Source organism: Pantoea agglomerans (assembly GCF_020149765.1).
GTDB lineage: Bacteria > Pseudomonadota > Gammaproteobacteria > Enterobacterales > Enterobacteriaceae > Pantoea > Pantoea alvi.
The window spans coordinates 285495-396029 of record NZ_CP083809.1 but is presented as its reverse complement, the minus strand read 5'-3'; the positions used below and the strand labels follow the sequence as shown (position 1 = coordinate 396029).

The following is a 110535-nucleotide window of genomic DNA, read 5'->3' as shown; positions in this document are numbered from 1 at the left end:
TTAGCCTTAAGCGCGCCGGCATTCCGCTCTATCTGGATAAAGAGGGCAACGGCGATAACCTGGTGAACCGCGTGCTGTGGAACCTGATGATCGCCATTCCGCTCGCTGCCGCCCTCGCCTCGATGATTGGCTATCTGGCGACCGCACAGGCCTTGCTGGCGCGGCTGGAAACCTCTGTCGCCATCTGGTTTCTGCTGCTGGTGATTTACCACATTATCCGCCGCTGGATGCTGATCCAGCGGCGTCGCATCGCCTTTGACCGCGCGCGCCAGCGCCGTGCCGATATGCTGGCCAACCGCGCGCGTCACGAAGAGGAGAAAGAGTCGGCGGCGCAAAACGGCGAGGTCGACGTGGATGAGCCGATTATCGACCTCGACGCCATCAGCGCGCAGTCGCTGCGGCTGGTGCGCTCTATCCTTACCCTGATCGCGCTGGTGTCGGTGATCGTGCTCTGGTCAGAGATCCATTCCGCCTTCGGCTTTCTTGAGAATATTCGACTGTGGGACGTCAGCACCACGGTGCAGGGCGTGGAGAGCATCCAGCCGATTACGCTGGGCTCGGTGCTGATTGCGATTCTGGTGCTGATTATTACCACCCAGCTGGTGCGCAATATGCCCGCCCTGCTGGAGCTGGCGCTGCTGCAGCACCTCAATCTGACGCCCGGCACCGGCTACGCGATTACCACCCTGACCAAGTATGTGCTGATGCTGGTTGGCGGGCTGATTGGCTTCTCAATGATCGGTATCGAGTGGTCGAAGCTGCAGTGGCTGGTCGCCGCGCTCGGTGTGGGACTTGGTTTTGGTTTGCAGGAGATTTTCGCCAACTTTATTTCCGGCCTGATTATTCTGTTCGAGAAGCCGATTCGTATTGGCGACACCGTGACGATCCGCGATCTGACCGGCAGCATTACGCGCATCAATACGCGCGCCACCACGATTATCGACTGGGACCGCAAAGAGATTATCGTGCCGAACAAGGCCTTTATTACCGAACAGTTCGTCAACTGGTCGCTTTCCGACTCGGTGACGCGCGTGGTGCTGACCATTCCAGCGCCCGCGCATGTGGACAGCGAAGAGGTCACGACGGTGCTGCGGCAGGCGTGCGAGCGCTGCAGCTACGTGCTCGACGTGCCGGCACCGGACGTCTTCCTGGTCGATCTGCAGCAGGGCATTCAGCTGTTTGAGCTGCGCATTCACGCAGCGGAGATGGGCCACCGCATGCCGCTGCGCCACGAGCTGCATCAGCTGATCCTGAAAGGCTTTGCCGAGCACGGCATCGAAATGCCCTTCCCGCCTTTCCAGGTGCGTATGGAAACGCTGGGCAAGAAGACGCCAGCCAGCAACGGCACGCCGGCGGCGCGCACCTTTAAGTCTGGTGGTCTTTAAGGCGGCGAGCGGTGCGGCCTTGCAAAGGACCGCAGTGAAAGGATGTGGGAAGGGTTGCGGCACGCTACCTGAGCGCCAGAGAGGGGGCGCCGATCGCCGCCCCGCCGCTTTTCTGACTTGCGACAGAGGCCCGTTAAGCCGGGCCTCGTCAGCAGTGGAAATCGCCTGGGTGCAGGCGCGCTTACTGCTTCACAAACTCCTCACCCTGTGCGATATCTTTCTTCAGCGTCTCCAGCATGCCGCTTAATGCCTGTTGTTCAAAATCGCTCAGCGTGCCGATAGCGCGTCGCTCCGCGATCCCCTGTTTGCCCAGCAGCAGCGGCTGCGAGAAGAAGCGGGCGTACTCGCCGTCGCCCTCAACGTAAGCGCACTCCACCACGTTCGCCTCGCCCTGAAGCGCGCGCACCAGCGACAAGCCGAAGCGCGCCGCCGCCTGGCCCATCGACAGCGTGGCAGATCCGCCGCCCGCTTTGGCTTCGACCACTTCGGTACCCGCATTCTGGATGCGTTTTGTCAGGCTGGCGACCTCGTCATCACTGAAGCTCACCCCTTGCACCTGCGACAGCAGAGGCAAAATAGTCACGCCGGAGTGACCACCAATCACCGGCACTTCAACCTCGTTCGGCTGCTTGCCTTTTAGCTCGGCAACAAAGGTATTGGCGCGGATAATATCCAGCGTGGTAACGCCGAACAGTCGATTTTTGTCATAGACGCCGTGCTTTTTCAGCACGTCAGCAGCGATCGCCACCGTGGTATTGACCGGGTTGGTAATAATACCAGTCAGCGCTTTTGGCGCGGTTTGCGCCACCTGCTCAATCAAATTGCGTACGATACCTGCGTTAACGTTAAACAGATCGGCGCGATCCATACCCGGCTTGCGCGCCACGCCCGCCGAAATCAGGATCACATCGGCGCCGTGCAGCGCCGGCGTCGCATCTTCGCCGCTAAAGCCCTGGACTTTGACCGCGGTGGGAATATGACTGAGATCCACCGCGACGCCGGGCGTCACCGGCGCGATATCATAGAGCGTGAGTTCAGAACCCGCAGGAAGCTGGGTTTTTAACAGAAGGGCGAGCGCCTGACCAATTCCGCCAGCAGCGCCAAGAACGGCAACTTTCATTCTGTACTCCTTATTAAGGTGGGGCAGAGTAGAGCCGAATTTCCATCTGTGTCCAGACCTGAATCAACTTCTCAGACGATGACAAACCCACTGTTCATTATGCGTGCAGCAGCACTTAATCTTTTGGGTTGCTACTTTGTCAGCACAACACGCCTGAATGACCGACAACAATGCCGATAGCAGATAGAGCATGGCCGTGATAGCTATCCATATAACACCTCAATTGTATAACAATTCTGCAACCTTCGCTTTTCACATCCTCGCGCCGTTTTGGTCTGCGCAAAAAATTTTGTTATGATTGCCGCCCGCAACCCGCGGCGCCTGCCTTTTTTATCGACTAATTGCATAAAAATTCATTCATATGCATAATAATGTATCTGCCGTCGGCGGGCGTTCGGCATTTTTCTTTACTGGTAGCTTATGCGAAACCCATCTAAACAAGACGAACTGATTAAAGCGTTTAAAGCCTTGTTAAAACAAGAGAAATTCAGCTCTCAAGGCGAGATAGTACAGGCGCTGCAGGAGGAAGGCTTCGACAATATCAATCAGTCGAAGGTGTCTCGTATGCTGACTAAATTTGGCGCAGTACGCACGCGTAACGCCAAAATGGAGATGGTTTACTGTCTGCCGGCGGAACTGGGCGTGCCGACCACCACCAGCCCATTAAAAAATCTGGTCCTGGATATCGACTATAACGATGCGCTGATAGTGATCCGCACCAGTCCTGGCGCGGCGCAGCTGATTGCCCGCCTGCTTGACTCGCTGGGCAAGGCGGAAGGCATTCTCGGCACTATTGCCGGTGACGATACGATCTTCATTACTCCCGCGCGCGCGTTTACCGTCAGGAAACTGCACAGCGCGCTGCTGACGGTGTTTGAACAGGAGCTTTAAACCGCTCTCTTCTACCGGCAGCCGCGCTGCCGGTGGTTCCGTTTGCCCTGCCCGCGTCTTCTCCTCTGCTGATTCAGCCTGTTAGCTTATTCTTTTCCCAACGGGTTTTACTGAATCTCTTTGGTCATACCTGTTTGCCTGCTTAACCTTTTGCGCTATTTTACGCTGCTTTACACAAGGCTATTAGCGACAACACCCAGATCCAAATCAATAACCAGCCATATTCACCATATCCTTTCGCACAAAAAGATAAAGTGACTCACCCTGCTGTTTTTTAAGGCATTTACCAGCTACTGCCTGCTTTTTGACCGTTTTTTATAACTATAAAGAATAAAAATGCGTCATAAGGATAAAGTATCACAAGAAAACATTATTAGGCAGGTATTAATTTCAACTGTTATTAGTTCTATACTTCTTTTCGTGATGCAAATCACACCAAACAAAAAGACAAAAACAGACGACGAGGAAATAATCATGAACGTTAAAGCTACTATCGCAACCCTGAGCATTCTATCCGCCCTGTCATTCGGCTCTTTTGCAGCAGAATCTATCAACGCGCAGCAGGCGAAAAATCTGCAGCCTATCGGCTCAGTAAGCGTAAGCGGCGTAGCAGGTTCGCCGATGCAGATTAAAGAAGAGCTGAATGCAAAAGCTGAGCAGCAAGGCGCCAGCGCCTATCGCGTCATCGAGGCTTATAACAACGGCAACTATCACGCTACCGCTGAGCTGTATAAATAAGACGTCATTGCAAGGGCGACCTTATTGAAGCGCGCATTGCGCATCGGGTGGCCTTATCGATGAATTCAGGAGAGTAGACCATGAAAACCAAATCACTTATCGCTTTAGCCACGCTGACTGCCGCCCTGTCATTCGGCGCCAGCGCTGCCACTCTGGTATCAAATCAGCAGGCCGAAACCCTGCAGCCGCTGAACCAGACCATCAGCATCAGCGGTCATGACGGCGACCAGACCAATATTCGTCAGGCGCTATCCCAGAAGGCTGACGCGCAGGGCGCAAGCCACTATCGCATCATCGAGAACAACCAGGACGACACCTATCACGTCACGGCTGAGCTCTATAAATAATTAACCGACTGGGCGTCCGCGTGACGCCTGCGATATCGACGACCCGCATCATGATGTCAACCGCAGGTTGTTGATTGTAATGAGGAGACGAACAATGAAAATCAAAACAACCATCGCAACCATTAGCCTGCTTTCCGTAATCGCATTCGGCGCTCAGGCAGCGCAGCTGATTACCGGCGACCAGGCGCAGAATATGCAGCCTGCGGGGACAGTGACGATCAGTGGTACAGCGGGCGCGCCGATGGATTATCGCGCGCAGCTTTCTCAGAAAGCCGATGAGCAGGGTGCCAGCGCCTATAAAGTGATCGAAGCGCGCACCGGCGACAACTACCACTTCACTGCTGAACTCTATAAGTAATTCCTCGTCAACTGCTGACGAACCCCTTGGCCCCGCTTGTCGGGGCCCTTTTTGCTGGGTTACTTGATATTAAAGCGGAGCTGGCCCTCCAGCTCCTCTTCTGCCTCGTCAAATAACAGGATCAGCGCGCCATAGCGCCGTTTCTGCCCCTTTCCCAGATTAATAAATTCAATTTCCAGCGGCATCGGCAGCTCTTTGCCGGTGAGTACATCCCATAACGCATCCAGGTCGCCAATACGGTAGAGGTTCAGGGCGAAGCGCTCGCTGAACTGACGGAAGAAATGCGACTGGTCGACGATCTCATTAAAGTCGAAACGCTCGGTTTTCATAATGAAGGCTCCTGTCCTTCCTCACCGGGCGGCGCGAGGCCGCCCGCGCGTTAGCTTTCGCTCAGGCCGCCGATATGCAGCGCCTTAACCTCCAGATACTCTTCCAGGCCGAGCACGGAACCTTCGCGCCCCAGCCCCGACTCTTTTACGCCGCCGAACGGCGCCAGCTCGGTCGATACCGCGCATTCGTTAATGCCGATCATGCCGCTTTCCAGCGCGGCCGAGATGCGGAAGACGCGCTGCAGGTTCTGGGTGTAGAAGTAGGCCGCCAGGCCGAATTCCGTGTCGTTGGCGCGACGGATAACCTCTTCCTCTTCGCTGAAGCGAAAGCAGGCCGCCACCGGACCAAAGGTCTCTTCCCGCGCCAGCTTCATCTCTTCGTGCGCGTCGGCAATCACCGTCGGCTGCCAGAAGTTGCCGCCCAGCGTATGGCGTTCGCCGCCGGTAACAATGCGCCCGCCTTTGGCCTTAGCGTCTTTGACGTGCTCTTCTACTTTATCCACGGCGGCGGCGTTGATCAGCGGTCCCACCACTACTCCCTCCTCTACGCCGTTGCCGACCTTGAGCTTTTTCACCTCCTCAGCCAGCTGGTTCACAAAACGCTCGTAAACGGCGTCGTGGATATAGAAGCGGTTAACGCTGACGCAGACCTGGCCGGCATTGCGGAATTTATTGGCGATGGCGCCTTTTACCGCCGCGTCGATATCGGCATCTTCAAAGACGATATAGGGCGCATTGCCGCCCAGCTCCATCGACACCTTTTTCATGGTCTCGGCGGCGTTGCGCACCAGCGTCTTGCCGACCTGGGTCGATCCGGTAAAGGAAATTTTGCGCACCGCCTTGCTGGCCATGATGGCGTCGCTGATGGCGTGGGTATCGCCAGCCACCGCGTTAAGCACGCCGTCCGGCACGCCCGCTTTTTTTGCCAGCGCCAGCAGCGCGAACGCGCTCAGCGGCGTGTTATTGGCCGGTTTGATAATGCCGGTGCAGCCCGCCGCCAGCGCAGGGCCAAGCTTGCGCGTCAGCATCGCCATAGGGAAATTCCACGGCGTTATGGCGGCAACCACGCCAACTGGCTCGCGCGTGGCGAGAATACGCGAGCCGGGTTTGGCAGGCGGAATGATTTCGCCGTTTGCGCGCTTCGCCTGCTCGGCAAACCACTGAATAAAGCTGGCGGCGTATTCCACCTCGCCTTCCGCCTCTTTCAGCGGCTTGCCCTGTTCGGCGGTCATCAGCTGCGCCAGCCAGGCTTTGTTCTCGATCATCAGCTGATACCAGCGATAGAGGATTTCGGAGCGCGCTTTGGCGGTCTGCGCGCGCCAGGCGGGGAAAGCGCGCTCGGCGGCGGCGATCGCCCGTTCGGTTTCAGCCTTGCCCGCCTTCGCTACGGCGGCCAGCACTTCGCCGGTCGCAGGATTCAACACATCAAAGGTGGCGGCGGCGCGGTGCCACTCGCCGTCGGCCAGATAGCCGGTCTGAAAAAGTTCGCTGTCGTGCAGAGGGGTCGTCATAGGTTCGCTCCTGTCAGTTTCTCTTCCTGTGAGAAAAGTATAGATGGCAAAAGCGGGCGTTTTGGGGAAGGCGTGGCACAGAGGCGGCCGCTGCGCCGGGCAGCGGCCAGATTCAGATTTGAAGAAGGGTGTGCTGGTATTTACCCAGCATATCGGCAAGGCGCTTCACCGGCTCGGTCACGCTAAGCGGCGCGTCGTACTGCACCAGCTTCTGCTGATAGACCTCAAACTCCGACAGCAGCTGTTCAAAGTAGTGGCGCCGTTTCTCATCGCTGCGCGCCGAGATAACCCGATCCGCCGTCGAGCGCAGCTGCCGATGGAACGCGGACAGGTCGGCGTTAACCGGCACGTCCGCATTGCGCAGCCGCTGATGGCCGATAATCAGCGTCAGGGCGATACGATATTTATCGATATCGCCGGGGAACAGGTTCAGCAGCATAAACAGCTGTTGATAGAGCGCGGGCAGATGGTTTTCGCGGCGGCGCGCCTGGTTGGTGGTCATCGCCGACACCGCGGCATACATAAAGCGGTTCAGCAATTTACGTCCGGTGCGCGCTTTCGATTTATCGCGGATAAGCAGGATTACCATCAGCGCCAGGAAAGCGCCGATCATCTGCCCCAGCACGTTGTCGAGAAAAACGTTCAGGTGGAAGGTCATGGGATTATCCAGAACCAGAACGTTGATCGTGCCGGCTAACGCGCCAAGCGTGCCTAGCTGACGACGCTGGATCAGAATACCGCTGATGAAGCCGAGCAGGCCGATGGCGATGCAGAGCAGTAGCGCGCTCTGCTGAGTGCTGGGCAGCAGGTACATAAAGTAGAACGAGCTGAGCGGCACCGCAAAAATCATACCGTAGAAAAAATCCTTCGCCATCATCAGCGGATTCGGCACGCGCATCGCCAGCGCGGTGATCACCGCCAGCATCACCATACAACCGCTGCCCGATGTCCAGCCGGTATAGAGCCAGAACAGCGAGCCGAGCGCGGTGGCAACAAAGGTGCGGATGCCATTAATCATTGCGTGATGGGTTTCAGCGGAGCGCGCCTGGATTACAATTTCGCGCTGGAGAATGCCCTCTTCCAGCGTCGTGATGCGGCTGTTGCTTTTGATGCCTTTCAGCAGCAGCAAATACTCTGTGGCGGCACCAACCCAGCTCGCCAGCGTCACGGGCGCTTTGCCCTCTTTGCTGGCGCCAATCACCCGGCGCATCACCTTCATACGCCGATGCACGTCGGCAACGCTCTCTACTTTCTTCTCGAGCAGCAGACGATACTGCGAGGGAATATAGTCGGGGCGCGCATTCTGGATAAGGAAGGTTTCCGCCGCCTGGGTAATCATGGTCAGCGACAGCGTGTTAAGCATTTGCAGCCGCCGGTTGGCGTTTTGCCAGCGCGACGACTCCATCATCAGCTGACCGCGCATGGTGCCGAGCGCCGAGGTGCGGCGCACCAGCGTGCTCCACGCCTTGTCGACCTCCTCTTTATCCTCATGCGCCACGCAGATCTGCAGCAGGCGATAATGCGCCACCAGCAGCGAATCAACCTCGCTGTCGATCACCTTTTTAATCGAGCGCGGCGAGAAGATCATATCCGCCAGAATGGCGCAGAGGATGCCCAGCACAATTTCGCTACAGCGCTCAACCGCAAACTGCGGCACCAGCGTCAGGCCATTGTTGGCATCGGCAGTCACCACGATGATCAGTGCGGTATAGCCCGCCAGCCCCAGCGCATAGGAGTTCTCAACTTTAATCAGCGAGGAGAGCCAGACGCAGACCCCTGCCCAGATGCAGCACAGCAGCAGCATAACCACTGGCGCGCGCACCGTGGCGATCATAATGGTCAGCGCAGCGATACAGCCGATAAAGGTGCCGATAATACGCAGCACGCCGCGATAGCGCAGCGCGCCGGAGTAAGGATCGCCGCCGGCGACGAAAGCGGTGCCGCCGGCAACGATGCCAGCGGTCATCACCGCCCAGCGAGGCGTTTCAAGGTTGAGATGAAAGCCGATCATCAGCGCGGCCACCAGCGCGAAGGCCAGCTTGATCGGGAAACGCAGGAACTCGATCATATCGTCCCCGCTTAACCAAACTCACGCAGGCGATTGAAAAGACGCGACATCGGCGACACCTGCGTCTCGGCGCGATCGCTCTGTCCGGTGATCACAACGGTCGCGGTGGTGCCCGCCGGGAAGCGGTTGCCAGGCTGCCGATCGAGACGGATGCGCACCGGCACGCGCTGCGCCAGGCGTACCCACTCGAGGTTGGAGTCCACGGTCGCCATGCCTTTGCTGTCGACCGAGCTGCTGCTGTTGGTTACGCCCGCTGCGACGCTGTCGACGGTGCCGCGCAGCACCACATTGCTGCCGAGCGGCGTGACTTCCGCGCGATAGCCCGGCTCGACGCCGTGCAGCTTGGTCTCTTCCAGATAGGCCAGCACGTAGAAGGAGTGCTGCTGCACCAGCGCCACCGCGACGGAACCGCGGGTGATAAATTCGCCTTCGTAGACGTTAAGGTTAGTGACCCAGCCGTCAGACGGCGCGGTGATAGCGGTACGATCGAGATCGATTTTCGCCAGGTCACGCGTGGCGATCGATTTCGCCAGCTGATGTTCCGTGGTTTGCAGATCGTTGTTCGCCTGGTCGATCGCTTCGCGCGACATCGCCGAGGTGCCCAGCTTGTTGCGCCGCGCCGCTTCGCGACGTTTTTCACTGACCAGCGCCTGGTAGTACTCGACGTCAGCCTGCGCCTGATCCAGCGCTTTCTGATAGCGCGGACGATCGACGACAAACAGCGTATCGCCCTTTTTCACCAGCTGGTTGTCATGCACAGGCACGTCGGTGATCAGGCCCGTAACGTCCGGCGAGATAGCCACGACATCCGCCGCAAACTTAGCGTCGCGGGTCCACGGCGACTCGGTGTAAAACACCCAGGCGCGATAGATGATAACGACAGCGATGATAACCAGCAGGATAGTAATCGCGTAACGCGCGATTTTTCTTATTAGCGATTTCACTTAAACCTCAGACGAATAGACGGGATACCAGGTAAAACACACAGCAGTAAAGCGCCGTGTTGAAAAGCGCCGGATGCCAGACGAGATCGTAGATACCGCTTGGCGTCAGCAGTCGCTTCACTAACCAGAACAGCATTAGCGAGACGATTAATTCAATGAAGATGGGCGGGAAAGAGAGCCCAAACACGACAAAAACCGGAAGCACACTCATCAGGGATCCTTAGTACGACCTTGCCGGGATGATCCTTAGCCTGCCGGCTGCAAGCCGCAACGGCTGAGTGGCGGATGACAGCATCCGAACCACGGCTGAGTAAATAATAGCGTATCATCGGGCAGAAACAGACGTTTTACAGCAGGCCGGCTTAACCCTTCCCGGGCAAAAGCGAATCACCGGGAAATACCCGGGCGCGCATATAGTAACGCGCCTGACTATACGTTTTCTACAGAATGTGAGCTAAATCACTTTTTAATCAGAGTAAACAATGGAACGACTGAAAGGCATGTCCATATTCGCCAAAGTGGTTGAATTGGGTTCATTTACCGCCGCCGCGCGCCAGCTTCACCTCAGCGTTTCGTCTATTAGTCAAATTGTGGCGAAACTGGAAGATGAGCTACAGGTTAAGCTGCTTAACCGCAGCACGCGCAGCATCGGCCTGACCGAGGCGGGTAAAATCTACTATCAGGGCTGTCGCCGCATGCTGGCTGAGGCGACGCAGGTGCATGAGCAGCTCTACGCCTTTAATAATACGCCCATCGGCACGCTGCGCATCGGCAGCTCCTCGACCATGGCGCAAAACGTCCTCGCCGAGATGACCAGCAATATGCTGCGCGAGTATCCCGGCCTGAGCGTGAATCTGGTGGCGGGCATTCCGGCACCGGACCTGATCGCCGACGGGCTCGATCTGGTTATTCGCGTCGGCGCGCTGAAGGACTCCAGCCTGTTTTCGCGCCGTCTCGGCGCGATGCCGATGGTGGTGTGCGCGGCGAAAAGCTATCTACAGCAGCACGGCGCGCCGGAAAAGCCAGCCGACGTCGATAACTTCGCCTGGCTCGAGTACAGCGTTCGCCCCGATAACAATTTCGAGCTGATCGCCCCTGAAGGGCTGGTTTCGCGCCTGTCGCCGCAGGGCCGCTTTGTCACCAACGACTCGCTGACGCTGATCCGCTGGTTAAAGGCGGGGAACGGCATCGCCTATGTGCCGATGATGTGGGTGATTGAAGAGATTAACGCAGGAGAGATCGATATCCTTTTTCCGCAGTATCAGTCCGATCCGCGTCCGGTTTATGCGCTCTATACCGAAAAGGATAAGCTGCCGCTGAAGGTGCAGGTGTGCATCGACTATCTGACGGAATATTTCCAGCAGGTGGCGGAGCAGTATCAGCAGCATCGCGCCAGCTAGGGGGCTGTGCCGCAGCAGGCAGAGAGCGAGCGAGGCGCACAGCCCGGCATCCCTGCCAAAGGCTTCTGCGCGGCGTGCGCTCTGCCGCCTGCGTTCAGCGATCGCTGGCGATCAGGCGGTGCCGCCGACGGTGAGTTTATCCAGCTTCAGCGTCGGCTGACCGACGCCGACCGGCACGCTCTGTCCCTCTTTGCCGCATACGCCGACGCCTTTATCCAGCGCCAGATCGTTGCCGACCATCGAGATTTGCTGCATCGCCTCAATGCCGGAGCCGATCAGCGTGGCGCCTTTCACCGGCTTCGTCACCTTGCCGTTCTCAATCAGATAGGCTTCCGAGGTAGAGAAGACAAATTTGCCGGAGGTGATATCGACCTGCCCGCCGCCGAAGTTAGGCGCGTAGATGCCGTACTCGACGCTTTCGATAATCTCCTGCGGCGTCGATTTACCTGCCAGCATATAGGTGTTGGTCATACGCGGCATCGGCAGATGCGCATAGGACTCGCGGCGGCCGTTGCCGGTCGGCGCGACGCCCATCAGACGCGCGTTGAGCTTGTCCTGCATATAGCCTTTCAGCACGCCGTTTTCGATCAGCACGTTGTACTGGCCCGGCACGCCTTCATCATCCACCGCCAGCGATCCGCGCAGCCCTTCGAGGGTGCCGTCATCCACCACGGTGCAGAGTTCAGACGCCACCAGCTGGCCCATTTTGCCGCTGAATACCGAGGTTTCGCGGCGGTTGAAGTCGCCTTCCAGCCCGTGACCGACCGCTTCATGCAGCAGCACGCCCGGCCAGCCTGCACCCAGCACGACCGGCAGGGTGCCTGCCGGCGCGGCGACGGCGGAGAGATTGACCAGCGCCATACGCACCGCCTCTTTCGCCCAGGCGTCGGCGCGCACGTCGCCGTTTTCATCGGCAAGGAAGAATTCGTAGCCGACACGCGCACCGCCGCCGCTAGAGCCGCGCTCGCGTTTGCCCTGATCCTCCACCAGCACGCTGACGGAGAGACGCACCAGCGGACGCACGTCCGTTGCCAGCGTGCCGTCGGTCGCCGCCACCAGCACCTGCTCGTAGACGCCGCTCAGGCTGGCATTAACCTCCTGCACGCGGGCGTCTGCGGCGCGCGCCACTTTGTCTACGCGCTGCAGCAGGGCGATTTTATCTTCGCGCGTCAGGCTGTCGAGCGGGTTAAGCGGCTGATACAGCGCGCGGTGCATAACGTTAGAGAGCGTATGCGCCTTGCCGTTACCCTGCTCGCGTACGATGCTGCGCGCCGCTTCTGCTGACTGGCGCAGCGCGTTCAGGGTAATCTGGTCCGCATAGGCGAAGCCGGTTTTTTCACCGCTGACGGCGCGCACGCCGACGCCCTGGTCGATATGCCAGGAGCCATCTTTGATAATCTTGTCTTCCAGCACCCAGGATTCATGGAAGCTGGACTGAAAGTAGAGATCGGCATAATCCAGACGACGTTCTGAAAGCTGCCCTAACAGGGAAAACAGGTCCTGCTGATTAATATTGTTAGCAGTTAGCAACTGCTCACTTACCAGATTCAGAGTCATCGTATCTCGCTCGTTTTATGCTCGGATAATGAGGGTGTGACACGCATTCTGCGTCAGGGCCCATTGGCCCTGCGCTAATAACGTCGATTTTACTAGCCTGCGGCAATTCCCCGACGGCGTCAAATTCACTTCTTCTCTTCTTCGCGCGGTTTGCGCAGCACTTCGTTGATTTGCGGCTTATCCAGCGGGCCGTCGATGTGATAACGCAGCAGCGAGATTTTATTCCACAGCGGCCCCAGCACTTTGCTCGCCGCGAAGACCGCCGCACCCACCACCGGGTTGATCACAAAAGCGGTCGCTACGCCGACGGAGGCGGAGATCTCTGGCGCAACCACGGCTTCCATATCGATATTGCGCTTCACTAAATCCACCTTGCCCTGCATGGCGATATCCGCCTCCAGGCCATCTACCAGCAGGTTATCGGTGCGCATCACGCCATTTTCAATCCATGCGGTGCCATTGATTGAGTCGAAGTAGAAGCCGTCATTGTTAAAGGTATCGCTAAAATCGAAACGCAGCTTGCGCAGCAGGGCGTCGAAGCTCATCAGGCGCAGCAGCTGGCCCGCGGCGCCGGTATTGACGTCGGCGATCTGCCCTTTGCCAAAATGGGTTTTCAGCGTGCCGCTCAGCGTCTCTTCCGACGGCTGCCACGGCGCCGAACGCCAGTGCAGATCGTAATCAACCCTGAACGATGCGTCGCGCAGCGGGGTGTTAACGCCAAACCAGTTGGTGGCGTTGTTGATATTGCTGCCGCTCAGCGTCCCCTTCAGGGAGGTGCGCGGCGCGTCGGGGCTGTTGACCCATTCGCCGGAGACCTTAAGACGCGAGCTGCCGGTATCCACCAGACCATTAGTGAGTGCTAACGTATCACCTTTCGGCGCCACCTGCGCCTGTATACGGCCGAATTTCTGGCCGCGCAGCCAGCACTCGGCGCAGCTCAACTGCAGCGCCGGCCAGCGGCTAAAGTCGATTTTACTCGCCTGCTGCTGGCGCGCCGCGCCGCTGTCGCCGCCGCTTTGCCATTCGGGATTGTAATAAAGATAGTCGAGCGCCACGCGCCATGGGGCACTCTGCGCCATCGCCAGCGTGCCGCGAATTTCGCGCCCTTTAATAGTGACGCTGCTGCTCCCCTTGTCGCCTTGCGCAAGCGTCGCGTCAATATCATGCCACTGCTGCCCCGCCAGCGTGACCGCCGGGCTGCGCAAGGTCACGTCGCCCGGCAGGGCCACGCCGCCCATCTCGTTCGCGCCGCCGCCCTGAGAGGCGCCGCCCGCCATCATCAGCCCGGCCCAGGCTTCTCCGTCCAGCGCAGGCAAATTCAATACCATACCCGCGCGATCCGGCAAGGCGGGCTTGCTGTGGGCATCGTTCAGCCAGATGCCGCGATCGACGCGCAGCTGCGGCTCAAGCAGCCAGCGGCTGTTGAAGCGATGGCGATTCGCCACGCTGCCGCTGAGTTCGAACTGTTGCAAATCGCCGCTGGCGTTGACCGCGATGGGCATCGCTTCGCCGCTTGCCTTATTGAGCGGTGAAGGTAAGCGACTGCTTACTTCTTTCGCATCGCCTTTCAGCTCAATGTCATAGTGCGCCCCGCCCTGATGCGGCAGCTGGATATTTACGTTGCCCTGCCACGGCAGATGACCGCTGAGCTGGCTGGCGATCTGGGCAGGCACCTGCGAGAGCTTCGCCGGTTGCCAGTCGCCGTCGAGCCTGATGTTGACGCCGAAGTCCTGTGGATTCTCTTTGGTGCTAAAGCTGACGTTCACCGGCTGGCCGAACCAGCTGGCGCGCAGCGTATCGCTGTCCAGATTGCCGTTGTTGAAGCGGAAGCGGCCGCTGAGGTTTTCCAGCGTGGTGTCGAGCGGCTTGATATGCAAAGCGTTATTGTTGAGATCCACGTTGCCGCTGGCGTGAACCAGCTCGCCGTCGAGGGGAATATCAAGCTTCAGGTGCCCCTGAGTTTTTCCCTTTATCTCCAGCTGCTCCAGCGCCGCGCCCAGCGACTTCTTCAGCGGCGTATCCTGGAAGTAGTGGGCGATCTGGTCGCCGTTGCCGCTGATATCGCCGTCGATCAGCAGCTTCTCTTTCAGATAGTCCGGGATGGCTGCGCTAAAGTCGCTGACCTCTACCTCGCCCAGCCTGAAGCGCGGCGCCCGCATCCAGAGTCCGTCGTTGATAAAGTCGAGATCGATATCGAACTTCGTCACGTCAGGCCAGTTGGGCTGAAACGCGTAGGTCGCCTGATGCAGCGGCACCCATACCTGAAACATGCCGTCGTTATGACGGAACGGGAAGAGTTTTGGGTTGCCGGCGAACAGCAGCGTGGCGTTATCGACCTGGCCACCTTTGATGGCGCCGCTCAGATAGCGCGTTAGCGCCTTGCCCATTAGCGGCTGCGGGAAGTAGCGCCAGGCGTCGCCCGCGTCGGTTACGCGAATGCCGGCGAGAATGTCGAGGCGCGGCTCGCGTCCAGAATTCTGCTGATAGCGAAAATCGCCGCGCGCCCAGAGCGAGCGCGCCTGCACATCGAGATCGCGGCCGTCGAGCGTTAATCCGTTTGCGTCGCGCAGCCAGCTCAGCGATCCGTGCAGCTGGTGGATCTCCAGCGGCGCGTTGAACATGGCGCTATAGGGCACGTCAGTGCGGCCCATCTCGACGTTGACCTGGCCGTTGCTCAGGCTGCCGCGCGCCTCGCCGCTAAGGTTGCTGACGCCCGGCAGCAGCTGCCAGGGCTGCCAGCGGAAGTCGCGCCATTTGACCTGCATCCGCGTCTGATCCGGCTGCTCCAGCGGAATATCCAGCGCCAGCCCCTCTATGGTGCCCTGCGGCTGGAGCGCGCGCCAGTTTTCAAACAGCGACGGCGACAGCGGCGCGAAGAGCGGCACCAGCGGCGCAATGCGGTTCAATACCAGCTGCGTCGCCCTGACCCGCACTTCGCCCTGATGTTCGGGGCCGAGCAGCTGCTTATCCTGCGGACGCCACAGCAGCGCGAAGTGCCCGGCTGGCCAGGCCTCGCCGTCGGTGCTGAGACGCGTCTGCGGCACGCTGACCATCCAGCCGTTTTGATAACGCGAGAGATGCGCGGTCAGGCCGTCTACCTGCAGGTGATGCGCGCCCTCCTCGCTCTGCCAGTTCGCGCCGCCCTTGTGCAGCAGCAGATCGCCCGCGTAGAGTTCCCCTTCGCGCAGGCTGACCCAGGCCGCCAGGCTAAAACGCGCGCTGTCGAGCCGCGTATTGTCGCGCATCCAGCGCCCCAGCCACGGCCGCACGTCGACGTCGTCCGCCTGCATCCAGATGCGGCCGTCGTTGAGTAAGCCTTCGCTATCGTTCAGGTCGAGCCGCACCTGCACCACGCCGTGCTGGCCGGTAAAGCTGGAGAGGCTTACTTCGCCCTCTGCGCGGTGGCGGTTCTTTTCGTTTAGCCAGGTGAGTTTCGGGATCGCCAGCTCCGCGCGCTGGCCGGAAGGGGTGCGGAAAAAGATGGAGCTGTCGCGCAGGTCGAAGTGGTCGAACTGACGCAGGAAGAGTTCGTTGATGCGGCCAGGCCTGAAGCTGTTTTTCTCTTTATCGCTGGAGAAGAGCGGACGGTTGCTGTCGAGGCGCAGCTGCCAGAAGGTGAGATCGCGGAACTGCCAGCGCCAGTGAAGCAGTGACTGCCAGACATCCAGCGCCAGCGTGACGCGCGCGATATCGAGCCTGCCGTTCTCCTGCATATCAACGCGCAGATCGCGGATCTGCAGCGTCGGGCCGAAGGTTTCCCAGCGGCCGCTCAGGGCGTCGGCGGTAATCTTTATGCCGCTGGCGCGCGACAGCGTTGACAGAATGTCGCTGCGGTAGCTGTCGAGATGCGGCATCGCCAGACGCAGCCCGCTGACCAGCAGCGCCACGATCACAATCACGGTCGCAACCAGCAGTAACACAATCCTCGGCAGCTGCCTCACACACCTCTCCTTGTCTTCCGCATTTGACGGATGGTTATCTCTCATACTCAACCGTCGCCAGACAATCATCGGTATGAATGCGCATTTTAACCTAAGCAAGGCCGCTTTTTTAGTCCGCCGACGAGCGAGTCGCCGGAAGCGAGGGCTTACATCATGACGACGTCGAACTGCTCCTGGGTATAGAGTGGCTCAATATGCACCTTGACCTGTTTGCCGACGAAAATCTCTACCTCTGCCAGCGCGTGTGACTCATCGCTTTTCAGCGCTTCGCCCACTGCCGGCGAGACATAGACCAGAAAACGATCGGAGTCGTACGCGTGGTGGACGCGCACGATTTCACGCATGATCTCGTAGCAGACTGTTTCCACGGTCTTCAGCGTGCCGCGCCCTTTGCAGACCGGGCAATCCTCGCACAGCACGTGCTCAATGCTTTCGCGCGTGCGCTTGCGCGTCATTTCAACCAGCCCCAGCGCCGAGAAGCCGTGAATGCCGGTTTTCACCCGATCCTTGCTCAGCGCCGCCTCCAGCGAATGCAGCACGCGGCGGCGATGCTCTTCGTTGTTCATATCGATAAAGTCGATAATGATGATGCCGCCGAGATTGCGCAGCCGCAGCTGGCGCGCAATCGCCTGCGTCGCCTCAACGTTAGTGTTAAAGATGGTTTCGTCGAGATTGCGATGGCCGACAAAGGCGCCGGTATTGATGTCGATGGTGGTCATCGCCTCGGTCTGATCGATGATCAGATAGCCGCCTGACTTAAGCTCGACCTTGCGATCCAGCGAGCGCTGAATTTCGTTCTCGACGTCGAAAAGATCGAAAATCGGCTGTTTACCGGCGTAAAGCTCCAGCTTGTCGGCCATTTCTGGAATGTATTCACGCGTAAATTCCACCAGCAGCTCGCAGGTGAGACGGGAGTCGACCCGGATGCGATCGAGCGCCGCGCCGGCGAAATCACGCAGAATGCGCTGCGCCAGCGCCAGCTCGCCATAGAGCAGGCAGCGGGTCTGGTTGCGTTTTTTCCGCTCGGTGACTTTAGTCCAGAGGCGCTTCAGGAAGGCGGCGTCCTGCGCCAGCTCCTCTTCGCCGATGCCTTCCGCCGCGGTGCGAATAATAAAGCCGCCGAGATCGTCGCAGTAATCCGCTACCACCGCCTTCAGCCGCTCGCGTTCACGTTCGCTTTCGATACGCTGAGAGACGCCAACGTGCGAGGCGCCCGGCATAAAGACCAGGTAGCGCGACGGCAGCGTGATGTCGGTGGTGAGGCGCGCGCCTTTGGTGCCGAGGGGATCTTTCACCACCTGCACCATCAGATCCTGCCCCTGCCGCACCAGCTCGGCGATATCGCGCACGATAAAGTTTTTCTTCTCATCGCCGGCGACGCACTCGGTGTGCGGCATGATATCGGAGGCGTGCAAAAAGGCGGCTTTATCCAGGCCGATGTCGACAAAGGCCGCCTGCATGCCCGGCAGTACGCGACTGACGCGTCCTTTATAGATATTGCCGACAATGCCGCGCCGCGCTTCGCGCTCGATATGTATTTCCTGCAGAATGCCGCCGTCGATATAGGCAACGCGCGTCTCGGAAGGCGTGACGTTGACCAGTAATTCAGCCGTCATGTTATCCCCTTACGGCACGCAGTGACTGAAAATGGCTGAATAACTCGCCTGTCTCAACCAACGGCAATCCGACAACCGCGTGATAGCTTCCATTAATTTTGCGGACAAAGTTTCCACCTGTGCCCTGAATTCCGTATGCGCCAGCTTTGTCCATCGGCTCGCCGGTCGCAATATAGTCGGCGATTTCCGCCGCGCTGAGCAGGCGAAACGTCACGTCTGTCGTCACTAAACAGTCGAGGGCGCGCGTGCGATCGGCCAGCGCAACGGCGGTCATCACCTGATGCGTCTGCCCGGAGAGCCGTGCCAGCATGCTGGCGGCGTCGGCGGCGTCGCGCGGTTTTTCCAGCACGTCGCCGTTGAGCACCACAATGGTATCCGCGCCCAGCACTGGCAGGTCCTGCTCCGCCACGGCGACGCCGGCGCGCGCTTTATCATTTGCCAGGCGGCGCACATAGCTTTCCGCCGCTTCATCAGGGCGGCGTCGCTCCTCAACATCGGTATGGAGACGTTCAAACGACAGGCCAAGCTGCGTCAACAGCTCACGTCGACGCGGAGAGCCGGAAGCCAGATAGAGGGATAGCATAAAATTCCTTACTGAACAGCGAACTGACGACGAATCTTTCTCATTAATAAGAATAGCCAGGGCCAGAGAATTCCGTCGATAACGCTGCTCCAGAAAATTTCTGGCCGGAATGATACGTTGATCACTAAAAACTCCGCCCAGAAAACAATCACATCCACAGCCAGCGACAGCACCATAACCATTAACGCCTGCTGCCACAACGCTAAGTTGCGGAAAAGCTGGAATTTAAAGGCGACCAAATAGGCGATGATGCTGAGCGCCAGCGCGCGCACGCCGAGGGTGGATCCGGCGATCAGATCCATTACGCCGCCCAGCACGAAGCCGGTGCCGACGTTAACGCGGTGCGGCAGCGCCAGCACCCAGTAAACCAGGATAAGCAGGATCCACGAAGGCCGGAACATATAGAGCTGTTCCGGCCAGGGCATGATCTGCAGTACGAGGGCGACAAGAAAGGAGAGCCAGATAACCCAACGACCCTGGCTGCGGTAACGACTCAAGGCTGGCCTCCGCGCGCGCTAGCCGGCGCGCTTTGCGTCCCGCCGCTGCTGCTGGCGGGCGCTGGCGGCCCCATCTGCGCGGACGGCGCTGGCGGCCCCATCTCACCCGCTGGCGGCAGCACCTGAGGCATCATCTGCATCAGGCGTTCGTTGGCGACGCGGTGTACTTCATCCGGCGCCATCGGCATATCGCCGTTCTTGTCCGCGCCCCACAGCAGCAGCAGATAGCGCAGGCGCTGCAGACCGGCGGTCGGACGCGCCTGGATCACGGTATAGGCACGCTGCGTATCGACCTTGACGGAGGAGACCACCGCGACCGGATAGCCTTCCGGGAATCGTCCGCCCAGGCCAGACGTCACCAGCATATCGCCGACGCGAATATCGGTGTTGCCCGGCAGATGCTCCAGCTGCAGATCTTCAGTGCAGCCGTTGCCTGCTGCGATCACGCGGATGTCGTTGCGCAGCACCTGAATCGGCAGCGCGTGCGACGCGTCGCAAATCAGCAGAACGCGGCTGGTCACCTGGCCGACGGCGATAACCTGTCCGACAACGCCTTTGTCGCTGATGACCGGCTGGCCTTCGTAAACGCCGTTGACGCTGCCTTTGTCGATCACCACCTGATCGGTGTAGGGATCGGTGCCGGTCGAGATCACCTGAGTCACCATTTTGTGCTCATCCTGACGCAGCGGCGAACCCAGCAGTTCGCGCAGGCGTGCGTTCTCCTGCTTATATTGCCCCAGCATCAGCAGGTCGCTGTTTTTCAGGAAAAGCTCGCGGCGCAGGGCTTTATTTTCCAGCTCAAGCTGCTGGCGCGACGCCAGCGAACCGGAAATGCCGTCAAGAATCTGACGCGGGCCGTTGGCCAGGAAATAAAACGGACTGACCGATGTGTCCAGATAGTTGCGGATTTGGGTAAACGAACCCAGGCGGCTGTCAGCGACGATAATCGCGATGGCTACTATCACCGCCAAAAACAGGCGCAACTGCAGGGAAGGCCCCCTGCTAAAAATCGGCTTCATATATTCTGCGTGTTCCTCGACAACAGGTAAGGAAGTACGGCCATCGCCGTACTTCCCTGGGCTGGACGTCTGACGCCGACGCGCACGGCGTCAGCTTACACGCGACTCCCTGCGCATTTCGATTCAGGTCTCAGCCGATTGAGGCGATTATTCTTCGCTGAACAAATCGCCGCCATGCATGTCGATCATTTCCAGCGCTTTACCGCCACCGCGCGCCACGCAGGTCAGCGGATCTTCTGCGACGACCACCGGAATGCCGGTCTCTTCCATCAGCAGACGATCCAGGTTGCGCAGCAGCGCGCCGCCGCCGGTCAGCACCATGCCGCGTTCGGAGATGTCCGACGCCAGTTCCGGCGGACACTGCTCCAGTGCGACCATTACCGCGCTCACGATGCCGGTCAACGGCTCCTGCAGCGCTTCAAGAATTTCATTAGAGTTCAGCGTAAAGCCGCGCGGCACCCCTTCCGCGAGATTACGGCCGCGCACTTCGATTTCGCGCACTTCGTCGCCCGGATAGGCGGAGCCGATCTCATGCTTGATACGCTCTGCCGTCGCTTCGCCGATCAGCGAGCCGTAGTTGCGGCGCACATAGTTGATAATCGCTTCGTCGAAGCGATCGCCGCCGATACGGACCGACGAGGAGTAAACCACGCCGTTCAGGGAGATAACCGCCACCTCGGTGGTGCCGCCGCCGATATCGACCACCATAGAGCCGGTCGCTTCTGAAACCGGCAGGCCTGCGCCGATCGCGGCCGCCATCGGCTCTTCGATCAGGAAGACTTCACGCGCGCCCGCACCCTGCGCGGATTCACGGATAGCGCGACGCTCGACCTGGGTCGCGCCAACCGGCACGCACACCAGCACGCGCGGGCTAGGACGCATAAAGCTGTTGCTATGCACCTGTTTGATAAAGTGCTGCAGCATTTTTTCAGTAACGAAAAAGTCCGCGATCACGCCATCTTTCATCGGGCGAATCGCTGCAATATTACCTGGCGTACGGCCGAGCATCTGTTTTGCATCATGGCCAACGGCCGCCACGCTCTTTGGGGAACCGGCACGGTCCTGGCGAATGGCAACCACGGAAGGCTCGTTCAGCACGATGCCTTGTCCTTTTACATAAATCAGGGTATTCGCGGTACCCAGGTCAATGGACAAGTCATTGGAAAACATGCCACGAAATTTTTTAAACATATCTAAAGGATAATCCTGCAAGCTGGGGGCGGAAAATAAAATCCGCTTACTTTACCAACCACGCGAAGCCGCCACAAGGCGCAAAAACGTTCTGCTTCGGTGAAAAAATAGACCAATTTGGCTTTATACGATGGTCAACGAGAACTGACGGGTGCAAAACAGCGGTATTCACCCGTTTTACTGGCTCCAGGCGCCCGTTACGGCGCGCTCGTTCGACATAAAATCTAACATTTCCGCCACAGGATATTGGCTATGCCGCCGCCTCTTCCTGCCGCCCGGATTGGGCTTTGAGCGGCTGCCCCCGGAAATGGCTAAATATGATAGCGTTGTGAATACTTTTTCACATTACTGTTTACCGGCAGCGACGGCGCAAAGAGATCGCCCTGCCCGCCCGACACGCCCAGACCGATCAACGTCTGCCATTCCGCATGCGTGCGTATCCCCGTCGCAAACACCTGCGTCTGGGCGGATTTGCACACCTCCAGCAGGCTCTGCACAAACAGCTGATTTTCGGTACGCCGGTCGATATTGCGCACCAGGCCGGGATCGAGCTTGATTAAATCGATGGGGAATTGCCGGATATAGGCGCTACTCACCACGGTTAACCCTGCCTGATCGACGGCGATACGGCAGCCAAACGCCTGCAGCGCGCGGAACACCGGCGCTAAGCGGTTGATGTGTTGACAAACATCTGCCTCAGCAAGTTCAAATAAAAATCGTTTTCTTTGCGACTTAGTGCACTGCAGCAGCATATTCTGCAGCCAGTTGACGAAGGGGCGCTGCAGCAGCGAGTCGATATTGATCGGCAGCGCCAGGGTTTCATCGGGCCAGACGTCAGAAAGGGCGGCAATACGCGTGATCAGCTGGCGATCCCAGCTGTCCGCCATGCCGAACTGCAGCACCAGCGGCATAAACTCCGCTGCCAGCACCTCTTTATCGCCGTCAAAGATACGCATCAGCAGCTCGCGGTGATGCACGCTGCCGTCCAGCAGCACCGCCGGTTTCTGGTAGAGGCGCGGCCCGCCGCGGCTCAGGGTGTTTTCCAGCAGCGTACGCCAGCGCACGCTGCCGCGTCCGGCGTCGAGCGGATTGCCTTCGCCGTTAGACCAGTTGTTGCCGCCCAGCAGCGTCGCCCGCCGCGTCGCCATCTCAACGTTGTCCATAACCTGCGCCACGCTCTGCCCGCTATGCCAGGCGCTGATGCCGATATGAATCAGATCGTCGCGGTTCACCATGCGCATCGGCGGCAGCGAGTCGACCGCGTTAATCAGCTGATCCGCGATGCTGTTAGCCTCTTTCAGGCTGCGGTGCGGCAGCAGCACCGCAAAGTCGCTGCGAAAGTAGCGGGCCAGCAGCGCGCCGGGATAGCGCAGCACAAAGGTAGAGAGCATATTGACCAGATCGTAGAGATACTCATCCACCAGCGCTGGCCCCAGCGTCTCATTGAGCATATCGAGATCGGGCAGGCGCACCATCATCACCACGCCGTGCGTGCCGACATCCTCCTGATCTTCCAGCAGCGTCGCCAGCTGATTGTCAAAGAAGAGCCGGTTGTTGAGTCCGGTGCGGCTGTCCTGCGCGGCGAAGGCGCGAATTAGCGTATCGATGCGCAGGCGCTGCTCGCCCGCCTCCTGGAGATCGCTCAGCAGCACGTCGATTGCGCGGCTGGCGCGCGGCGGCCACTCATCGATATCACCTTTGCGCAGCGGGCTGCGCTCCCCCGCGAGGATCGCCTCGGCGCGCTTTTCCAGCCGCTCCATGCCGCGCCACTGGCGGTGAAGCCAGCAGTGCATCATAAAAAGCAGCAGGCTCATCACCAGCACCACAAAGAGGATCGCCGCCAGGGTATAGACGCCGGTAAAAGACTGGAACCAGGTTTTAGCGGGATCGAGCACGACGACGCGCATCGTCAGGCCTGGCTGATGGAGCAGCGGCACGTCGAACTGAATAAAGCGGTTGGTTTCATCTTCCAGCATCGGGTTTTCATGGCGGCTGAGACGAAACCGGATCCTGTCGCCGTTGCGCAGCTCGATCCGCTCGGTATTCATTACCGTCATGGTGTGCGGCAGCCAGTTGCGCAGATTCTCTGCCGGCTGCTTCAGCAGCGCCTGATCCACTTCGGTCGCCAGCGTCTGCACGCGTCCTTCTACACGCTGATGGGTTAGCCAGTAAACGCTAAAAGCGCAGCCCACCAGCATCAAAAACATTGCCAGTAAGCTTAAAAATGTAATAAACGCAGATAGTTTCGTGGTTAATCGCATCCCTGTGCCCGTTCGCTGCGGTAATGACCCGTTTACGCCGCCCAGCACCGCGCCTGACGCAAGCGCGAGCAAAATAACATAATTTCCGCTATGCAGCAGTGCTGCTGCATACGATGAGCAAGTATATCCGTACCAGACAACGGTTAACCCTGGTCGTTCAGCTTTTCAGCGCATTCTCATCGGCGCCTCATGCCAGGAAATTTCATATTTTAGCGGCGAAAGTCGCGACGATCGGCAATAGTCATCATGCTGGAAGGCATATTCGAGCCGGGAGGTGAGCGATGAAACCCACAAAATATCTGACTGAAGCGGACGTTACGCCGGAAAGCGTCTTTAATATGCGGCGCCGCCAGGTGCTGAAAACCCTTGGCCTGAGCGCTGCGGCGCTCGGCATGCCCGGCGTCGCGCAGGCGGACGTGCTGAGCTGGTTTAAAGGCAACGATCGTCCCGCCGCGCCGGCTGGACGTGCGCTGACCTTCAGCAAGCCGGAAAAGTATCAGGCCAACCTGACGCTGACGCCGGAAGATAAGGTCTCGGGCTATAACAACTTCTATGAGTTTGGCCTTGATAAGGCCGATCCGGCCGCCAATGCCGGCACCCTGAAAACCGATCCCTGGCAGCTGACCATCGACGGCGAAGTGGCGAAGCCGATTACGCTGGATATGGACGATATTTTTAAAAAGTTCGCGATGGAGCAGCGTATCTACCGCATGCGCTGCGTCGAGGCCTGGTCGATGGTGGTGCCCTGGGTGGGGTTTGAACTCAATAAGCTGCTGAAGCTGGCGGAGCCCAACAGCAATGCGCGCTTTGTTGCCTTTCAGACGCTCTACGCCCCCGACCAGATGCCGGGGCAGAAGGATCGCTTTATCGGCGGCGGGCTGAACTATCCCTACGTAGAAGGGCTGCGCCTGGATGAGGCGATGCATCCACTGACCCTGCTCAGCACCGGCGTTTATGGCAAAGCGCTGCCGCCGCAGAACGGCGCGCCAGTTCGCCTGACCGTGCCGTGGAAATATGGCTTTAAGGGCATCAAGTCGATCGTCAAAATCACCCTGACGCGCGATCAGCCCCCGACGACCTGGAACCAGATCGCGGCCAATGAATATGGCTTCTATGCCAACGTGAACCCCCATGTCGACCATCCGCGCTGGTCGCAGGCGACCGAGCGCTTTATCGGCCCCGGCGGCACGCTCAGCGTGAAGCGTCAGCCAACGCTGCTGTTCAACGGCTACGCCGACGAGGTGGCCTCGCTCTATCGTGGGCTCGATTTGCGGGAGAACTACTGAGTGCGCCTGACGCTGAAACAGATCGTCTGGCTGAAGGCGGTCCTGCATCTGGCGGCTTTTTTGCCGCTGGTCTATCTCTTTATGGCGGCGAGCCAGGGCTGGCTGAGCGCCGATCCGGCGAAGGATATTCAGCACTTTACCGGCAGGATGGCGCTGAAGCTGCTGCTGGGCACGCTGCTGGTTTCGCCGCTGACGCGCTACGCGAAGCAGCCGCTGCTAATCCGTACCCGTCGCCTGCTTGGCGTCTGGACCTTTGTCTGGGCCTCTCTTCATCTGCTGAGCTACTACCTGCTGGAGCTGGGCGTCGACAACCTGGGGCTGCTGGGCCGCGAGCTGGTATCGCGTCCTTACCTTACGCTGGGCATCGTAACCTGGCTGATTTTGCTGGCGCTCGCGGCGACGTCGTTCCAGCGCGCCCAGCGCAAGCTCGGCCGCCGCTGGCAAACGCTGCATAACTTTATCTATCTGGCGGCGATCCTCGCCCCCGTTCACTATCTCTGGTCGGTCAAGGTGCTGTCGCCCCAGCCGCTGCTTTACGCGCTGGGTGCGCTGGTGTTGTTAGCGTGGCGTTACAAAAAGTTTCGTCAGTGGCTGCCGCGCTAAGTTGTCTTCTCCCCGTTATTTCTGATAAAAGGTGGGGCCTCCGGGCTACTCGGGATCAACTTCGCAGATAAGACCAGTATTTTGCTGCGAATTGCCCCGAAACGGATATAATGCCCGGCTTTGTTGCGCGCGGCGTCGCCTTTTTTGGCGCGGCGGGTGACAAACGGAAGATAGCAAGGTATTTTACGCGATGCCTCAATGATTGCGGGAGATGGCAGCACGATGGCGCATAAATTTCACATTCTGCTTTTGAACGGTCCCAACCTTAATTTGCTGGGCACGCGCGAGCCGGAAAAGTATGGTCGCACCACGCTGCAGCAAATCGTCAGCGATTTAGCTGCGCAGGCGGACCAGCTTGACGTGGAACTGAGCCATTTGCAGTCCAATGCGGAATATCAGCTGATCGATCGCATTCATGAGGCCAGAGGCAATGTGGATTACATCATTATTAATCCCGCTGCATTTACGCACACCAGCGTAGCATTGCGCGATGCCCTTCTGGCGGTAAGCATTCCCTTTATCGAGGTGCACCTCTCTAATGTGCACGCGCGTGAACCTTTCCGCCATCACTCCTATCTTTCTGACGTATCCGCCGGCGTGATTTGCGGTTTAGGCGCCGACGGTTACTCATGGGCTTTACAAACGGCAGTAAAACGCCTGTCTCACTCCAATTAAACAGAGTACGGAACCACACTCATGGATATTCGTAAAATTAAAAAACTGATCGAACTGGTTGAAGAATCCGGCATCGCTGAGCTGGAAATTTCTGAGGGCGAAGAGTCCGTTCGTATCAGCCGTGCACCTGCCAATGTGGGTTATCCCGTTATGCAGCAGGCTTACGCCGCGCCGGCTCCGCAGCCTGCGTTAGCCACCGCCGTCGCGCCGATCGCAGCGCCGGTCGTAGAGTCCGCTAAGCCTGCTGAAATCAGCGGCCATATCGTGCGTTCGCCGATGGTCGGCACCTTCTACCGCACGCCGAGCCCGGATGCGAAAGCCTTTATTGAAATCGGACAGAAAGTTAACGCTGGCGACACGCTCTGCATCGTTGAAGCGATGAAGATGATGAACCAGATCGAAGCCGATAAATCTGGCGTCGTAAAAGCCATTCTGGTCGAAAGCGGCCAGCCGGTTGAATTTGACGAGCCGCTGGTCGTCATCGAATAACGAGGCGAACCATGCTGGATAAAATTGTCATTGCTAACCGCGGTGAAATCGCGCTGCGTATTCTCCGCGCCTGTAAAGAGCTGGGCATCAAGACCGTGGCGGTGCACTCCACCGCTGACCGCGATCTGAAACATGTGCTGCTGGCGGACGAAACCGTCTGCATCGGCCCGGCTCAGTCGGTTAAAAGCTATCTCAACATCCCGGCGCTGATCTCCGCCGCCGAAATCACCGGCGCGGTCGCTATCCACCCCGGCTACGGCTTTCTCTCTGAGAATGCTGATTTCGCCGAGCAGGTTGAGCGTTCCGGCTTTATCTTTATCGGCCCGAAAGCTGACACTATCCGCCTGATGGGTGACAAAGTGTCCGCGATTACCGCGATGAAGAAAGCGGGCGTGCCGACCGTACCGGGTTCCGACGGCTCGCTGGGCGACGACATGGAGAAAAACCGCGCTATCGCCAAGCGTATCGGTTATCCGGTCATCATCAAGGCGTCTGGCGGCGGCGGCGGTCGCGGCATGCGCGTCGTGCGCAGCGATAAGGATCTTGAGCAGTCCATCAACATGACGAAAGCGGAAGCCAAAGCGGCTTTCAACAACGACATGGTTTACATGGAGAAGTATCTCGAGAACCCGCGCCATATCGAGATTCAGGTGCTGGCCGACGGCCAGGGCAACGCTATCTATCTGGCCGAGCGCGACTGCTCTATGCAGCGTCGTCACCAGAAAGTAGTTGAAGAAGCCCCCGCGCCGGGCATTACGCCGGAACTGCGTCGCTACATCGGCGAACGCTGCTCAAACGCCTGTATCGAAATCGGCTACCGTGGCGCAGGCACCTTCGAGTTCCTGTATGAAAACGGTGAGTTCTACTTTATCGAGATGAACACCCGTATTCAGGTTGAGCATCCGGTTACCGAGATGATCACCGGCGTGGATCTGATCAAAGAGCAGCTGCGTATCGCTGCTGGTCAGCCGCTCTCTATCAAGCAGGAAGATGTGATTATTCGCGGCCATGCGGTCGAGTGCCGTATTAACGCGGAAGATCCCAACACCTTCCTGCCGAGCCCGGGCAAAATCACCCGTTTCCACGCGCCAGGCGGCTTTGGCGTGCGCTGGGAATCGCACATCTACGCCGGCTACAGCGTGCCGCCGTACTATGATTCCATGATCGGCAAGCTGATCTGCTATGGCGAAACCCGTGACGTGGCGATTGCCCGCATGAAAAACGCGCTGGCTGAGCTTATCATCGACGGCATCAAGACCAACATTGAGCTGCAGATGCGCATCATGTCCGACGAATACTTCCAGCAGGGTGGCACCAACATCCACTATCTGGAAAAGAAACTCGGACTGTACGATAAGTAAGCGCAACAGCGAGGGCGATGTCAGGGGTCATCCAGACTGCTGACGGCGCCCACGCTGGCACCTTGTCAACAAGACCAGGCCGGTGATACCGGCCTTTTTCATTTTTGTCGCCGTAGAGGTTGCATAATGGACTGGCGTTTTCTGCAAGCGAATAAAGAGGCGCGCTGGGCGCTCTACCTGACGCTGGCCTATCTGGCCGTCTGGGGCCTCTCCGCCTGGCTGGGCGGCGATGAAACGGGCGTGACGGGATTGCCGCGCTGGTTTGAACTCTCCTGCGTGTTTGCTCCACTGCTGTTTATCGTGCTGTGCTGGCTGATGGTGCGTCTGGTATTCCGCGATATGCCGCTAGAGGATAACGATGGAAAGTGAAATCATTCTTCCGCTGCTGGCCTACCTGGCGCTGATCGCCGGGCTGTCGGTGTTTGCCATGCGCAAGCAGCGCCAGGGCAGTTTTCTCACCGAGTATTTTCTTGGCAGCCGCTCCATGGGCGGTTTCGTGCTGGCGATGACCATCACCACCACCTATATCAGCGCCAGCTCTTTTATCGGCGGCCCCGGCGCTGCCTATAAATATGGGCTAGGCTGGGTGCTGCTGGCGATGATCCAGGTGCCGGCGGTCTGGCTGTCCCTCGGCGTGCTGGGCAAAAAATTCGCTATTCTGGCGCGCCGCTATAACGCGGTGACGCTGAACGATATGCTCTATGCGCGCTACCGCAGCACGCTGCTGATCTGGCTGGCAAGCATCAGCCTGCTGGTGGCCTTTATTGGCGCCATGACGGTGCAGTTTATCGGCGGCGCGCGCCTGCTTGAGACCGCTGCGGGCATTCCTTACGATACCGGCCTGCTGATTTTCGGCGGCACCATCGCGCTCTATACTGCCTTCGGCGGCTTTCGCGCCAGCGTGCTTAACGATGCCATGCAGGGGCTGGTGATGCTGATCGGCACCTTTCTGCTGCTGTTCGCCGTCATCCATCAGGCGGGCGGGCTCGGCACGGCGGTCACTAAACTGCGCGCTATCGATCCGCAGCTGGTGTCGCCAGAAGGGGTCGGTAACGTGATCAACCCGACCTTCCTGAGCTCCTTTGCGGTGCTGGTCTGCTTCGGCGTTATCGGTCTGCCGCACACCGCCGTGCGCTGCATCTCTTATAAAGACAGCAAAGCGCTGCATCGCGGCATTATTCTCGGCACCATCGTGGTGGTGGTGCTGATGCTCGGCATGCACCTGGCCGGCGCGCTCGGCCGGGCGATTCTGCCGGATCTGGCTATTCCCGATCGCGTCATTCCGACCCTGATGATTACCGTGCTGCCGCCGATGGCTGCGGGGGTGTTCCTCGCCGCGCCGATGGCGGCGATCATGTCGACCATTAACGCGCAGCTGCTGCAATCCTCCGCTACCCTGATCAAAGATCTCTATCTGCGTATCGCGCCGCAGCAAAGCGAAAATGAATCGCGCCTGCGCCTGCTCTCCGGCACTATCACCTTCGTGCTGGGCCTGCTGCTGCTGCTGGCGGCTTGGAATCCGCCAGATATGATCATCTGGCTAAACCTGCTGGCCTTCGGCGGTCTGGAAGCCGTTTTCCTCTGGCCGCTGGTGCTGGGCCTTTACTGGTCGCGCGCCAACGCCGCCGGCGCCCTCTCCGGCATGCTGGCGGGCGCAGGGAGCTACACGCTGCTTGCCAGCCTGAATATTGAATGGGGTGGCTTTCACCCTATCGTTCCGTCATTGACCATAAGCCTGCTGGCTTTTCTGGTCGGTAATCTGTTTGGCCGCGCGCCTGATGCTGCGCTGGAATAAAGAGAAACGCTATGCCATGGATTCAAATCAAAATTAACAGCACCGGCGAGCACGCCGAATCTCTCAGCGATGCGCTGATGGAGAGCGGCGCGGTCTCCGTGACCTTTCAGGATACGCACGATAATCCGGTTTATGAGCCGCTGCCGGGCGAAACGCGCCTGTGGGGTGATACCGACGTGATCGGCCTGTTCGACGCGGAAACGGACATGAACGACGTGGTCGCCGAGCTGAGTCAGCATCCGCTGCTGGGATCGGGCTTTCACCATAAGATCGAGCAGATCGAAGATAAAGACTGGGAGCGTGAATGGATGGATAACTTTCATCCGATGCGCTTTGGCGAGCGCCTCTGGATCTGTCCAAGCTGGCGCGACGTGCCGGATCCAGACGCCGTCAACGTGATGCTCGATCCAGGACTGGCGTTCGGCACCGGCACCCATCCCACCACTTCCCTCTGCCTTAGCTGGCTGGACGGCCTGGATCTGGCGGGCAAAACGGTGATCGATTTCGGCTGCGGATCCGGCATTCTGGCAATTGCCGCCCTGAAGCTGGGCGCGGCACAGGCGATCGGCATTGATATCGATCCGCAGGCGATCCAGGCCAGCCGCGACAACGCCGAGCGCAACGGCGTCGCCGATCGCCTGTCGCTCTATCTGCCGCATCAGCAGCCGGAGAATTTGCAGGCTGACGTGGTGGTCGCCAATATCCTTGCCGGTCCGCTGCGCGAGCTGGCGCCGCTGATTAGCGTGCTGCCGAAAGCGGGCGGTCATCTGGGCCTTTCCGGCGTGCTGGCCAGTCAGGCGGAGGGCGTTTGCGAGGCCTATGCTGACCGCTTTGCGCTCGATCCGGTGGCGGAAAAAGAGGAATGGTGCCGCATTACCGGCGTGCGCCGCTAAGCCGTTCGCCAGCCGCTGTCACTGGCTGGCTTTCGCCCTGAGCAAAAAACGCACGCGGCCGGACGTATTAATTACGCTCCGGCCGCAACGAAACTGCGCAAAAAAGCGTCTGCCAGGCGTCATATCTCTGGCTAATTGCCTGATGTAGCGCTTTTTATGTTGTGATTTACGTCGTGTTTTGAGAAAAATTTTTGTTCACAATTCCAGCATAATTTTTTAAGCGATTGAATATAAACAATAATTAAAAAATTGACTGCGCTTTAACCGTCTTTATCCCGCTGTTTACGGCGAATTGTTCAAAGTTTGGCCTTTCATCTTCGGTAAAAAATGCGTAATATACGCCGCCTTGCGAACAGTTACGGTCACTTCTTCTTCATGCGCATTGGACACCACCAGCTACGTAATCGGCTCATTGCTGCGCCGATGGCCGGGATTACCGACAGGCCGTTTCGCACGCTCTGTTTTGAGAACGGCGCCGGTATGGCGGTCTCTGAGATGCTGTCATCTAACCCTGAAGTCTGGGCCAGTGACAAATCCCGTTTGCGTATGGTGCACAGTGACGAGCCCGGCGTTCGCGCCGTGCAAATAGCAGGTTGCGATCCTGATGAGATGGCGGCGGCCGCGCGTATTAACGTGGCGTCTGGCGCGCAGATCATCGATATCAACATGGGTTGCCCGGCCAAAAAAGTGAATCGAAAGATGGCAGGCTCAGCGCTGCTGCAGTATCCCGAGCTGGTGAAATCTATCCTCACCGCCGTGGTTAACGCAGTAGATGTGCCCGTTACGCTGAAGATTCGCACCGGCTGGGATACGGAAAACCGTAACTGTGTAGAGATTGCCCAATTGGCTGAACGCTGTGGCATTCAGGCCCTGACGATACATGGACGCACTCGTGCCTGCCTGTTCAACGGGGAAGCTGAATACGACAGCATTCGGACAGTTAAGCAGAGTGTCACCATTCCCGTTATCGCGAATGGCGACATAACTGACCCGCATAAAGCCAGAGCCGTGCTTGACTATACGGGGGCCGATGCCCTGATGATAGGCCGCGCGGCTCAGGGAAGACCGTGGATCTTCCGGGAAATCCAGCATTATCTGGACACTGGGGAGCTGCTTGCGCCGCTGCCGCTGGCAGAGGTGAAGCGTATGCTCATTGCGCATATACGTGAGCTGCACGACTTTTATGGTCCAGGCAAGGGATACCGTATATCGCGAAAGCACGTCTCCTGGTATTTGCAGGAGCATGCCCCTAATGACCAGTTTCGGCGCACATTCAACGCCATAGAGGATGCCAGCGAACAGCTGGAGGCGTTGGAGGCATACTTCGAAAATCTTGCGTAAACGAAATAAAGAGCTGAAAGAACTATGTTCGAACAACGCGTAAATTCTGACGTACTGACCGTTTCTACCGTTAACTCACAGGATCAGGTGACGCAAAAGCCTCTGCGTGATTCGGTTAAACAGGCACTGAAGAACTATTTTGCTCAACTGAACGGTCAGGATGTTAACGACCTCTATGAGCTGGTACTGGCTGAAGTCGAGCAGCCACTGTTGGACATGGTGATGCAGTATACCCGTGGCAACCAGACCCGTGCTGCGCTGATGATGGGTATCAACCGTGGTACTCTGCGTAAGAAACTGAAAAAATACGGCATGAACTGATTTTTAGTTGATGCGGTAAATGACGCCAGCCTGAGTGCTGGCGTTTTTATTTGCGCAGCATTTCGCCACTAAGCTGAAAGCGATGAAACAACTCATTCGCAAATGGTAACCTTAGTTGCAATCGCGTAAGTGAAGATTGCCTGGGTGCTGATTTTGTTTTATCCCTTCGCCTCACCTCCCCTTTTCTTCACTCGCCTCGCTGCAACCCCAGCGCTGACGCCCGGTCAGTGATCATTGTTGGCGAAAAGCGTAACTCATTTTCTGCATACATCCTTTCCTGAGCTTTGGCTCACATTGTTTCCATATAGTGAAACTATTTGCACTAATTGTGATCGCGGCGACTCGCTTTGCTTCCTTTTGGTGCGCGATAGTAACGCTGCTTTACTGCTCCTTCAGATTAATAAGAGATCTTTCCAGCCCACACACGATTCTGCAAACCTGGCACTGGCTTTGCAGAGCTATGCGTGGCTGACCGCCACAGACAGGTAATAGCGCGCTGCAGGGTGCGCATCAAACATAACAAAATAATTACGCCACACAGGATGCTTTATGAAAAAGATGATGCTCTCTACGCTGGTCGCCGCCGCTGCGCTCCTCGCGGTTACGCAGCAGGCGCACGCCGGCACCACGCTGGATGCGATTAAGAAGAAAGGTTTTGTGCAGTGCGGTATCAGCGATGGTCTGCCGGGCTTCTCCTATGCTGACGCCAGCGGCAAATTCTCCGGCATCGACGTTGACGTCTGCCGCGCAACGGCGGCCGCTGTTTTCGGCGACGCCAGCAAAGTGAAATATACGCCGCTGACCGCGAAAGAGCGTTTCACCGCGCTGCAGTCAGGCGAAGTCGATATCCTGTCGCGCAACACAACCTGGACCTCTTCGCGCGACGGCGGCATGGGCTTCCTGTTCGCTGGCGTGAACTACTATGACGGCATCGGCTTTTTGACTCACCAGAAAGCAGGCCTGAAAAGCGCGAAAGAGCTGGACGGCGCTACCGTCTGTATTCAGGCGGGCACCGATACCGAGCTTAACGTAGCGGACTTTTTCAAAGCCAACAAAATGCAGTACACCCCGGTGACGTTCGATCGCTCTGACGAATCCGCTAAGGCGCTCGACAGCGGCCGCTGCGATACGCTGGCGTCCGATCAGTCTCAGCTTTACGCGCTGCGTATCAAACTGGGCAAGCCGGACGAGTTTATCGTGCTGCCGGAAGTGATTTCGAAAGAGCCGCTGGGCCCGGTCGTACGTCGCGGCGACGATGACTGGTTCACCATCGTGAAATGGTCGCTCTTCGCCATGCTGAACGCGGAAGAGATGGGCATCAACTCGAAAAATGTCGATCAGATGACCGCCAAACCGACTACGCCGGATATGGCGCACCTGCTGGGTGCAGAAGGCGACTTTGGCAAAGACCTGAAGCTCGATAACAAGTGGGCTTATAACATCATCAAACAGGTCGGCAACTACCAGGAAGTGTTTGACCGCAACGTAGGCAAAGATAGCGCGCTGAAAATTGCGCGCGGTCAGAACGCGCTGTGGAATCAGGGCGGCATCCAGTACGCCCCGCCGGTCCGCTAATTACCTGTGTTAATGGGACGCCGCGTCGTGCGGCGTCCTGACTGCGCTTTGTCTCCGAGGTTTCAACATGTCACAACGCCCAAGCGTGAAAAGGGACATTTCATTCGGTAATCCCGCGGTTCGCGCCTGGCTTTACCAGATTGTCGCCATCGTCACGGTCGTTATCGTGGTGGGTTATCTGATCCACAATACGATTATCAACCTTGCCAGCCGCGGCATCACGTCCGGATTCGGCTTTCTTGAGCGCAGCGCCGGTTTCGGCATCGTCCAGCATCTGATCGAATACACCGAAGGCGATACCTACGCGCGCGTATTTCTGGTGGGTCTGACCAATACGCTACTGGTCTCGGCGCTCTGCATCGTTTTTGCGTCGCTGCTGGGATTTTTTATCGGCCTGGCGCGCCTGTCGGATAACTGGCTGCTGCGCAAGCTCTCAACTATCTATATCGAGACGTTCCGCAATATTCCGCCGCTGCTGCAGATCTTCTTCTGGTACTTCGCGGTGTTGCGTAATCTTCCCGGCCCGCGCCAGGCGTTAAGCGCGTTTGATGTCGCTTTCGTCAGCAACCGCGGCCTCTATGTGCCCTGGCCGCAATATGCGCCGGGTTCCGCCCCCTTTATTGTGGCGCTGGCGCTGGCCGCCGCGGGCAGCTATGCGCTGTTCCGCTATCATCGCAAATATCAGCTTAAGACCGGCCAGCTGCGCCGTACCTGGCCCGCCGCGCTGGCCATGTTCGTGCTGTTTCCCGTCGTGGCCCATCTGGGCTTCGGTGCCGCCACGCACTGGGATGTGCCAACGCTGCGCGGCTTTAACTTCCGCGGCGGCTTCGTCATGATCCCGGAGCTGGCGGCTCTGACCCTGGCGCTCTCGGTCTACACCTCGTCATTTATCGCCGAGGTGATCCGCGCCGGCATTCAGTCCGTGCCGCACGGCCAGCATGAAGCCGCTCGCTCGCTGGGATTGCCCAATCCGGTGACGCTGCGTCAGGTCATTATTCCGCAGGCGATGCGCGTTATTATTCCGCCGCTTACCAGCCAGTATCTCAACATCGTGAAAAACTCCTCGCTGGCCGCCGCTATCGGCTACCCCGATATGGTGTCGCTGTTTGCCGGTACAGTGCTCAACCAGACCGGCCAGGCGATCGAAACCATCGCGATCACCATGGGCGTCTATCTGGTGATAAGCCTGGTGATTTCACTGTTGATGAATATCTATAACCGCAAAATCGCGCTGGTTGAGCGCTAAGAGAACGGGATGACGATGTCTGTTACCACACACGAAAACTCGCCGGCCGCCGTTACGCCGCTGAGCCGCGCCTGGAGCTGGGCGCGAAAAAATCTCTTCTCCAGCTGGTTCAACTCGCTGCTGACGCTGTTTTGCCTCTGGCTGATGTGGCAGGTGATCCCGCCCGCGCTGGAATGGCTGGTGTTCCAGGCGAACTGGATTGGCGAGACGCGCGCCGACTGCACCAAAGAGGGTGCATGCTGGGTCTTTATTCATGCGCGCTTCGGCCAGTTTATGTATGGACTCTATCCGCACGAGCTGCGCTGGCGTATTAACCTGGCGCTGGTGCTGGGCGTCGCCTCGATTATCCCGATGTTTGTGAAATCGCTGCCGCATCGCGGCCGCTATATCGCCTGCTGGGCAGTGATCTATCCCCTCACCGTCTGGCTGCTGATGTATGGCGGCCTGTTTGGCCTGGAGCACGTCGAAACGCGCCAGTGGGGTGGCCTGACGCTGACGCTGATTATCGCCGCGGTCGGCATCGCCGGTGCGCTGCCGCTGGGTATTCTACTGGCGCTGGGACGCCGCTCGCGTATGCCGGTGGTGCGTACGCTGTCGATCATTTTTATTGAGTTCTGGCGCGGCGTGCCGCTGATTACCGTGCTGTTTATGTCGTCGGTGATGCTGCCGCTGTTTATGTCAGAAGGCACCAGCATCGATAAGCTGGTGCGCGCGCTGGTTGGGGTGATTTTGTTCCAGTCCGCCTATGTGGCCGAAGTGGTGCGCGGCGGTTTGCAGGCGTTGCCAAAAGGTCAGTATGAAGCGGCAGAATCGCTGGCGCTCGGCTACTGGAAAACGCAGCTGCTGGTGATTTTACCCCAGGCGCTGAAGCTAACCATCCCCGGCCTGGTAAACACCATTATCGCGCTGTTCAAAGATACCAGCCTGGTGATCATTATCGGGCTTTTCGACCTGTTCAGCAGCGTGCAGCAGGCGACTGTCGATCCCGCCTGGCTGGGGATGTCGACCGAAGGCTATGTCTTTGCCGCGCTGGTCTACTGGATTTTCTGTTTTAGCATGTCGCGCTATAGCCAGCATCTGGAGAAGCGCTTTCACACCGGGCGTAAATCGCACTGAGGTTTTCCATGACACAAAATTTGCACCACGATTCAGCGTTGATGATTTCGCTCGAGAACGTGAATAAATGGTACGGACAGTTTCATGTCCTGAAGAACATTAACCTGCAGGTGAAGCCGCGCGAACGCATCGTGCTGTGCGGCCCTTCTGGTTCTGGTAAGTCCACAACGATTCGCTGCATCAACCATCTGGAAGAGCATCAGCAAGGACGCATCGTGGTCGACGGCATCCATCTTAATGATGATGTGCGTAACATCGAGCGCGTGCGCACCGAAGTAGGTATGGTGTTTCAGCACTTCAATCTTTTTCCACATCTGACGGTGCTGCAGAACTGCACGCTGGCCCCTGTCTGGGTGCGCAAGACGGCGAAAAAAGAGGCAGAGGAGCTGGCGATGCACTATCTCGAACGCGTGCGCATCGCAGAGCATGCGCATAAGTTTCCGGGCCAGCTCTCCGGCGGACAGCAGCAGCGCGTGGCGATTGCGCGTTCGCTCTGTATGAAACCGAAAATTATGCTGTTCGACGAGCCGACCTCAGCGCTGGATCCAGAGATGGTTAAAGAGGTGCTGGATACTATGATTGGGCTGGCGGAAGATGGAATGACGATGCTGTGCGTGACCCATGAGATGGGCTTTGCACGTACCGTGGCCGATCGCGTGATCTTCATGGATCGCGGCGAGATCGTGGAGATGGCGCCACCGGAAACCTTCTTCTCGAACCCGACATCTGAACGTACGCGCGCGTTTTTGTCGCAGGTTATCCATTAACGCTGAACAGAGCACAACGCCCCGGACAGGTTCCGGGGTTTTTTATCGGCGGAAAAGGTAAAGCGCAGAAAAGAAAAAAGCCCTTTGCTTATGCAAAGGGCTTTTTCTTGTTTGATGCCTGGCAGTTCCCTACTCTCGCATGGGGAGACCCCACACTACCATCGGCGCTACGGCGTTTCACTTCTGAGTTCGGCATGGGGTCAGGTGGGACCGCCGCGCTAAAGCCGCCAGGCAAATTCTTTATACGCCGAACTATTGTGTAACTGGTGCTGATACCCAGAGTCGAACTGGGGACCTCACCCTTACCAAGGGTGCGCTCTACCAACTGAGCCATATCAGCACACTGTATTTGGATGCCTGGCAGTTCCCTACTCTCGCATGGGGAGACCCCACACTACCATCGGCGCTACGGCGTTTCACTTCTGAGTTCGGCATGGGGTCAGGTGGGACCGCCGCGCTAAGGCCGCCAGGCAAATTCTGTTTCCGCGCCGCCCGCAGGGCCGCGCAGATATATCCGGTACAAGCTGAAAATCTCGCGTCTCACAAAACGCCTCTGGCGTTGTAAGGTTAAGCCTCACGGGTCATTAGTACCGGTTAGCTCAACGCATCGCTGCGCTTACACACCCGGCCTATCAACGTCGTCGTCTTCAACGTCCCTTCAGGACCCTCAAGGGGTCAGGGAAAACTCATCTCGGGGCAAGTTTCGTGCTTAGATGCTTTCAGCACTTATCTCTTCCGCACTTAGCTACCGGGCAGTGCCATTGGCATGACAACCCGAACACCAGCGGTGCGTTCACTCCGGTCCTCTCGTACTAGGAGCAACCCCCCTCAGTTTTCCAGCGCCCACGGCAGATAGGGACCGAACTGTCTCACGACGTTCTAAACCCAGCTCGCGTACCACTTTAAACGGCGAACAGCCGTACCCTTGGGACCTACTTCAGCCCCAGGATGTGATGAGCCGACATCGAGGTGCCAAACACCGCCGTCGATATGAACTCTTGGGCGGTATCAGCCTGTTATCCCCGGAGTACCTTTTATCCGTTGAGCGATGGCCCTTCCATTCAGAACCACCGGATCACTATGACCTGCTTTCGCACCTGCTCGAGCCGTCACTCTCGCAGTCAAGCTGGCTTATGCCATTGCACTAACCTCCTGATGTCCGACCAGGATTAGCCAACCTTCGTGCTCCTCCGTTACGCTTTGGGAGGAGACCGCCCCAGTCAAACTACCCACCAGACACTGTCCGCAGCCCGGGTAACGGGCCTACGTTAGAACACCAGCCATTAAAGGGTGGTATTTCAAGGACGGCTCCACGCAGACTGGCGTCCACGCTTCAAAGCCTCCCACCTATCCTACACATCAAGGACCAGTGTTCAGTGTCAAGCTGTAGTAAAGGTTCACGGGGTCTTTCCGTCTTGCCGCGGGTACACTGCATCTTCACAGCGATTTCAATTTCACTGAGTCTCGGGTGGAGACAGCCTGGCCATCATTACGCCATTCGTGCAGGTCGGAACTTACCCGACAAGGAATTTCGCTACCTTAGGACCGTTATAGTTACGGCCGCCGTTTACCGGGGCTTCGATCAAGAGCTTCTCCTTACGGATAACCCCATCAATTAACCTTCCGGCACCGGGCAGGCGTCACACCGTATACGTCCACTTTCGTGTTTGCACAGTGCTGTGTTTTTAATAAACAGTTGCAGCCAGCTGGTATCTTCGACTGGCCTCAGCTCCGGGAGCAAGTCCCTTCACCTACGCGCCAGCGTGCCTTCTCCCGAAGTTACGGCACCATTTTGCCTAGTTCCTTCACCCGAGTTCTCTCAAGCGCCTTGGTATTCTCTACCTGACCACCTGTGTCGGTTTGGGGTACGATTTCGTGTTGCCTGATGCTTAGAGGCTTTTCCTGGAAGCAGGGCATTTGTTACTTCAGCACCGTAGTGCCTCGTCGTCACGCCTCAGTGTAAAGTGAACCGGATTTGCCTGGAACACACACCTACACGCTTAAACCGGGACAACCGTCGCCCGGCCAACATAGCCTTCTCCGTCCCCCCTTCGCAGCAACACCAAGTACAGGAATATTAACCTGTTTCCCATCGACTACGCTTTTCAGCCTCGCCTTAGGGGTCGACTCACCCTGCCCCGATTAACGTTGGACAGGAACCCTTGGTCTTCCGGCGAGCGGGCTTTTCACCCGCTTTATCGTTACTTATGTCAGCATTCGCACTTCTGATACCTCCAGCATGCCTCACAGCACACCTTCGACGGCTTACAGAACGCTCCCCTACCCAACAACGCATACGCGTCGCTGCCGCAGCTTCGGTGCATGGTTTAGCCCCGTTACATCTTCCGCGCAGGCCGACTCGACCAGTGAGCTATTACGCTTTCTTTAAATGATGGCTGCTTCTAAGCCAACATCCTGGCTGTCTGGGCCTTCCCACATCGTTTCCCACTTAACCATGACTTTGGGACCTTAGCTGGCGGTCTGGGTTGTTTCCCTCTTCACGACGGACGTTAGCACCCGCCGTGTGTCTCCCGTGATAACATTCTCCGGTATTCGCAGTTTGCATCGGGTTGGTAAGCCGGGATGGCCCCCTAGCCGAAACAGTGCTCTACCCCCGGAGATGAGTTCACGAGGCGCTACCTAAATAGCTTTCGGGGAGAACCAGCTATCTCCCGGTTTGATTGGCCTTTCACCCCCAGCCACAGGTCATCCGCTAATTTTTCAACATTAGTCGGTTCGGTCCTCCAGTTAGTGTTACCCAACCTTCAACCTGCCCATGGCTAGATCACCGGGTTTCGGGTCTATACCCTGCAACTTAACGCCCAGTTAAGACTCGGTTTCCCTGCGGCTCCCCTATACGGTTAACCTTGCTACAGAATATAAGTCGCTGACCCATTATACAAAAGGTACGCAGTCACCCCATAAAGAGGCTCCCACTGCTTGTACGTACACGGTTTCAGGTTCTGTTTCACTCCCCTCGCCGGGGTTCTTTTCGCCTTTCCCTCACGGTACTGGTTCACTATCGGTCAGTCAGGAGTATTTAGCCTTGGAGGATGGTCCCCCCATATTCAGACAGGATACCACGTGTCCCGCCCTACTCTTCGAGTTCACAGCATGTGTGCTTTCGTGTACGGGAGTGTCACCCTGTACCCTGCGACTTTCCAGACGCTTCCACTAGCACACAAGCTGATTCAGACTCTGGGCTGCTCCCCGTTCGCTCGCCGCTACTGGGGGAATCTCGGTTGATTTCTTTTCCTCGGGGTACTTAGATGTTTCAGTTCCCCCGGTTCGCCTCGCAACACTATGTATTCATGTTGCGATAGTGTGTCGAAACACACTGGGTTTCCCCATTCGGACATCGCCGGCTGTAGCGGTTCATATCACCTTGCCGGCGCTTTTCGCAGATTAGCACGTCCTTCATCGCCTCTGACTGCCAGGGCATCCACCGTGTACGCTTAGTCGCTTAACCTCACAACCCACAGGCGTCTTGCGACGTCGCGGATGTGATTATTGAGAGACTCGAACGCGCTGCCTTTCATTCCTGTTTACGGGGAATGAACGCAGGGCGTCGTTTCAATTTTCAGCTTGTTCCGGATTGTTAAAGAGCAATATCTCAAACTCGACGTTGCCGTCAGTTTTGAGATATTTCGTGGAGACACCTTTCACCTGTCACCAAGCAAGTGGCGTCCCCTAGGGGATTCGAACCCCTGTTGCCGCCGTGAAAGGGCGGAGTCCTAACCGCTAGACGAAGGGGACACGAATACGCGTCACGACTTCGCAGCCGTCTTGCTCATTACTTTCTATCAGACAATCTGTGTGAGCACTTCGAAGGCAGTATCTTCAGGTAAGGAGGTGATCCAACCGCAGGTTCCCCTACGGTTACCTTGTTACGACTTCACCCCAGTCATGAATCACAAAGTGGTAAGCGCCCTCCCGAAGGTTAAGCTACCTACTTCTTTTGCAACCCACTCCCATGGTGTGACGGGCGGTGTGTACAAGGCCCGGGAACGTATTCACCGTGGCATTCTGATCCACGATTACTAGCGATTCCGACTTCACGGAGTCGAGTTGCAGACTCCGATCCGGACTACGACGCACTTTATGAGGTCCGCTTGCTCTCGCGAGGTCGCTTCTCTTTGTATGCGCCATTGTAGCACGTGTGTAGCCCTACTCGTAAGGGCCATGATGACTTGACGTCATCCCCACCTTCCTCCGGTTTATCACCGGCAGTCTCCTTTGAGTTCCCGACCGAATCGCTGGCAACAAAGGATAAGGGTTGCGCTCGTTGCGGGACTTAACCCAACATTTCACAACACGAGCTGACGACAGCCATGCAGCACCTGTCTCACGGTTCCCGAAGGCACTAAGGCATCTCTGCCGAATTCCGTGGATGTCAAGAGTAGGTAAGGTTCTTCGCGTTGCATCGAATTAAACCACATGCTCCACCGCTTGTGCGGGCCCCCGTCAATTCATTTGAGTTTTAACCTTGCGGCCGTACTCCCCAGGCGGTCGACTTAACGCGTTAGCTCCGGAAGCCACTTCTCAAGGAAACAGCCTCCAAGTCGACATCGTTTACGGCGTGGACTACCAGGGTATCTAATCCTGTTTGCTCCCCACGCTTTCGCACCTGAGCGTCAGTCTTTGTCCAGGGGGCCGCCTTCGCCACCGGTATTCCTCCAGATCTCTACGCATTTCACCGCTACACCTGGAATTCTACCCCCCTCTACAAGACTCTAGCCTGCCAGTTTCGAATGCAGTTCCCAGGTTAAGCCCGGGGATTTCACATCCGACTTGACAGACCGCCTGCGTGCGCTTTACGCCCAGTAATTCCGATTAACGCTTGCACCCTCCGTATTACCGCGGCTGCTGGCACGGAGTTAGCCGGTGCTTCTTCTGCGGGTAACGTCAATCGACGCGGTTATTAACCACATCGCCTTCCTCCCCGCTGAAAGTACTTTACAACCCGAAGGCCTTCTTCATACACGCGGCATGGCTGCATCAGGCTTGCGCCCATTGTGCAATATTCCCCACTGCTGCCTCCCGTAGGAGTCTGGACCGTGTCTCAGTTCCAGTGTGGCTGGTCATCCTCTCAGACCAGCTAGGGATCGTCGCCTAGGTGAGCCGTTACCCCACCTACTAGCTAATCCCATCTGGGCACATCCGATGGTGTGAGGCCCGAAGGTCCCCCACTTTGGTCTTGCGACGTTATGCGGTATTAGCTACCGTTTCCAGTAGTTATCCCCCTCCATCGGGCAGTTTCCCAGACATTACTCACCCGTCCGCCACTCGTCACCCGAGGAGCAAGCTCCTCTGTGCTACCGTTCGACTTGCATGTGTTAGGCCTGCCGCCAGCGTTCAATCTGAGCCATGATCAAACTCTTCAATTTAAGTTTGATTTGCTTAAACAAGTTAAGCGGTGCTCATCTGTAAAACGTCATAATGAATGTCATTATGTGTCCACTCGTGAGGCTTGATATTTTTTAAGCCCGAAGGCTTTTGATATCTGCTCTCGAGTGCCCACACAGATTGTCTGATAAATTGTTAAAGAGCGGTGCAGTCAGCGGCGGAGCCTGCTGCTGCGAGGTGGCGTATATTACGCTACTCTCCTTCGGAGTCAACCACTTTTTTTCAGTGATTTCATCCGGCGACCCGGTTAACCGGCTCTCCTGAACACCGCATTCCGTAAGCCGTCGTGCCGTGTCAGTGGAGGCGCATTATAGGGATCCGATTTTATTGCACAACCCTTTTTTCGATCTTTTTTTCCGTATGGCGATAAAACACACTTATTGAAGAGATCTTCAACGATCGCAGGCCTTTTACGCTTGTCTGGCCCCGCGATCCGCTCCAGTCTGTAGCCGAATCTATAAGGAGAAAGCAGATGTCAGCTCTACGACGTTATAAAGAGAGTTATCCGCAGTGTGGGCAGCGCGTCATGGTTGACGCCTCTAGCGTAGTGGTTGGAGACGTTACGCTAGGAGACGATGCCAGCATCTGGCCGCTGGTCGCGATACGCGGCGACGTGAATCAGGTACGCATCGGCGCGCGCACCAACATACAGGATGGCAGCGTGCTGCACGTAACCCATAAGTCCGCCAGCAACCCGCAGGGATTTCCTCTGACCATTGGCGCGGACGTAACCGTCGGCCATAAAGCGATGCTGCACGCCTGCACTATCGGCGATCGCGTACTGGTGGGGATGGGATCAATCGTGCTGGACGGCGCCATTATTGAAGATGATGTGATGATTGGCGCTGGCAGCCTGGTGCCGCCGGGCAAGCGCCTGGAGAGCGGCTACCTTTATCTGGGTAGCCCGGTCAGGCAGGTGCGCCCGCTAAGCGAGCAGGAGATTGCGGGCCTACTTTACTCCGCCAACAACTATGTTCGCTGGAAGGATGACTATCTGGCAGAGGCGAGCCAGACCCACTCCTGATCGTCAAATGCCTGATTAGCAATGGCCGCTTCCGCCTCATCTTCCAAATCCCAGCGATGCGCGGTAAATAAGGCCATTGCTTCTCCCTGACCGAAGCGCTGTGAAAGGGCTTCGGCAGAGATCGCGCAGGTCAGCATCATGCCGTTAACCAGCGCCGGAAAGCAGACGGCTGCTTTATCCGCGTTCCACTCTTCGCGATCGGGAAACTGAATCGCCTGATTCATGGCTGCATCGCCTGTTTAAGCTGTGCGATAACGGGGGCGATCTCCGGCAGGACGCCGTGCCACAGCTGAAATGCGTGCGCGGCCTGCCCCACCAGCATGCCCAGACCATCGGCGCGCTGCTGCGCGCCATGCTGCTCGCACCAGTGCAAAAACGGCGTCGCGCCCGCCTGATAAAACATGTCGTAGCAGCGTACCTGCGCATCAATCAGCGAAGCTGGCAGCGGCGGCACTTCGCCGCTTACGCCGCTCGAGGTCGCATTCACGATAAGATTGAAGGTCCGTCCGGTCATCTGATCAAAGCGGCAGGCGTCGATCTCGCCGCTCTGGCGGAAAAGCTGCGCCAGCTCCTCCGCACGAGCCTGGGTACGATTAACAATCGTCACCGCGCAGCCGGCGGAAAGCAGCGGCAGAATGACGCCGCGCGCCGCGCCGCCAGCCCCCACCAGCAAAATGCGATCGCCCGGGCGGATCAACGCAAGACGTTCCAGATCGCTCAGCAAACCAATACCGTCGGTATTGTCGCCCAGGATCCGCCCGTCGCTGCGCTTTTTCAGGGTATTAACAGCGCCGGAGAGCGCCGCTCGCTCACTCAGCTCGTCGGCAAACTCGCAGGCCTGCTGCTTAAAAGGCAGCGTGACGTTCGCGCCGCGTCCGCCATGGGCGAAAAAGGCAGCGATAGTCTCGGGAAACGCTTCAAGCGGCGCGCAGACCCGGCCATAACGATGCGCAATCCCGGTCTGCTCCGCAAACGCCTGGTGGATCAAAGGCGATTTACTGTGGCTGATGGGATTGCCGAATACCGCAAACTGATCCATGAATTAGCCCTGACGAATAAGATTGCCGGTTAAAACATCGCGAATTTCCGACGGATTCTGTCGGCCGCCGGTTTCGCCCACCAGTACGGGAAAGGCAGAGCCAAATTGCGCCCTGACCGCTTCGACCGTGCGACAAGGCGCTTCGCCCGACAGGTTAGCGCTGGTCGATACCAGCGGCTTGCCGAAGGCGCGGCACAGGGCCTGTACGTCTGGATGATCGCTTACGCGGATGGCCAGCGAATCGAAACGCCCCGTCAGCCAGCGCGGCGTTTGCGGCGTGGCAGGCACAACAAAGGTTACCGGGCCCGGCCAGTGAGCGAACATGCGTTCGCGCTGCTCGACGGACAGCTCACGGTCGGAGATATAGGGTTCAAGCTGAGCATAATCGGCGGCGATGAGGATCAATCCTTTCTCAACGGGACGCTGTTTTAATGCCAGCAGCGCCATGACGGCGCTTTCGCTGTCTGGGTCGCAGCCCAGACCAAATACGGCTTCGGTTGGATAAGCAATAACGGCCTGCTGGCGCAGCTGCTTGACGCAGGCATCCAGCGAACCGGAAAAAGTGTGGTTTTGCATGATATTGTCTTAATTCTCTGATGCGGCGGCCTTGCCGCAACTTTTACTGGCGCAAAAGCGTTTAACGCCCTGCGCGGTTTTCTTCTCTACCAGCAGCGGAAAAGCGCAGTGCGGGCATATGCCTGCGACTGGCGTTGCATTGACGGCGAACTGGCAGGCCGGATAGCGGTTACAGGCGTGGAAAGTCTTGCCGTAACGCGAACGACGCTGTACCAGTTTGCCTTCCAGACACTGCGGGCAGGCAATAAGGGTTTCATCCGGTTTATCTATCGCTTCGCTATAGTCGCATTCGGGATAGTGGCTACAGCCGATGAACATGCCGTAGCGTCCCTGACGCAACGCTTTATCTGCGCCGCACTGCGGGCAGGCGTGCCCTTCGAGCACCTTGACGATATGACCGTCAGCCTGATTTTTTAGCGGCCGGATATAGTCGCAGGCTGGATAGTTTGAGCAGCCTAAAAAGGCGCCGTGTTTACCGCTGCGGATAACGAGATCTGCCCCGCAGGCGGGGCAGGGATCCTGTTTACGCACGGTGAAGAGTGCTGATTTGCTCATAACGATGGCTGCATAACCGATAATTAATGCAGCATGCCTTCATTGACGTCGAATAACAGTTCTTCCATTTGCTGATAGGCGTTTTCGCATCCCGGAAGATTGAACAACACCATCAGCACCACCCATTTGAGATCTTCCAGATCGAACTCGAGCGTATCGAGCGCCATGACTCGTTCGATGACCATTTCACGCGTTTCCATATTGAGCACCTGAATTTGCTCAAGGAACAGCAGGAAACCACGACATTCGGCATCTAAACGCTGGCCTTCTTCTTCCGTGTAGATGCGCATTGAAAGCGGATCGTTGGCTAACAGAATCGGATCGACTAAACCTTCCTGATAATCTGCCAGCTTTTCTAACCAGTTCAACGCATTGTAGATATCTTCACGATGAAAACCGGCATCGGTTAAGTCATCAGTTAATGTATCCTGATCAACCTGCATTTCTGCTTCGTTGTGGATATATGTCTCAAACAAGTACATTAGTACGTCGAACATGGCATGCCCTCCTCAATCGGACATAGCCGCCGGGTACAGCTGCGATCCATCCTGCTAACTCCAGCTCCAGCAGTTGGGCTGCAATCACTGGCACAGGTTGGCCGGCACGTTCAGCGACGACGTCAACAGGTGTAACCTCATCACCTACGTTAGCCAACACCTCAGCAAATGGCAATGCCACATCACCGCTGTCCTCAGAATATATTACTTCCGGCTGTGTAAAAGGTAGCCAGTTAAGCGCAGCGCGAAGATCTTCTACGATGTCGCCGGGTTGGGCCACCAGCAGCGCGCCCTGCTGAATAAGCCAGTGGGTGCCTTCGCTGCCGGGGTTGCCCAGCGCGCCCGGCAAGGCGTAGACATTACGATTCTGCTCCAGCGCATAGCGCGCGGTTACCAGCGAACCGCTTTTAAGCGTCGCCTCCACCACCAGCACGCCGCGGCTTAGCCCGCTAATAATGCGGTTACGTCGCGGAAAGTTAAGCGCATGCGGCGGCGTGGCCAGTGAAAACTCGGAAACCAGGGCGCCGCCTTTTTCCACGATCTCCTCCGCCAGCGCACCATGATGTTTTGGATAGAGATGCTGCAGGCCACTGCCCAGTACCGCTACGGTTTTCCCCTGCACCGCCAGCGCCGCGCGGTGCGCGATGCCGTCTATGCCGCGCGCCAGTCCGCTGGTAATGGTCAGGTCACTCAGCGCCAGCTGCTGGCTAAACCATTCGCCCCACCGCCGCCCGTAGTGCGAACAGTTACGGCTACCCACCACCGCCAGCTGCATGGAAGAGAGCAAGGCGGGCTCGCCTTTTATATAGAGCAGCGGCGGGAAGCGGTGGATCTCACGTAATGCGGCGGGATAGGCGCTATCCAGGGCCGTGATCAGGTGGTGGGCGTCGCTGGCCGCAAGCCACGCCTCGGTCGCGGCTATCTGACGCGCAGGAAGATGAGAAAACTGATGAATCTGCTGCTCACTCAGGCCGGCCGACCTCAATAGCTGCGGCGCATCGTCACCTGCATCGAGCGCCTCCGCTATGTCTAGCCAGCGTTTTCCGGTCAGTCCGGTTACGGCGGCAAGCCGCAAATAGCGCTCGATATTTCCCATGTTCGCTCCCTGCTTTAGGCACCGCTTCCTGCGGGTGAATGCTGTCAATCAGGCCTCAAAAAGTCTACAATATGAAGCAATAATCTTTTTTAATCGCATACAGATCTGGATATTTATGTCAGTTTTGCAGGTATTACATTTCCCTGACGATCGTCTCCGCAAAATCGCGGCGCCGGTGAAAGAAGTTAACGCTGAAGTTCAGCGCATCGTCGACGATATGTTTGAAACTATGTACGCCGAAGAGGGTATCGGCCTGGCGGCAACGCAGGTGGATATTCATCGTCGCATCATCGTCATCGACGTGTCGGAAAATCGCGACGAACGTCTGGTTTTGATTAACCCGGAGCTGCTGGAGAAAAGCGGCGAAACCGGTATTGAAGAGGGCTGCCTCTCTATTCCTGAGCAGCGCGCTTTCGTTCCGCGTGCCGAACGCGTGAAAGTGCGCGCGCTGGATCGCGAAGGCAACAGTTTCGAACTGGAAACCGACGGCCTGCTCGCTATCTGCATTCAGCATGAGATCGATCACCTCGACGGCAAACTGTTTATTGATTACCTGTCGCCACTCAAGCGTCAGCGCATTAAGCAAAAGCTGGAAAAACTGGCGCGCCAGAACGCGCGTCCTTCCTGACGTTCAAAGAAGAGATAACCGTGTCTGCTCCGCTGAAAATCATCTTCGCTGGCACACCTGATTTTGCAGCGCGTCATCTCGACGCGCTGCTCGCTTCTGAGCATCAGGTCGTTGGCGTCTTTACCCAACCCGATCGCCCCGCTGGCCGCGGCAATAAGCTGACGCCCAGCCCGGTGAAAACGCTGGCGCAATCTCGCGACATTCCTGTCTTTCAGCCAAAATCGCTGCGTCCCGCCGAGAATCAGCAGCTGGTCGCCGACTTAGAAGCGGATGTGATGGTGGTTGTCGCCTACGGGCTTATTCTGCCGCAGGCGGTGCTGGCAATGCCGCGTCTCGGCTGCATCAACGTACATGGCTCGCTGCTGCCACGCTGGCGCGGCGCGGCGCCTATCCAGCGCGCGCTCTGGGCTGGCGACAGCGAAACCGGCGTGACCATCATGCAGATGGATGTTGGCCTGGATACCGGCGATATGCTGTATAAGCTGAGCTGCCCGATTACCGCGCAGGACACCAGCGCCACGCTGTATGACAAGCTGGCGCAGCTCGGCCCGCAGGGACTGCTGGAAACGCTGTCTCAGCTGGCGGACGGCCGCACGCAGCCGGAGAAGCAGGATGACGCGCAGGCTAACTATGCCGAAAAGCTTAGCAAAGAGGAGGCCCGCCTTGACTGGCAGCTCTCCGCCGCTCAGCTGGAGCGCGCTATTCGCGCCTTTAATCCCTGGCCGGTCAGCTATTTCCTGATTGAAGATCAGCCGGTGAAGGTGTGGCAGGCCAGCGTGCTGCCCCACGTCGCGAAACAGCCGGGCGAAATCCTTGCCGCCGACAAGCACGGCATTCAGGTCGCTACCGCTGAAGGCGTATTGAATCTTCAGCTGCTGCAACCCGCCGGTAAAAAAGCGATGTCGGCACAGGATCTGCTGAACTCGCGTCGCGAGTGGTTCACGTCAGGCCGCGTCTTAGCCTGACTCCAGCCCGGCTCTGTCCGGGCTTTTTGTTTAATGACGTAACGCGAATGACTAAATCAACGAATCTGCGAAGCCTTGCCGCCCAACTTATTGAGCGTGTTATTGATAAGGGCGAATCGCTCAGCGCGGTGCTGCCTGCCGCGCAGAAAAAAGTGGCCGATAAAGATGGCGCGCTGCTGCAGGAGCTCTGCTTCGGCGTGCTGCGCACGCTGCCGCAGCTCGAAGCCGTTATCGGCAAACTGATGGCGCGCCCGTTAGGCGGCAAACAGCGCGTACTGCACTATCTCATTATGGTTGGCATCTACCAGCTGCTCTATACCCGCGTACCTGCTCACGCTGCGCTGGCGGAAACCGTCGCCGGCGCTGAAGTGCTGAAGCGCGCCAACCTCAAGGGTTTAATTAACGGCGTGCTGCGTCAGTTTCAGCGTCAGCAGGCGGAGCTGATGGCAGAGGTCGATCAGGCGCCGCAGCGCTATCTGCATCCAGGCTGGCTGCTGCAAAGACTGCAAAAGGCGTGGCCGGAAAACTGGCAGCCGATCGTCGAGGCCAATAACCAGCGCCCGCCGATGTGGCTACGCGTTAATCGCCAGCATCACAGCCGCGATAGCTGGCTGGCACTGCTGGCTGACAGCGGAAAAGTGGCCGTGCCTGATGAGACAGCTCCTGACGCGCTGCGGCTTGAGGCACCTGCGCCGGTCGGCCAGCTGCCAGGCTTCGCAGAGGGCTGGGTTACGGTTCAGGATCTTTCCGCCCAGCGCTGCGCCCTGCTGCTGGCGCCTGAAGATGACGAAGATATCCTCGATCTCTGCGCCGCGCCAGGCGGCAAAACCACGCATATTCTTGAAATAGCGCCCAGGGCGCGGGTATTGGCGGTCGATGTCGACGCGCAACGTCTGACGCGCGTTAAAGAGAACCTGCAGCGCCTTAATATGCAGGCAGAGGTCAAACAGGGCGACGGACGTACCCCAGCGGCATGGTGTGGCGAGCGTCAGTTCGATCGTATTTTGCTGGACGCCCCCTGCTCCGCCACCGGCGTTATTCGCCGTCATCCCGATATCAAGTGGCTGCGTCGCGACCGGGACATTGCCGAGCTGGCTACGCTGCAGCGCGAAATTCTCGATGCGGTATGGCCGCATTTGAAACCGGGCGGCGTCCTGCTGTATGCCACCTGTTCCGTGCTGCCGGATGAGAACGACGCGCAGATCGCCGCCTTTTTATCGCGCCACGCCGATGCGCGCGCCGAAGCCTTGCCGGGCGGCAAGACAAGCGGGCTGCAGGTCTTTCCGACCATCGACGGCGGAGACGGTTTTTTCTACGCTAAGCTGATAAAAGCGCACTAACAGAAGAGCACGAGACGCAATGAAAATTATTATTCTGGGCGCCGGCCAGGTTGGCGGCACGCTGGCGGAGAACCTGGTCGGCGAGAACAATGACATAACGGTGGTTGATACCGATCCTGACCGCTTACGTCAGCTGCAGGATAAGTTTGATTTGCGCGTCGTTCAGGGGCACGGGTCACATCCGCGTATTTTGCGCGAAGCCGGCGCGGAAGATGCCGATATGTTAGTGGCGGTTACCAGCTCCGACGAAACCAATATGGTGGCGTGCCAGATAGCCTATTCGCTGTTTAACACGCCTAACCGCATCGCGCGTATTCGCGCGGCGGATTATCTGCGCGACGCTGAGAAGCTGTTTATTCCCGAAGCGGTACCTATTGATCATCTAATTTCACCCGAACAGTTAGTGATCGAAAATATCTACCGGTTGATCCAGTACCCTGGCGCGCTGCAGGTGGTCAATTTTGCTGAGGGCCTGGTTAGCCTCGCCGTGGTTAAAGCCTATTATGGCGGTCCGCTGGTAGGCAATCCGCTCTCTATTCTGCGCGAGCACATGCCACATATCGATACCCGCGTCGCCGCTATTTTCCGTCAGGACCGCCCTATTCGTCCGCAGGGCTCAACCATCGTCGAAGCGGGCGATGAGGTCTTCTTTATTGCCGCCAGCAAGAATATCCGCGCGGTGATGAGTGAAATGCAGCGGCTGGAAAGACCCTATAAGCGCATTATGCTGGTAGGCGGGGGCAATATCGGTTTCGGCCTGGCGCAGCGGCTGGAGAAAAATTACAGCGTGAAGCTGATTGAGCGCAATCCGCGCCGCGCCGCCGAGCTGGCGGAGCAGCTGCAGGACACCATCGTTTTTTACGGCGACGCGTCGGATCAAGAGCTGCTGGCGGAAGAGCATGTCGATCAGGTCGATCTTTTTATTGCGGTCACCAACGACGACGAAGCCAATATCATGTCGGCAATGCTGGCGAAAAAGATGGGCGCAAAAAAAGTGATGGTGCTGATCCAGCGTCGCGCCTATGTCGATCTGGTTCAGGGCAGCGTGATCGATATTGCGATCTCGCCTCAGCAGGCAACGATCTCTGCGCTGCTGGGCCACGTGCGCAAGGCGGATATTGTAGGCGTCTCCTCTTTACGACGCGGCATCGCTGAGGCGATCGAAGCGATCGCCCACGGCGATGAAACTACCTCGCGCGTGGTCGGCCGCATGATCAACGACATTAAATTGCCGCCGGGTACGCTTATCGGCGCGATAGTGCGCGGCGAGGATGTGCTTATCGCCAAAGACAACCTGCGCATTGAACAAGGCGATCACGTCATTATGTTCCTGACCGACAAAAAATTTGTGCCTGACGTTGAGCGTTTATTCCAGCCGAGCCCATTCTTCCTGTAAGCGCGGCCGCGGCGCAATAGCAACAATTGCCGCCGCTTAGATGGCAATTGCCGTAAGGTTTGTTAGACTTTAGCGATTGGCAAGGGAAAGGAGATAAGTATGAGTTTTTTCAAAGAGTTTCGTGATTTTGCAATGCGCGGTAACGTGGTCGATCTCGCCGTCGGTGTGATTATTGGTGCCGCCTTTGGCAAAATCGTCTCTTCACTGGTGGCGAATATTATCATGCCGCCGCTGGGACTGCTTATCGGCGGCGTTGATTTCAAACAGTTCAAGTGGGTGCTAAAACCTGCTGAAGGCGCTACCCCGCCGGTCATTATGGAATATGGCGTATTTATTCAGTCAGTATTCGACTTCATCATTGTGGCTTTCGCTATCTTTGTCGCCATCAAGCTGATGAATAAGCTGCACAAGAAGAAAGAAGTTGAAAAACCGGTAGCGAAACCCTCTAACGAAGAGGTGCTGCTGAGTGAAATTCGAGATTTGCTGAAGCAGCAGAACGGCAAAATCTAAACCTGGCCGCCCATGAGGCGGCTTTTTTATGCCCAGAAAGCAGAAGGCCAGTGATAAGCGCTTTTCTTATCACTGGCCTCCCAACCGCCACGTTTTGCATGTTTGTCTTTACGCCGATAGCTGCCTTTGCCTTTTTGCTTCGCTTCGACGCGCTGGCGAAACAGCGGATCGTGTAATAAAGCCTGGATTGCGTTATCGCGGATCTCGCCTTTTGTATGCTGATATTTACTCATCACTGTCTCCTGATTTCAACCGCATAAATATAGGCCCTTTTGCGCAAAATTCAATCCCGCCGGTGCGCATGTTCAGGCCGGGGTTCCGTCCCTTTCTCAAGCGCTTCAAGAATTGAGCAGCAGTCGCTGCTGTGGGCAGCGCCGCAGCAGGCGTCGGATAAGCGCTGCAGCGAGCGCTGCACATGTTGCAGTTCGCTGATAAGGGTATTCACTTCATTCAGACGCGCCTGAACAATCGCCTTTGACTCCTCGCAGGTATGATGCGCGGGATCGACGCGGATCGAGAGAAGATCGCGTATAGCGTCCAGCCCAAAACCCATCTGCCGACCGACGCGAATGAACTTAAGCCGCTGAAGATCGCTGTCGCTGTAGAGGCGAAAGCCGCCTTCAGTTCGGATCTCGTGCCCCATCATTTGTTGTTTCTCATAGAAACGGATGGTGTCGACGGTAACGTTGGCCAGTTTGGCCAGCTGTCCGATACGGTACACTACTCCTCCTTAAGCAGACGTCCACGGATCGCTTCGCCGTAGGCGCCCTGCAAAAAAGCGGTGCTCATTCCCGCCTGGCGCAGCTGAAGCTCAAGCACAAGCAGGCGTTTGCTCTGCTCGCGATAGCGCTGGTCTTCCGGGTCGAGATTGCGCAGCAGGTCGCTGATTTCCAGCGCTTCGCGCCGCATCTCCAGCTCTGGCGGTAAAAAACCGGCGTTTTTCAGCAGTCGGTAGCCGCTGCGTAATTCAGCCGGCACGTTACTGTCGTCATCCAGCTCGAGGGGCGCGCCTTCTCCAGGCAGATTGCTGAGCTCACCCTTTTCCTGCGCCGCGCGAATATGCTGTTCAGCCAGTTGATCAATTAACCACATTAACGCCTCCTGATGTAGCCAGAACAGTGAGCTTAACGGACGGCATAAATTTTAGGCAATAAAAAACCCGCCGAAGCGGGTTTTTTACGATGCTACAGATTACTCTGCGGCAGCTTCTGCTTGAGCTTCTGGACGATCAACCAGCTCGATGTATGCCATCGGAGCGTTGTCACCAGCACGGAAGCCACACTTCAGAATGCGAGTGTAACCACCGGCACGGCTCGCGAAACGCGGGCCCAGCTCGTTAAACAGTTTTGCCACGATCTCGTTATCACGAGTACGGGCGAATGCCAGACGACGATTAGCTACGCTGTCGGTCTTGGCAAGAGTAATCAGCGGCTCAACTACGCGGCGCAGCTCTTTGGCTTTCGGCAGAGTCGTTTTGATGATCTCATGACGAACCAGAGAACCGGCCATGTTGCGGAACATAGCCTGACGATGGCTGCTGTTGCGGTTCAGTTGACGACCACTCTTACGATGGCGCATGACCTTATCCTTCTCAGTGAAACCTTAACCTGTGATCCGGTTATTCATCAGCAATGCTTGCCGGCGGCCAGTTCTCGAGGCGCATGCCCAGAGAAAGACCACGTGAGGCGAGCACATCTTTAATCTCGGTAAGAGATTTTTTACCCAGGTTAGGCGTTTTGAGCAGCTCAACCTCGGTACGCTGTACCAGATCACCGATGTAGTGGATAGCTTCTGCCTTAAGGCAGTTAGCAGAGCGGACAGTCAATTCCAGATCGTCAACAGGGCGCAGCAGGATCGGATCGAATTCTGGTTTCTCTTCCTTCACTTCTGGCTGACGTACATCACGTAAGTCAACAAAAGCTTCCAGTTGTTCTGCCAGGATGGTCGCCGCACGACGAATCGCCTCTTCAGGATCGATTGTGCCGTTGGTTTCCATTTCGATGACCAGCTTGTCCAGGTCGGTGCGCTGTTCTACACGCGCTGCTTCAACATTGTAGGCGATACGGTCTACAGGGCTGTAGCAAGCGTCGACCAACAGGCGGCCGATTGGGCGCTCATCTTCTTCCGAATGAATTCGGGCAGAAGCCGGCACATAACCACGACCACGCTGAACTTTGATACGCATGCTGATAGCGGCGTTCTCATCGGTCAGGTGACAGATCACGTGCTGCGGCTTGACGATTTCGACATCACCGTCATGGGTAATGTCGGCTGCAGTCACAGGGCCAATGCCAGATTTATTCAGGGTCAGAATGACTTCATCTTTACCCTGAACTCTTACCGCCAGCCCTTTCAGGTTGAGCAGGATTTCCAGGATATCTTCCTGTACGCCCTCTTTGGTGCTGTACTCATGCAGTACACCATCAATTTCAACCTCGGTCACCGCGCAACCCGGCATGGAAGAAAGCAGAATACGGCGCAGTGCGTTACCAAGAGTATGGCCAAAGCCACGCTCTAAAGGCTCAAGGGTCACCTTGGCGTGCGTCGAACTCACTTGCTCGATATCTACCAGGCGCGGTTTTAGAAACTCTGTCACAGAACCCTGCATTGTGTCCTCTCTTTGGTACTAAGCTTTACTTGGAGTAAAGCTCGACGATCAGGTGTTCGTTAATGTCCGCAGACAGATCGGTACGCTCAGGAATACGCTTGAACACACCTTCCATCTTAGTCGCATCAACTTCCAGCCAGGTTGGCTTTTCACGCTGCTCAGCCAGCTCCAGAGCGGCCTTCACGCGAGATTGCTTTTTGGCTTTCTCACGGATGCTTACGACATCATTCGGAGATACCTGATAAGAAGCGATGTTAACAACGCGGCCGTTAACCATTACAGACTTGTGGCTGACCAGCTGGCGTGCTTCTGCACGAGTGGCGCCGAAGCCCATACGGTAAACTACGTTATCCAGACGACCTTCCAGCAGAGCTAACAGGTTTGCACCGGTGTTGCCTTTCAGACGTGCTGCTTCTTTATAGTAGTTGCGGAACTGACGTTCCAGAACGCCGTAGATACGACGAACTTTTTGTTTTTCACGCAACTGGCCGCCGTAATCAGACAGACGCGGTTTACGCGCACCATGCTGACCAGGGGCTTGTTCAATTTTACACTTGGTATCAATCGCGCGAACGCCAGACTTCAGGAAAAGGTCTGTGCCCTCACGACGGCTCAGCTTGAGCTTAGGACCCAAATATCTTGCCATTTTCTTTCTCCAACTATCCTAAAAACGCGGCGTTATACGCGACGTTTTTTCGGCGGACGACAACCGTTGTGAGGGATCGGAGTCACATCAGTAATATTAGTGATGCGGAAACCTGCGGCGTTCAGAGCACGAATAGTTGATTCGCGACCCGGACCCGGACCCTTAACCATAACTTCCAGGTTCTTAATACCGTAATCTTTCACGGCTTCTGCACAGCGCTCTGCAGCGACCTGAGCAGCAAACGGAGTAGATTTACGTGAACCGCGGAAACCGGAACCACCGGCGGTTGCCCAACCCAGTGCGTTACCCTGACGATCGGTAATGGTAACGATGGTGTTGTTAAAAGAAGCATGGACATGAGCCACGCCATCTGAGACTTGCTTTCTTACACGCTTACGTGCACGAACTGGTGCCTTTGCCATTATTTACTCACCCCGATTATTTCTTGATCGGTTTGCGCGGACCCTTACGGGTACGTGCATTGGTCTTAGTACGCTGACCGCGTACTGGCAGACCACGACGATGGCGCAAACCACGGTAGCAACCAAGGTCCATAAGACGCTTGATGCTCAGGGTGATTTCACGGCGCAGATCACCTTCAACAACGAATTTACCAACTGCATCACGCAGCTGATCAATTTGTTCTTCAGACAGCTCACTGATCTTAACATCTTCAGCGATACCCGTTGCAGCACAGATGGCTTTAGAACGGGTCTTGCCGATACCGAAAATCGAAGTTAATGCGATAACGGTGTGTTTATGATCAGGAATGTTAATGCCTGCTATACGGGCCACTATGCACTCCTATAATTAAATAAATGCGCCCCATGCTGAAAAGCCCGTTTTCAGGATACTCAAATGGAAACGCATTGACATACAAAAGATTGGCTGGCTAATCTAGCCAGCTCAACCCGACTTTGCAAGAAAAATATGTGAAAAAATCAGCCCTGGCGCTGTTTATGCTTAGGCTCGGCGCTGCAAATCACACGTACGACACCGTCGCGGCGGATGATTTTGCAGTTACGACATAATTTCTTGACGGAAGCACGAACTTTCATTTTTACTCTCCGTAACTTCTCAAGCGCCTGAATTAACGGCCGTAGCCTTTCAGGTTTGCTTTCTTCAATGCAGACTCGTACTGACTAGACATCATCAGAGTTTGCACTTGAGCCATAAAGTCCATGATGACGACCACTACGATGAGCAGTGATGTACCGCCAAAGTAGAAGGGAACTTTCATCGCATCACGCATGAACTCCGGGATCAGGCAAATAAAAGTAATGTACAGTGCGCCGATTAAGGTCAGACGCGTCATTACTTTATCGATATACTTCGCCGTTTGCTCTCCCGGACGAATTCCCGGTACGAATGCACCAGACTTCTTCAGGTTATCTGCCGTTTCGCGCGGGTTGAAAACCAACGCCGTGTAGAAAAAGCAGAAGAAGATGATTGCAGTCGCATAGAGTAGCACATATAGCGGCTGTCCTGGCTGCAAATACAGCGAAATTGTTGTCAGCCAGTTCCAACCGGTACCGCCCCCGAACCAGGATGCTATCGTCGCGGGGAACAGGATAATGCTGGAAGCAAAAATAGCCGGAATAACACCCGCCATATTCACTTTCAACGGTAAATGTGTGCTCTGTGCAGCGTATACACGACGACCTTGCTGACGTTTCGCATAGTTCACCACAATGCGGCGCTGGCCACGCTCAACGAAAACAACGAAGAAGGTCACTGCAAATACGAGAACTGCAACCAACAGCAACAGGAGGAAGTGCAGGTCGCCTTGCCGCGCTTGCTCGATGGTATGGCCAATGGCCGGCGGAAGACCCGCAACAATACCCGCGAAGATAATGATCGAAATACCGTTACCGATACCTCGTTCAGTAATCTGTTCGCCCAGCCACATCAGGAACATCGTCCCGGTAACCAGACTTACAACAGCGGTAAAGTAGAAGGCAAAGCCTGGATTCAACACCAGGCCCTGCATTCCAGGCATATTCGGTAAACCGGTAGCAATACCGATTGACTGAAATATCGCCAATACCAACGTACCGTAGCGGGTGTACTGGCTAATCTTACGACGGCCAGCCTCCCCTTCTTTCTTAATCTCCGCTAACGCTGGATGAACCACCGTCAGCAGCTGGATAATAATAGAGGCCGAAATATACGGCATAATACCCAGCGCGAAGATTGAAGCACGGCTGAGAGCACCACCAGAGAACATGTTGAACATTTCAATGATGGTGCCACGCTGTTGCTCAAGCAGTTTGGCAAGTACAGCGGCATCAATACCGGGGATTGGAATAAAAGAGCCAATTCGGAAGACAATCAGTGCACCGATTACAAACAGCAGTCTGCGTTTCAGTTCACCAAATCCGCCTTTGGCACTTTGAAAATCTAATTCCGGTTGTTTAGCCATCTGCTACTTATTCCTCGATTTTACCGCCAGCAGCTTCGATTGCAGCACGAGCACCTTTGGTGACACGCAGACCGCGAACCGTTACCGGTGCAGAAACTTCACCAGACAGAATCACTTTCGCGAATTCAATCTGAACACCGATAATGTTGGCTGCTTTCAGCGTGCTCAGGTCAACGATACCGCCTTCCACTTTCGCCAGGTCAGACAGACGCACTTCTGCAGTCACGAATGATTTACGCGAGGTGAAGCCGAATTTCGGCAGACGACGGTACAGAGGCATCTGACCACCCTCGAAACCGCGACGTACGCCACCGCCAGAACGAGAGTTCTGACCTTTGTGACCACGACCACCGGTTTTGCCGAGGCCAGAACCGATACCACGACCCAGACGCTTAGAAGCGTGCTTGGAGCCTTCGGCCGGAGACAGAGTATTTAAACGCATCTGTTACTCCTCTACTTTCAGCATGTAAGAGATCGCGTTGACCATACCGCGTACTGCCGGCGTGTCTTCACGCTCAACGGTGTGGCCAATACGACGCAGACCCAGACCAACCAGAGTGGCTTTGTGCTTAGGCAGGCGGCCGATTGAGCTACGGGTTTGAGTGATTTTAATAGTCTTAGCCATCGTGATTACCCCAGAATTTCTTCAACGGATTTACCACGCTTGGCAGCGACCATTTCTGGAGAATTCATATTTTCCAGGCCGTCGATAGTTGCACGAACCACGTTGATCGGGTTGGTAGAACCATAGGCTTTAGCCAGAACGTTATGAACTCCAGCGACTTCCAGAACGGCGCGCATTGCACCACCGGCGATGATACCGGTACCTTCTGAAGCCGGCTGCATGAACACACGGGAACCTGTGTGCGCACCTTTAACCGGGTGCTGCAGGGTGCCGTTGTTCAGCGCGACATTAATCATGTTGCGACGGGCTTTCTCCATCGCTTTCTGGATCGCTGCCGGAACTTCACGCGCTTTACCGTAACCAAAACCAACGCGGCCGTTACCATCACCCACTACAGTCAGTGCGGTGAAGGAGAAGATACGACCACCTTTCACAGTTTTAGAAACACGGTTTACCGCGATCAGTTTTTCCTGCAGTTCGCCAGCTTGTTTCTCGATGTGTGACATCCTAGACCTCTACCTTAGAACTGAAGGCCAGCTTCACGAGCAGCATCTGCCAGTGCCTGGACACGACCATGATATTGGAAACCGGAACGGTCGAAAGAAACATCTTTGATGCCTTTTTCGATAGCGCGCTCTGCAATAGCTTTACCTACTGCGGCAGCTGCATCTTTGTTGCCGGTGTACTTCAGTTGTTCAGAGATAGCTTTTTCTACAGTAGAAGCAGCAACCAGAACTTCGGAACCGTTCGGGGCGATCACCTGTGCGTAAATGTGACGCGGGGTACGATGTACCACCAGGCGAGTAGCACCCAGCTCTTTGAGCTTGCGACGTGCACGGGTCGCACGACGGATACGAGCAGATTTCTTATCCATAGTGTTACCTTACTTCTTCTTAGCCTCTTTGATACGCACGACTTCGTCGGCGTAACGGACACCCTTGCCTTTGTAAGGCTCAGGACGACGGTAGGCGCGCAAGTCAGCTGCAACCTGGCCGATCAGTTGTTTATCAGCGCCTTTCAGCACGATTTCAGTCTGAGTCGGACATTCTGCAGAGATACCCGCGGGCAGCTGATGATCAACCGGGTGAGAAAAACCCAGTGACAGGTTAACCACGTTGCCTTTAACGGCCGCACGATAACCAACACCAACCAGCTGCAGCTTCTTAGTGAAGCCTTCGGTAACACCGATAACCATGCCGTTCAGCAGCGCACGAGCGGTACCCGCCTGTGCCCAGCCGTTTGCAAAACCGTCGCGCGGAGCGAAGGTCAGTGCATTGTCAGCATGTTTAACTTCTACGGCATTATTGATAGTACGAGTCAGCTCGCCGTTTTTACCTTTAATCGAAATTACCTGACCGTCGAGTTTTACCTCTACGCCGGCAGGAACAACGACAGGTGCTTTAGCAACACGAGACATAGTTTCCTCCGATTACGCTACGTAGCAGATAATTTCGCCGCCAAGACCAGCCTGGCGTGCTGCACGATCAGTCATGACACCTTTAGAGGTAGAAATAACAGCAATACCTAATCCCGCCATAACTTTCGGCAGCTCATCTTTTTTCTTATAGATGCGCAGACCTGGGCGGCTGACACGCTGAATGCTTTCTACAACAGCTTTGCCCTGGAAATACTTAAGAGTCAGTTCCAGTTCCGGCTTGATGTCGCCTTCGATTTTGAAATCTTCAATATAACCTTCTTCCTTCAGCACGTTGGCAATTGCCACTTTCAGCTTGGAGGAAGGCATGGTGACCGCAGCTTTGTTCGCGGCCTGACCGTTACGGATACGGGTCAGCATATCCGCGATCGGATCTTGCATGCTCATCTGTCTTTACTCCCGTGATTCAATTGGTGACAATTACCAGCTAGCCTTTTTCAGACCCGGGATTTCACCGCGCATAGCGGCTTCACGGACCTTGATACGGCTCAACCCGAACTTCCGCAGGAAACCGTGCGGACGACCTGTTTGACGGCAGCGGTTACGCTGACGAGACGGGCTGGAATCACGCGGCAGAGTCTGCAGCTTGAGAACAGCGTTCCAACGATCTTCGTCGGTTGCGTTCACATCAGAAATGATCGCTTTCAGTTCAGCGCGTTTTGCGAAGAATTTGTCTGCTAATTTCACACGCTTAACTTCGCGTGCTTTCATTGATTGCTTAGCCATTAAGTAACCCTACCTTACTTGCGGAACGGGAAGTCAAAGGCAGTCAGCAGAGCACGGCCTTCATCATCAGATTTCGCAGTAGTGGTAATGGTGATATCCAAACCACGAACGCGATCGACTTTGTCGTAGTCGATTTCTGGGAAGATGATCTGCTCACGAACGCCCATGCTGTAGTTGCCACGACCGTCGAAAGACTTCGCGGACAGACCACGGAAGTCGCGGATACGCGGTACAGCAATGGTGATCAGACGCTCAAAGAACTCCCACATGCGCTCGCCGCGCAGAGTTACTTTACAGCCGATCGGATAGCCCTGACGGATTTTGAAGCCTGCAACTGATTTGCGTGCTTTGGTGACCAGCGGTTTTTGACCGGAGATTGCTGCCAGGTCAGCTGCTGCGTTTTCCAGCAGTTTCTTGTCAGCGATCGCTTCACCAACACCCATGTTCAGGGTGATCTTCTCGACCCGAGGGACTTGCATGACAGAAGTGTAGCCAAACTCTGTCATGAGTTTCTGGACTACTTCGTCTTTGTAGTAATCATGCAGTTTCGCCATCGTACTACTCCAAATTACTTGATAGTTTCGCTGTTAGACTTGAAGAAACGGACTTTTTTGCCGTCTTCGAATCTAAAGCCTACACGGTCAGCCTTGCCGGTTGCCGCATTGAAAAGCGCAACGTTGGAAACCTGAATAGCGGCTTCTTTTTCAACGATGCCACCCGGTTGGTTCAGAGCCGGAACCGGCTTCTGGTGTTTCTTAACCAGGTTGATGCCTTCAACGATGACCTTGCCAGAAGACAGGACATTCTTAACTTTACCGCGCTTACCTTTATCTTTGCCGGTCAGCACGATAACTTCGTCGTTACGACGGATTTTCGCTGCCATTGTTCGCTCCTTAGAGTACTTCTGGTGCCAGAGAGATAATTTTCATGAACTTTTCAGTACGAAGTTCACGAGTTACCGGCCCAAAAATACGTGTTCCGATTGGCTGCTCGCTGTTATTGTTCAAAATAACGCATGCGTTACCATCGAAGCGAATGACAGAACCGTCCGGGCGACGAACACCCTTCCTGGTGCGCACCACTACCGCCTTCAGGACATCACCTTTTTTCACCTTACCACGCGGAATTGCTTCCTTGATGGTAACTTTGATGATGTCGCCGACGCCTGCGTAGCGACGGTGCGAGCCACCCAGAACCTTGATACACATTACGCGACGTGCACCGGAGTTGTCGGCGACGTTCAGCATAGTCTGTTCTTGGATCATTTTAGTGCTCCGCTAATGTCAACTACTACTTCGGGACCCAGACTTCAGGTCGTTAGAAAGCCCCATATTTGAGGGCGCGGCATTATAACACCGGTTCTCACAGATGGGTAGAAAAAATGAACGGCTCAGCAATGGAGCCGCTTATTTTCCCTGATAACAGGGAGGGCGTATTCTAGGGAATAGTCTCAGCAGTAGCAAATGTAATCTGCCTTATTTTTCGACACTCGCTATTGTCCCCTTGTTTAACAGCTTTAAGCCATCAGCTGCGCGGCCAGCCGGTTATGACGATAAAGCAGGTTTGGCAGGTCGATAACCGTTAATTCCCCGTTGCGCACTACCACTTTTCCATTGATAACGCTGTAGGCCACCTGCCCCGGATTGCAGAAGACCAGCGCGGCGACCGGATCGTGCCCTGCCCCGGCCAGCCCCAGCTGGTTGAGATCGAAGACCGCCAGATCCGCCTGCATGCCAGGCGCAATGGCGCCGATGTCGTCGCGGTTCAGCACCTTCGCGCCACCTCGCGTCGCCAGTTCCAGCGCCTGGCGCGCGCTCATCGCGTCGGGTCCAAAGCCGACCCGCTGCAGCAGCATGGCCTGCCGCGCTTCGCCAATCATATTGGCACTGTCGTTAGAGGCGGAGCCGTCGACACCCAGGCCAACAGTGACGCCCGCATCGCACATATGCCGTATCGGGGCGATACCGGAGGCGAGGCGCATGTTGGAGCAGGGGCAGTGCGCCACGCCGGTTCCGGTGCGCGCAAACAGCGCGATGCCGCGATCGTCAAGCTTTACGCAGTGCGCGTGCCAGACGTCATGCCCAACCCAGCCGAGATCTTCAACGTACTGCGCCGGCGTCATATTGAACTTCTCGCGGCTGTAGCGAATGTCGCTGTCGTTCTCCGCCAGGTGGGTATGCATCGAGACCTTATAGCGGCGTGCCAGCGTGGCAGACTCCTTCATCAGCTCGCGGCTGACAGAGAAAGGCGAACAGGGCGCAACGACGATACGCAGCATGGCGCCGCGGCGGTCATCGTGATAGCGCTCAATCACGCGCTGCGTATCTTCCAGAATGGCTGACTCTTTCTCTACCAGGCTGTCCGGCGGCAGGCCGCCCTGCTTTTGACCGACGCTCATGCTGCCGCGGCTGGCGTGAAAGCGCATGCCCATCTCCGCCGCCGCGGCGATACTGTCGTCGAGTCGGCAGCCGTTGGGAAAGACGTAAAGGTGGTCGCTGGTTGTGGTGCAGCCGGAGAGCATCAGCTCGGCCATCGCCGTTTGCGTTGAGACATGTATCATCTCTGGCGTCAGCTTCTGCCAGATGGGATAAAGGTGCGTTAGCCAGTTAAACAGCTCGCCGTTTTGCACCGAAGGCACCACGCGGGTCAGGCTCTGATACATATGATGGTGGGTATTGATCAGGCCCGGCACCACGATATGCCCGCGCAAATCGATAATCTTGTCTGCGCTTTGCGGCAGCTCATCCGCTGCGCCTACCGCCTCAATCTTATCGCCTTTGATATAGATGCTGCCGTTGCGAATCTCCCGACGCGTATCATCCATACAGACCACGACTTCAGCATTCTTCAATAACAGTGTCTGTTGCATCCCCTGCCCTTTTGCTGCGGTGAGTGAAGGAACGATAGTATCGTCTCTTTTTTCACCGCGCTAACGGCAGGGGCGATTATAAAGTGGCTGGCAGCTGATCGCGCCGGATTGAGATTAGGCGCAAAAAAAAACCCTCTGCCGAAGCAGAGGGTTTCTTCAGAAAAAACAGTTCCTGTTACAGAACGGCTTTCTCGATAACGCGAACCAGAGTCCAGGATTTGGTCTTGGACAGCGGACGGGTTTCGCGGATTTCTACCACGTCACCAATACCGCATTCGTTGTTCTCGTCATGGATGTGCAGCTTAGTCGTACGCTTGATGAATTTACCGTAGATCGGGTGTTTCACGAAACGCTCGATAGCGACAACTGCAGATTTCTGCATTTTGTCACTAACAACACGACCTTGCAGAGTACGGATTTTATCGGTCATTACGCACCCGCCTTCTCAGTCAGTAAAGTCTTAACGCGTGCAACATCACGACGAACCTGTTTCAGCAGATGGGTCTGCTGCAGTTGGCCGGATGCTGCCTGCATGCGCAGGTTAAACTGCTCACGCAGCAGATTAAGCAGCTCAGTGTTCAGCTCTTCAACGCTTTTTTCACGCAGCTCTGTTGCTTTCATTACATCACCGTCTTAGTAACAAAGGTGGTTTTGATAGGCAGTTTTGCTGCTGCCAGCTTGAAGGCTTCACGGGCCAGCTCTTCTGGTACGCCGTCCATTTCATACAGGACTTTACCAGGCTGAATCAGGGCAACCCAATACTCCACGTTACCCTTACCTTTACCCATACGCACTTCCAGCGGCTTCTCGGTGATCGGTTTGTCCGGGAATACACGGATCCAGATCTTACCTTGACGCTTAACTGCACGGGTCATAGCACGACGTGCTGCTTCGATCTGACGAGCAGTCAGACGACCACGGCCAACAGCTTTCAGACCGAAAGTACCGAAGCTAACATCCGTACCCTGCGCCAGACCGCGGTTGCGGCCTTTGTGCACTTTACGGAATTTTGTACGCTTTGGTTGTAACATCAGCGACTCTCCTTACTTACGGCCTTTACGCTGCTGCTTTTTAGGTTGAGCAGCCGGTTCCGGTTGTTCAACAGCAGCCATACCACCCAGGATCTCGCCTTTGAAGATCCATACCTTAACGCCGATTACACCATAAGTGGTGTGCGCTTCAGAGGTGTTGTAGTCAATGTCAGCACGCAGAGTGTGCAGCGGTACGCGACCTTCACGGTACCATTCGGTACGTGCGATCTCAGCTCCGCCCAGACGGCCGCTAACTTCAACTTTGATACCTTTAGCGCCCAGACGCATGGCGTTCTGAACAGCACGCTTCATCGCACGACGGAACATCACGCGACGCTCCAGCTGTGAAGTGATGCTGTCAGCAACCAGTTTCGCGTCCAGTTCCGGCTTACGGACTTCGGCGATATTGATCTGTGCAGGTACGCCAGCGATGTTCGCGACGACCGTGCGCAGTTTTTCTACGTCTTCACCCTTTTTACCGATAACGATACCCGGGCGAGCGGTGTGAATGGTCACACGGATGCTCTTAGCCGGACGCTCGATAACGATGCGGGATACAGACGCTTTTGCCAGTTCTTTAGTCAGGAACTGACGAACTTTAAAATCGCTGTCCAGGTTGTCAGCGAATTCTTTGGTGTTCGCAAACCAGGTAGAGTTCCATGGTTTTACAATACCCAGGCGAATACCATTAGGATGTACTTTCTGACCCATTGCTAGTCTCCAGAGTCTCAGCGATCGGACACAACCACAGTAATGTGGCTGGTGCGCTTCAGGATGCGATCTGCACGACCTTTAGCACGCGGCATAATGCGCTTCATGCTCGGGCCTTCGTCTACGAAAATTTTCGCGACTTTCAGATCGTCGATATCAGCGCCATCGTTGTGTTCGGCGTTAGCAATGGCAGATTCCAGGACCTTCTTAACCAGTACAGCCGCTTTCTTGTTGGTGTAGGTCAGAATATCCAGAGCCTGCGACACTTTCTTACCGCGAATCAGGTCAGCAACAAGGCGGACCTTCTGAGCAGAAGAACGAGCATGGCGATGTTGAGCAATAGTTTCCATCTCTTCCTCCTACTTATTTCTTCTTGGCTTTCTTATCAGCAGCGTGGCCGCGATAAGTACGTGTCGGTGCAAATTCACCCAGCTTGTGGCCGACCATTTCGTCGGAAACAAAGACAGGAACGTGCTGACGACCATTATGGACAGCGATGGTCAAACCGATCATGTTAGGGAAGATCGTTGAACGACGGGACCAGGTGCGCAGGGGCTTCTTGTCTCCGCTTTCCACCGCTTTCTCTACCTTCTTCAGCAAGTGCAGGTCAATAAAAGGACCTTTCTTGAGAGAACGTGGCATGGCTTATCCTCTAATATTATTTGCTACGGCGACGTACGATAAATTTATCAGTACGCTTGTTGCTACGGGTCTTCTTACCTTTGGTCTGAACGCCCCACGGAGTTACCGGGTGCTTACCAAAGTTACGACCTTCACCACCACCGTGCGGGTGATCTACTGGGTTCATCGCGGTACCGCGAACGGTCGGACGAACACCACGCCAACGAGTTGCACCAGCTTTACCCAGCACGCGCAGCATATGCTCAGCGTTGCCGACTTCGCCCAGGGTTGCGCGGCAATCAGCTTCGATTTTACGCATTTCGCCTGAACGCAGACGCAGGGTAACGTAGGAGCCTTCACGCGCAACGATCTGCACGTAAGCGCCAGCAGAGCGAGCGATCTGACCGCCTTTGCCCGGCTTCATTTCTACGTTGTGTACAGTAGAACCCACCGGGATGTTACGCATCGGCAGGGTGTTACCTGCTTTGATCGCAGCATCAACGCCAGACTGAATCTGGTCGCCGGCTTTCAGGCCTTTAGGGGCCAGGATATAACGGCGCTCGCCGTCTTTGTACAGAACCAGTGCGATGTTCGCAGAACGGTTCGGATCGTACTCAAGACGCTCAACAACTGCCGGGATACCGTCTTTGTTGCGTTTGAAGTCAACAATACGGTAAGCCTGCTTGTGACCACCACCGATATGACGGGTAGTGATACGACCATTGTTGTTACGACCACCGGATTTGCTGTTCTTTTCGATCAGCGGGGCAAAAGGTTTGCCCTTGTGCAGCTCAGGGTTTACCACTTTAACGACGTGGCGACGACCCGGAGATGTCGGTTTACATTTAACAACTGCCATTGTCTTTCTCCTCCGACTTACTCAGCGCCGCCGACGAAGTCCAGATTCTGGCCTTCCTTCAGGGTGACGTAAGCTTTTTTCCAGTCGCTGCGACGACCGATACGCTGTCCGTGACGCTTAGTTTTCCCTTTAACAACCAGGGTGTTCACGTCTTTAACTTCTACTTCGAACAGTTTTTCAACAGCAGCAACGATCTCTGCTTTGGTCGCGTCTTTAGCAACTTTGAGAACGATGGTGTTGGTTTTTTCCATCGCAGCAGACGCTTTTTCAGATACGTGCGGCGCGCGCAGTACTTTCAGCAGACGTTCTTCACGGATCATGCCAGCATCTCCTCAACTTGCTTAACTGCATCAGCAGTCATAACGACTTTGTCGAAGGCGATCAGGCTAACTGGGTCGATACCCGCTGCATCGCGCACGTCAACCTTGTACAGGTTGCGGGCAGCCAGGAACAGATTCTCATCCAGTTCACCGGTGATGATCAGCACGTCTTCCAGCGCCATGTCTTTCAGTTTCTGTACCAGCAGCTTGGTTTTCGGTGCTTCTACAGAGAACGTCTCGACAACGATCAGACGATCTTGACGTACCAGTTCGGACAGGATGCTTTTCAGCGCGCCGCGGTACATCTTTTTGTTAACTTTTTGACTGTGGTCCTGCGGACGTGCAGCGAAGGTCACGCCGCCTGAACGCCAGATCGGGCTCTTTACAGAACCTGAACGCGCACGGCCGGTGCCTTTCTGGCGCCACGGCTTTTTGCCTGAACCAGTTACTTCAGCACGCGTTTTCTGCGCGCGGGTACCCTGACGGGCGCCTGCAGCGTAAGCAACAACAACCTGGTGAACCAGCGCTTCGTTGAAATCACGACCGAAGGTAGTTTCGGAAACAGTCAGCGCGCTCTGCGCGTCTTTCAGTACTAATTCCATTGCTATCCCCTTACGCCTTCACAGCTGGTTTAACGATCAGGTCGCTACCGGTCGCACCCGGGACAGCACCTTTCACCAGCAGCAGGTTGCGCTCAGCGTCAACACGTACCACATCCAGGCTCTGAACGGTTACGCGCTCATTACCCAGCTGACCTGCCATTTTCTTGCCCTTGAACACTTTGCCCGGAGTCTGGTTCTGACCGATAGAACCCGGAACGCGGTGAGAAAGGGAGTTACCGTGAGTAGCGTCCTGGGTACGGAAGTTCCAGCGCTTAACGGTACCTGCGAAACCTTTACCTTTAGAGGTACCGGTTACGTCTACTTTTTTAACGTCAGCGAAAATTTCAACACTGATGCTCTGGCCAACTGAGTACTCTTCACCTTCAGCGGTGCGGAATTCCCACAGACCACGGCCGGCTTCAACGCCAGCTTTAGCAAAATGACCAGCTTCAGGTTTGGTCACACGGTTCGCTTTTTTCGCACCGGTGGTAACCTGGATTGCCTGGTAACCATCGTTCTCCAGGCCTTTGACCTGAGTAACGCGGTTTGCTTCAACTTCGATTACGGTTACTGGGATTGAAACGCCGTCTTCAGTGAAGACGCGGGTCATGCCCACTTTTTTACCGACTAAACCAATCATTGTATCAACCTCTCAATCGCTCGATGACCTGATTAACCCAGGCTGATCTGCACGTCTACACCGGCAGCCAGATCCAGACGCATCAGAGCATCAACGGTTTTTTCAGTTGGCTCAACGATGTCTACCAGACGCTTGTGAGTGCGGATTTCGTACTGATCGCGCGCATCTTTGTTAACGTGCGGAGAGATCAGAACGGTGAAGCGCTCTTTGCGAGTCGGCAGCGGGATCGGACCACGAACCTGCGCACCAGTGCGCTTGGCGGTCTCAACGATTTCCGCGGTTGATTGATCGATCAGACGATGATCAAACGCTTTAAGACGGATACGGATTCTTTGGTTCTGCATGAGACCAGAGCTCCAAACTTTTTATAGACGAAAAAAATTACTACTCGCACCCATTACGATTGATGGGAGAGTGTAATCGTTCAGCATATAACTCCACAATTGGGAGTATTGTCAGGCGACCTAACATGCTGCCGCCTGCGATTCTGCTCGAATCGCGCCTGCTAATATTGGCAAGCCCGCGCATTATACGTAAATCTGCTCAGGAAGCAACCCGTGTTCTGTTTTTAACCTTATTTTCTGGTGGCATTTTTATGGCGGCAATAGCGAAGCGCGCGCAAGGCGGGCAAGGTCTGGTAGGGAAAGCAAAAGAGATTAAGCCCGCTTGCGCCATCAGAGAGCGCAAGCGGGCTCGATAAGGGGGATATGTCACAGCGGGTCTACTCTTCGTCTCTTTCCCGGATTTGCGCCTGCAGATAGTTCTGGATGCCCAGCTTATTGATGAGATCCAGCTCGGTTTCAATCCAGTCGATATGGTGCTCTTCATCCGCGAGAATTTCGATCATCATGTCGCGGCTAACGTAGTCATGCACCTTATCCGCATAGGCGATCGCTTCGCGCAGGTCCTTCGCCCCTTCCAGCTCCAGCTGAAGATCGGCGCGCAGCATCTCCTCAACATCTTCGCCAATCCGCAACCGGCCTAAATCCTGCAAATTGGGAATCCCCTCCAGAAACAGAATACGCTCGATATATTTATCGGCGTGCTTCATCTCGTCGATGGATTCATGGTACTCGGTGTCGTTGAGGCGCATCAGGCCCCAGTTTTTGAACATTCGCGCATGAAGAAAGTACTGATTGATTGCAACCAGTTCATTTCCCAGCAATTTATTGAGATGGCTTATGATTTTAATGTCGCCCTTCATTTTGCTTCCTCCGCTTCCAGTTAAATTAGAGCGTAGATGCGGATAAAAAGAAGTCAAAAAAACGCGACAAAATCTGTGGGTATTACAGTCGGCACGCGCGAACGATCAGGCGATCTCTTTATAGAGCGGCACGTTTTGCAGCTCGTCTTCCATGATTTCTCGCGCTACGCGAATGCACTTACCGCACTGCTTTCCAACCGGGACAAGCTGGCGCAGCTGCTGGATAGATTTAGGCTGATAGCGGCGAACCGCCTCGCGGAGGGTTTTGTCACTGACGGCGTTACACAAACAAACGTACATTTACTGCTCACCTCGATCAATTTATGATCAAAGCTTAAATGAGAATAATTTTTATTTCAAACCCAGAATTAGTGTGGATAAGGCGGGTTGCGCAGGCCTCAGACAAAAAAAAAAGAGCACCGAAGTGCTCTTTTCTGCTCTGGTGGCCCGAAGGCCACCTGCTAACGCAATTAAGCGATAACTTCAGCAACAACGCCCGCGCCAACGGTACGGCCGCCTTCGCGGATTGCGAAGCGCAGACCCTGGTCCATCGCGATCGGGTGGATCAGAGTAACGGTCATCTTGATGTTGTCGCCCGGCATTACCATCTCAACGCCTTCCGGCAGTTCGATGTTGCCAGTCACGTCAGTCGTACGGAAGTAGAACTGCGGACGGTAGCCTTTGAAGAACGGAGTGTGACGACCGCCTTCTTCTTTGGACAGAACGTATACTTCTGACACGAAAGTGGTGTGCGGCTTGATTGAGCCCGGCTTAGCCAGTACCTGGCCACGCTCGATCTCTTCACGCTTGATACCACGCAGCAGAACGCCCACGTTCTCACCAGCCTGACCCTGATCCAGCAGTTTGCGGAACATTTCAACGCCGGTACAGGTTGATTTCGCGGTGTCTTTGATACCAACGATTTCAACTTCGTCGCCCACTTTCACGATGCCGCGCTCAACACGACCGGTAACAACGGTACCACGGCCAGAGATTGAGAATACGTCTTCGATCGGCAGCAGGAACGGCAGGTCGATAGCACGAACCGGATCCGGGATGTAGGTATCCAGGTGGCCAGCCAGCTCAACGATCTTCGCTTCCCACTCTGCGTCGCCTTCCAGTGCTTTCAGCGCTGAACCGCGAACGATCGGCGTGTCGTCGCCCGGGAAGTCGTACTGTGACAGCAGGTCACGAACTTCCATCTCAACCAGCTCCAGCAGCTCTTCGTCATCAACCATGTCGCACTTGTTCAGGAACACGATGATGTAAGGAACGCCAACCTGACGACCCAGCAGGATGTGCTCACGGGTCTGCGGCATCGGGCCGTCAGTCGCAGCAACAACCAGGATAGCGCCGTCCATCTGAGCAGCACCGGTGATCATGTTTTTCACGTAGTCGGCGTGGCCCGGGCAGTCAACGTGCGCGTAGTGACGAGTCGGGGTTTCGTACTCAACGTGAGAGGTGTTGATGGTGATACCACGAGCCTTCTCTTCCGGCGCGTTATCGATCTGGTCGAATGCGCGAGCCTGGCCGCCGTAGGTTTTAGCCAGAACGGTGGTGATTGCTGCAGTCAGGGTGGTTTTACCGTGGTCAACGTGACCGATGGTGCCCACGTTTACGTGCAGTTTGTTACGTTGAAATTGCTCTTTCGCCATGGCGATAATCCTTACTGTTATGCCTTCATCATTGATGAAGGCATCTGTTCACAATTTTTAAACCGTAGCCTTATTTGCTACGAGCTTCAATAACGGCCTGAGCGACGTTGTTCGGCGCATCATCGTACTTCAGGAACTCCATGGAGTAAGAAGCACGGCCTTTAGTCAGAGAACGCAACTGCGTCGCGTATCCGAACATTTCAGACAGCGGAACTTCAGCGTGAATCTGAACGCCGGTAGCGTTAGATTCCTGCCCTTTCAGCATACCACGACGACGGCTAAGGTCACCGATGACGTCACCGGTGTTCTCTTCCGGAGTCTCTACTTCAACCTTCATGATCGGCTCAAGCAGTACCGGCTGCGCTTTCTTAAAGCCATCTTTAAAGGCGATAGAAGCGGCCAGTTTAAACGCCAGCTCTGAGGAGTCCACGTCATGGTAAGAACCGAAGTGCAGACGCACGCCCAGATCAACAACCGGATAACCTGCCAGCGGGCCAGATTTCAGCTGTTCCTGGATGCCTTTGTCAACCGCAGGGATGTATTCGCCAGGAATCACACCACCTTTGATGTCGTTGACAAATTCGTAGCCTTTCGGGTTTGAACCCGGCTCCAGCGGGTACATGTCGATAACAACATGACCGTACTGACCGCGACCACCAGACTGCTTAGCGTGCTTACCTTCGATGTCGGTAACTTTAGAGCGAATTGCTTCGCGGTAAGCTACCTGCGGTTTGCCCACGTTCGCTTCAACGTTGAATTCACGCTTCATGCGGTCAACGATGATGTCGAGGTGCAGCTCACCCATACCAGCGATGATGGTCTGGTTAGATTCTTCGTCAGTCCATACGCGGAATGACGGGTCTTCTTTCGCCAGACGGCCCAGAGCCAGACCCATTTTTTCCTGGTCAGCTTTGGTTTTCGGCTCAACGGCGATAGAGATTACCGGCTCCGGGAACTCCATACGTTCCAGGATGATCGGGCTGTTCGGATCACACAGGGTATCACCGGTGATCACGTCTTTCAGACCGATTGCCGCTGCGATGTCGCCTGCGCGAACTTCGCTGATCTCTTCACGTTTGTTAGCGTGCATCTGTACGATACGGCCGAAACGCTCACGAGCAGATTTCACTGAGTTCAGTACGGTATCACCTGAGTTAACCACGCCAGAGTAGACGCGGAAGAAGGTCAGGTTGCCCACGAACGGGTCGTTGGCGATTTTGAACGCCAGCGCAGAGAACGGCTCGCTGTCGTCAGCGTGACGCTCAGCAGGCGTGTCTTTACCGTCGTCCAGCATACCGTTGATCGCAGGAACGTCAGTCGGTGCCGGCAGGTATTCAACCACGGCATCCAGCATTGCCTGAACACCTTTGTTCTTGAACGCAGAACCACAGGTAACCAGGATGATTTCGTTACGCAGTACGCGCTGACGCAGAGCGGTTTTGATCTCTTCTTCGCTCAGCTCTTCGCCGCTGAAGAATTTCTCCATCAGCTCTTCAGAAGCTTCTGCTGCTGCTTCGATCAGCTTGCCGCGCCATTCTTCAGCCAGTTCCTGCATGTCGGCCGGGATATCTTCGTAAACGAAGGTAACGCCCTGGTCGGCATCGTTCCAGTTGATGGCTTTCATTTTGATCAGGTCAACAACGCCGGTGAAGTTCTCTTCAGCGCCGATAGCCAGCTGCAGCGGAACCGGAGTCGCGCCCAGACGGGATTCGATCTGACCAACAACTTTCAGGAAGTTCGCGCCCATGCGGTCCATTTTGTTAACGAACGCAATACGCGGAACTTTATATTTGTTTGCCTGACGCCATACGGTCTCAGACTGCGGCTGCACGCCACCTACAGCACAGTAAACCATTACTGCGCCATCGAGCACACGCATTGAACGTTCTACTTCGATGGTGAAGTCAACGTGTCCAGGGGTGTCGATGATGTTGATACGGTGCGGCTCAAACTGCTTAGCCATACCGGACCAGAATGCGGTGGTCGCTGCAGACGTGATGGTGATACCACGCTCCTGCTCCTGCGCCATCCAGTCCATGGTCGCTGCGCCATCGTGTACTTCACCGATTTTGTGGTTAACACCGGTGTAGAACAGGATGCGCTCGGTCGTCGTGGTTTTACCGGCGTCGATGTGTGCGCTGATACCGATGTTACGGTAGCGCGCAATGGGTGTTGTACGAGCCATTTGATTCCTCTGATTCTCGGACGTTCAAAATTAGTCGAACCCAGCGGGTTAGCATTTTGCACGCCCGCTGGTTTAACAACAACTACGTGGCGATTACCAGCGGTAGTGAGCGAACGCCTTGTTGGCTTCTGCCATGCGGTGAACGTCTTCACGTTTCTTAACTGCAGTACCTTTGTTTTCTGCAGCGTCAGAAAGTTCGTTCGCCAGGCGGAGAGCCATAGATTTATCACCGCGTTTACGAGCAGCTTCTACGATCCAGCGCATTGCCAGGGCATTACGACGAACCGGACGGACTTCTACTGGTACCTGATAGGTAGAACCACCAACGCGACGTGACTTAACTTCGACAGTCGGACGCACGTTTTCGAGGGCTACTTCAAAGGCTTCCAGCTCGTTTTTACCAGAACGCTGAGCCAGGGTCTCAAGCGCGGTATAAACGATTGATTCAGCAGTAGATTTTTTACCATCTACCATCAGGATATTTACAAATTTGGCCAGCAGCTCTGATCCGAACTTAGGATCCGGCAGAATTTTACGCTGACCAATGACGCGACGACGTGGCATGGAAATACTCCGTTGTTAATTCAGGATTGTCCAAAACTCTACGAGTTTAGTTTGACATTTAAGTTAAAACGTTTGGCCTTACTTAACGGAGAACCATTAAGCCTTTGGCTTCTTCACGCCGTACTTGGAGCGAGCCTGCTTACGGTCTTTAACACCTGAGCAGTCCAGCGCGCCACGAACGGTGTGGTAACGCACACCTGGCAGGTCTTTAACACGACCGCCACGGATCAGGATCACGGAGTGTTCCTGCAGGTTATGACCTTCACCGCCGATATAGGAGGTAACTTCAAAACCGTTAGTCAGACGAACACGGCAAACTTTACGCAGTGCGGAGTTCGGTTTTTTCGGAGTGGTGGTGTACACACGGGTACAAACGCCACGTTTTTGCGGGCAAGCTTCCAGCGCAGGCACGTTGCTCTTTGCAACTTTGCGTACGCGTGGTTTGCGAACCAGCTGGTTAACTGTTGCCATTAAATAGCTCCTGGATTTGCTTTTGCTTCGTAAACACGTAATAAATCGCCCCGTATAACTACGAGGACGCAGAATTTTAGGGCTGAGCCAATAGGGTGTCAAGAAATAACCAGGCTTTACGACATTACCAGGTCATCTGCTGCTGATGTTTTTCAGTGAGCGCGACGAAACCAGTATAGTCCACCGGCCTTACTTTGGCTGAAATTTGAGCAGCAAGGCCGCGCGCGGTCACGTCCTCCGTCAGTACCCACAGGGTGGCGGGCGCAGTCAGCAAACGGCTCAGGGCGCTGCTGCCTTCCAGCGCGCCCAGCACGCCATCCTGCAGCAGCAGCAGATCGTCCTCTGCCGTCAGCAACAGCAGCAGCGTGTCGAGATCGCTGTAATAGGGTGAATGCATCAGGGTGTGCAACATAGGCGCTCTTAAAAGGTGATGATGCGATCGTAGGTCGCCAGCTGCTGCCGCAGCGCTGACGCATCCAGAATCCCTACGTCCATTACGCGCGCGCCCTCCTCCGCCAGGCCGCGTTCGCGCAGCGCCTCACGGCTGATATAGCACTGTTCAATATCATACAGCGCCAGCACGCCGAAGGTGGCGGCGTGATTGCGCGCGAGAATAACGTCCGGCTGCTGGCCGGGCATCAGCTGCAGAACGCCGTCGCCAATAAAAAACAGGCCTATCGACTCGCTCAGCGCGCCGGTGGCCAGCGCGGCGTCGAGCCCTTCCCGGCCTGCGCTGCTGCCGTGCGGCGCGCGGGTAAATACAAAAGCGACGCGATTCATTAAAACTGCACCAGTCGATCGCAGCCGAGCGCGGCTTCCGCCAGCGCACCCAGGCCGCTAAGCTCAAACCCCGGCTGCAGATTGCTGCCTGCCAGCTGCAGCCGCTCTGCCTCCTGAGCGTCGGTAACGCCGCGACGCAGCGCGGCGGCCACGCAGATATTGAGCGCCACGCCCTGCTCCTGATGCAGCGCTTGCCAGGCGCGCACGATATCCGCCTCGTCGCTGGCCGGCGCGGTCAGCTCATTGGCGTTCAGCACGCCCTCGCGGTAGAAGAAGACGCTCTGCAGCTGATGGCCAGCAGCCAGCAGCGCGCGGGCGAACAGCAAGGCGCTGCTCGCCTGCTGCGTGCCGTAGGCTGGACCGGTCACCAGCAGGGTGTAGCGCATTAGCGCTCCTGCCCCTGGAAGTCGCCGTTCTTGAACTGGCGAATATAGAGATAGACGGTGTGCTTAGAGATATTGAGGCGATCCGCAACCTGGTTAATGGCATCTTTGATATCAAAGATGCCCTTCTCATAAAGATTCAGCACGATCTGACGATTCTTGGCGTTATTGGAAACGTTGCGATCGGCGCTCACCTCTTCAATGGTGAACTCCAGCGTTTGCGTCACCAGATCCTCCACCGAGCTGGCGAAGTTAACGTTGGAATCGACCTGATGCATCTCCGGCGGCATAAAGGTCGACATAATCTGCGAGAACGGCACGTCGAGGTTCATGTTAATGCACAACAGCCCGATAACGCGCTGCTGCCGGTTGCGTATCGCGATAGTGACCGACTTCATCAGCACGCCGCTTTTGGCACGGGTGAAGTAGGCGCGTGAAACGTTGCTGTCCGCGCCGTGCATATCGTGCAGCATGCGCAGCGCCAGATCGGTAATCGGTGAGCCCACTTTACGACCGGTGTGTTCGCCGTTGGCGATGCGCACCGCCGAACATTTCAGATCTTCCAGCGAGTGCAGCACGATTTCGCAGTGCGAACCAATCAGCATCGCCAGGCCGTCAACCACCGCCTCATAGGAGCGGAGGATGTCGTAGTCCGTTTGCTCGAAGGGACGCTGCTCCAGTAAATCGAAGTCGCTCAGTTCGCCGGGATTGAATGGATTTGACATCGAAGACATTACCCTAAATGGCTGGAGCCTGTCTCAGCGCAGCGGGCAGACTCTTTTTATTGGGAAAGTTATGCAGAGGATAGTCTGGCAAATGTCGCTCGCTTATGCCAGAGCTTTGTCGCAGGGGGGAAATGAAACCGCCGCCCGAAGGCGGCGGCAGACAGATTATTGAGATTTCTTCGCGTCGGCGGCAGGCGCCTGCGCTTTCTCATCTGCTTTAGGCGCCGGCTTGATGTCGAGCAGTTCAACATCGAATACCAGCGTCGAGTTAGCCGGGATGCCCGGCACGCCGTTTTTACCGTAGGCGAGTTGCGGCGGGATTACCAGCTTGATTTTACCGCCTTTCTTCACGTGCTTCAGACCTTCAGTCCAGCCTGGAATCACACCGTCAAGACGGAAAGAGAGCGGTTCGCCACGGGTATAGGAGTTGTCAAACTCGGTGCCGTCAATCAGCGTACCTTTGTAGTTCACGACAACGGTATCGCTGTCTTTCGGCGCGTCGCCGCTGCCTTCTTTCTCTACTTTATACAGCAGGCCAGATTCGGTTTTCTTCACGCCGCTCTCTTTGGCGAATTTGTCGGCAAAAGCGGTGCCTTTATCGGCGTTCTCTTTCGCGTCTTTTTCCATCTTCGCCTGCGCAGCGCCTTTCACACGGCCTTCAAAGGCCTGCAGCGTCTGCTCGATCTCTTGATCGGAGAGTTTGCTCTTGCCGCCGAACGCATCCTGAACGCCCGCGATCAGCTGCTCTTTGTCCAGCTTGATGCCCAGTTTCTCCTGTTCCTTCAGGGAGTTGTCCATGTAGCGACCCAGCGAGGCGCCCAGAGCATAGGCTGATTGCTGGTCTTCATTTTTGAAGGCCGCATTTTTCGGTGCCTGCGGTGCCGCATCGGTCGCAGCAGGCGCTGCGGTCGCTTCGGCTGCCATCGCCAGCGGCGCGTTCAGCGCGATGGCCATGGTGGTGGCTAACATAGTGACTTTAAACAGTGATTTCATCCTTTCTCCAAAACCGAAGCGTCTCACCTCGGGAATTATTGCGGACTAAAGGCCCACACTATAACTGTACGCGGCAGCGGCGAACACTCCCGCAGCGTAATTACCCGGTTCTCCTCCGACCTTTTTTGCATCAGGAAGTTTCATCAGAGATGATGCTGCCACAGCCGTTATTCAACCCTTTGCAGGCGAGACGGCAAAGAAATCGGGTGATTCTTACCGGGGAAGCCGTAGAATCAGCGTCTGATGCGAGATTCGCAGCGTCGAACCAGGAGGAGAGGTCATGCAACAATCAGAGTGGGAACAACGGCTTGAAGCGCTGGAAAGCAAGCTGGCCTTTCAGGAGCTGACTATCGATCAGCTTAATCAGACGGTGGTGCAGCACGAGCTGGAGATGGCGAAAATGCGCGAGCAGCAGCGCCTGCTGCTGGATAAGCTGAAAGCGGCCGCGCCGTCGATGGTCGCGTCGCAGTCGGAGGAGACGCCGCCTCCGCATTATTGATCTGTTCAGACCGGCTGCGCATTCTTCGATCGCAAAGGCAAAAAAAAGCCACCTCGAAGGTGGCCTTTGAAATCTGGGTGGCTTAGTGGCTGCAGCCGCAACCGCCGTGGCTGCCGCAGCCGCCGTTGCCGTGATCGTGACCATGGTCATGATCGTGGTCATGGTCGTGACCGTGCTCGCCGTGAACGTGACCGTGCGCCAGCTCTTCCGGGGTCGCTTCGCGGATCGCGACAACTTCCACGTTGAAGTTCAGGTTCTGGCCCGCCAGCATATGGTTGCCGTCAACCACCACGTGCTCGTCTTCCACTTCGGTGATTTCGACCGGAACCGGACCCTGATCGGTTTCCGCCAGGAAGCGCATGCCAACCTGCAGTTCGTCAACGCCCATAAAGACGTCTTTAGGTACGCGCTGCACCAGGTTGTCGTCATACTGGCCGTATGCATCGTTAGCCGGAATATGCACGTCAAACTTGTCGCCGACATCGTGATTTTCCAGCGCTTTTTCCAGACCAGAAATCAGGGAACCATGACCGTGCAGATAGTCTAACGGCGCACTTACCGGCGACTCGTCAACCAACACACCATCTTCTGTACGTACCTGATAGGCCAGGCTCACCACCAGGTCTTTTGCTACTTTCATGATATCTCCTAACCGTTGAGAACTGAGATCCCGTCTCATTGGTCTATTCTTACGTGCAATAACACCAACCAGAAAGGTTCGGGGCTGAGATCGCCTCTTGTGCGACGCGATTAACCTCAGCGTTAGTGGCGCCGATTGTATCGGAATTCAATCCCACTGTAAGTTTAAGCGTAAAAAAAGCTGCGCCATTTCGCTACTCAGGATGGAAAATACCTATCACTTGCTCCTGGCTGCGAACCTGATCGCGAACCTGCTTATCCGCCTCGCGCATCTGATGTCCACACTTCACGCACTCCACGACGTCGACATTGTTTTCACGCCACATCGCCAGCGTGTCTTTTTCCTGACAGTGCGGGCAAACCGCACCGGCAATAAATCGTTTACGCATAATGGTTAACCTGTGTGCTGTTACTGATCTTCATCCCAGTCGTCAATCTGCCGTCTCTCATGCTGCATCTCGCGCCGGAAAATATCCTCCAGCTCGCGCCGCGCCTCGCGTACGCGGGAGATCTGCGCGTTGTCGGTGTGGTTCGGCATCAGCTCGCGCAGCATGCGCATATCGAGGCGGCGGAAGTGCAGCTGCGCGCGCTGCGCCTGATGCGGATGCATACCCACCGAAATCAGCGCCTTGCGTCCCAGCTCCAGCGCGCTGGAGAAGGTTTCACGCGAGAACTGCGTGACGCCCGCCTGCAGCAGCTCGTGCGCTTCCACGCGTCCGCGGGCCCGCGCCACGATCTCCAGCTGCGGGAAATGCTGCTGGCAGAGGTGCACAATCGCCATGGTATCTTCCGGCTCGTTGCAGGTAATCACAATCGACTGCGCGCTGGCCGCGCCGGCGGCGCGCAGCAGCTCAAGCTCGGTGGCGTCGCCATAGTAAACCTTGTAGCCGTACTTGCGCATCAGGCTTACCGCGCTGATGTCGCGCTCCAGCACCGTAATCCTTTTATTATTGGCCATCAGCAGACGACCCACCACCTGCCCCATGCGTCCGAAGCCCACCACAATCACCTGCGGCTGGTCATCTTCCACAAACGGCTTTTCGCCATCTTCATCGACTTCATTAAAGCGTCGCGCCAGCAGCTTATCGATCGCCTGCATCAGCAGCGGCGTGGTCATCATCGACAGCGTGACCGTCACCAGCAGCAGCGGCAGCTGATCGCCGGTGAAAAGATGCGCCGAAGAGGCAGCGGAAAAGAGCACAAAGGCGAATTCGCCGCCTTGACTCAGCACGCCGGCGAACTGCTGACGCTCGGAGCTGCGCAGGCCGTAGACGCGCGCCAGCACGTAAAGCACCAGCGTTTTCACCGTGACCAGAATCAGCACGCCGAGCAGGATCTCCAGAATATGGGTATAGAGCACGCCAAGGTTGAGCGCCATGCCAACGGAGATAAAGAACAGCCCGAGCAGCAGCCCCTTAAAGGGATCGATGGCGACCTCCAGCTCGTGGCGATACTCGCTTTCCGCCAGCAGGATGCCGGCGATAAAAGTACCCAGCGCCATCGACAGGCCGAGCGCGTCCATAAACAGCGCCGAACCCAGCACCAGCAGCAGCGCAGCGGCGGTGAAGACCTCGCGCACGCCGGAGGCGGCGATAAAGCGGAAAATCGGCCGCAGCAGGTAGCGCCCGCCCACCAGCATGCCGGCGAACGCCAGCACCTTCATGCCAATCTTCATCCAGTCGATATTGCCGCTGTCGCTGCCCGCCAGCAGCGGTACCAGCGCCAGCGCCGGGATAACCGCCAGGTCCTGGAACAGCAGCACCGAGAAGCCGAGCTGCCCCGCCTCGCTGCGGTTCATGCCTTTATCGCGCATCAGCTGCAGCGCCATCGCGGTGGAGGACATGGCGAGGCCGATGCCGCCAATCACCGCCGCCTGCCAGCTAAAGTCGCTGAGCCACAGCAGCGCGCCGAGAATGCCGGCGGAGATCAGCACCTGCGCCGCGCCGACGCCGAAAATCGAACGCCGCAGCGCCCAGAGCTTCGAAGGGTTCAGCTCCAGCCCGATGATAAACATCAGGAACACCACGCCCAGCTCCGAGAAGTGCAGGATCTCTTCCACGTCGCTGATAAAACCCAGCCCCCAGGGACCGATAGCGATGCCGGCCACCAGATAGCCCAGCACGGCGCCGATGCCAAGCCGCGCGGCGACAGGCACGATCAGCACCGCCGCCACCAGATAGATCACGCCTGCGGTCAGCAGCGTTTGTCCTTCCATCAGAGACCTCCGTTGGGCAGCGGCGCGGCCAGCCATTCGCCATAGGCGCGGGCGAAGTGGCTCATCACCTCTTTCGGCTGTCGTCGCGCCCAGTACAGGATCATCGGCGTCATCCAGTGCATGCGGCACATCTGCGCGGTCAGCTCGAACGGGCGCATAATGTCCGACATGGAATAGCGGTTGAGGCCGCTCTGCTGATAGGCACTCTCCGGCTCGCCGGTGGTAATCACGCTGCGCCAGTATTTGCCCTCCAGCGCGTTGCCGTCGACGCCGCTGGCGAAGCCGCGCGACAGCACGCGATCCAGCCACTCTTTCAGCAGCGCAGGACAGCTATAGGTATAAAGCGGATGCTGGAAAACGATGACCTGATGCTCGCGCAGCAGCTGCTGTTCATAGTGAATATCAATAAAGAAATCAGGATAGTGCGCGTACAGATCGTGTACGGTGACGTTTTCCTGTTTCTGCGCCGACTGCAGCAGAACCCGATTCGCTATCGACTCCTGCATTTCCGGATGAGCGTAAAGCAGCAAAACTTTTGCTGGCTGCGACATAGTTATCCTCTTCCAAAGCGTCGTCATAGCGGCGCTTTTCCGCTACCATGCACGACGCGACACCCTCTAATTATGTGGTGGGTAAATTAACATATTCTGACGATACGGCGCTTATGATTGTCTTTTCTTCTCTGCAAATCCGCCGCGGCGTCCGCGTGCTGCTCGATAACGCTTCCGCCACCATCAATCCCGGTCAGAAAGTCGGCCTGGTGGGTAAAAACGGCTGCGGTAAATCGACCCTGCTGTCGCTGTTAAAAGGCGAGATCGCCAGCGACGCGGGCGGCGTGACCTTTCCCGGCAACTGGGCGCTGGCCTGGGTTAACCAGGAGACCCCGGCGCTGAGCAAACCGGCGCTGGAATACGTTATCGACGGCGATCGCGAATACCGCGAGCTGGAGGCGCAGCTGGCGGACGCCAACCAGCGCAACGACGGCAACGCCATCGCCCTGCTGCACGGCAAGCTGGACGCGATTCAGGCCTGGAGCATTCATGCCCGCGCCTCAAGCCTGCTGCACGGCCTGGGCTTTAGCCAGGAGCAGCTGAACCGCCCGGTGAGCGACTTTTCCGGCGGCTGGCGCATGCGCCTTAACCTTGCGCAGGCGCTGGTCTGCCGTTCGGATCTGCTGCTCCTCGACGAACCCACCAACCACCTCGATCTCGACGCGGTGATCTGGCTGGAGCGCTGGCTGAAAAGCTATGAGGGCACGCTGATCCTGATTTCGCATGACCGCGACTTCCTCGATCCGGTGGTAGATAAGATCATTCATATCGAGCAGGAGAGCCTGTTCGAATACACCGGCAACTACAGCTCGTTCGAACGGCAGCGCGTCGCGAAGCTGGCGCAGCAGCAGGCGCTGTTTGAAAGCCAGCAGGAGAAAGTGGCGCATCTGCAAAGCTATATCGATCGCTTCCGCGCCAAGGCTTCGAAAGCGAAGCAGGCGCAGAGCCGCATCAAAATGCTGGAGCGGATGGAGATGATCGCCCCGGCGCACGTCGATAACCCGTTCAGCTTTAGCTTCCGCGCGCCGGAAAGCCTGCCAAACCCGCTGCTGAAGATGGAGAAGGTCACCGCCGGCTACGGCGAGCGCATTATTCTCGACGCCATCAAGCTCAACCTGGTGCCGGGCTCGCGCATCGGCCTGCTGGGGCGTAACGGCGCGGGCAAATCAACGCTGATTAAGCTGCTGGCGGGCGAGCTGACCCCGCTCGACGGCGAGGTCGGGCTGGCGAAAGGCATTAAGCTCGGCTACTTCGCGCAGCATCAGCTGGAGTATCTGCGCAGCGACGAGTCGCCGCTGCAGCACCTGGCGCGCATTGCGCCGAAGGTGCTGGAGCAGCAGCTGCGCGACTATCTTGGCGGCTTCGGCTTCCAGGGAGACAAAGTCAGCGAAGTTACGGCGCGCTTCTCCGGCGGCGAAAAGGCGCGGCTGGTGCTGGCGCTGATCGTCTGGCAGCGCCCTAACCTGCTGCTGCTCGACGAACCCACTAACCACCTCGATCTCGATATGCGCCAGGCGCTGACCGAAGCGCTCATCGACTTCGAAGGCGCGCTGGTGGTGGTATCGCACGATCGCCATCTGCTGCGCGCCACCACCGACGATCTCTATCTGGTGCATGACCGCAAGGTTGATGTCTTCCCGGGCGATCTGGAGGATTACCAGCAGTGGCTGAGCGACCTGCAGAAGCAGCAGGCGCAGGCGGACGCCGCGCCGAAGCAGGAGAACGGCAACAGCGCGCAGGCGCGCAAAGATCAGAAGCGTCGCGACGCTGAGCTGCGTGCTCAGACGCAGCCGCTGCGCAAAGAGATCGAGAAGCTGGAGAAGCAGATGGCGAAATGGCAGAGCCAGCTCTCCGAAGCGGAAAACCAGCTGGCCGACGGCGATATTTACGATCCCGCGCGCAAAGCCGACTTAACCGCAGCGTTGCAGCGTCAGGCGGAGAGCAAAGCAGCGCTGGAAGAGGTCGAGATGGCGTGGCTGGATGCGCAGGAGCAGCTGGAGGCGATGCTCGCCTCCTGACGGTTAGCTGTTAATTTCAGTTTTCAGTTTTCAGCGGACTTAAAACGATCGTACCGGCGCGAGACAAGGCGCCAGCCGCGCCATAAGCGGAGCATACTGATGTATGTGAGCATTATGGCGCGGCGCAGCAACGCCGTCGCAGCCCGGTACGGACGTTTTAAAAAGGCCGATCCCCCAGCACCGTCGCCCGGTGCATCACCCGCCTTGCCGGATAATAATCCGCATTCGCATAGTGCTGCGTCACGCGGTTATCCCAGATCGCCACGTCGTCTGGCTGCCAGCGCCAGCGCACCTGAAACTCCGGTTTGGTCGCATGGGCATAGAGCAGTTCCAGCAGCGCGTGACTCTCTTTTTCGCTCAGCTCGACAATGCGCGTGGTAAAACCTTCATTCACAAACAGCGCCTTGCGCCCGCTGACCGGATGGGTGCGGATCACCGGATGCTGCACCGGCGGATGCTTCGCCACGGCCTCCTGCCAGCGCTGATGCTCCTCTTCGCTGCGGCGATACTTATACTCCTGGAACGACTTCCTGAAGTCGTGCTCGGCATGTAGCCCATCCAGCAACGTCTTAATCGGGGCGGAGAGGGTTTCATAGGCCGCGATGCCGCTCGCCCAGAGGGTATCGCCGCCTGATTCAGGCAGCAGCTTCGACGCCAGAATCGCCACCGCTGGCGGCGTGTCGATAAAGGTCACGTCGGTGTGCCAGTTGTCGTTGTCCGGCGGATTATCCTGATGGGTATCCAGAACGATGATCTCCTCTACGCCGTCGGCGTGCGGGTAAACCGGATGGATATGCAGGTCGCCGAAGCGCGCCGCCAGCGCGCGCTGCTGGTGCGGGGTCAACTGCTGGTCGCGCAGAAACAGCACCTGATGGCGCAGCAGCGCGTGGTAAAGCTGCTCAAACTGGGCGTCGCTGAGCGGCCGGGTTAAATCAACATTCGTCACCTGCGCGCCGATATAAGGGCCGAGCGCGGTAATGTTCAGCTTTTCGTTCATTGTTGTTCTCCGTTCCAGGGCGTCAACCGACGCTGCAGGGCGCGCAGCCCCAGTTCTAAGGTAAAGGCAATCAGCGCAATCACCGCGATACCCGCCAGCACCACGTCGGTCGCCAGAAACTCACCGGCGGACTGCACCATAAAGCCAAGCCCGCGCGTCGCGGCGATCAGTTCGGCGGCCACCAGCGTCGACCAGCCGACGCCAAGACCGATGCGCAGACCGGTCAGGATCTCCGGCAGCGCGCCAGGCAGGATCACCCAGCGCAGTAGCTGCCATCGGCTGGCGCCCAGCGACTGAGCGGCGCGAATGCGCACCTGCTGCGTATTGCGCACCCCCGCCAGGGTCGAGAGCGTTACCGGCGCAAAAATCGCCAGATAGATCAGCAGGATTTTGGAGGTCTCCCCGATGCCGAACCAGATCACCATCAGCGGCAAATAGGCGAGCGGCGGGACGGGGCGGTAGAGCTCAATCAGCGGGTCGAGCAGGCCGCGCACCGCCGGACTCAGGCCCATCGCGATGCCGACCGGAATGCCGATGGCCGCCGCGGCGAACAGGGCAACCAGCATGCGCGTCAGGCTGGCGGCGAGATGCTGCCACAGCGTGGCGTCCATAAAGCCCTGCGGACTGGCGATCAGCAGCAGCTTGCTCAGCACCTGCTGCGGCGCCGGCAGAAACAGCGGGCTAATCAGACCCAGCGCCGTGATGCTCCACCAGATCAGCAGCAGCAGTGCCAGACTCAGCAGGCTCAGGCTGAACGAGCGGGAAAAAGGCCAGCGCAAGCGCCGACGCGCCACCGTGGTTTTGTCGTTGATCACCGCGCTCATGCAAAGGCCTCCCGCTGCTCGAATACCCGGCTCAGCACATATTCGCGCTGCGCAATAAAAGCGGGATCGGATTTAATGGCGCGGCAGGGTTCGCCGGCGGCAAAACGCTGCCCGAAGTTAAGCTTCAGGCGCTCCAGGATGCGGCCCGGCCCGGGCGAAAGCAGCAGCAGCTCGCTGGCGAGAAACACCGCCTCTTCGATATCGTGCGTGATAAGGAAAATTTGCTTGCCGCTGTCGCGCCACAGCGTCAGCAGCAGCGTCTGCATCTGCTCGCGGGTAAAGGCGTCCAGCGCGCCGAAAGGCTCGTCGAGCAGCAGCAGCTGCGGATCCGCCGCCAGCGCGCGGGCGATGCCGACGCGCTGCCGCTGGCCGCCGGAGAGCTGCCAGATGGGGCGGTTTTCCGCCCCTTCCAGCCCGACCTTTTTAATCAGCCGGCGTGCGATGGCGTTACGTTCGCCGCGCGCCATCCCGGCGAGCTGCAGACCAAAAGCGACGTTGTCCAGCACGTTACGCCACGGCAGCAGCCCCTCATGCTGAAACACCACGCCGCGCTCCGCGCCTGGCCCGCTGATGGTTTTCCCCTCCAGCGTGATGCTGCCGGACTCCACCGGCAAAAAGCCGGCGATCAGGTTAAGCAGCGTGGTTTTGCCGCAGCCCGAGGGACCGAGCGCCACCAGCAGTTCGCCTTTATCGATCTGCAGATTAATATCCTGCAGCGCCGGGCGTCCGTCATAACGGGCGTTGAGGTGAGCGATGCGCAGCATGAGGCTTCTCCTTACTGTTTCGCCAGCGGCTCGACAAAGCGGCTGGTTACGAAGTCGCTGTAGTCAGCATTCGCCTGCGGCACTTTGCCCTGCTCTTTCAGGAAGTGCGCCGTATCGACAATTGCTTTATTTACCGGCTTGCCCAGCTGCTCAATCTGCTGCTGCGCAGTGAGATAGGTATTGCCTTTCACCAGCTCCGGCACCTGCGCTTCCGGCACGCCGCTCAGGCGCGACAGCTTGCTCAGGTTAGCCGGCTGCTTCAGCCAGCCATCCGGGTTATCGATATAGGATTTCTGCGCCTCAAGGGCGCTGCGGGCGAAGGCGGTCACCACGTCAGGATGCGCTTTGGCAAAATCTTTGCGCACCACCCAGACGTCAAGCGTCGGCGAGCCCCACTGTCCGACCTGAGAGGAGTCCGTCAGCACTTTTCCCTCTTTCTCCAGCTGGTTGACGGCGGGCGCCCAGACGTAGGCGCCGTCGATATCACCGCGCTGCCAGGCGGCGATAATCGCGGGCGGCTGCAGGTTCACCAGCTGCACCTCGGTCGGCTTGATCCCCCAGTGCTTCAGCGCTGCCAGCAGGCTGTAGTGGGTGGTGGAAATAAAGGGCACGGCGATGCGCTTGCCAATAAGATCTTTCGGGCCGCTGATGCTTTTCTTCACCACCAGCGCCTCAGAGTTGCCGAGCTGAGAGGCCAGCAGGAACGCCTCGATGGGCAGCTGCTGCGTGGCGGCTACCGCCAGCGGGCTGGAGCCGATATTGCCGATCTGCACATCCCCCGACGCCAGCGCGCGCAGCACGCCTGCCCCGCTGTCAAACTTGCGCCAGTCAACGGTCGCGCCGCTCTCTTTGGCAAAGGTGTTATCCGCCTGCGCCACCTTGGCCGGCTCGGCGGAGGTCTGATACGCCACCGTTACGTTGACGGCCTGCGCCTGAAAAACCAGCAGCGAAAGCGCTGCGGCCAGAAGGGTTAAAGGTGTTTTTACTGCCATGATGTCGCACTCCGCCGGGGTCCTGTGATGGGCGCAGTGTCGCCAGCGACGATGATTTCATAAAGGAATTAAAAATTATTCTTAATAAACAGATGTTCTTAGATCATGATCGGCAAAGCTGATGCGAAATCTGGCATTAGATCCCCGATTATTCAGACAAAATGGCAGGCGCTCACATTGCCGCTGTGCTATTGATAGAGCTCTATTATTAACTGGTGTAAAAAGGGTTGCGGCAACATGTCCATCGAGAAGGTCGCGCTGCTGGCGGGCGTATCAAAAGCAACGGTCTCCCGCGTGCTTAACCAACATCCCGGGGTTAAAGCGGATACGCGCGATCGGGTGCTGGCGGCGATCTCCGCCAGCGAATATCAGCCTAATTTACTGGCGCGCCAGCTGCGTACCGCCCAGAGCAATATGCTGCTGGTGCTGATATCCGATATCACTAACCCCTTCTGCTCGCGCGTGGTGCAGGGCATCGAGGCGGAAGCGGAGGCGCAGGGCTACCATATTCTTCTTTGCAACTCCGCCTCGCAGCTGCGGCGTGATTCCGCCTGGCTTGGGCTGCTGACCGGTAAAGTGGTGGATGGGGTGATCACCATGGATGCGGCGTCCGCGCTAAAGGATATCGCCGCCATTATCGGCGACGCGCCCTGGGTGCAGTGTGCGGAATACGATCCCGCGATACCCGCCTCTTCCGTCGCTATCGATAACCGCGACGCGGCGCAGGAAACGGTGCGCTATCTGGCGGGCAAAGGCCGCCGCCGTATCGGGCTGGTAAACAGCGATATGCGCTACCTCTATTCGCATCAGCGTGAGGCGGGCTATCGCGCAGGGCTGGAGGCGCTGGCGCTGCCGTGGCACGGCGTCGCCTATGCCGAGGAGATTTCATGCGAAGCGGGCAGCCGGGCGCTGCGTCAGCTTTTGCAGCAGCCCGAACCGCCCGACGCGGTGCTGGCGGTCTCGGACGTGCTGGCGGTGGGCGTTATACACGCCGCGCTGGAAGCGGGTCTGCGCGTACCGGAGGATCTTGCGGTGGTGGGCTTTGACGGCATTCCCTTCACCAGCAGCCTGAATCCGCCGCTTACCACCGTCGAACAGCCGATGTATCAGCTTGGCGCGCGCAGCGTTCAGCTTTTGCTGCAGCGCATCCGCCGTCCGGCGTCGCCGGTAACCCATGAGGTGTTGCCGTGGAAGCGCGTCGAGCGCGCCTCCAGCTAGCTCAGCGCCAGATTAGCAGCACGCAGGCGGCGGTCAGCAGCCCCATCGCCAGGTTAAAGAGGGTCCAGGCGCGGCGGCTGCGCAGGATGCGGCCAATCAGCGCGCCAAAGCCGATCCAGATAACCCCCGCCACCAGGTTAACCAGAAACATGCCGAAGCTGATGGCCGTGACCGAGTGCAGGTAGGCGGAGCCGGCGAGGCTGAAGCTCGCAACCGCCCCCAGCGCCATCAGCCAGGCTTTTGGATTGATCAGCTGCAGCAGACCGCCCTGCCAGAACGGCATCGGTTTCGGCGGCGCGTCGCCGCTCTCCAGCTCTTCATAGGCGGCGGTGGCGATTTTCCACGCCAGCCAGAGCAGATAAAGACTGCCGGCGATTTTCAGGATAAGGTGCAGCGCGGGATAGAGCAGGATCAGGCCGCCAACGCCGAACGCCACCATCAGCAGCATCACCTGCATGCCGATCATAATGCCGATCATTAACGGCAGCGTGCGCCAGAAGCCGAAATTGGCGCCGGACGCGGTGAGTAACATATTATTAGGTCCTGGCGTGATGGCGGCCACCCAGAGAAAACCTAACATTGAGAAAAACAGGCTCAGTTCCATGAACGGGCGCTCCTTACCCCCAGATTCGCAACAAGCCTAACGAAGCTAACAGTGTGATATGGATCAGACAAGTGCTGGCGATATGAATTTTACTCCTGACGCATCGACGAGCTTTATGCCGCCGCGCGCCCTGCGCAATCCCCATCTGCAGACGGTGCTGCCGCGGCTGGTGCGTCGCCGCCTGCTGCTGCGTCCGCACTGGCAGCGCCTCGACCTGCCGGACGGCGACTTTGTCGATCTCGCCTGGAGCGAAGATCCGCAGCAGGCGAGCCATAAGCCGCGCGTGGTGTTGTTTCACGGTCTGGAGGGTAACTTCCACAGCCCTTACGCCCACGGGCTGATGCACGCCTGTCAGCGCCACGGCTGGCTCGGCGTGGTGATGCACTTTCGCGGCTGCAGCGGCGAGCCGAATCGCCTGCATCGCATCTATCACTCCGGCGAAACCGAAGACGCCGCCTTTTTTCTGCGCTGGCTGAAAACGCGCTGGGGCGAGGCGCCAACCGCCGCGGTAGGGGTGTCGCTCGGCGGTAATATGCTGGGCTGCCTGCTCGGCGCGCTGGGAGACGACGCGCCGCTCGACGCAGGGGTGATCGTTTCCGCGCCGCTGCTGCTGGAGCCGTGCAGCCTGAAGCTGGAACAGGGCTTCTCACGCTTTTATCAGCGCTATCTGCTCGACCAGCTGAAAAAGAACGCCGAGCGCAAGCTGCGCGCCTGGCCGGGCACGCTGCCGGTAGACCTGCCGCAGCTCAGGGCGCTGCGTCGCCTGCGCGACTTCGACGACGCCATTACCGCTCGCGCCCACGGCTTTCTTGACGCGGCCGACTATTACCGTCGCGCCAGCGCCATGCCGCTGCTGAAAAATGTGCGCAAGCCCTTGCTGATCATTCACGCGAAAGACGATCCTTTTATGACTGACGAGGTGATCCCGCAGGCGGATCAGCTCTCAGCCAGCACGACCTATCAACTCACGCCGCATGGCGGACACGTTGGCTTTGTCGGTGGCACGCTGCGTCAACCGCAGATGTGGCTCGAGCAGCGTGTGCCGCAGTGGCTTACACAGTGGCTCTCATCATGATTATTCCCTGGCAACAGCTCGATCCCGATACCCTTACCAACCTGATTGAAGCCTTTGTGCTGCGCGAAGGCACCGACTACGGCGAGCAGGAGCGCAGCCTGGCGCAAAAGGTGGCCGACGTGCGCCGCCAGCTGGAGCGCGGCGACGTGGTGCTGGTCTGGTCGGAACTGCATGAAACCATCAATATTATGCCGCGCAGCGAATTTCGCGGCTGATGCGCCAACGCACTTTTCGTGTTAACAATGCTCATCGCCCGACTTCACAGGGAGCTTTTTTATGTCAGCACGACACCCGATTATTGCGGTAACCGGCTCAAGCGGCGCCGGCACCACCACCACCAGCCTGGCGTTTCGTAAAATTTTTCAGCAGCTCAATCTGCACGCCGCCGAGCTGGAGGGCGACAGCTTCCACCGCTATACGCGGCCAGAAATGGATATGGCGATCCGTAAGGCGCGCGATTTAGGACGCCATATCAGCTATTTCGGCCCGGAGGCCAACGACTTCGGCCTGCTGGAGCAGACCTTTACCGACTACGGCAACGCGGGCAAAGGGCAGTCGCGCAAATATCTGCACACCTACGACGAAGCCGTGCCCTGGAATCAGGTGCCCGGCACCTTTACGCCCTGGCAGCCGCTGCCGGAAAATACCGACGTGCTGTTTTATGAAGGGCTGCACGGCGGCGTGGTGACGCAGCAGCATAACGTGGCGGAGAAGGTCGACCTGCTGGTGGGCGTGGTGCCGATCGTTAACCTGGAGTGGATCCAGAAGCTGGTGCGCGACACCAGCGAGCGCGGCCACTCACGCGAGGCGGTGATGGACTCGGTGGTGCGCTCGATGGAGGATTACATCAACTTCATTACGCCGCAGTTTTCACGCACCCATATTAACTTCCAGCGCGTGCCGACCGTTGATACTTCAAACCCGTTTGCCGCGCGCGAAATTCCGTCGCTGGATGAGAGCTTCGTGGTTATTCACTTTCGCGGGCTGGAGAATATCGACTTCCCCTATCTGCTGGCGATGCTGCAGGGCTCGTTTATTTCGCATATGAATACGCTGGTGGTGCCGGGCGGCAAGATGGGTCTGGCGATGGAGCTGATTATGGCGCCGCTGGTGCAGCGGCTGATGGAAGGCAAGCAGATCGCCTGACCAGGTCTGGCGCGGTCGCGGGTAGCAAGGCCCGATCGCAAAGACGCAAAAAACGGCCTCCCTGCCAGCTCGGCCCGCGCGTATACGCCCCTCATCCTTGAGGGGCGCCCGTAAACGGGCCAACGCGTTGCGTTGTTCAAAAACGCTCCCGGCGTTTTTGTCCATGGCGCGGGACGCTTTGCTCTTCGGCCCTTGCCACCCGCTCCTTACGTACAGTGCGCTTTTTTACAGCGCGACCACTTCATAGCTATGGGTAATCTCAACGCCCTTGCCCAGCATCAACGCCACCGAACAATATTTTTCCGCCGAGAGATCTACCGCGCGCGCCACGGCTTTATCGCTCAGCGCCTTGCCGGTCACCACAAAATGCAGATTGATATGGGTAAACAGGCGCGGCGCCTCTTCACGACGCTCCGAGGTCAGTTTCACCTCACAGTCCACTACCTCGTTGCGGCCCTTCTGCAATATGGAAACCACATCGATGGCGCTACAGCCGCCCGTCGCCATCAGCACCATTTCCATTGGACTTGGCGCTTTATCGCCGGAGTTACCGTCCATCAGGATCTGATGCCCTGACGCCGACTCGCCGAGAAAGGTTAATCCTTCGATCCACTTCACTCTTGCCTGCATGTTTCCACCTCAAGAATAGCCCTTTTGCCGCCAGAGTACGCGTTCACCTGGCAAACAGCAATCCAGAGTAATCCCCCCTTTGCTGAAGCGAGACAACAGAAGACAGTCGGCAAAAGCTGTGCTACAAACAGTGCTGAAAATAGTTCGTTCTGTTAAGGACGAAGACGGGACACATCAAGCGCCTGGCGCAAAATAAGGCCCGAATAATCTCCTTTAGGGGAAACGCTTAAAGCTTTCATCGCCTTGCAGGGACAAGTTCCCCCCGCGTTTTGGGCACGATTACAACAGAGGATAATAGCGAATGGTTCTCGGCAAACCGCAAACAGACCCTACACTCGAATGGTTCCTGTCCCATTGCCATATTCACAAATATCCATCCAAAAGTACGCTGATTCATCAGGGTGAGAAGGCTGAAACCCTCTACTACATCGTGAAAGGTTCCCTTGCGGTGCTGATCAAAGATGAAGAGGGCAAAGAGATGATCCTCTCTTACCTGAATCAGGGTGATTTTATCGGCGAGCTTGGCCTGTTTGAAGAAGGCCAGGAGCGTAGCGCCTGGGTACGCGCGAAAACCGCGTGCGAAGTAGCGGAAATTTCCTACAAGAAATTCCGTCAGCTTATTCAGGTGAACCCGGATATTTTAATGCGTCTCTCTTCGCAGATGGCGCGCCGTCTGCAGGTTACCTCGGAAAAAGTGGGCAATTTAGCTTTCCTCGACGTGACCGGACGTATTGCACAAACCCTGCTTAACCTGGCGAAGCAGCCAGACGCCATGACGCATCCCGACGGCATGCAAATCAAAATTACTCGTCAGGAAATTGGCCAAATCGTTGGTTGCTCACGCGAAACCGTGGGCCGCATTTTGAAAATGTTGGAAGACCAGAACCTGATTTCCGCACACGGCAAAACCATTGTCGTTTACGGCACCCGCTGATTTCCTCTCACTCACGGCGTGATGTTACCGTCACGCCGTTACTGCCTGTAGTGAAGTGATGTGGCGTCGAATCATCTATCACCCCGAAGTTAACTATGCCCTGCGGCAGACGCTGGTGCTCTGCATTCCGGTGGCGCTCGGCTGGCTGTTCGGCGATCTGCAAAAAGGCCTGCTCTTCTCTCTTGTGCCCGCCTGCTGCAACGTTGCGGGTCTGGATACGCCCCATAAGCGCTTCTTTAAGCGTCTGATCGTTGGCGGCTCGCTGTTCGCCCTCGGCAGCTTTCTGATCCAGCTGTTAACCCTGAAAGGCGTGCCGCTGCCTGTCGTGCTCTTTGCGCTGCCGCTGCTGCTGGGCGTCACCGGCGAAATCAGCCCGCTTCACGGCCGCCTGCTCTCCGGCACGCTGGTGGCGGCTATCTTTACCCTGAGCCTGATTGGCCGCATGCCGATCTACGTGCCCCCGCTGCTCTATATCGGCGGCACGCTCTGGTACGGGCTCTTTAACTGGTTCTGGTTCTGGCTGTGGAAAGAGCAGCCGATGCGCGAAACCCTGAGCCTGATCTACCGCGAACTGGCGGACTACTGCGACGCGAAATATACCCTGCTGACCCAGCTCACCGATCCGGAAAAAGCGCTGCCCCCGCTGCTGGCGCGCCAGCAGAAAGCGGTCGATCTGATCAACACCTGCTATCAGCAGATGCATATGCTCTCCGCCAGCCGCGACAACAGCCATAAGCGGCTGACGCGCGCGTTTCAGGTGGCGCTCGACCTGCAGGAGCATATCTCCGTCAGCCTGCACCAGCCGGAAGAGGTGCAGAAGCTGGTGGAGCGCAGCCATGCGGAAGCGGTGATCCGCTGGAACGCCAAAATTATCTCGGCGCGGCTGCGCGCCCTGGCCGACGCCATCCTTTATCACCAGCTGCCGAGCCGTTTCGATATGGAGAAGCCGCTCGGCGCGCTGGAGAAGATCGCCCGTCAGCACCCCGATAATCCGGTAGGCCACTTCTGCTACTACCACTTCAGCCGCATCGCGCGCGTGCTGCGCACGCAAAAGCCGCTCTATCAGCGCGACCTGATGACCGACCGCCAGCGCCGCCTGCCGCTGCTGCCCGCGCTGCGCAGCTATCTGTCGCTGAAGTCCGCCGCGCTGCGCACCGCCGCGCGCTTCGCCGTGATGCTGATGTTCGGCAGCGCGCTGGCGATGCTGTTCGATATTCCCAAGCCCTACTGGATCCTGATGACCATTATGTTTGTCAGCCAGAACGGCTACAGCGCCACGCGGGTGCGCATCCAGCACCGGGCGCTGGGCACCTTCGCCGGCCTGGTAATCGCCGCCGCCTCGCTGCGCTTCGCGGTGCCGGAATCGCTGGTGCTGCTGTTTATGCTGGCGGTAACGCTGGTTAGCTATCTGGTAACGCGCAAATACTACGGCTGGTCGATGATCGGCTTTACCGTGACGGCGGTCTATTCGCTGCAGCTGCTGTCGCTGAACGGCGCGCAGTTTTTACTGCCGCGCCTGATGGACACGCTGATGGGCTGCCTGATCGCCTTCGGCGGCATGCTGTGGCTGTGGCCGCAGTGGCAAAGCGGACTGCTGCGTCAAAACGCCCACGACGCGCTGGAAGCCTATCAGGATGCGCTACGGATGCTGCTGGGGCCGGAGCAGGAGGCGAAGCAGCTGGCGTATCAGCGTATGCAGGTTAATCAGGCGCACAATGCGTTGTTCAACTCGCTCAATCAGGCGATGCAGGAGCCGGGCTTTAACGCGCAGTACCTGAAAGATATGCGCCTGTGGGTCACGCACAGCCAGTTTATCGTCGAGCATATCAACGCCATGACGATCCTCGCCCGTGAGCACACCATGCTGACGTCGGATCTGGCGCAGCGCTATCTGCAGTCGTGCGAAATCGCGCTGCAACGCTGCCAGCAGCGGCTGGAATATGACGGGCCGGGATCGCAGACCAACGTGATGGCGGGCGTGGAGAACCTGGATGAGGGGCCGACGACGATTCTGGAACAGCATGTGAAGCGCATTCTGGAGCACCTCAACGTTATGCATACCATCTCGTCACTGGCCTGGAGCCAGCGGCCGCACCACGGTCGCTGGCTGATAAGACATTTACGGAAAGGGTAATCAGGCCGACAGCGCGCGCTCTACCGCCCGGGCGAAGCGCGCCATGCCCTCTTCGATATCGGTGGGCTCAATTACCAGCGACGGCGCAAACCGGATCACGTCGGTGCCCGCCACCAGCACCATCAGCCCTTCCGCCGCCGCCGCGTTAAGAATGTCGCGCGCTTTACCGGCGTGCTGCGGCTTCAGCGCCGCGCCAATCAGCAGCCCTTTGCCGCGAATATCTGAGAAGAGATCCCGCTTCGCGTCGAGCGCCTTCAGCGCCGCGACAAACTGCTCGCGCCGCGCCTGAACGCCTTCCAGCACCTCTGGCGTATTGATCACATCCAGCGCCGCTTCCGCGACCGCGCAGGCGAGCGGGTTACCGCCGTAGGTGGTGCCGTGTACCCCCGGCGACATGGTAGAGGCGATATCATGGGTCGTCAGCATGGCGCTGACCGGAAAGCCGCCGCCCAGGGCTTTGGCGGTGGTAAGAATATCTGGCGTCACGCCGTAGTGCTCATAGGCGAACAGCTTGCCGCTGCGCCCCATGCCGCTCTGCACCTCATCCAGCACCAGCAGCGCATTATGCTTATCGCACAGCGCGCGCAGCCCCTGCATAAACTCTGGCGTAGCGGGCATCACGCCGCCCTCGCCCTGAATCGGCTCGACCACGATGGCGCAGGTATGGTCGTCGATAACCGCTTTTACCGCGTCGAGATCGTTAAAGGGAACGTGCACAATATCCGCCGGTTTCGGCCCGAAGCCGTCGGAGTATTTCGGCTGGCCGCCGACGGAAACGGTAAACAGCGTGCGGCCGTGAAAGGCGTTGTGGAAGGCGATGATTTTGCTTTTAAACGGGCTGTGGCGCTGGCAGGCGTAGTAGCGCGCCAGCTTGAAAGCGGCCTCGTTCGCTTCCGCGCCGGAGTTGGCGAAGAAGACGCGATCGGCGAAGGTGGCGTCGATAAGCTTGCTGGCGAGGCGGAGCGCAGGCTCGTTGGTAAAGACGTTGCTCAGATGCCACAGGGTTTCGCCCTGGGTTTTCAGCGCCTCCACCAGCGCCGGATGACAGTGGCCCAGCGCCGTAACGGCGATGCCGCCGGAGAAGTCGATATACTCTCTGCCCTGCTGATCCCAGACGCGGCTGCCCTTGCCTTTGACCGGCACGAACTGCGCGGGTGCATAAACAGGCAAAATGACGTTATCGAACGTTTCCCGCGTTACCGCAATTTTCTCCGCTGCCATCGACGACCACCTTTGATTATTTATTAAGCCACAGTGAAATAATAGTCATAAAATATGCATAATAAATCAGTCAAAGGCAAACATAACTTCAGGATTCAAGAAAATTACGCAGCAGCTGGTGCCCCTGCTCGCTCAGAATGCTTTCCGGATGAAACTGCACGCCCTCCAGCGCCATCTCGCGGTGGCGAAAACCCATAATCTCATCCGGCTCGCCCGCTTTCAGGCTCCAGGCGGTCACTTCGAACTCGTCAGGCAATGAGTCCCACGCCACGATCAGAGAGTGGTAGCGCGTAACGGTCAGCGGATGGTTGAGGTTGCGGAACACGCCGCGCTGATTGTGGGCGATAGCGGAGGTTTTGCCGTGCATCGCCTGACGGGCGCGCACTATCTTCGCGCCGTAGGCCTGGGCGATCGCCTGGTGACCCAGGCAGACGCCGAGCACGGGAATGCGCCCGGCGAAGTGGCGAATCGCCGCCATCGAAATGCCTGACTCGTCAGGGGTGCAGGGCCCCGGCGAAATCACCAGATGCGACAGCGGCAGCGCCGCCATCTCTTCCAGCGTGATGGCGTCGTTGCGAACTACGCGTACCTGCGCGCCAAGCTCGCAGAAGTACTGATAAAGATTCCAGGTAAAGGAGTCATAGTTGTCGATTAGCAGCAGCATAGTCCGTCCTGACTGAGAAAACCGCCGCTATTCTACGCGTTTTACAGGCTGGCGCGACTCACGATGCTGGCGAATACCGCCTCCAGCGGCGCCAGATCGCCATCCGCCCCCGCCTGGTTAGCCTCGTGCCACTGCGCCGGCTCGACGTTCTGCCACGCCAGGAAATAGCCGGCGTGCAGCGCCAGCTGCTCGAAGAAGATGCGCTGGGCGCGCCCGTTACCTTCACGGAACGGATGCAGCATCGCAATTTCGCAGTAGTAGTGCGCGATGCGCGCCACGAAATCCGTCTGCTCCAGGTTGCGCAGCCCCTCTTCCTCTTCCAGCGCGTCCATCAGCGTATTGCCCTCTTTTTCGATGTACTCGAAGTGGCAAAACGGCGTGTCGTCGCGCCAGATATCGATGGTGCGCAGCTCGCCCGCCCAGGCGTAGACATCCTGGAACAGCGTGCGGTGAATATGGCGCAGGAAAGGCAGACCAATGGTGGCCGGGCCCAGCTCCAGCGTGGCAAGGCGCGCGGCGCTGAACGCCAGCTCCGCCTTGCGCAGCTGGGCAGCGTCGTGGATATCCAGACGGTTTTTCAGCACGTCGTCGTTCTGCCACAGATAGGGATCGCGGGCAACGCTGCTATTCGGCGCCATACTGCCTCCTCAGCGAATCGAGCCGCGCTTCGGCCGCGTCAGCCTGTTCATAAGCGCTGGCGGGCTCCGCCAGGGTTAAGCCGTCCAGCCGACAGCTCGCCTGATAGCTGGCGACGCGTCGCTGCTGCCAGAGCGTATTTTTCTGTTTCTCGGTGAGTTTGTTTGCCATGCCGCCTCCTGCTCAGGGTTGTCCACACTCTCGAAAGCTGAGTATAGGAGCAAATTTTTCCTTTGCCGGAGACGGACAAGGCGAGGCCGCCAGAGGATGGCGGCGCTACAGGTCAGGGCAGGACTTTGGCAGAAAGGATAACTACCGGTTTTACCGGCACATTTTGATAGGGGCCGACATCTTTGGTCGGCACCTGAGAAATTTTCTCGGCTACGTCCATGCCTTTCACAATTTTACCAAATACCGCGTAGCCGAAGTCGCGCTGGCCGTGGTCGAGGAAGGCGTTATCGGCGACATTAAGAAAGAACTGGCTGGTGGCGCTGTCTTTATCGGCGGTGCGCGCCATAGAGATGGTGCCGCGCAGGTTACGCAGACCGTTGTCCGCTTCATTCTTGATCGGCGCATTGGTCTGCTTCTGCTGCATATCGGTGGTGAAACCGCCGCCCTGCACCATAAAGCCCGGGATCACGCGATGGAAAATCGTGTTGTTGTAAAAACCGCTGTTAACGTAGTCGACGAAGTTCTTCACCGATACCGGCGCTTTTTGGTTATTCAGTTCGAGTTCGATATTACCGGCAGACGTGGTTAACAGGACGTGCGTATCGCCTTTGGCGGCCAGTGCCGAAGCGGAAACGGAGGAGAGCGCAAACAGGGCGATCGCCGCTGTAAGAGTACGTTTAAGCATGAATGAGTCCTTACCTTGGAGAGCAGCTTTTAACGAGACTGATTGTAAAGAGCATAAAATACAAGAGCCAGCGTTTTACCGTTATTTACGCACGGGTTGCTCAGGCCGCAAGAATGGCTCGCGCAAACGTTTTCGTGATGCAAATCACATTATGAATGAAATATGAAATCGGATTTTCAGTCTTTATTTATTAAGATCACAGTTCCGTTTACACTTTCTGACAGTTTTACGCCGCCCTCTCTGGTTTCCACAGGTTCACAACATGACAAATCGTAATCGTATCGGGCTTACCTGGATAAGCTTTTTCTCGTACGCGCTGACCGGCGCGCTGGTGATCGTTACCGGCATGGTCATGGGCGACATCGCGAAGGATTTCCAGCTGCCGATTGAAAGCATGGGAAATACCTTTACCTTCCTGAACGCCGGTATTCTGGTTTCGGTATTTCTGAACGCCTGGCTGATGGTCATCGTGCCGCTGAAGCGCCAGCTGATTTTCGGCTTTATTCTGATGGTGCTGGCGGTGCTGGGCCTGATGACCAGCCGCGATCTCTCTGTCTTCTCGCTCTGCATGTTCGTGCTGGGCGTGGTCAGCGGCATCACCATGTCGATCGGCACCTTCCTGATCACCCATCTGTATGAAGGCCGCCAGCGCGGCTCGCGCCTGCTGTTTACCGACTCCTTCTTCAGCATGGCCGGCACGCTCTTTCCGGTGCTGGCCGGTATCCTGCTGGCGCGCGCGCTGCCGTGGTACTGGGTCTATGTCTGCATCGGGATTATCTACGTTGCCATTTTCATCCTGACGCTGTGCGTCGAGTTCCCGGTGCTGCGCAAGCCGGAAAACAGCCCGACGGCGGAGAAAGAGAAATGGGGCGTTGGCGTGCTGTTTCTCTCGGTGGCCGCGCTCTGCTATATCCTCGGCCAGCTCGGCTTTATCTCCTGGGTGCCGGAGTATGCGACCAAGACCATGGGCATGGATATCGCCAGCGCAGGCCAGCTGGTCGGCAACTTCTGGACCGCCTATATGATCGGCATGTGGGTCTTCAGCTTCCTGCTGCGCTTCTTCGATCTGCAACGCATCCTGATGGTGCTGGCGGGTCTGGCGACGCTGCTGATGTACTGGTTCGTCAGCGCCACGGACGCCAGCATGCTGCGCTGGGTGATTATGATTCTGGGCTTTAGCTCCAGCGCCATCTACACCACCATTATTACCCTCGGCTCGCTGCAGACCAAAGTCGCCTCGCCCAAGCTGGTGAACTTTATTCTCACCTGCGGCACCGTCGGCACCATGCTGACCTTCGTGGTGACCAGCCCGATCGTGAAGCAGAGCGGCGTTCACGCTGCACTGCTGACGGCGAACGGTCTCTACGCCGTGGTGTTCGTGATGTGCGTGCTGCTGGGCTTTGTCACCCGACATCGCCAGCATGGCCACGTTATGCACTAATGCAACAGGGCGGCTCAGGCCGCCCTCTTCTTTTCCGCCTGCGGAAAATGTGATCCAGCGCTTTTTCTCAGTAAATCAAACAACTTACAAAAAGTGCTTCAGAAACAGCAATATAACTCAAAATAGGTATACAGGAAGGCGCTTGATGTATATCAATATCAGCTAAAAACGGCGCGCTATTGTAGCCTCAATTCCCGCAATCTTGAGGCAAGCATGAGCAAGCACAATGTCGTCGTTATCGGTAACGGCATGGTTGGGCATCGCTTTATTGAGGAACTGATCGACAAAGCCGAACCCGATCGGTTTGCGTTAACCGTCTTCTGTGAAGAGCCCCGCGTCGCCTATGACCGCGTTCACCTTTCCGCTTACTTCTCTCACCATACCGCCGAAGAGCTCTCTCTGGTCCGCGAAGGCTATTACGAAAAACATCAGGTCAACCTGCTGCTGGGCGAGCGCGCCATCACCATCAACCGCGACGAGAAGCTGATCCACTCCAATACCGGCCGCGCGGTAAGTTACGACACGCTGATTTTCGCCACCGGCTCCTATCCCTGGGTCCCGCCGATAGCCGGCGCGGAAGGCGCAGACTGCTTCGTCTATCGCACCATCGAAGATCTTAACGCCATTGAGGCCTGCGCGCGCCGCAGCAAACGCGGCGCGGTAATCGGCGGCGGCCTGCTCGGCCTCGAAGCCGCCGGCGCGCTAAAAAACCTGGGTGTTGAAACCCACGTGATTGAGTTCGCGCCGGTGCTGATGGCGGAGCAGCTCGACGTTCAGGGCGGCGAGCTGCTGCGGCGAAAAATCGAAGAGATGGGCGTGCAGGTGCACACCAGCAAAAATACCCGCCAGATCGTGCATCACGCCGCAGGCGGCAAAACGCTGGAGTTCGCCGATGGCAGCACGCTGGACGTGGACTTTATCGTCTTCTCCACCGGCATTCGTCCGCAGGACAAGCTGGCGAAGCAGTGCGGCCTGGCGCTCGGCCAGCGCGGCGGTATCGCCGTAGACGACCGCTGCCGCACCAGCGATCCGGCGATCTACGCCATCGGCGAGTGCGCCGCCTGGCAGGATCGCGTGTTCGGCCTGGTGGCGCCGGGCTATAAAATGGCGCAGGTCGCAAGTGACGCCTTAACCGGCCGCGACAGCCTCTTCCAGGGCGCCGATATGAGCGCCAAACTCAAGCTGCTGGGCGTGGACGTCGGCGGCATTGGCGACGCGCGCGGCCGTACGCCGGGCGCGCGCAGCTACGTCTGGCTGGATGAAAGCCGCTCCATCTACAAACGCCTGGTCGTCAGCGCCGATGGCAAAACCCTGCTCGGCGCGGTGCTGGTGGGCGATACCAGCGACTACGGCAATCTGCTGCAGCTGGCGCTCAACGCTATCCCGCTGCCGGAAAACCCAGAGGGTCTGATCCTGCCCGCCGGCAGCGGTGAAAAACCGGTAATGGGCGTCGAGTCGCTGCCGGACAGCGCGCAGATCTGCTCCTGCTTCGACGTCAGCAAAGGGGATATCATCAAGGCGGTTCAGGCCGGCTGTCACACCGTCGCTGCGCTCAAGAGCGAAACGCGCGCCGGCACCGGCTGCGGCGGCTGCATTCCGCTGGTCACCCAGGTGCTGAACGCCGAGCTGAGCCGTCAGGGCATTGAGGTCAACAACCATCTCTGCGCCCACTTCCCCTACTCGCGTCAGGAGCTCTATCACCTGATCCGCGTCGAGGAGATTAAAACCTTCGACGCGCTGCTGGCGAAATATGGCACAGGCTACGGCTGCGAAGTCTGCAAACCTACAGTAGCGTCGCTGCTGGCGTCGTGCTGGAACGACTTTGTGCTGGCGCCGCAGCATACGCCGCTGCAGGACAGCAACGACCTCTTCCTGGGCAATATTCAGAAAGACGGTACCTACTCGGTGATCCCGCGCTCGCCCGGCGGTGAGATCACCCCGCAGGGTCTGAAGGTCATTGGCGAGGTCGCCGAACGCTACAGCCTCTACACCAAAATCACCGGCTCTCAGCGCATCGGCCTGTTCGGCGCGCAGAAAGACGATCTGCCCGCTATCTGGTCGCAGCTGATCGCTGCGGGCTTTGAAACCGGCCAGGCCTACGCCAAAGCGCTGCGCATGGCGAAAACCTGCGTCGGCAGCACATGGTGCCGCTACGGCGTCGGCGACAGCCTCGGCTTCGGCATTGCGCTGGAGAATCGCTATAAAGGCATCCGCACGCCGCATAAAATGAAGTTCGGCGTCTCCGGCTGCACGCGCGAATGCGCCGAGGCGCAGGGCAAAGATGTCGGCATTATCGCCACGGAAAAAGGCTGGAACCTCTACGTCTGCGGCAACGGCGGCATGAAGCCGCGCCATGCCGACCTGCTGGCGGCCGACCTCGATAGCGATACGCTCATCGCCTACCTTGACCGCTTTATGATGTTCTATATCCGCACCGGCGATCGGCTGCAGCGCACCTCGCTGTGGCTGGAGAGCCTGGAGGGCGGCATCGACTACCTGCGCAGCGTAATCGTTGACGACAAGCTGGGTATCAACGCCAGACTGGAGGCGGAACTGAGCGAGATCCGCGCCCGCGTGCGCTGCGAGTGGAAAGAGGCGGTGGAGGATCCCACCGTGCAGACGCGCTTCGCCCACTTTATCAACGCGCCGCAGCGCGATCCCAACGTGCAGATGGTCGCCGAGCGCAGCCAGCATCGTCCGGCGCGGCCGGAGGAGCGCATCGCCGTTACCCTGATTGAGGAGAACGAAGTATGAGCCAGTGGACGCCCGTCTGCGATCTGCAGCAGATCCTGCCCGCTACCGGCGTATGCGCGCTGGTGAATAACCAGCAGATCGCCATTTTTCGGCCGTACGATAATAGCGAGCTGTTCGCCATCAGCAATATCGATCCCTTTGCCCAGGCGAGCGTGCTGTCGCGCGGCATTATCGCCGAGCATGAAAACTGCCTCTGGGTCGCCAGCCCGTTGAAGAAGCAGCGTTTTCGCCTCAGCGACGGCTACTGCATGGAGGACGCGTCGCGCTCAGTCGCCGCCTATCCGGTGCGGGTCAACGCGGGCAAGGTCGAGGTTTGCGCCTGACCCCCTTCTCGCCCTGATGCTATGCTACGCCGCCGACGCCCGCGCGTCGGCGGCCAGCCCTCTCCTCTCGCTTTCAGGATGCGCTATGGACTACTTTCCTCTTTTTTGTCGCCTGCAGGGCAAGCGCTGCTTGCTGGTGGGCGGCGGCGATGTCGCCGAACGCAAAGCGCGCCTGCTGCTGGCGGCCGGCGCCGATCTGCATGTCGGCGCACTGCACTTTTCCCCTGCGTTTCAGCAGTGGGCCGATAGCGGCGAGCTGACGCTGATCTCAGGCGCGTTCAACGACGCCTGGCTGGATGCATGCTGGCTGGTGGTCGCCGCCACCGATGACGATGCGGTGAATCAGCAGGTGGCGCAGGCCGCCGAAGCGCGCCGCATTTTCTGTAATCTGGTGGATGCGCCAGAGCAGGCCAGCGCGATTATGCCGTCGATTATCGACCGATCGCCGCTGATGGTGGCGGTCTCTTCCGGCGGCCGCGCGCCGGTGCTGGCGCGTCTGCTGCGCGAAAAAATCGAGGCGATGCTGCCGCAGCATCTTGGCCAGCTGGCGTCGCTGGCGGGCACCCTGCGCGCGCGCGTTAAGCAGCGTTTCGCGTCGATGGCGCAGCGGCGCTTTTTCTGGGAGCGCTTTTTCACCAGCGATCGGCTGGCGCAGACGCTGGCCAACGGCGACGGCGCGCGCGCCGGAGAGCTGGTCGACGCGCTGTTCAGCGAGGCGCTGCCCGCTCAGGGCGAAGTGACGCTGGTGGGTGCCGGGCCGGGCGACGCGGGGCTGCTGACGCTGAAAGGGCTGCAGCAGATCCAGCAGGCGGACGTCATTGTCTATGACCGACTGGTCTCCGGGGAGATCCTGAATCTGGTGCGCCGCGACGCAGAGCGCATTTTCGTCGGCAAGCGCGCCGGACACCACTGTGTGCCGCAGGAGCAGATTAACCAGCTGCTGCTGGAGCAAGCGCAGCGCGGCAAACGCGTGGTGCGACTGAAAGGCGGCGATCCCTTTATCTTTGGCCGCGGCGGCGAGGAGCTGGAGGCGCTGGCGCAGCACCATATTCCCTTTAGCGTGGTGCCGGGCGTCACGGCGGCGTCAGGCTGCTCAGCCTACAGCGGCATTCCGCTGACGCATCGCGATCATGCCCAGAGCGTGCGGCTGGTGACCGGCCATCTGCAGCAGAAGAACGCGCTGGAGTGGGAGAAGCTGGCCGCCGAGCAGCAGACGCTGGTGTTCTATATGGGGCTGTCGCAGGCGCCGCATATTCAGCAGCAGCTGATGCGTCACGGCATGCGCGCGGATATGCCGGTGGCGCTGATTGAGAACGGCACCAGCACGCGGCAGCGCGTGGTGACCGGCACGCTGGATCGGCTCAGCGAGCTGGCGCAGCAGGTAGAGAGCCCGTCGCTGATTATTATCGGCAGCGTGGTAGCGCTGCGCGATCGGCTGCGCTGGTTTTAGGCAGGACGCGGAAACGAATTTAAAACCTGTGAGCTGGCTGAAACAGGGCGCCAGCGCGGATGAGGTGGCTTTACTGCAGAATGAAAAAGCGGGATAGCCTCCCGCTTTGACTTTTTGATCTAATCAGGGCGCGGCAACAAAGCCGATCGCTTCATACACCTTCTTCAGCGTCTCCTGCGCGCGCTCACGCGCTTTCTGCGCGCCGTCGCGCATAACCTGCTCCAGGAAAGCTTCGTCGTTGCGATAGCGATGGTAGCGCTCCTGCAGCTCGGTGAGCATGCCAGATACCGCGTCCGCTACCGCGCCTTTCAGGTGGCCATACATCTTGCCTTCGAACTCCGCTTCCAGCTCGGCGATAGTTTTGCCGGTGACGCCAGACAGGATATCGAGCAGGTTCGACACGCCCGCTTTCTCTTTTACGTCGTAACGCACGACCGGCGGCTCTTCGGAGTCGGTTACGGCGCGTTTAATTTTCTTCACCACCGACTTCGGATCTTCCAGCAGCCCGATGACGTTATTGCGGTTATCGTCCGATTTCGACATCTTGCGCGTCGGCTCCAGCAGCGACATCACGCGCGCACCCGATTTTGGAATAAACGGCTCAGGCACGCGGAAAATATCACCGTAGAGGGCGTTGAAGCGCTGCGCGATATCGCGGCTCAGCTCAAGATGCTGCTTCTGATCTTCCCCTACCGGCACCTGATTGGTCTGGTACAGCAGAATATCCGCCGCCATCAGCACCGGATAATCAAACAGCCCCGCGTTGATGTTCTCTTCGTAGCGCGCCGACTTGTCCTTGAACTGCGTCATGCGGCTCAGCTCGCCGAAGTAGGCGTAACAGTTCAGCACCCAGCTCAGCTGCGCATGTTCCGGCACGTGCGACTGCACGAAAATGGTGCTCTTGCTGGGATCGATGCCGCAGGCGAGATAGAGCGCCAGCGTATCGAGCGTCGCCTTGCGCAGCGCCGCCGGATCCTGACGAACGGTGATCGCGTGCAGATCGACGATGCAGTAAATGCAGTGGAAATCGTCCTGCATCTGCACCCACTGACGCAGCGCACCCATATAGTTGCCAATGGTAAGTTCGCCGGACGGCTGTGCGCCGCTGAAAACAATGGGTTTGCTCATACTTGTGTCCTGATTAGTGCAGCCCGAGAAGGGGCAAAAGTTCATCAAAAGAGTCGAGGGTCAAGTCAGGTTTGCTGTCGGCAATCGGCTCGCCGTAGTTATAGCCATAGGTCATGGCGACGTTCGGCACGCCAGCGGCCTGCGCCGCCTGAATATCGTTGCGTGAATCGCCGACAAACAGCAGCTGGCTCGGCAGCACGCCGAAACGGCCCAGCACCAGAAAAATCGCGGCAGGATGCGGCTTCTTCACGATGACGTCATCGCCGCCGATAATCAGCGTAAACGCCTCGGCGATGCCGAGCGATTCCAGCAGCGGGGCGACGAACGGCGTCGGCTTATTGGTGACGATCGCCAGCGGCAGCCCTTTGGCATGCAGCGCCAGCAGCGTCTCTTTCACCTGCGGGAACAGCGTGCTGCCCGCTTCCACCGTCGCGGCGTAGTGTTTGTCGAACAACGCGCGCGCGTCGCGCTGTTCATCGGGCTGCGGCTCGCGGCCCAGCGCCCAGTTCAGCGCGCGCGACATCATGACGTCCGCGCCGTTGCCGATCCAGGTTGAGACGCGTTCCACGCCCGCTGGCGGCAGCTGCAAATCAGCCAGCGCCAGGTCGATCGCCTGCGCCAGACCGGGCGCGCTGTGTACCAGGGTGCCGTCGAGGTCGAACGCCAGCGCGCGAATATCAGTGAAATGAGCCATTAACCTTCTCCAGTTCGTGACGCATTTCATCAATCACTTTCTTGTAGTCGGGATGGCCGAAAATCGCCGAACCGGCGACGAACATATCTGCACCGGCGGCAGCGATCTGCGCAATGTTGTCGATTTTTACGCCGCCATCCACTTCCAGTCGAATGTTATAGCCGCCCTGATCGATGCGCCTGCGCGCTTCGCGCAGCTTATCCAGCGTGCCGGGAATAAAGGACTGGCCGCCGAAGCCCGGATTCACTGACATGATCAGGATCACGTCGAGCTTATCCATCACATAATCGAGATAGCTCAGCGGCGTCGCGGGGTTGAATACCAGGCCCGCTTTGCAGCCGTGCTCTTTGATCAGCTGCAGCGTGCGATCAACGTGCTGGCTCGCTTCGGGATGAAAAGTGATATAGCTGGCGCCTGCTTTGGCGAAATCCGGGATCAGCGCATCGACCGGCTTAACCATCAGATGCACGTCAATCGGCGCGGTAATGCCGTAGTCGCGCAGCGCTTTCAGCACCATCGGCCCCATCGTCAGATTGGGAACGTAGTGATTGTCCATCACGTCGAAATGCACCACGTCGCCGCCGGCGGCTAACGCTTTTGCGGTATCTTCACCCAGGCGGGCAAAGTCCGCCGAAAGGATTGAAGGGGCCAGCAAATATTGTTTCATCCGATTCTCCCAATGTTGTGCGCCAGCCTTGCTGACTGGCGTAATGCCTGGTCGCGGACGAAACAGACTAGCAGTAAAGTGCCAGCAGTTCGTCGACCTGTGTGCGACCCGTTATGCTTCGGCTGATCGAACGCCGCGCTTTCACCACATGTAATACTGCATCCTGATACCAGAGACGCGTCAGAGCGGTATCGTGATTCGAGATCAAAACCGGTATGCGGCTCTCTATCGCCAGCCGCGACGCCAGCTCCGCCAGATGCTGCTGCTCGCGCAGGCTAAAGCTGTTGGTGTGGTAGGCCGTGAAATTGGCCGTCGCCGACAGCGGCGCGTAGGGTGGATCGCAATAGACCACCGAACCCGCCTGCGCACTGGTCAGGGTAACATCGTACGATTCGCAGACAAAGGTCGCCTTTTGCGCGCGCTCGGCAAACCACAGCAGCTCCGCTTCCGGGAAGTAAGGCTTGCGGTAGCGGCCGAAGGGCACGTTGAACTCGCCGCGCAGGTTATAGCGGCACAAGCCGTTGTAGCCGTGACGGTTCAGATAGAGAAACAGCAGCGCGCGCTCATAGGGATCGCGGCTGGCATTAAAGGCGGTACGGCGCAGGTAGTAGCACTCCGACGTATTGCCCTCCGGCGAAAACAGCCGACGCGCATCCTCGATAAATGCCGCGCTGCGGTGCTTAACGATGTTATAGAGATTGATCAGGTCGCTGTTGATATCCGCCAGATGGTAGCGCTCATAGTCGGTGTTGAGAAACACCGAACCCGCGCCGACAAAAGGCTCAATCAGGCAGTCGCCTTGCGGCAGATGGCGACGGATATCCTCCATCAGGGGATATTTGCCTCCTGCCCATTTCAGGAAAGCGCGATTTTTCTTCATGCTGTCGTGGTTATACATCTTATTGTGGAGCTGTGGCGGACCGACAGCAGAACGGCGCTTAACAACGGGGCCGGCTTCGCCGGCCCCACATGGTTTACTGGCTGGCTTCTTTCTTAACCTGACTTACGGGCTTCACCCAGGGATTCTGCGCGCGAACTTCCGCAGGCAGCGAGGCGACGGCGCGTCGGGCGTCCGCCGAGGTGGCGTAAGAGCCGCTCACCAGCACGTACCACGGCTGGCCGTTGCGGGTGGTTTTATAGACATGATAGCCGCTGAGGTTCTGCTTCTTCGCCCAGGCGTTCAGGCTCTCTGCGCGCGAGGCGCCGCTCAGCTGCAGGGTGTAATTGCCACCCGGCACAGATTTGGCTGCGCCGCCGCTGCCGGACGCGCTGCTGGCTGCTGTGCTGCTGCCTGTCGCGCCGTTAAGCGCTGGACGCGCCGGCGTGGTATGGGTGCGGCTGTCGCTGGCTGCGGGTCGGCTGGCGGTTGAGGATTTATGCGCAGGTTCGCGTGACGTATGCGGCTGCGCGGCGGGACGCTGCGTGGCCGGACGCGTCGCCGCAGGCGCGCTAATGGTGCTGTTGCTGCTGTTGCCGGCGCTGCCGCTAATGGTCGCAGGCGCGGTCGGCAGCGAGCTGCCGCCCTGTGCGGCGCTATCAACCTGCTGCTGCTGATTAGTTAGCGCGCTGTTGAGATCGCCTGGCAGGGTTACGCGCTGCTGACTGGCAGGCGCTTCAACCGGCGCCGCCTGCGTCGGCGTAGAGGAGACGGGCGGCATAGAGACGTCGCGCGGCGTACTGCCGTCGGCCGGCGCGCTGCCTGTCGCGGCGTTTTCCGCAGGCGCGGTCTGACCGCCGCTCATTGTGGTTGAGCCTGAGAGATCGATGCTTTTCTCACCGCCGTTTCCACCCGCAGAAGAGGGGGCGCTACCGGCGCCGTTTCCGGCGGTCGGCTTGCTCTCATCCGGGCCTTTCAGCGCCGATCCGATGCCGAGCACCAGCAGCAGCAGCACCAGGATGCCGATGCCCATCATCATATGCTGGCGTGAAACCGGCACTTTAGGGGTAGAAGACGTCTTACGCGGGCGCGAGGGACGGCGGTCGCTGGCGTCAGGTTTTAACTCGTCTTCGGGTTTAAACTCATCCATTTTGCCTCCTCCGTAAAGCGGCATTCGGCCATGCGCACCCCGCGCGCCGCGTCACCACTTAACTGCTTATGTTCAGGGTTTCTGACAGTCGTTAATCGCAGCCAGCACCATATCATGCGCCACGCCGCCGCGCACTTCAGAGCGGCCTAACGCCAGCGGCAGCACCAGCCGCAGCTCGCCCGCCAGCACCTTTTTGTCGCGCAGCATATGCGGCAGATAATCCTCCGCCTTCATGCTTTCCGGGCCGTGCACAGGCAGACCTGCGCGCTGCAGCAGCGCGATAATCCGCTGGGTGTCGGCTTCGCTGAACTGGCCCAGACGCTGCGCCGTGCGCGCCGCCATAACCATCCCCGCCGCGACGGCTTCGCCGTGCAGCCAGTTGCCGTAGCCCATATGCGCTTCGATAGCGTGGCCGAAGGTGTGGCCCAGATTGAGCAGCGCGCGCTGGCCGTGTTCATGCTCGTCGGCCGCCACCACCTCCGCCTTAAGCTCGCAGCAGCGGCGAATGCACCAGGCTGTCGCCTGTTCATCCAGCGCCAGCAGCGCATCCAGATTTTGCTCCAGCCAGCTAAAGAACTCGCCGTCCAGAATGATGCCGTACTTGATCACTTCGGCCAGGCCTGAAGCAAGCTCGCGCGGCGGCAGCGTGCGCAGACAGTCGGTATCGATCACCACCGATGCAGGCTGGTAGAAGGCGCCGATCATGTTTTTGCCTAACGGATGGTTAACGGCCGTTTTGCCGCCGACCGACGAATCGACCTGCGACAGCAGCGTGGTGGGCACCTGAATAAAGCGCACGCCGCGCTGATAGCTGGCGGCCGCAAAGCCGGTAAGATCGCCGATCACGCCGCCGCCCAGCGCAATAAGCGTGGTGTCGCGGCCGTGCGGCTTTTGTAGTAACGCGGTAAAGACTTCATCCATCACGGCCAGCGTTTTGTACTGCTCGCCATCGGGTAGAATCACCTGGTCCACTTTGACGCCTGCGGCCGTCAGCAGCGCCGAGAGCTTATCAAGATAGAGCGGCTCCAGCGTCTGGTTGGTAACCAGCATTGCATTGTCGCCCGCCTTTAGCGGCCAAAAAGAAGCCGGATCCTTGAACAGTCCGGCGGCAATGGTGATGGGATAGCTACGCTCTCCCAGTGAGACGGTGATCTTCTCCATGATGCTCGATACCTGTTACTGAGCCTTTCGGCGTTAGATCAGTTTTTTTCCAACATGTGGATAATCTGGTTGGCCACCACTTTCGCACTTTGATCGTCAGTACGAATGGTGACATCCGCGATCTCTTCATAGAGCGGGTTACGCTCGCCCGCCAGCGCTTCCAGTACTTCACGCGGCGGCGAATCAACCTGCAGCAGCGGACGCTTTTTATCGCGTTGCGTGCGTGCCAGCTGTTTCTCGATGGTGGTTTCAAGATAGACCACGACACCACGGGCGGAGAGACGATTGCGTGTTTCCCGAGATTTGACGGAACCGCCGCCGGTCGCCAGGACAATGCCCTGCTTTTCGGTCAGCTCGTTAATGATTTTTTCTTCGCGGTCACGAAATCCAGCTTCGCCCTCGACGTCAAATACCCAGCCCACATCCGCTCCGGTACGTCGCTCAATTTCCTGATCGGAATCGAAAAATTCCATATTGAGTTGCTGAGCTAACTGACGACCAATAGTGCTTTTGCCGGCACCCATCGGCCCAACCAGAAAGATATTGCGTTTCTCTGCCATTTTGTCGGTATTACTAAGAATTCGTTGATGATACCCCGCGTGCAGCTAAATAGCTGGCGGGACAGGAACTGAGACCTCATGAGCGTTAGCAAGAGTCAGACGAAAAATTATCTCAACACTCAAGGGCGTTTGGCAACCGAATAAATCGCCCTCCGGCATTCCCCTTGCGGGGCCGGTGTGCGATATGCGAAACGATGCGCATTAGCGCTGCGCTTTTTACGCGCCGCCTTCAGAAGAGATATCTGACCCTGACGGATACGCGCCGTCGGGACGGTTACAGCGTTCTAAAAATCGCTAAACCTTGTAAGCTAATTCCTGTCCTGCGTCAACGCAGTTGGCACTGGGGAGCGCATTTTCCGGTTTATCCGGCGGTAAGCGCTGC

The 110535-nt window shown here is 57.5% G+C and carries 125 protein-coding genes, 2 tRNA genes and 4 rRNA genes (2 of these 131 running past the window's edge); 39 read left to right on the top strand and 92 right to left on the bottom strand.

Annotated elements, in window-relative coordinates; all coding sequences use genetic code 11:
• Positions 1-1385: the 3' portion of a miniconductance mechanosensitive channel MscM gene (gene mscM, locus LB453_RS04375; RefSeq protein WP_103794481.1), read on the top strand. Its footprint begins 1945 nt before the window's first position; the window shows 1385 of its 3330 coding nt (coding positions 1946-3330); the start codon falls outside the window, past its left edge; it ends in the stop codon at positions 1383-1385.
• Between the two features lie 181 nt (positions 1386-1566).
• Here mscM and mdh read toward each other — a convergent pair whose 3' ends face one another.
• Entirely contained in the window at positions 1567-2505 is a 939-nt protein-coding gene (mdh, locus tag LB453_RS04370) for a malate dehydrogenase (RefSeq protein ID WP_103794480.1), read from the bottom strand.
• A 420-nt stretch (positions 2506-2925) separates the two neighbouring features.
• Here mdh and argR point away from each other — a divergent pair, with 420 nt between their 5' ends.
• The 4 genes from argR (at position 2926) to yhcN (LB453_RS04350) (ending at position 4839) form a co-directional block, all read left to right on the top strand.
• Positions 2926-3396 (top strand): transcriptional regulator ArgR, encoded by a 471-nt coding sequence (argR, locus tag LB453_RS04365; RefSeq protein ID WP_103794479.1) that lies wholly within the window; start codon positions 2926-2928, stop codon positions 3394-3396.
• A 474-nt stretch (positions 3397-3870) separates the two neighbouring features.
• The gene (gene yhcN / locus LB453_RS04360; protein WP_103794478.1) at positions 3871-4134 is read left to right on the top strand and encodes a peroxide/acid stress response protein YhcN; all 264 of its coding nucleotides are present in this window, start codon (positions 3871-3873) and stop codon (positions 4132-4134) included.
• An 80-nt stretch (positions 4135-4214) separates the two neighbouring features.
• Entirely contained in the window at positions 4215-4481 is a 267-nt protein-coding gene (locus LB453_RS04355; RefSeq protein ID WP_103794477.1) for a YdgH/BhsA/McbA-like domain containing protein, read from the top strand.
• A 94-nt stretch (positions 4482-4575) separates the two neighbouring features.
• Positions 4576-4839, top strand: a complete 264-nt coding sequence (gene yhcN / locus LB453_RS04350; RefSeq protein WP_103794476.1) for a peroxide/acid stress response protein YhcN — start codon at positions 4576-4578, stop codon at positions 4837-4839.
• A 59-nt stretch (positions 4840-4898) separates the two neighbouring features.
• Here yhcN (LB453_RS04350) and LB453_RS04345 read toward each other — a convergent pair whose 3' ends face one another.
• The 5 genes from LB453_RS04345 to aaeX all read right to left on the bottom strand — a co-directional run bounded on the left by LB453_RS04345 (position 4899) and on the right by aaeX (position 9902).
• A complete protein-coding gene (locus tag LB453_RS04345; RefSeq protein WP_103794475.1) occupies positions 4899-5168 on the bottom strand; it encodes a barstar family protein in 270 nt (89 codons plus the stop codon).
• A 50-nt stretch (positions 5169-5218) separates the two neighbouring features.
• Positions 5219-6679, bottom strand: a complete 1461-nt coding sequence (locus LB453_RS04340; RefSeq protein ID WP_103794474.1) for an NAD-dependent succinate-semialdehyde dehydrogenase — start codon at positions 6677-6679, stop codon at positions 5219-5221.
• Between the two features lie 112 nt (positions 6680-6791).
• Positions 6792-8747 carry a p-hydroxybenzoic acid efflux pump subunit AaeB gene (gene aaeB / locus LB453_RS04335; RefSeq protein WP_103794473.1) on the bottom strand — a complete coding sequence of 652 codons (1956 nt, stop codon included), beginning with the start codon at positions 8745-8747 and terminating at the stop codon, positions 6792-6794.
• Between the two features lie 11 nt (positions 8748-8758).
• A complete protein-coding gene (aaeA, locus tag LB453_RS04330) occupies positions 8759-9691 on the bottom strand; it encodes a p-hydroxybenzoic acid efflux pump subunit AaeA (protein ID WP_103794472.1) in 933 nt (310 codons plus the stop codon).
• A gap of 7 nt (positions 9692-9698) precedes the next feature.
• The gene (gene aaeX / locus LB453_RS04325; protein ID WP_033754795.1) at positions 9699-9902 is read right to left on the bottom strand and encodes a p-hydroxybenzoic acid efflux pump operon protein AaeX; all 204 of its coding nucleotides are present in this window, start codon (positions 9900-9902) and stop codon (positions 9699-9701) included.
• 271 nt (positions 9903-10173) lie between these two features.
• On the opposite strand from aaeX, the gene aaeR reads away from it, so the two are divergent.
• Positions 10174-11091 carry an HTH-type transcriptional activator AaeR gene (aaeR, locus tag LB453_RS04320; protein ID WP_103794471.1) on the top strand — a complete coding sequence of 306 codons (918 nt, stop codon included), beginning with the start codon at positions 10174-10176 and terminating at the stop codon, positions 11089-11091.
• Positions 11092-11202: 111 nt separating this feature from the next.
• Here the strand turns inward: aaeR and tldD are convergent, their stop codons facing one another.
• From tldD to csrD, 8 genes are all read right to left on the bottom strand, one after another.
• The gene (tldD, locus tag LB453_RS04315; protein ID WP_103794470.1) at positions 11203-12648 is read right to left on the bottom strand and encodes a metalloprotease TldD; all 1446 of its coding nucleotides are present in this window, start codon (positions 12646-12648) and stop codon (positions 11203-11205) included.
• 125 nt (positions 12649-12773) lie between these two features.
• Complete coding sequence (gene yhdP, locus LB453_RS04310; RefSeq protein WP_103794469.1) at positions 12774-16589, bottom strand: AsmA2 domain-containing protein YhdP; 3816 nt, start codon at positions 16587-16589, stop codon at positions 12774-12776.
• Positions 16590-16735: 146 nt separating this feature from the next.
• Complete coding sequence (rng, locus tag LB453_RS04305; protein ID WP_103794468.1) at positions 16736-18205, bottom strand: ribonuclease G; 1470 nt, start codon at positions 18203-18205, stop codon at positions 16736-16738.
• 1 nt (position 18206) lies between these two features.
• The gene (locus LB453_RS04300) at positions 18207-18788 is read right to left on the bottom strand and encodes a Maf family protein (protein ID WP_103794467.1); all 582 of its coding nucleotides are present in this window, start codon (positions 18786-18788) and stop codon (positions 18207-18209) included.
• Between the two features lie 8 nt (positions 18789-18796).
• Positions 18797-19285: a rod shape-determining protein MreD gene (mreD, locus tag LB453_RS04295; protein ID WP_033754780.1), complete on the bottom strand. Its 489-nt coding sequence runs from the start codon at positions 19283-19285 to the stop codon at positions 18797-18799.
• The gene (gene mreC, locus LB453_RS04290; protein WP_103794466.1) at positions 19282-20304 is read right to left on the bottom strand and encodes a rod shape-determining protein MreC; all 1023 of its coding nucleotides are present in this window, start codon (positions 20302-20304) and stop codon (positions 19282-19284) included. The genes mreD and mreC overlap by 4 nt, the downstream gene beginning before the upstream one ends.
• A gap of 147 nt (positions 20305-20451) precedes the next feature.
• Positions 20452-21495, bottom strand: a complete 1044-nt coding sequence (gene mreB, locus LB453_RS04285; protein WP_003855260.1) for a rod shape-determining protein MreB — start codon at positions 21493-21495, stop codon at positions 20452-20454.
• 311 nt (positions 21496-21806) lie between these two features.
• A complete protein-coding gene (gene csrD / locus LB453_RS04280; RefSeq protein ID WP_103794465.1) occupies positions 21807-23756 on the bottom strand; it encodes an RNase E specificity factor CsrD in 1950 nt (649 codons plus the stop codon).
• A gap of 281 nt (positions 23757-24037) precedes the next feature.
• Between csrD and msrP the strand changes: the two genes are divergently transcribed.
• The 14 genes from msrP to LB453_RS04210 all read left to right on the top strand — a co-directional run bounded on the left by msrP (position 24038) and on the right by LB453_RS04210 (position 37224).
• Positions 24038-25042, top strand: coding sequence for a protein-methionine-sulfoxide reductase catalytic subunit MsrP (msrP, locus tag LB453_RS04275; RefSeq protein WP_103794464.1), 1005 nt, complete (start codon positions 24038-24040; stop codon positions 25040-25042).
• Positions 25043-25645 (top strand): protein-methionine-sulfoxide reductase heme-binding subunit MsrQ, encoded by a 603-nt coding sequence (gene msrQ, locus LB453_RS04270; RefSeq protein WP_103794463.1) that lies wholly within the window; start codon positions 25043-25045, stop codon positions 25643-25645.
• A 222-nt stretch (positions 25646-25867) separates the two neighbouring features.
• Positions 25868-26320: a type II 3-dehydroquinate dehydratase gene (gene aroQ / locus LB453_RS04265; RefSeq protein ID WP_103794852.1), complete on the top strand. Its 453-nt coding sequence runs from the start codon at positions 25868-25870 to the stop codon at positions 26318-26320.
• 21 nt (positions 26321-26341) lie between these two features.
• Positions 26342-26809, top strand: coding sequence for an acetyl-CoA carboxylase biotin carboxyl carrier protein (gene accB, locus LB453_RS04260; RefSeq protein ID WP_048785016.1), 468 nt, complete (start codon positions 26342-26344; stop codon positions 26807-26809).
• Positions 26810-26820: 11 nt separating this feature from the next.
• Positions 26821-28170, top strand: a complete 1350-nt coding sequence (gene accC, locus LB453_RS04255; protein WP_103794462.1) for an acetyl-CoA carboxylase biotin carboxylase subunit — start codon at positions 26821-26823, stop codon at positions 28168-28170.
• A 126-nt stretch (positions 28171-28296) separates the two neighbouring features.
• Positions 28297-28539: a YhdT family protein gene (locus LB453_RS04250; protein ID WP_103794461.1), complete on the top strand. Its 243-nt coding sequence runs from the start codon at positions 28297-28299 to the stop codon at positions 28537-28539.
• Positions 28529-29965, top strand: a complete 1437-nt coding sequence (gene panF, locus LB453_RS04245) for a sodium/pantothenate symporter (RefSeq protein WP_103794460.1) — start codon at positions 28529-28531, stop codon at positions 29963-29965. Before LB453_RS04250 ends, panF begins: the two co-directional genes overlap by 11 nt.
• An 11-nt stretch (positions 29966-29976) precedes the next feature.
• Positions 29977-30858 carry a 50S ribosomal protein L11 methyltransferase gene (gene prmA, locus LB453_RS04240; protein ID WP_103794459.1) on the top strand — a complete coding sequence of 294 codons (882 nt, stop codon included), beginning with the start codon at positions 29977-29979 and terminating at the stop codon, positions 30856-30858.
• A 375-nt stretch (positions 30859-31233) separates the two neighbouring features.
• Positions 31234-32199, top strand: coding sequence for a tRNA dihydrouridine synthase DusB (gene dusB, locus LB453_RS04235; protein WP_103794851.1), 966 nt, complete (start codon positions 31234-31236; stop codon positions 32197-32199).
• A gap of 24 nt (positions 32200-32223) precedes the next feature.
• Complete coding sequence (gene fis / locus LB453_RS04230; protein WP_000462905.1) at positions 32224-32520, top strand: DNA-binding transcriptional regulator Fis; 297 nt, start codon at positions 32224-32226, stop codon at positions 32518-32520.
• A gap of 549 nt (positions 32521-33069) precedes the next feature.
• Positions 33070-34095 carry an amino acid ABC transporter substrate-binding protein gene (locus LB453_RS04225; protein WP_103794458.1) on the top strand — a complete coding sequence of 342 codons (1026 nt, stop codon included), beginning with the start codon at positions 33070-33072 and terminating at the stop codon, positions 34093-34095.
• Between the two features lie 67 nt (positions 34096-34162).
• Positions 34163-35341 (top strand): amino acid ABC transporter permease, encoded by a 1179-nt coding sequence (locus tag LB453_RS04220; protein ID WP_103794457.1) that lies wholly within the window; start codon positions 34163-34165, stop codon positions 35339-35341.
• A 15-nt stretch (positions 35342-35356) separates the two neighbouring features.
• Complete coding sequence (locus LB453_RS04215) at positions 35357-36457, top strand: amino acid ABC transporter permease (RefSeq protein WP_103794850.1); 1101 nt, start codon at positions 35357-35359, stop codon at positions 36455-36457.
• Positions 36458-36465: 8 nt separating this feature from the next.
• Positions 36466-37224 (top strand): amino acid ABC transporter ATP-binding protein, encoded by a 759-nt coding sequence (locus LB453_RS04210; RefSeq protein WP_103794456.1) that lies wholly within the window; start codon positions 36466-36468, stop codon positions 37222-37224.
• Between the two features lie 116 nt (positions 37225-37340).
• On the opposite strand, the gene rrf (LB453_RS04205) is transcribed toward LB453_RS04210, so the two are convergent.
• From rrf (LB453_RS04205) to LB453_RS04180, 6 genes are all read right to left on the bottom strand, one after another.
• Positions 37341-37456 (bottom strand): 5S ribosomal RNA (gene rrf, locus LB453_RS04205).
• A 32-nt stretch (positions 37457-37488) separates the two neighbouring features.
• Positions 37489-37564: transfer RNA gene (locus LB453_RS04200), tRNA-Thr, on the bottom strand.
• A gap of 15 nt (positions 37565-37579) precedes the next feature.
• Positions 37580-37695: ribosomal RNA gene (rrf, locus tag LB453_RS04195) — 5S ribosomal RNA — on the bottom strand.
• A gap of 92 nt (positions 37696-37787) precedes the next feature.
• Positions 37788-40693 (bottom strand): 23S ribosomal RNA (locus tag LB453_RS04190).
• A 212-nt stretch (positions 40694-40905) separates the two neighbouring features.
• Positions 40906-40980 (bottom strand) — tRNA-Glu (locus LB453_RS04185).
• An 89-nt stretch (positions 40981-41069) separates the two neighbouring features.
• Positions 41070-42611: ribosomal RNA gene (locus tag LB453_RS04180) — 16S ribosomal RNA — on the bottom strand.
• The 16S, 23S and 5S rRNA genes sit together here with 2 tRNA genes alongside, the layout of an rRNA operon.
• Before the next feature lie 491 nt (positions 42612-43102).
• Here LB453_RS04180 and LB453_RS04175 point away from each other — a divergent pair.
• Positions 43103-43654, top strand: a complete 552-nt coding sequence (locus LB453_RS04175; RefSeq protein ID WP_103797648.1) for a gamma carbonic anhydrase family protein — start codon at positions 43103-43105, stop codon at positions 43652-43654.
• Here the strand turns inward: LB453_RS04175 and LB453_RS04170 are convergent.
• The 6 genes from LB453_RS04170 to dprA are packed head-to-tail and all read right to left on the bottom strand — an operon-like array spanning position 43621 to position 47417.
• Positions 43621-43878: a DUF1488 domain-containing protein gene (locus tag LB453_RS04170; protein WP_103797649.1), complete on the bottom strand. Its 258-nt coding sequence runs from the start codon at positions 43876-43878 to the stop codon at positions 43621-43623. The two genes, LB453_RS04175 and LB453_RS04170, sit on opposite strands and share 34 nt — an antisense overlap.
• Positions 43875-44693 (bottom strand): shikimate dehydrogenase, encoded by an 819-nt coding sequence (gene aroE, locus LB453_RS04165; RefSeq protein WP_103797650.1) that lies wholly within the window; start codon positions 44691-44693, stop codon positions 43875-43877. Before aroE ends, LB453_RS04170 begins: the two co-directional genes overlap by 4 nt.
• A gap of 3 nt (positions 44694-44696) precedes the next feature.
• A complete protein-coding gene (tsaC, locus tag LB453_RS04160; RefSeq protein WP_103797651.1) occupies positions 44697-45269 on the bottom strand; it encodes an L-threonylcarbamoyladenylate synthase type 1 TsaC in 573 nt (190 codons plus the stop codon).
• A 9-nt stretch (positions 45270-45278) separates the two neighbouring features.
• Positions 45279-45824 (bottom strand): type I DNA topoisomerase, encoded by a 546-nt coding sequence (locus LB453_RS04155; RefSeq protein WP_103797652.1) that lies wholly within the window; start codon positions 45822-45824, stop codon positions 45279-45281.
• A 23-nt stretch (positions 45825-45847) separates the two neighbouring features.
• Complete coding sequence (gene smg, locus LB453_RS04150) at positions 45848-46321, bottom strand: DUF494 family protein Smg (RefSeq protein WP_033752918.1); 474 nt, start codon at positions 46319-46321, stop codon at positions 45848-45850.
• Positions 46293-47417 carry a DNA-protecting protein DprA gene (gene dprA, locus LB453_RS04145; RefSeq protein WP_103797653.1) on the bottom strand — a complete coding sequence of 375 codons (1125 nt, stop codon included), beginning with the start codon at positions 47415-47417 and terminating at the stop codon, positions 46293-46295. The genes smg and dprA overlap by 29 nt, the downstream gene beginning before the upstream one ends.
• A 115-nt stretch (positions 47418-47532) precedes the next feature.
• On the opposite strand from dprA, the gene def reads away from it, so the two are divergent.
• From def to mscL, 5 genes are all read left to right on the top strand, one after another.
• The gene (def, locus tag LB453_RS04140) at positions 47533-48045 is read left to right on the top strand and encodes a peptide deformylase (RefSeq protein ID WP_103797654.1); all 513 of its coding nucleotides are present in this window, start codon (positions 47533-47535) and stop codon (positions 48043-48045) included.
• A gap of 20 nt (positions 48046-48065) precedes the next feature.
• Positions 48066-49010 carry a methionyl-tRNA formyltransferase gene (gene fmt / locus LB453_RS04135; protein WP_103797655.1) on the top strand — a complete coding sequence of 315 codons (945 nt, stop codon included), beginning with the start codon at positions 48066-48068 and terminating at the stop codon, positions 49008-49010.
• A 47-nt stretch (positions 49011-49057) separates the two neighbouring features.
• Positions 49058-50350 (top strand): 16S rRNA (cytosine(967)-C(5))-methyltransferase RsmB, encoded by a 1293-nt coding sequence (gene rsmB, locus LB453_RS04130; RefSeq protein WP_103797656.1) that lies wholly within the window; start codon positions 49058-49060, stop codon positions 50348-50350.
• 19 nt (positions 50351-50369) lie between these two features.
• The gene (gene trkA, locus LB453_RS04125) at positions 50370-51746 is read left to right on the top strand and encodes a Trk system potassium transporter TrkA (protein WP_103797657.1); all 1377 of its coding nucleotides are present in this window, start codon (positions 50370-50372) and stop codon (positions 51744-51746) included.
• 99 nt (positions 51747-51845) lie between these two features.
• Positions 51846-52256: a large-conductance mechanosensitive channel protein MscL gene (gene mscL / locus LB453_RS04120; protein WP_033792399.1), complete on the top strand. Its 411-nt coding sequence runs from the start codon at positions 51846-51848 to the stop codon at positions 52254-52256.
• 26 nt (positions 52257-52282) lie between these two features.
• Here the strand turns inward: mscL and LB453_RS04115 are convergent, their stop codons facing one another.
• From LB453_RS04115 to rpsJ, 32 genes are all read right to left on the bottom strand, one after another.
• On the bottom strand, positions 52283-52489 hold the full coding sequence (locus tag LB453_RS04115; RefSeq protein WP_103797658.1) for an alternative ribosome-rescue factor A: 207 nt from the start codon (positions 52487-52489) through the stop codon (positions 52283-52285).
• 50 nt (positions 52490-52539) lie between these two features.
• Complete coding sequence (zntR, locus tag LB453_RS04110) at positions 52540-52977, bottom strand: Zn(2+)-responsive transcriptional regulator (protein WP_103797659.1); 438 nt, start codon at positions 52975-52977, stop codon at positions 52540-52542.
• Positions 52977-53348, bottom strand: coding sequence for a DUF1992 domain-containing protein (locus LB453_RS04105; RefSeq protein ID WP_103797660.1), 372 nt, complete (start codon positions 53346-53348; stop codon positions 52977-52979). Before LB453_RS04105 ends, zntR begins: the two co-directional genes overlap by 1 nt.
• A 99-nt stretch (positions 53349-53447) precedes the next feature.
• Positions 53448-53834, bottom strand: coding sequence for a 50S ribosomal protein L17 (gene rplQ / locus LB453_RS04100; RefSeq protein ID WP_003850180.1), 387 nt, complete (start codon positions 53832-53834; stop codon positions 53448-53450).
• A gap of 40 nt (positions 53835-53874) precedes the next feature.
• Entirely contained in the window at positions 53875-54864 is a 990-nt protein-coding gene (locus LB453_RS04095) for a DNA-directed RNA polymerase subunit alpha (protein ID WP_003850179.1), read from the bottom strand.
• A 25-nt stretch (positions 54865-54889) separates the two neighbouring features.
• Entirely contained in the window at positions 54890-55510 is a 621-nt protein-coding gene (gene rpsD / locus LB453_RS04090; RefSeq protein ID WP_103797661.1) for a 30S ribosomal protein S4, read from the bottom strand.
• A 32-nt stretch (positions 55511-55542) separates the two neighbouring features.
• On the bottom strand, positions 55543-55932 hold the full coding sequence (rpsK, locus tag LB453_RS04085) for a 30S ribosomal protein S11 (RefSeq protein ID WP_004160563.1): 390 nt from the start codon (positions 55930-55932) through the stop codon (positions 55543-55545).
• Between the two features lie 16 nt (positions 55933-55948).
• On the bottom strand, positions 55949-56305 hold the full coding sequence (gene rpsM / locus LB453_RS04080; protein ID WP_033752934.1) for a 30S ribosomal protein S13: 357 nt from the start codon (positions 56303-56305) through the stop codon (positions 55949-55951).
• A 146-nt stretch (positions 56306-56451) separates the two neighbouring features.
• Complete coding sequence (gene rpmJ / locus LB453_RS04075) at positions 56452-56568, bottom strand: 50S ribosomal protein L36 (RefSeq protein ID WP_004160566.1); 117 nt, start codon at positions 56566-56568, stop codon at positions 56452-56454.
• A gap of 32 nt (positions 56569-56600) precedes the next feature.
• Positions 56601-57932: a preprotein translocase subunit SecY gene (gene secY, locus LB453_RS04070; RefSeq protein ID WP_224481601.1), complete on the bottom strand. Its 1332-nt coding sequence runs from the start codon at positions 57930-57932 to the stop codon at positions 56601-56603.
• Positions 57933-57939: 7 nt separating this feature from the next.
• Positions 57940-58374, bottom strand: coding sequence for a 50S ribosomal protein L15 (gene rplO / locus LB453_RS04065; RefSeq protein WP_033752938.1), 435 nt, complete (start codon positions 58372-58374; stop codon positions 57940-57942).
• Positions 58375-58377: 3 nt separating this feature from the next.
• Positions 58378-58557: a 50S ribosomal protein L30 gene (rpmD, locus tag LB453_RS04060; protein WP_021186404.1), complete on the bottom strand. Its 180-nt coding sequence runs from the start codon at positions 58555-58557 to the stop codon at positions 58378-58380.
• Positions 58558-58562: 5 nt separating this feature from the next.
• Complete coding sequence (rpsE, locus tag LB453_RS04055) at positions 58563-59063, bottom strand: 30S ribosomal protein S5 (RefSeq protein ID WP_033752940.1); 501 nt, start codon at positions 59061-59063, stop codon at positions 58563-58565.
• Positions 59064-59077: 14 nt separating this feature from the next.
• Positions 59078-59431 carry a 50S ribosomal protein L18 gene (rplR, locus tag LB453_RS04050; RefSeq protein ID WP_033752941.1) on the bottom strand — a complete coding sequence of 118 codons (354 nt, stop codon included), beginning with the start codon at positions 59429-59431 and terminating at the stop codon, positions 59078-59080.
• A 9-nt stretch (positions 59432-59440) separates the two neighbouring features.
• On the bottom strand, positions 59441-59974 hold the full coding sequence (gene rplF / locus LB453_RS04045; RefSeq protein WP_033752942.1) for a 50S ribosomal protein L6: 534 nt from the start codon (positions 59972-59974) through the stop codon (positions 59441-59443).
• 12 nt (positions 59975-59986) lie between these two features.
• A complete protein-coding gene (gene rpsH, locus LB453_RS04040; RefSeq protein ID WP_033752943.1) occupies positions 59987-60379 on the bottom strand; it encodes a 30S ribosomal protein S8 in 393 nt (130 codons plus the stop codon).
• Positions 60380-60412: 33 nt separating this feature from the next.
• Positions 60413-60718, bottom strand: a complete 306-nt coding sequence (rpsN, locus tag LB453_RS04035) for a 30S ribosomal protein S14 (RefSeq protein ID WP_033752945.1) — start codon at positions 60716-60718, stop codon at positions 60413-60415.
• A gap of 14 nt (positions 60719-60732) precedes the next feature.
• Entirely contained in the window at positions 60733-61272 is a 540-nt protein-coding gene (gene rplE / locus LB453_RS04030; protein ID WP_033752947.1) for a 50S ribosomal protein L5, read from the bottom strand.
• 14 nt (positions 61273-61286) lie between these two features.
• Positions 61287-61601 carry a 50S ribosomal protein L24 gene (gene rplX / locus LB453_RS04025; RefSeq protein WP_003850150.1) on the bottom strand — a complete coding sequence of 105 codons (315 nt, stop codon included), beginning with the start codon at positions 61599-61601 and terminating at the stop codon, positions 61287-61289.
• A 10-nt stretch (positions 61602-61611) separates the two neighbouring features.
• Positions 61612-61983 (bottom strand): 50S ribosomal protein L14, encoded by a 372-nt coding sequence (gene rplN / locus LB453_RS04020; RefSeq protein ID WP_006120590.1) that lies wholly within the window; start codon positions 61981-61983, stop codon positions 61612-61614.
• 251 nt (positions 61984-62234) lie between these two features.
• Positions 62235-63587, bottom strand: a complete 1353-nt coding sequence (locus tag LB453_RS04015; protein ID WP_103797663.1) for an 8-oxoguanine deaminase — start codon at positions 63585-63587, stop codon at positions 62235-62237.
• A 175-nt stretch (positions 63588-63762) separates the two neighbouring features.
• Positions 63763-64017 (bottom strand): 30S ribosomal protein S17, encoded by a 255-nt coding sequence (gene rpsQ / locus LB453_RS04010; protein ID WP_033752951.1) that lies wholly within the window; start codon positions 64015-64017, stop codon positions 63763-63765.
• A complete protein-coding gene (gene rpmC / locus LB453_RS04005) occupies positions 64017-64208 on the bottom strand; it encodes a 50S ribosomal protein L29 (protein WP_025902044.1) in 192 nt (63 codons plus the stop codon). Before rpmC ends, rpsQ begins: the two co-directional genes overlap by 1 nt.
• Complete coding sequence (gene rplP, locus LB453_RS04000) at positions 64208-64618, bottom strand: 50S ribosomal protein L16 (protein ID WP_002438716.1); 411 nt, start codon at positions 64616-64618, stop codon at positions 64208-64210. Before rplP ends, rpmC begins: the two co-directional genes overlap by 1 nt.
• Positions 64619-64630: 12 nt before the next feature.
• Positions 64631-65329 (bottom strand): 30S ribosomal protein S3, encoded by a 699-nt coding sequence (gene rpsC, locus LB453_RS03995; protein ID WP_009087585.1) that lies wholly within the window; start codon positions 65327-65329, stop codon positions 64631-64633.
• A gap of 17 nt (positions 65330-65346) precedes the next feature.
• A complete protein-coding gene (gene rplV, locus LB453_RS03990; RefSeq protein ID WP_007891659.1) occupies positions 65347-65679 on the bottom strand; it encodes a 50S ribosomal protein L22 in 333 nt (110 codons plus the stop codon).
• A 13-nt stretch (positions 65680-65692) separates the two neighbouring features.
• Positions 65693-65971 (bottom strand): 30S ribosomal protein S19, encoded by a 279-nt coding sequence (gene rpsS / locus LB453_RS03985; protein ID WP_001138115.1) that lies wholly within the window; start codon positions 65969-65971, stop codon positions 65693-65695.
• 16 nt (positions 65972-65987) lie between these two features.
• Positions 65988-66809 (bottom strand): 50S ribosomal protein L2, encoded by an 822-nt coding sequence (gene rplB, locus LB453_RS03980; protein WP_033752967.1) that lies wholly within the window; start codon positions 66807-66809, stop codon positions 65988-65990.
• Between the two features lie 17 nt (positions 66810-66826).
• The gene (rplW, locus tag LB453_RS03975) at positions 66827-67129 is read right to left on the bottom strand and encodes a 50S ribosomal protein L23 (RefSeq protein WP_033752969.1); all 303 of its coding nucleotides are present in this window, start codon (positions 67127-67129) and stop codon (positions 66827-66829) included.
• Positions 67126-67731 (bottom strand): 50S ribosomal protein L4, encoded by a 606-nt coding sequence (gene rplD, locus LB453_RS03970; RefSeq protein ID WP_033752971.1) that lies wholly within the window; start codon positions 67729-67731, stop codon positions 67126-67128. The genes rplW and rplD overlap by 4 nt, the downstream gene beginning before the upstream one ends.
• A gap of 10 nt (positions 67732-67741) precedes the next feature.
• Positions 67742-68371 carry a 50S ribosomal protein L3 gene (gene rplC, locus LB453_RS03965; RefSeq protein ID WP_033792404.1) on the bottom strand — a complete coding sequence of 210 codons (630 nt, stop codon included), beginning with the start codon at positions 68369-68371 and terminating at the stop codon, positions 67742-67744.
• Between the two features lie 32 nt (positions 68372-68403).
• Positions 68404-68715: a 30S ribosomal protein S10 gene (gene rpsJ / locus LB453_RS03960; RefSeq protein WP_001181005.1), complete on the bottom strand. Its 312-nt coding sequence runs from the start codon at positions 68713-68715 to the stop codon at positions 68404-68406.
• Between the two features lie 125 nt (positions 68716-68840).
• On the opposite strand from rpsJ, the gene LB453_RS03955 reads away from it, so the two are divergent.
• A complete protein-coding gene (locus LB453_RS03955; protein WP_103797665.1) occupies positions 68841-69071 on the top strand; it encodes a hypothetical protein in 231 nt (76 codons plus the stop codon).
• A gap of 21 nt (positions 69072-69092) precedes the next feature.
• Here the strand turns inward: LB453_RS03955 and bfr are convergent, their stop codons facing one another.
• The 11 genes from bfr to fkpA all read right to left on the bottom strand — a co-directional run bounded on the left by bfr (position 69093) and on the right by fkpA (position 77331).
• The gene (gene bfr / locus LB453_RS03950; protein ID WP_103797666.1) at positions 69093-69575 is read right to left on the bottom strand and encodes a bacterioferritin; all 483 of its coding nucleotides are present in this window, start codon (positions 69573-69575) and stop codon (positions 69093-69095) included.
• A gap of 105 nt (positions 69576-69680) precedes the next feature.
• Positions 69681-69875: a bacterioferritin-associated ferredoxin gene (bfd, locus tag LB453_RS03945; protein ID WP_033752979.1), complete on the bottom strand. Its 195-nt coding sequence runs from the start codon at positions 69873-69875 to the stop codon at positions 69681-69683.
• Between the two features lie 170 nt (positions 69876-70045).
• Positions 70046-71230: an elongation factor Tu gene (gene tuf, locus LB453_RS03940; protein ID WP_224481567.1), complete on the bottom strand. Its 1185-nt coding sequence runs from the start codon at positions 71228-71230 to the stop codon at positions 70046-70048.
• A gap of 70 nt (positions 71231-71300) precedes the next feature.
• The gene (fusA, locus tag LB453_RS03935) at positions 71301-73415 is read right to left on the bottom strand and encodes an elongation factor G (RefSeq protein WP_103796388.1); all 2115 of its coding nucleotides are present in this window, start codon (positions 73413-73415) and stop codon (positions 71301-71303) included.
• A 93-nt stretch (positions 73416-73508) separates the two neighbouring features.
• On the bottom strand, positions 73509-73979 hold the full coding sequence (gene rpsG, locus LB453_RS03930) for a 30S ribosomal protein S7 (protein WP_013510774.1): 471 nt from the start codon (positions 73977-73979) through the stop codon (positions 73509-73511).
• Between the two features lie 96 nt (positions 73980-74075).
• Entirely contained in the window at positions 74076-74450 is a 375-nt protein-coding gene (gene rpsL, locus LB453_RS03925) for a 30S ribosomal protein S12 (protein WP_003852912.1), read from the bottom strand.
• 124 nt (positions 74451-74574) lie between these two features.
• Entirely contained in the window at positions 74575-74862 is a 288-nt protein-coding gene (tusB, locus tag LB453_RS03920; RefSeq protein WP_103796387.1) for a sulfurtransferase complex subunit TusB, read from the bottom strand.
• Between the two features lie 8 nt (positions 74863-74870).
• Positions 74871-75230, bottom strand: coding sequence for a sulfurtransferase complex subunit TusC (gene tusC, locus LB453_RS03915; RefSeq protein ID WP_103796386.1), 360 nt, complete (start codon positions 75228-75230; stop codon positions 74871-74873).
• Entirely contained in the window at positions 75230-75616 is a 387-nt protein-coding gene (gene tusD, locus LB453_RS03910; RefSeq protein WP_103796385.1) for a sulfurtransferase complex subunit TusD, read from the bottom strand. Before tusD ends, tusC begins: the two co-directional genes overlap by 1 nt.
• Positions 75616-76338, bottom strand: coding sequence for a transcriptional regulator (locus LB453_RS03905; RefSeq protein WP_033752999.1), 723 nt, complete (start codon positions 76336-76338; stop codon positions 75616-75618). The genes tusD and LB453_RS03905 overlap by 1 nt, the downstream gene beginning before the upstream one ends.
• Before the next feature lie 165 nt (positions 76339-76503).
• The gene (gene fkpA, locus LB453_RS03900) at positions 76504-77331 is read right to left on the bottom strand and encodes an FKBP-type peptidyl-prolyl cis-trans isomerase (protein WP_103796383.1); all 828 of its coding nucleotides are present in this window, start codon (positions 77329-77331) and stop codon (positions 76504-76506) included.
• Positions 77332-77611: 280 nt separating this feature from the next.
• On the opposite strand from fkpA, the gene LB453_RS03895 reads away from it, so the two are divergent.
• Positions 77612-77830: a SlyX family protein gene (locus tag LB453_RS03895; protein WP_033753004.1), complete on the top strand. Its 219-nt coding sequence runs from the start codon at positions 77612-77614 to the stop codon at positions 77828-77830.
• 82 nt (positions 77831-77912) lie between these two features.
• Here LB453_RS03895 and slyD read toward each other — a convergent pair whose 3' ends face one another.
• The 4 genes from slyD to kefG form a co-directional block, all read right to left on the bottom strand.
• The gene (slyD, locus tag LB453_RS03890; RefSeq protein ID WP_103796382.1) at positions 77913-78470 is read right to left on the bottom strand and encodes a peptidylprolyl isomerase; all 558 of its coding nucleotides are present in this window, start codon (positions 78468-78470) and stop codon (positions 77913-77915) included.
• 193 nt (positions 78471-78663) lie between these two features.
• A complete protein-coding gene (locus LB453_RS03885) occupies positions 78664-78858 on the bottom strand; it encodes a YheV family putative zinc ribbon protein (protein ID WP_033753007.1) in 195 nt (64 codons plus the stop codon).
• A gap of 20 nt (positions 78859-78878) precedes the next feature.
• Positions 78879-80684 (bottom strand): glutathione-regulated potassium-efflux system protein KefB, encoded by a 1806-nt coding sequence (kefB, locus tag LB453_RS03880; protein ID WP_103796381.1) that lies wholly within the window; start codon positions 80682-80684, stop codon positions 78879-78881.
• Complete coding sequence (kefG, locus tag LB453_RS03875) at positions 80684-81235, bottom strand: glutathione-regulated potassium-efflux system ancillary protein KefG (protein WP_103796380.1); 552 nt, start codon at positions 81233-81235, stop codon at positions 80684-80686. The genes kefB and kefG overlap by 1 nt, the downstream gene beginning before the upstream one ends.
• A gap of 113 nt (positions 81236-81348) precedes the next feature.
• On the opposite strand from kefG, the gene LB453_RS03870 reads away from it, so the two are divergent.
• Positions 81349-83253: an ABC transporter ATP-binding protein gene (locus tag LB453_RS03870; protein WP_103796379.1), complete on the top strand. Its 1905-nt coding sequence runs from the start codon at positions 81349-81351 to the stop codon at positions 83251-83253.
• 157 nt (positions 83254-83410) lie between these two features.
• Here LB453_RS03870 and tauD read toward each other — a convergent pair whose 3' ends face one another.
• From tauD to tauA, 4 genes are read right to left on the bottom strand one after another with little or no spacing between them, the layout of a single operon-like run.
• Positions 83411-84250 (bottom strand): taurine dioxygenase, encoded by an 840-nt coding sequence (tauD, locus tag LB453_RS03865; RefSeq protein WP_103796378.1) that lies wholly within the window; start codon positions 84248-84250, stop codon positions 83411-83413.
• Entirely contained in the window at positions 84247-85074 is an 828-nt protein-coding gene (gene tauC, locus LB453_RS03860; protein WP_103796377.1) for a taurine ABC transporter permease TauC, read from the bottom strand. Before tauC ends, tauD begins: the two co-directional genes overlap by 4 nt.
• Complete coding sequence (gene tauB, locus LB453_RS03855) at positions 85071-85838, bottom strand: taurine ABC transporter ATP-binding subunit (RefSeq protein ID WP_224481600.1); 768 nt, start codon at positions 85836-85838, stop codon at positions 85071-85073. Before tauB ends, tauC begins: the two co-directional genes overlap by 4 nt.
• Positions 85839-85849: 11 nt before the next feature.
• Entirely contained in the window at positions 85850-86830 is a 981-nt protein-coding gene (gene tauA / locus LB453_RS03850; protein ID WP_199187330.1) for a taurine ABC transporter substrate-binding protein, read from the bottom strand.
• A gap of 237 nt (positions 86831-87067) precedes the next feature.
• On the opposite strand from tauA, the gene LB453_RS03845 reads away from it, so the two are divergent.
• Entirely contained in the window at positions 87068-88048 is a 981-nt protein-coding gene (locus LB453_RS03845; protein ID WP_103796374.1) for a LacI family DNA-binding transcriptional regulator, read from the top strand.
• 1 nt (position 88049) lies between these two features.
• Here LB453_RS03845 and LB453_RS03840 read toward each other — a convergent pair whose 3' ends face one another.
• Positions 88050-88652 (bottom strand): LysE family translocator, encoded by a 603-nt coding sequence (locus tag LB453_RS03840; protein ID WP_103796373.1) that lies wholly within the window; start codon positions 88650-88652, stop codon positions 88050-88052.
• A 58-nt stretch (positions 88653-88710) separates the two neighbouring features.
• On the opposite strand from LB453_RS03840, the gene LB453_RS03835 reads away from it, so the two are divergent.
• From LB453_RS03835 to LB453_RS03825, 3 genes are all read left to right on the top strand, one after another.
• On the top strand, positions 88711-89727 hold the full coding sequence (locus LB453_RS03835) for a hydrolase (protein WP_103796372.1): 1017 nt from the start codon (positions 88711-88713) through the stop codon (positions 89725-89727).
• Positions 89724-89942, top strand: coding sequence for a YheU family protein (locus LB453_RS03830; RefSeq protein WP_033753035.1), 219 nt, complete (start codon positions 89724-89726; stop codon positions 89940-89942). Before LB453_RS03835 ends, LB453_RS03830 begins: the two co-directional genes overlap by 4 nt.
• A gap of 61 nt (positions 89943-90003) precedes the next feature.
• On the top strand, positions 90004-90873 hold the full coding sequence (locus tag LB453_RS03825) for a phosphoribulokinase (RefSeq protein ID WP_103796371.1): 870 nt from the start codon (positions 90004-90006) through the stop codon (positions 90871-90873).
• 225 nt (positions 90874-91098) lie between these two features.
• On the opposite strand, the gene LB453_RS03820 is transcribed toward LB453_RS03825, so the two are convergent.
• Complete coding sequence (locus LB453_RS03820; protein ID WP_103796370.1) at positions 91099-91503, bottom strand: OsmC family protein; 405 nt, start codon at positions 91501-91503, stop codon at positions 91099-91101.
• A gap of 301 nt (positions 91504-91804) precedes the next feature.
• Between LB453_RS03820 and crp the strand changes: the two genes are divergently transcribed.
• Positions 91805-92437, top strand: coding sequence for a cAMP-activated global transcriptional regulator CRP (gene crp / locus LB453_RS03815; protein WP_224481599.1), 633 nt, complete (start codon positions 91805-91807; stop codon positions 92435-92437).
• 58 nt (positions 92438-92495) lie between these two features.
• Entirely contained in the window at positions 92496-94571 is a 2076-nt protein-coding gene (locus tag LB453_RS03810) for a YccS/YhfK family putative transporter (RefSeq protein ID WP_103796368.1), read from the top strand.
• On the opposite strand, the gene LB453_RS03805 is transcribed toward LB453_RS03810, so the two are convergent.
• From LB453_RS03805 to ppiA, 5 genes are all read right to left on the bottom strand, one after another.
• On the bottom strand, positions 94572-95792 hold the full coding sequence (locus tag LB453_RS03805; RefSeq protein WP_103796367.1) for an aspartate aminotransferase family protein: 1221 nt from the start codon (positions 95790-95792) through the stop codon (positions 94572-94574).
• Positions 95793-95880: 88 nt separating this feature from the next.
• A complete protein-coding gene (locus tag LB453_RS03800) occupies positions 95881-96456 on the bottom strand; it encodes an aminodeoxychorismate synthase component II (RefSeq protein ID WP_103796366.1) in 576 nt (191 codons plus the stop codon).
• 41 nt (positions 96457-96497) lie between these two features.
• Complete coding sequence (locus tag LB453_RS03795) at positions 96498-97094, bottom strand: putative adenosine monophosphate-protein transferase Fic (protein ID WP_103796365.1); 597 nt, start codon at positions 97092-97094, stop codon at positions 96498-96500.
• Complete coding sequence (locus tag LB453_RS03790; protein ID WP_033753059.1) at positions 97081-97263, bottom strand: YhfG family protein; 183 nt, start codon at positions 97261-97263, stop codon at positions 97081-97083. Before LB453_RS03790 ends, LB453_RS03795 begins: the two co-directional genes overlap by 14 nt.
• A 112-nt stretch (positions 97264-97375) precedes the next feature.
• Positions 97376-97948 (bottom strand): peptidylprolyl isomerase A, encoded by a 573-nt coding sequence (gene ppiA / locus LB453_RS03785; RefSeq protein ID WP_103796364.1) that lies wholly within the window; start codon positions 97946-97948, stop codon positions 97376-97378.
• Between the two features lie 262 nt (positions 97949-98210).
• On the opposite strand from ppiA, the gene tsgA reads away from it, so the two are divergent.
• The 4 genes from tsgA to cysG all read left to right on the top strand — a co-directional run bounded on the left by tsgA (position 98211) and on the right by cysG (position 103916).
• Complete coding sequence (gene tsgA / locus LB453_RS03780) at positions 98211-99389, top strand: MFS transporter TsgA (RefSeq protein WP_103796363.1); 1179 nt, start codon at positions 98211-98213, stop codon at positions 99387-99389.
• Positions 99390-99602: 213 nt separating this feature from the next.
• The gene (nirB, locus tag LB453_RS03775; RefSeq protein ID WP_103796362.1) at positions 99603-102143 is read left to right on the top strand and encodes a nitrite reductase large subunit NirB; all 2541 of its coding nucleotides are present in this window, start codon (positions 99603-99605) and stop codon (positions 102141-102143) included.
• Positions 102140-102466 (top strand): nitrite reductase small subunit NirD, encoded by a 327-nt coding sequence (gene nirD, locus LB453_RS03770; RefSeq protein WP_103796361.1) that lies wholly within the window; start codon positions 102140-102142, stop codon positions 102464-102466. The genes nirB and nirD overlap by 4 nt, the downstream gene beginning before the upstream one ends.
• 85 nt (positions 102467-102551) lie before the next feature.
• A complete protein-coding gene (gene cysG / locus LB453_RS03765; RefSeq protein WP_103796360.1) occupies positions 102552-103916 on the top strand; it encodes a siroheme synthase CysG in 1365 nt (454 codons plus the stop codon).
• 123 nt (positions 103917-104039) lie between these two features.
• Here cysG and trpS read toward each other — a convergent pair whose 3' ends face one another.
• The 8 genes from trpS to hofQ form a co-directional block, all read right to left on the bottom strand.
• The gene (gene trpS, locus LB453_RS03760) at positions 104040-105044 is read right to left on the bottom strand and encodes a tryptophan--tRNA ligase (RefSeq protein ID WP_103796359.1); all 1005 of its coding nucleotides are present in this window, start codon (positions 105042-105044) and stop codon (positions 104040-104042) included.
• Positions 105045-105057: 13 nt separating this feature from the next.
• Complete coding sequence (locus LB453_RS03755) at positions 105058-105738, bottom strand: phosphoglycolate phosphatase (protein ID WP_103796358.1); 681 nt, start codon at positions 105736-105738, stop codon at positions 105058-105060.
• The gene (rpe, locus tag LB453_RS03750; RefSeq protein ID WP_103796357.1) at positions 105722-106405 is read right to left on the bottom strand and encodes a ribulose-phosphate 3-epimerase; all 684 of its coding nucleotides are present in this window, start codon (positions 106403-106405) and stop codon (positions 105722-105724) included. Before rpe ends, LB453_RS03755 begins: the two co-directional genes overlap by 17 nt.
• 67 nt (positions 106406-106472) lie before the next feature.
• Entirely contained in the window at positions 106473-107285 is an 813-nt protein-coding gene (gene dam / locus LB453_RS03745) for an adenine-specific DNA-methyltransferase (protein ID WP_103796402.1), read from the bottom strand.
• A gap of 94 nt (positions 107286-107379) precedes the next feature.
• Positions 107380-108432 carry an SPOR domain-containing protein gene (locus tag LB453_RS03740; RefSeq protein ID WP_103796356.1) on the bottom strand — a complete coding sequence of 351 codons (1053 nt, stop codon included), beginning with the start codon at positions 108430-108432 and terminating at the stop codon, positions 107380-107382.
• Between the two features lie 72 nt (positions 108433-108504).
• A complete protein-coding gene (gene aroB, locus LB453_RS03735; protein ID WP_103796355.1) occupies positions 108505-109593 on the bottom strand; it encodes a 3-dehydroquinate synthase in 1089 nt (362 codons plus the stop codon).
• A 38-nt stretch (positions 109594-109631) separates the two neighbouring features.
• Positions 109632-110153, bottom strand: coding sequence for a shikimate kinase AroK (aroK, locus tag LB453_RS03730; RefSeq protein ID WP_033753090.1), 522 nt, complete (start codon positions 110151-110153; stop codon positions 109632-109634).
• 361 nt (positions 110154-110514) lie between these two features.
• Positions 110515-110535: the end of a DNA uptake porin HofQ gene (hofQ, locus tag LB453_RS03725; RefSeq protein ID WP_224481598.1), read on the bottom strand. 1263 nt of this gene lie beyond the right edge of the window; the window shows 21 of its 1284 coding nt (coding positions 1264-1284); its start codon lies off the right edge, out of view; the stop codon is at positions 110515-110517.

Excerpts from the sequence above, each read along its gene's own strand:
- yhcN (WP_103794476.1), top strand. The coding sequence starts at position 4,576 with ATGAAAATCAAAACAACCATCGCAACCATTAGCCTGCTTTCCGTAATC.
- aroK (WP_033753090.1), bottom strand. The coding sequence starts at position 110,153 with ATGGCAGAGAAACGCAATATCTTTCTGGTTGGGCCGATGGGTGCCGGC.
- fkpA (WP_103796383.1), bottom strand. The coding sequence starts at position 77,331 with ATGAAATCACTGTTTAAAGTCACTATGTTAGCCACCACCATGGCCATC.
- kefB (WP_103796381.1), bottom strand. The coding sequence starts at position 80,684 with ATGGAAGGACAAACGCTGCTGACCGCAGGCGTGATCTATCTGGTGGCG.
- tauC (WP_103796377.1), bottom strand. The coding sequence starts at position 85,074 with ATGAGCGCGGTGATCAACGACAAAACCACGGTGGCGCGTCGGCGCTTG.
- aaeR (WP_103794471.1), top strand. The coding sequence starts at position 10,174 with ATGGAACGACTGAAAGGCATGTCCATATTCGCCAAAGTGGTTGAATTG.
- tauB (WP_224481600.1), bottom strand. The coding sequence starts at position 85,838 with ATGCTGCGCATCGCTCACCTCAACGCCCGTTATGACGGACGCCCGGCG.
- aroE (WP_103797650.1), bottom strand. The coding sequence starts at position 44,693 with ATGGATCAGTTTGCGGTATTCGGCAATCCCATCAGCCACAGTAAATCG.
- mdh (WP_103794480.1), bottom strand. The coding sequence starts at position 2,505 with ATGAAAGTTGCCGTTCTTGGCGCTGCTGGCGGAATTGGTCAGGCGCTC.
- rpsD (WP_103797661.1), bottom strand. The coding sequence starts at position 55,510 with ATGGCAAGATATTTGGGTCCTAAGCTCAAGCTGAGCCGTCGTGAGGGC.
- LB453_RS03805 (WP_103796367.1), bottom strand. The coding sequence starts at position 95,792 with ATGGCAGCGGAGAAAATTGCGGTAACGCGGGAAACGTTCGATAACGTC.
- LB453_RS03895 (WP_033753004.1), top strand. The coding sequence starts at position 77,612 with ATGCAACAATCAGAGTGGGAACAACGGCTTGAAGCGCTGGAAAGCAAG.
- rplF (WP_033752942.1), bottom strand. The coding sequence starts at position 59,974 with ATGTCTCGTGTTGCTAAAGCACCTGTCGTTGTTCCTGCCGGCGTAGAG.
- tusD (WP_103796385.1), bottom strand. The coding sequence starts at position 75,616 with ATGCGCTACACCCTGCTGGTGACCGGTCCAGCCTACGGCACGCAGCAG.
- rpmD (WP_021186404.1), bottom strand. The coding sequence starts at position 58,557 with ATGGCTAAGACTATTAAAATCACTCAAACCCGTAGCTCAATCGGCCGC.
- LB453_RS04345 (WP_103794475.1), bottom strand. The coding sequence starts at position 5,168 with ATGAAAACCGAGCGTTTCGACTTTAATGAGATCGTCGACCAGTCGCAT.
- rplB (WP_033752967.1), bottom strand. The coding sequence starts at position 66,809 with ATGGCAGTTGTTAAATGTAAACCGACATCTCCGGGTCGTCGCCACGTC.
- rpsC (WP_009087585.1), bottom strand. The coding sequence starts at position 65,329 with ATGGGTCAGAAAGTACATCCTAATGGTATTCGCCTGGGTATTGTAAAA.
- LB453_RS03845 (WP_103796374.1), top strand. The coding sequence starts at position 87,068 with ATGTCCATCGAGAAGGTCGCGCTGCTGGCGGGCGTATCAAAAGCAACG.
- tauA (WP_199187330.1), bottom strand. The coding sequence starts at position 86,830 with ATGGCAGTAAAAACACCTTTAACCCTTCTGGCCGCAGCGCTTTCGCTG.
- aroB (WP_103796355.1), bottom strand. The coding sequence starts at position 109,593 with ATGGAGAAGATCACCGTCTCACTGGGAGAGCGTAGCTATCCCATCACC.
- rplC (WP_033792404.1), bottom strand. The coding sequence starts at position 68,371 with ATGATTGGTTTAGTCGGTAAAAAAGTGGGCATGACCCGCGTCTTCACT.
- bfr (WP_103797666.1), bottom strand. The coding sequence starts at position 69,575 with ATGAAGGGCGACATTAAAATCATAAGCCATCTCAATAAATTGCTGGGA.
- rplE (WP_033752947.1), bottom strand. The coding sequence starts at position 61,272 with ATGGCGAAACTGCATGATTACTACAAAGACGAAGTAGTCCAGAAACTC.
- prmA (WP_103794459.1), top strand. The coding sequence starts at position 29,977 with ATGCCATGGATTCAAATCAAAATTAACAGCACCGGCGAGCACGCCGAA.
- LB453_RS04300 (WP_103794467.1), bottom strand. The coding sequence starts at position 18,788 with ATGCTATCCCTCTATCTGGCTTCCGGCTCTCCGCGTCGACGTGAGCTG.
- LB453_RS04340 (WP_103794474.1), bottom strand. The coding sequence starts at position 6,679 with ATGACGACCCCTCTGCACGACAGCGAACTTTTTCAGACCGGCTATCTG.
- nirB (WP_103796362.1), top strand. The coding sequence starts at position 99,603 with ATGAGCAAGCACAATGTCGTCGTTATCGGTAACGGCATGGTTGGGCAT.
- rng (WP_103794468.1), bottom strand. The coding sequence starts at position 18,205 with ATGACGGCTGAATTACTGGTCAACGTCACGCCTTCCGAGACGCGCGTT.
- trkA (WP_103797657.1), top strand. The coding sequence starts at position 50,370 with ATGAAAATTATTATTCTGGGCGCCGGCCAGGTTGGCGGCACGCTGGCG.
- LB453_RS04015 (WP_103797663.1), bottom strand. The coding sequence starts at position 63,587 with ATGCAACAGACACTGTTATTGAAGAATGCTGAAGTCGTGGTCTGTATG.
- aaeX (WP_033754795.1), bottom strand. The coding sequence starts at position 9,902 with ATGAGTGTGCTTCCGGTTTTTGTCGTGTTTGGGCTCTCTTTCCCGCCC.
- LB453_RS03825 (WP_103796371.1), top strand. The coding sequence starts at position 90,004 with ATGTCAGCACGACACCCGATTATTGCGGTAACCGGCTCAAGCGGCGCC.
- rplD (WP_033752971.1), bottom strand. The coding sequence starts at position 67,731 with ATGGAATTAGTACTGAAAGACGCGCAGAGCGCGCTGACTGTTTCCGAA.
- rpsH (WP_033752943.1), bottom strand. The coding sequence starts at position 60,379 with ATGAGCATGCAAGATCCGATCGCGGATATGCTGACCCGTATCCGTAAC.
- ppiA (WP_103796364.1), bottom strand. The coding sequence starts at position 97,948 with ATGCTTAAACGTACTCTTACAGCGGCGATCGCCCTGTTTGCGCTCTCC.
- aroQ (WP_103794852.1), top strand. The coding sequence starts at position 25,868 with ATGGCGCATAAATTTCACATTCTGCTTTTGAACGGTCCCAACCTTAAT.
- rplV (WP_007891659.1), bottom strand. The coding sequence starts at position 65,679 with ATGGAAACTATTGCTCAACATCGCCATGCTCGTTCTTCTGCTCAGAAG.
- tusC (WP_103796386.1), bottom strand. The coding sequence starts at position 75,230 with ATGAATCGCGTCGCTTTTGTATTTACCCGCGCGCCGCACGGCAGCAGC.
- rpsG (WP_013510774.1), bottom strand. The coding sequence starts at position 73,979 with ATGCCACGTCGTCGCGTCATTGGTCAGCGTAAAATTCTGCCGGATCCT.
- trpS (WP_103796359.1), bottom strand. The coding sequence starts at position 105,044 with ATGAGCAAACCCATTGTTTTCAGCGGCGCACAGCCGTCCGGCGAACTT.
- smg (WP_033752918.1), bottom strand. The coding sequence starts at position 46,321 with ATGTTCGACGTACTAATGTACTTGTTTGAGACATATATCCACAACGAA.
- LB453_RS04105 (WP_103797660.1), bottom strand. The coding sequence starts at position 53,348 with ATGTGGTTAATTGATCAACTGGCTGAACAGCATATTCGCGCGGCGCAG.
- dprA (WP_103797653.1), bottom strand. The coding sequence starts at position 47,417 with ATGGGAAATATCGAGCGCTATTTGCGGCTTGCCGCCGTAACCGGACTG.
- LB453_RS03955 (WP_103797665.1), top strand. The coding sequence starts at position 68,841 with ATGCTGCCGCCTGCGATTCTGCTCGAATCGCGCCTGCTAATATTGGCA.
- crp (WP_224481599.1), top strand. The coding sequence starts at position 91,805 with ATGGTTCTCGGCAAACCGCAAACAGACCCTACACTCGAATGGTTCCTG.
- LB453_RS03885 (WP_033753007.1), bottom strand. The coding sequence starts at position 78,858 with ATGCGTAAACGATTTATTGCCGGTGCGGTTTGCCCGCACTGTCAGGAA.
- fusA (WP_103796388.1), bottom strand. The coding sequence starts at position 73,415 with ATGGCTCGTACAACACCCATTGCGCGCTACCGTAACATCGGTATCAGC.
- rpsK (WP_004160563.1), bottom strand. The coding sequence starts at position 55,932 with ATGGCAAAGGCACCAGTTCGTGCACGTAAGCGTGTAAGAAAGCAAGTC.
- LB453_RS04095 (WP_003850179.1), bottom strand. The coding sequence starts at position 54,864 with ATGCAGGGTTCTGTGACAGAGTTTCTAAAACCGCGCCTGGTAGATATC.
- rpe (WP_103796357.1), bottom strand. The coding sequence starts at position 106,405 with ATGAAACAATATTTGCTGGCCCCTTCAATCCTTTCGGCGGACTTTGCC.
- LB453_RS03800 (WP_103796366.1), bottom strand. The coding sequence starts at position 96,456 with ATGCTGCTGCTAATCGACAACTATGACTCCTTTACCTGGAATCTTTAT.
- argR (WP_103794479.1), top strand. The coding sequence starts at position 2,926 with ATGCGAAACCCATCTAAACAAGACGAACTGATTAAAGCGTTTAAAGCC.
- rpsQ (WP_033752951.1), bottom strand. The coding sequence starts at position 64,017 with ATGACCGATAAAATCCGTACTCTGCAAGGTCGTGTTGTTAGTGACAAA.
- LB453_RS03795 (WP_103796365.1), bottom strand. The coding sequence starts at position 97,094 with ATGGCGCCGAATAGCAGCGTTGCCCGCGATCCCTATCTGTGGCAGAAC.
- dusB (WP_103794851.1), top strand. The coding sequence starts at position 31,234 with ATGCGCATTGGACACCACCAGCTACGTAATCGGCTCATTGCTGCGCCG.
- tauD (WP_103796378.1), bottom strand. The coding sequence starts at position 84,250 with ATGAACGAAAAGCTGAACATTACCGCGCTCGGCCCTTATATCGGCGCG.
- LB453_RS03905 (WP_033752999.1), bottom strand. The coding sequence starts at position 76,338 with ATGTCAAATCCATTCAATCCCGGCGAACTGAGCGACTTCGATTTACTG.
- aaeB (WP_103794473.1), bottom strand. The coding sequence starts at position 8,747 with ATGATCGAGTTCCTGCGTTTCCCGATCAAGCTGGCCTTCGCGCTGGTG.
- LB453_RS03740 (WP_103796356.1), bottom strand. The coding sequence starts at position 108,432 with ATGGATGAGTTTAAACCCGAAGACGAGTTAAAACCTGACGCCAGCGAC.
- LB453_RS04155 (WP_103797652.1), bottom strand. The coding sequence starts at position 45,824 with ATGAGCAAATCAGCACTCTTCACCGTGCGTAAACAGGATCCCTGCCCC.
- LB453_RS03835 (WP_103796372.1), top strand. The coding sequence starts at position 88,711 with ATGGATCAGACAAGTGCTGGCGATATGAATTTTACTCCTGACGCATCG.
- rpsE (WP_033752940.1), bottom strand. The coding sequence starts at position 59,063 with ATGTCACACATCGAGAAACAAGCTGGCGAACTGCAGGAAAAACTGATC.
- LB453_RS03755 (WP_103796358.1), bottom strand. The coding sequence starts at position 105,738 with ATGGCTCATTTCACTGATATTCGCGCGCTGGCGTTCGACCTCGACGGC.
- accC (WP_103794462.1), top strand. The coding sequence starts at position 26,821 with ATGCTGGATAAAATTGTCATTGCTAACCGCGGTGAAATCGCGCTGCGT.
- mscL (WP_033792399.1), top strand. The coding sequence starts at position 51,846 with ATGAGTTTTTTCAAAGAGTTTCGTGATTTTGCAATGCGCGGTAACGTG.
- rpmJ (WP_004160566.1), bottom strand. The coding sequence starts at position 56,568 with ATGAAAGTTCGTGCTTCCGTCAAGAAATTATGTCGTAACTGCAAAATC.
- LB453_RS04220 (WP_103794457.1), top strand. The coding sequence starts at position 34,163 with ATGTCACAACGCCCAAGCGTGAAAAGGGACATTTCATTCGGTAATCCC.
- tldD (WP_103794470.1), bottom strand. The coding sequence starts at position 12,648 with ATGACTCTGAATCTGGTAAGTGAGCAGTTGCTAACTGCTAACAATATT.
- rsmB (WP_103797656.1), top strand. The coding sequence starts at position 49,058 with ATGACTAAATCAACGAATCTGCGAAGCCTTGCCGCCCAACTTATTGAG.
- rplQ (WP_003850180.1), bottom strand. The coding sequence starts at position 53,834 with ATGCGCCATCGTAAGAGTGGTCGTCAACTGAACCGCAACAGCAGCCAT.
- dam (WP_103796402.1), bottom strand. The coding sequence starts at position 107,285 with ATGAAGAAAAATCGCGCTTTCCTGAAATGGGCAGGAGGCAAATATCCC.
- LB453_RS03870 (WP_103796379.1), top strand. The coding sequence starts at position 81,349 with ATGATTGTCTTTTCTTCTCTGCAAATCCGCCGCGGCGTCCGCGTGCTG.
- panF (WP_103794460.1), top strand. The coding sequence starts at position 28,529 with ATGGAAAGTGAAATCATTCTTCCGCTGCTGGCCTACCTGGCGCTGATC.
- LB453_RS04250 (WP_103794461.1), top strand. The coding sequence starts at position 28,297 with ATGGACTGGCGTTTTCTGCAAGCGAATAAAGAGGCGCGCTGGGCGCTC.
- rplP (WP_002438716.1), bottom strand. The coding sequence starts at position 64,618 with ATGTTACAACCAAAGCGTACAAAATTCCGTAAAGTGCACAAAGGCCGC.
- mreC (WP_103794466.1), bottom strand. The coding sequence starts at position 20,304 with ATGAAGCCGATTTTTAGCAGGGGGCCTTCCCTGCAGTTGCGCCTGTTT.
- secY (WP_224481601.1), bottom strand. The coding sequence starts at position 57,932 with ATGGCTAAACAACCGGAATTAGATTTTCAAAGTGCCAAAGGCGGATTT.
- msrP (WP_103794464.1), top strand. The coding sequence starts at position 24,038 with ATGAAACCCACAAAATATCTGACTGAAGCGGACGTTACGCCGGAAAGC.
- fis (WP_000462905.1), top strand. The coding sequence starts at position 32,224 with ATGTTCGAACAACGCGTAAATTCTGACGTACTGACCGTTTCTACCGTT.
- LB453_RS04215 (WP_103794850.1), top strand. The coding sequence starts at position 35,357 with ATGTCTGTTACCACACACGAAAACTCGCCGGCCGCCGTTACGCCGCTG.
- def (WP_103797654.1), top strand. The coding sequence starts at position 47,533 with ATGTCAGTTTTGCAGGTATTACATTTCCCTGACGATCGTCTCCGCAAA.
- kefG (WP_103796380.1), bottom strand. The coding sequence starts at position 81,235 with ATGTCGCAGCCAGCAAAAGTTTTGCTGCTTTACGCTCATCCGGAAATG.
- csrD (WP_103794465.1), bottom strand. The coding sequence starts at position 23,756 with ATGCGATTAACCACGAAACTATCTGCGTTTATTACATTTTTAAGCTTA.
- mreB (WP_003855260.1), bottom strand. The coding sequence starts at position 21,495 with ATGTTTAAAAAATTTCGTGGCATGTTTTCCAATGACTTGTCCATTGAC.
- rplW (WP_033752969.1), bottom strand. The coding sequence starts at position 67,129 with ATGATCCGTGAAGAACGTCTGCTGAAAGTACTGCGCGCGCCGCACGTA.
- nirD (WP_103796361.1), top strand. The coding sequence starts at position 102,140 with ATGAGCCAGTGGACGCCCGTCTGCGATCTGCAGCAGATCCTGCCCGCT.
- LB453_RS03840 (WP_103796373.1), bottom strand. The coding sequence starts at position 88,652 with ATGGAACTGAGCCTGTTTTTCTCAATGTTAGGTTTTCTCTGGGTGGCC.
- LB453_RS03810 (WP_103796368.1), top strand. The coding sequence starts at position 92,496 with ATGTGGCGTCGAATCATCTATCACCCCGAAGTTAACTATGCCCTGCGG.
- rpsN (WP_033752945.1), bottom strand. The coding sequence starts at position 60,718 with ATGGCTAAGCAATCAATGAAAGCACGCGAAGTTAAGCGTGTGAAATTA.
- LB453_RS03790 (WP_033753059.1), bottom strand. The coding sequence starts at position 97,263 with ATGGCAAACAAACTCACCGAGAAACAGAAAAATACGCTCTGGCAGCAG.
- bfd (WP_033752979.1), bottom strand. The coding sequence starts at position 69,875 with ATGTACGTTTGTTTGTGTAACGCCGTCAGTGACAAAACCCTCCGCGAG.
- LB453_RS04175 (WP_103797648.1), top strand. The coding sequence starts at position 43,103 with ATGTCAGCTCTACGACGTTATAAAGAGAGTTATCCGCAGTGTGGGCAG.
- LB453_RS04115 (WP_103797658.1), bottom strand. The coding sequence starts at position 52,489 with ATGAGTAAATATCAGCATACAAAAGGCGAGATCCGCGATAACGCAATC.
- rplN (WP_006120590.1), bottom strand. The coding sequence starts at position 61,983 with ATGATCCAAGAACAGACTATGCTGAACGTCGCCGACAACTCCGGTGCA.
- slyD (WP_103796382.1), bottom strand. The coding sequence starts at position 78,470 with ATGAAAGTAGCAAAAGACCTGGTGGTGAGCCTGGCCTATCAGGTACGT.
- tusB (WP_103796387.1), bottom strand. The coding sequence starts at position 74,862 with ATGTTGCACACCCTGATGCATTCACCCTATTACAGCGATCTCGACACG.
- rpsJ (WP_001181005.1), bottom strand. The coding sequence starts at position 68,715 with ATGCAGAACCAAAGAATCCGTATCCGTCTTAAAGCGTTTGATCATCGT.
- tsgA (WP_103796363.1), top strand. The coding sequence starts at position 98,211 with ATGACAAATCGTAATCGTATCGGGCTTACCTGGATAAGCTTTTTCTCG.
- tuf (WP_224481567.1), bottom strand. The coding sequence starts at position 71,230 with ATGGCGAAAGAGCAATTTCAACGTAACAAACTGCACGTAAACGTGGGC.
- rpmC (WP_025902044.1), bottom strand. The coding sequence starts at position 64,208 with ATGAAAGCAACAGAGCTGCGTGAAAAAAGCGTTGAAGAGCTGAACACT.
- LB453_RS04225 (WP_103794458.1), top strand. The coding sequence starts at position 33,070 with ATGAAAAAGATGATGCTCTCTACGCTGGTCGCCGCCGCTGCGCTCCTC.
- LB453_RS04355 (WP_103794477.1), top strand. The coding sequence starts at position 4,215 with ATGAAAACCAAATCACTTATCGCTTTAGCCACGCTGACTGCCGCCCTG.
- yhcN (WP_103794478.1), top strand. The coding sequence starts at position 3,871 with ATGAACGTTAAAGCTACTATCGCAACCCTGAGCATTCTATCCGCCCTG.
- cysG (WP_103796360.1), top strand. The coding sequence starts at position 102,552 with ATGGACTACTTTCCTCTTTTTTGTCGCCTGCAGGGCAAGCGCTGCTTG.
- LB453_RS03830 (WP_033753035.1), top strand. The coding sequence starts at position 89,724 with ATGATTATTCCCTGGCAACAGCTCGATCCCGATACCCTTACCAACCTG.
- LB453_RS04210 (WP_103794456.1), top strand. The coding sequence starts at position 36,466 with ATGACACAAAATTTGCACCACGATTCAGCGTTGATGATTTCGCTCGAG.
- tsaC (WP_103797651.1), bottom strand. The coding sequence starts at position 45,269 with ATGCAAAACCACACTTTTTCCGGTTCGCTGGATGCCTGCGTCAAGCAG.
- rplO (WP_033752938.1), bottom strand. The coding sequence starts at position 58,374 with ATGCGTTTAAATACTCTGTCTCCGGCCGAAGGCTCCAAGCACGCTTCT.
- LB453_RS04170 (WP_103797649.1), bottom strand. The coding sequence starts at position 43,878 with ATGAATCAGGCGATTCAGTTTCCCGATCGCGAAGAGTGGAACGCGGAT.
- rplX (WP_003850150.1), bottom strand. The coding sequence starts at position 61,601 with ATGGCAGCGAAAATCCGTCGTAACGACGAAGTTATCGTGCTGACCGGC.
- accB (WP_048785016.1), top strand. The coding sequence starts at position 26,342 with ATGGATATTCGTAAAATTAAAAAACTGATCGAACTGGTTGAAGAATCC.
- rplR (WP_033752941.1), bottom strand. The coding sequence starts at position 59,431 with ATGGATAAGAAATCTGCTCGTATCCGTCGTGCGACCCGTGCACGTCGC.
- LB453_RS03820 (WP_103796370.1), bottom strand. The coding sequence starts at position 91,503 with ATGCAGGCAAGAGTGAAGTGGATCGAAGGATTAACCTTTCTCGGCGAG.
- rpsL (WP_003852912.1), bottom strand. The coding sequence starts at position 74,450 with ATGGCAACAGTTAACCAGCTGGTTCGCAAACCACGCGTACGCAAAGTT.
- rpsS (WP_001138115.1), bottom strand. The coding sequence starts at position 65,971 with ATGCCACGTTCTCTCAAGAAAGGTCCTTTTATTGACCTGCACTTGCTG.